This is a genomic window from Spirosoma endbachense (genome assembly GCF_010233585.1).
GTDB lineage: Bacteria > Bacteroidota > Bacteroidia > Cytophagales > Spirosomataceae > Spirosoma > Spirosoma endbachense.
This window is the reverse complement of record NZ_CP045997.1, coordinates 6,845,046-6,960,388: the sequence shown is the minus strand read 5'-3', so window position 1 is coordinate 6,960,388 and position 115,343 is coordinate 6,845,046. Positions and strand designations below refer to the sequence as shown.

The 115,343-nt window shown below is 48.2% G+C and carries 90 protein-coding genes (2 of these 90 cut by a window edge); 45 read left to right on the top strand and 45 right to left on the bottom strand.

Annotation, left to right across the window (positions count from 1 at the left end):
* Positions 1–934, bottom strand: partial view of a S8 family peptidase gene (locus GJR95_RS28375; protein WP_232540884.1) — the 5' portion only. The gene continues 1,856 nt to the left of window position 1, outside the view; the window shows 934 of its 2,790 coding nt (coding positions 1–934); its start codon is at positions 932–934; its stop codon lies beyond the left edge, outside the window.
* 84 nt (positions 935–1,018) lie between these two features.
* Positions 1,019–5,044, bottom strand: coding sequence for a S8 family serine peptidase (locus tag GJR95_RS28370; protein ID WP_162389071.1), 4,026 nt, complete (start codon positions 5,042–5,044; stop codon positions 1,019–1,021).
* 652 nt (positions 5,045–5,696) lie between these two features.
* On the opposite strand from GJR95_RS28370, the gene GJR95_RS28365 reads away from it, so the two are divergent.
* From GJR95_RS28365 to GJR95_RS28350, 4 genes are all read left to right on the top strand, one after another.
* Entirely contained in the window at positions 5,697–7,133 is a 1,437-nt protein-coding gene (locus tag GJR95_RS28365) for a DUF1800 domain-containing protein (protein WP_162389070.1), read from the top strand.
* Between the two features lie 89 nt (positions 7,134–7,222).
* Positions 7,223–8,425 (top strand): DUF1501 domain-containing protein, encoded by a 1,203-nt coding sequence (locus tag GJR95_RS28360; protein ID WP_162389069.1) that lies wholly within the window; start codon positions 7,223–7,225, stop codon positions 8,423–8,425.
* A 133-nt stretch (positions 8,426–8,558) separates the two neighbouring features.
* Positions 8,559–9,056 (top strand): 5-(carboxyamino)imidazole ribonucleotide mutase, encoded by a 498-nt coding sequence (gene purE, locus GJR95_RS28355; protein ID WP_162389068.1) that lies wholly within the window; start codon positions 8,559–8,561, stop codon positions 9,054–9,056.
* An 18-nt stretch (positions 9,057–9,074) separates the two neighbouring features.
* The gene (locus GJR95_RS28350; RefSeq protein WP_162389067.1) at positions 9,075–9,920 is read left to right on the top strand and encodes a LysM peptidoglycan-binding domain-containing protein; all 846 of its coding nucleotides are present in this window, start codon (positions 9,075–9,077) and stop codon (positions 9,918–9,920) included.
* 43 nt (positions 9,921–9,963) lie between these two features.
* On the opposite strand, the gene GJR95_RS28345 is transcribed toward GJR95_RS28350, so the two are convergent.
* Positions 9,964–10,815, bottom strand: a complete 852-nt coding sequence (locus GJR95_RS28345) for a DUF481 domain-containing protein (RefSeq protein WP_232540883.1) — start codon at positions 10,813–10,815, stop codon at positions 9,964–9,966.
* Positions 10,816–10,921: 106 nt separating this feature from the next.
* On the opposite strand from GJR95_RS28345, the gene GJR95_RS28340 reads away from it, so the two are divergent.
* The 3 genes from GJR95_RS28340 to GJR95_RS28330 all read left to right on the top strand — a co-directional run bounded on the left by GJR95_RS28340 (position 10,922) and on the right by GJR95_RS28330 (position 14,467).
* A complete protein-coding gene (locus GJR95_RS28340; protein ID WP_162389066.1) occupies positions 10,922–11,887 on the top strand; it encodes a Gfo/Idh/MocA family protein in 966 nt (321 codons plus the stop codon).
* Positions 11,888–12,101: 214 nt separating this feature from the next.
* A complete protein-coding gene (locus tag GJR95_RS28335; RefSeq protein WP_162389065.1) occupies positions 12,102–13,274 on the top strand; it encodes an AIR synthase related protein in 1,173 nt (390 codons plus the stop codon).
* 632 nt (positions 13,275–13,906) lie between these two features.
* Positions 13,907–14,467, top strand: coding sequence for a T9SS type A sorting domain-containing protein (locus GJR95_RS28330; protein WP_198424750.1), 561 nt, complete (start codon positions 13,907–13,909; stop codon positions 14,465–14,467).
* 51 nt (positions 14,468–14,518) lie between these two features.
* Here GJR95_RS28330 and GJR95_RS28325 read toward each other — a convergent pair whose 3' ends face one another.
* The 5 genes from GJR95_RS28325 to GJR95_RS28305 form a co-directional block, all read right to left on the bottom strand.
* Positions 14,519–17,596, bottom strand: coding sequence for an efflux RND transporter permease subunit (locus GJR95_RS28325; protein WP_162389063.1), 3,078 nt, complete (start codon positions 17,594–17,596; stop codon positions 14,519–14,521).
* 85 nt (positions 17,597–17,681) lie between these two features.
* Entirely contained in the window at positions 17,682–18,764 is a 1,083-nt protein-coding gene (locus tag GJR95_RS28320) for an efflux RND transporter periplasmic adaptor subunit (RefSeq protein WP_162389062.1), read from the bottom strand.
* Positions 18,761–19,195 (bottom strand): DUF3995 domain-containing protein, encoded by a 435-nt coding sequence (locus tag GJR95_RS28315; protein ID WP_162389061.1) that lies wholly within the window; start codon positions 19,193–19,195, stop codon positions 18,761–18,763. The genes GJR95_RS28320 and GJR95_RS28315 overlap by 4 nt, the downstream gene beginning before the upstream one ends.
* A gap of 28 nt (positions 19,196–19,223) precedes the next feature.
* A complete protein-coding gene (locus tag GJR95_RS28310; RefSeq protein WP_162389060.1) occupies positions 19,224–20,594 on the bottom strand; it encodes a TolC family protein in 1,371 nt (456 codons plus the stop codon).
* A gap of 64 nt (positions 20,595–20,658) precedes the next feature.
* The gene (locus GJR95_RS28305) at positions 20,659–21,270 is read right to left on the bottom strand and encodes a TetR/AcrR family transcriptional regulator (RefSeq protein WP_162389059.1); all 612 of its coding nucleotides are present in this window, start codon (positions 21,268–21,270) and stop codon (positions 20,659–20,661) included.
* A gap of 425 nt (positions 21,271–21,695) precedes the next feature.
* On the opposite strand from GJR95_RS28305, the gene GJR95_RS28300 reads away from it, so the two are divergent.
* From GJR95_RS28300 to GJR95_RS28285, 4 genes are all read left to right on the top strand, one after another.
* The gene (locus tag GJR95_RS28300; RefSeq protein ID WP_162389058.1) at positions 21,696–22,316 is read left to right on the top strand and encodes a thioredoxin family protein; all 621 of its coding nucleotides are present in this window, start codon (positions 21,696–21,698) and stop codon (positions 22,314–22,316) included.
* 118 nt (positions 22,317–22,434) lie between these two features.
* Complete coding sequence (locus tag GJR95_RS28295) at positions 22,435–22,986, top strand: sll1863 family stress response protein (protein WP_162389057.1); 552 nt, start codon at positions 22,435–22,437, stop codon at positions 22,984–22,986.
* Between the two features lie 290 nt (positions 22,987–23,276).
* Positions 23,277–23,993: a DUF3291 domain-containing protein gene (locus GJR95_RS28290; RefSeq protein ID WP_162389056.1), complete on the top strand. Its 717-nt coding sequence runs from the start codon at positions 23,277–23,279 to the stop codon at positions 23,991–23,993.
* 70 nt (positions 23,994–24,063) lie between these two features.
* The gene (locus GJR95_RS28285; RefSeq protein ID WP_162389055.1) at positions 24,064–26,178 is read left to right on the top strand and encodes a peptidylprolyl isomerase; all 2,115 of its coding nucleotides are present in this window, start codon (positions 24,064–24,066) and stop codon (positions 26,176–26,178) included.
* 81 nt (positions 26,179–26,259) lie between these two features.
* Here GJR95_RS28285 and rdgB read toward each other — a convergent pair whose 3' ends face one another.
* The 3 genes from rdgB to GJR95_RS28270 form a co-directional block, all read right to left on the bottom strand.
* Complete coding sequence (gene rdgB, locus GJR95_RS28280; protein ID WP_162389054.1) at positions 26,260–26,841, bottom strand: RdgB/HAM1 family non-canonical purine NTP pyrophosphatase; 582 nt, start codon at positions 26,839–26,841, stop codon at positions 26,260–26,262.
* A 71-nt stretch (positions 26,842–26,912) separates the two neighbouring features.
* Positions 26,913–27,839 carry an FKBP-type peptidyl-prolyl cis-trans isomerase gene (locus GJR95_RS28275; RefSeq protein WP_162389053.1) on the bottom strand — a complete coding sequence of 309 codons (927 nt, stop codon included), beginning with the start codon at positions 27,837–27,839 and terminating at the stop codon, positions 26,913–26,915.
* Between the two features lie 116 nt (positions 27,840–27,955).
* Entirely contained in the window at positions 27,956–28,987 is a 1,032-nt protein-coding gene (locus GJR95_RS28270; RefSeq protein WP_174260240.1) for a DHH family phosphoesterase, read from the bottom strand.
* 134 nt (positions 28,988–29,121) lie between these two features.
* Here GJR95_RS28270 and GJR95_RS28265 point away from each other — a divergent pair, with 134 nt between their 5' ends.
* Positions 29,122–29,541: a nucleoside-diphosphate kinase gene (locus GJR95_RS28265; RefSeq protein WP_162389051.1), complete on the top strand. Its 420-nt coding sequence runs from the start codon at positions 29,122–29,124 to the stop codon at positions 29,539–29,541.
* A 52-nt stretch (positions 29,542–29,593) separates the two neighbouring features.
* On the opposite strand, the gene nth is transcribed toward GJR95_RS28265, so the two are convergent.
* From nth to GJR95_RS28250, 3 genes are all read right to left on the bottom strand, one after another.
* Positions 29,594–30,241 carry an endonuclease III gene (gene nth, locus GJR95_RS28260; RefSeq protein WP_162389050.1) on the bottom strand — a complete coding sequence of 216 codons (648 nt, stop codon included), beginning with the start codon at positions 30,239–30,241 and terminating at the stop codon, positions 29,594–29,596.
* Between the two features lie 106 nt (positions 30,242–30,347).
* The gene (locus tag GJR95_RS28255; RefSeq protein ID WP_162389049.1) at positions 30,348–30,599 is read right to left on the bottom strand and encodes a hypothetical protein; all 252 of its coding nucleotides are present in this window, start codon (positions 30,597–30,599) and stop codon (positions 30,348–30,350) included.
* Entirely contained in the window at positions 30,574–31,173 is a 600-nt protein-coding gene (locus GJR95_RS28250; RefSeq protein ID WP_162389048.1) for an RNA polymerase sigma factor, read from the bottom strand. The genes GJR95_RS28255 and GJR95_RS28250 overlap by 26 nt, the downstream gene beginning before the upstream one ends.
* 476 nt (positions 31,174–31,649) lie before the next feature.
* On the opposite strand from GJR95_RS28250, the gene GJR95_RS28245 reads away from it, so the two are divergent.
* A complete protein-coding gene (locus GJR95_RS28245) occupies positions 31,650–33,839 on the top strand; it encodes a tetratricopeptide repeat-containing sensor histidine kinase (protein WP_162389047.1) in 2,190 nt (729 codons plus the stop codon).
* A 156-nt stretch (positions 33,840–33,995) separates the two neighbouring features.
* Positions 33,996–36,329: a carbohydrate binding family 9 domain-containing protein gene (locus GJR95_RS28240; protein WP_162389046.1), complete on the top strand. Its 2,334-nt coding sequence runs from the start codon at positions 33,996–33,998 to the stop codon at positions 36,327–36,329.
* Positions 36,330–36,474: 145 nt separating this feature from the next.
* On the opposite strand, the gene rnr is transcribed toward GJR95_RS28240, so the two are convergent.
* From rnr to lipB, 4 genes are all read right to left on the bottom strand, one after another.
* Entirely contained in the window at positions 36,475–38,937 is a 2,463-nt protein-coding gene (gene rnr, locus GJR95_RS28235; RefSeq protein ID WP_162389045.1) for a ribonuclease R, read from the bottom strand.
* A 127-nt stretch (positions 38,938–39,064) separates the two neighbouring features.
* Positions 39,065–39,802: a 3'-5' exonuclease gene (locus GJR95_RS28230; RefSeq protein WP_162389044.1), complete on the bottom strand. Its 738-nt coding sequence runs from the start codon at positions 39,800–39,802 to the stop codon at positions 39,065–39,067.
* 81 nt (positions 39,803–39,883) lie between these two features.
* The gene (locus GJR95_RS28225) at positions 39,884–40,288 is read right to left on the bottom strand and encodes a hypothetical protein (RefSeq protein WP_162389043.1); all 405 of its coding nucleotides are present in this window, start codon (positions 40,286–40,288) and stop codon (positions 39,884–39,886) included.
* A 28-nt stretch (positions 40,289–40,316) separates the two neighbouring features.
* Positions 40,317–41,066, bottom strand: coding sequence for a lipoyl(octanoyl) transferase LipB (gene lipB / locus GJR95_RS28220; RefSeq protein WP_162389042.1), 750 nt, complete (start codon positions 41,064–41,066; stop codon positions 40,317–40,319).
* A gap of 102 nt (positions 41,067–41,168) precedes the next feature.
* Here lipB and GJR95_RS28215 point away from each other — a divergent pair, with 102 nt between their 5' ends.
* The 10 genes from GJR95_RS28215 (at position 41,169) to GJR95_RS28170 (ending at position 57,638) form a co-directional block, all read left to right on the top strand.
* Positions 41,169–41,522 carry a YraN family protein gene (locus GJR95_RS28215; RefSeq protein WP_162389041.1) on the top strand — a complete coding sequence of 118 codons (354 nt, stop codon included), beginning with the start codon at positions 41,169–41,171 and terminating at the stop codon, positions 41,520–41,522.
* 104 nt (positions 41,523–41,626) lie between these two features.
* Positions 41,627–43,060: a S41 family peptidase gene (locus GJR95_RS28210; RefSeq protein ID WP_162389040.1), complete on the top strand. Its 1,434-nt coding sequence runs from the start codon at positions 41,627–41,629 to the stop codon at positions 43,058–43,060.
* A 191-nt stretch (positions 43,061–43,251) separates the two neighbouring features.
* The gene (locus GJR95_RS28205) at positions 43,252–44,721 is read left to right on the top strand and encodes a TonB-dependent receptor (protein WP_162389039.1); all 1,470 of its coding nucleotides are present in this window, start codon (positions 43,252–43,254) and stop codon (positions 44,719–44,721) included.
* A gap of 424 nt (positions 44,722–45,145) precedes the next feature.
* Positions 45,146–48,442, top strand: coding sequence for a SusC/RagA family TonB-linked outer membrane protein (locus GJR95_RS28200; RefSeq protein ID WP_162389038.1), 3,297 nt, complete (start codon positions 45,146–45,148; stop codon positions 48,440–48,442).
* 18 nt (positions 48,443–48,460) lie between these two features.
* Positions 48,461–50,314, top strand: coding sequence for a RagB/SusD family nutrient uptake outer membrane protein (locus GJR95_RS28195; protein ID WP_162389037.1), 1,854 nt, complete (start codon positions 48,461–48,463; stop codon positions 50,312–50,314).
* Positions 50,315–50,408: 94 nt separating this feature from the next.
* A complete protein-coding gene (locus tag GJR95_RS28190) occupies positions 50,409–53,804 on the top strand; it encodes a VCBS repeat-containing protein (protein WP_162389036.1) in 3,396 nt (1,131 codons plus the stop codon).
* A 199-nt stretch (positions 53,805–54,003) separates the two neighbouring features.
* Positions 54,004–54,678 (top strand): hypothetical protein, encoded by a 675-nt coding sequence (locus GJR95_RS28185; protein WP_162389035.1) that lies wholly within the window; start codon positions 54,004–54,006, stop codon positions 54,676–54,678.
* Between the two features lie 20 nt (positions 54,679–54,698).
* On the top strand, positions 54,699–55,940 hold the full coding sequence (locus GJR95_RS28180) for a glycerophosphodiester phosphodiesterase (protein ID WP_232540882.1): 1,242 nt from the start codon (positions 54,699–54,701) through the stop codon (positions 55,938–55,940).
* A 4-nt stretch (positions 55,941–55,944) separates the two neighbouring features.
* The gene (locus GJR95_RS28175; RefSeq protein WP_162389033.1) at positions 55,945–56,667 is read left to right on the top strand and encodes a hypothetical protein; all 723 of its coding nucleotides are present in this window, start codon (positions 55,945–55,947) and stop codon (positions 56,665–56,667) included.
* Between the two features lie 95 nt (positions 56,668–56,762).
* A complete protein-coding gene (locus GJR95_RS28170) occupies positions 56,763–57,638 on the top strand; it encodes a metallophosphoesterase family protein (protein WP_162389032.1) in 876 nt (291 codons plus the stop codon).
* 5 nt (positions 57,639–57,643) lie between these two features.
* On the opposite strand, the gene GJR95_RS28165 is transcribed toward GJR95_RS28170, so the two are convergent.
* Together GJR95_RS28165 and GJR95_RS28160 are read right to left on the bottom strand one after the other, a co-directional pair.
* Entirely contained in the window at positions 57,644–58,435 is a 792-nt protein-coding gene (locus tag GJR95_RS28165; protein ID WP_232540881.1) for a hypothetical protein, read from the bottom strand.
* A 20-nt stretch (positions 58,436–58,455) separates the two neighbouring features.
* On the bottom strand, positions 58,456–59,406 hold the full coding sequence (locus GJR95_RS28160; protein ID WP_162389031.1) for a hypothetical protein: 951 nt from the start codon (positions 59,404–59,406) through the stop codon (positions 58,456–58,458).
* 80 nt (positions 59,407–59,486) lie between these two features.
* Here GJR95_RS28160 and GJR95_RS28155 point away from each other — a divergent pair, with 80 nt between their 5' ends.
* The 4 genes from GJR95_RS28155 to rhaM all read left to right on the top strand — a co-directional run bounded on the left by GJR95_RS28155 (position 59,487) and on the right by rhaM (position 65,877).
* On the top strand, positions 59,487–61,115 hold the full coding sequence (locus GJR95_RS28155; RefSeq protein ID WP_162389030.1) for an amidohydrolase family protein: 1,629 nt from the start codon (positions 59,487–59,489) through the stop codon (positions 61,113–61,115).
* Positions 61,116–61,566: 451 nt separating this feature from the next.
* Entirely contained in the window at positions 61,567–62,697 is a 1,131-nt protein-coding gene (locus tag GJR95_RS28150; RefSeq protein WP_162389029.1) for a glycoside hydrolase family 88/105 protein, read from the top strand.
* Positions 62,694–65,549, top strand: a complete 2,856-nt coding sequence (locus GJR95_RS28145; RefSeq protein ID WP_174260239.1) for a glycosyl hydrolase — start codon at positions 62,694–62,696, stop codon at positions 65,547–65,549. The genes GJR95_RS28150 and GJR95_RS28145 overlap by 4 nt, the downstream gene beginning before the upstream one ends.
* A 13-nt stretch (positions 65,550–65,562) precedes the next feature.
* On the top strand, positions 65,563–65,877 hold the full coding sequence (gene rhaM, locus GJR95_RS28140) for an L-rhamnose mutarotase (RefSeq protein WP_162389028.1): 315 nt from the start codon (positions 65,563–65,565) through the stop codon (positions 65,875–65,877).
* Between the two features lie 39 nt (positions 65,878–65,916).
* On the opposite strand, the gene GJR95_RS28135 is transcribed toward rhaM, so the two are convergent.
* Positions 65,917–66,930, bottom strand: a complete 1,014-nt coding sequence (locus tag GJR95_RS28135) for a lysylphosphatidylglycerol synthase transmembrane domain-containing protein (protein WP_162389027.1) — start codon at positions 66,928–66,930, stop codon at positions 65,917–65,919.
* A 125-nt stretch (positions 66,931–67,055) separates the two neighbouring features.
* On the opposite strand from GJR95_RS28135, the gene GJR95_RS28130 reads away from it, so the two are divergent.
* The 3 genes from GJR95_RS28130 to GJR95_RS28120 are packed head-to-tail and all read left to right on the top strand — an operon-like array spanning position 67,056 to position 70,211.
* Entirely contained in the window at positions 67,056–69,149 is a 2,094-nt protein-coding gene (locus GJR95_RS28130) for a DUF7657 domain-containing protein (RefSeq protein WP_162389026.1), read from the top strand.
* Entirely contained in the window at positions 69,142–69,822 is a 681-nt protein-coding gene (locus GJR95_RS28125) for a glycosyltransferase family 2 protein (protein ID WP_162389025.1), read from the top strand. The genes GJR95_RS28130 and GJR95_RS28125 overlap by 8 nt, the downstream gene beginning before the upstream one ends.
* Positions 69,822–70,211: a DUF2304 domain-containing protein gene (locus tag GJR95_RS28120; RefSeq protein ID WP_162389024.1), complete on the top strand. Its 390-nt coding sequence runs from the start codon at positions 69,822–69,824 to the stop codon at positions 70,209–70,211. The genes GJR95_RS28125 and GJR95_RS28120 overlap by 1 nt, the downstream gene beginning before the upstream one ends.
* Positions 70,212–70,240: 29 nt before the next feature.
* On the opposite strand, the gene GJR95_RS28115 is transcribed toward GJR95_RS28120, so the two are convergent.
* From GJR95_RS28115 to GJR95_RS28095, 5 genes are all read right to left on the bottom strand, one after another.
* A complete protein-coding gene (locus tag GJR95_RS28115; RefSeq protein ID WP_162389023.1) occupies positions 70,241–71,113 on the bottom strand; it encodes an alpha-1,2-fucosyltransferase in 873 nt (290 codons plus the stop codon).
* A gap of 28 nt (positions 71,114–71,141) precedes the next feature.
* Positions 71,142–71,933, bottom strand: a complete 792-nt coding sequence (locus GJR95_RS28110) for an FkbM family methyltransferase (protein ID WP_162389022.1) — start codon at positions 71,931–71,933, stop codon at positions 71,142–71,144.
* 4 nt (positions 71,934–71,937) lie between these two features.
* Entirely contained in the window at positions 71,938–72,705 is a 768-nt protein-coding gene (locus GJR95_RS28105) for a DUF268 domain-containing protein (protein WP_162389021.1), read from the bottom strand.
* 6 nt (positions 72,706–72,711) lie between these two features.
* Positions 72,712–73,548, bottom strand: coding sequence for a glycosyltransferase family 2 protein (locus tag GJR95_RS28100; RefSeq protein ID WP_174260238.1), 837 nt, complete (start codon positions 73,546–73,548; stop codon positions 72,712–72,714).
* Positions 73,549–73,662: 114 nt separating this feature from the next.
* Positions 73,663–75,486, bottom strand: a complete 1,824-nt coding sequence (locus tag GJR95_RS28095; RefSeq protein WP_162389020.1) for a hypothetical protein — start codon at positions 75,484–75,486, stop codon at positions 73,663–73,665.
* Between the two features lie 394 nt (positions 75,487–75,880).
* On the opposite strand from GJR95_RS28095, the gene gcvP reads away from it, so the two are divergent.
* The gene (gcvP, locus tag GJR95_RS28090) at positions 75,881–78,799 is read left to right on the top strand and encodes an aminomethyl-transferring glycine dehydrogenase (protein WP_162389019.1); all 2,919 of its coding nucleotides are present in this window, start codon (positions 75,881–75,883) and stop codon (positions 78,797–78,799) included.
* A 94-nt stretch (positions 78,800–78,893) separates the two neighbouring features.
* Here gcvP and GJR95_RS28085 read toward each other — a convergent pair whose 3' ends face one another.
* The 8 genes from GJR95_RS28085 to atpD form a co-directional block, all read right to left on the bottom strand.
* Positions 78,894–79,637 carry a pirin family protein gene (locus tag GJR95_RS28085; RefSeq protein WP_162389018.1) on the bottom strand — a complete coding sequence of 248 codons (744 nt, stop codon included), beginning with the start codon at positions 79,635–79,637 and terminating at the stop codon, positions 78,894–78,896.
* 2 nt (positions 79,638–79,639) lie between these two features.
* Positions 79,640–80,170 (bottom strand): hypothetical protein, encoded by a 531-nt coding sequence (locus tag GJR95_RS28080; RefSeq protein WP_162389017.1) that lies wholly within the window; start codon positions 80,168–80,170, stop codon positions 79,640–79,642.
* A gap of 61 nt (positions 80,171–80,231) precedes the next feature.
* Entirely contained in the window at positions 80,232–80,978 is a 747-nt protein-coding gene (locus GJR95_RS28075) for a dioxygenase family protein (protein ID WP_162389016.1), read from the bottom strand.
* A 149-nt stretch (positions 80,979–81,127) separates the two neighbouring features.
* Positions 81,128–81,835 carry a LytR/AlgR family response regulator transcription factor gene (locus GJR95_RS28070; protein WP_162389015.1) on the bottom strand — a complete coding sequence of 236 codons (708 nt, stop codon included), beginning with the start codon at positions 81,833–81,835 and terminating at the stop codon, positions 81,128–81,130.
* The gene (locus tag GJR95_RS28065; RefSeq protein WP_162389014.1) at positions 81,832–82,932 is read right to left on the bottom strand and encodes a sensor histidine kinase; all 1,101 of its coding nucleotides are present in this window, start codon (positions 82,930–82,932) and stop codon (positions 81,832–81,834) included. The genes GJR95_RS28070 and GJR95_RS28065 overlap by 4 nt, the downstream gene beginning before the upstream one ends.
* 167 nt (positions 82,933–83,099) lie before the next feature.
* The gene (gene atpC / locus GJR95_RS28060) at positions 83,100–83,345 is read right to left on the bottom strand and encodes an ATP synthase F1 subunit epsilon (protein WP_162389013.1); all 246 of its coding nucleotides are present in this window, start codon (positions 83,343–83,345) and stop codon (positions 83,100–83,102) included.
* A 36-nt stretch (positions 83,346–83,381) separates the two neighbouring features.
* A complete protein-coding gene (locus GJR95_RS28055) occupies positions 83,382–84,053 on the bottom strand; it encodes a hypothetical protein (RefSeq protein ID WP_162389012.1) in 672 nt (223 codons plus the stop codon).
* Between the two features lie 112 nt (positions 84,054–84,165).
* Positions 84,166–85,692 carry a F0F1 ATP synthase subunit beta gene (gene atpD / locus GJR95_RS28050; protein ID WP_162389011.1) on the bottom strand — a complete coding sequence of 509 codons (1,527 nt, stop codon included), beginning with the start codon at positions 85,690–85,692 and terminating at the stop codon, positions 84,166–84,168.
* Positions 85,693–85,980: 288 nt separating this feature from the next.
* On the opposite strand from atpD, the gene malQ reads away from it, so the two are divergent.
* Positions 85,981–87,573, top strand: coding sequence for a 4-alpha-glucanotransferase (gene malQ / locus GJR95_RS28045; protein ID WP_162389010.1), 1,593 nt, complete (start codon positions 85,981–85,983; stop codon positions 87,571–87,573).
* A 52-nt stretch (positions 87,574–87,625) separates the two neighbouring features.
* On the opposite strand, the gene GJR95_RS28040 is transcribed toward malQ, so the two are convergent.
* Positions 87,626–88,618, bottom strand: a complete 993-nt coding sequence (locus tag GJR95_RS28040) for an aldo/keto reductase (RefSeq protein ID WP_162389009.1) — start codon at positions 88,616–88,618, stop codon at positions 87,626–87,628.
* A 121-nt stretch (positions 88,619–88,739) separates the two neighbouring features.
* Here GJR95_RS28040 and GJR95_RS28035 point away from each other — a divergent pair, with 121 nt between their 5' ends.
* The 9 genes from GJR95_RS28035 (at position 88,740) to GJR95_RS27995 (ending at position 99,553) form a co-directional block, all read left to right on the top strand.
* Positions 88,740–91,775, top strand: coding sequence for a tetratricopeptide repeat protein (locus GJR95_RS28035; RefSeq protein ID WP_162389008.1), 3,036 nt, complete (start codon positions 88,740–88,742; stop codon positions 91,773–91,775).
* Between the two features lie 76 nt (positions 91,776–91,851).
* Complete coding sequence (locus GJR95_RS28030; protein WP_162389007.1) at positions 91,852–92,376, top strand: hypothetical protein; 525 nt, start codon at positions 91,852–91,854, stop codon at positions 92,374–92,376.
* Between the two features lie 15 nt (positions 92,377–92,391).
* A complete protein-coding gene (locus GJR95_RS28025) occupies positions 92,392–93,114 on the top strand; it encodes an ABC transporter ATP-binding protein (RefSeq protein ID WP_162389006.1) in 723 nt (240 codons plus the stop codon).
* A gap of 173 nt (positions 93,115–93,287) precedes the next feature.
* Positions 93,288–93,770 carry a heme-binding domain-containing protein gene (locus GJR95_RS28020; RefSeq protein ID WP_162389005.1) on the top strand — a complete coding sequence of 161 codons (483 nt, stop codon included), beginning with the start codon at positions 93,288–93,290 and terminating at the stop codon, positions 93,768–93,770.
* 223 nt (positions 93,771–93,993) lie between these two features.
* On the top strand, positions 93,994–95,304 hold the full coding sequence (locus GJR95_RS28015) for an extracellular solute-binding protein (RefSeq protein WP_162389004.1): 1,311 nt from the start codon (positions 93,994–93,996) through the stop codon (positions 95,302–95,304).
* A 74-nt stretch (positions 95,305–95,378) separates the two neighbouring features.
* Positions 95,379–96,230 carry a carbohydrate ABC transporter permease gene (locus GJR95_RS28010; RefSeq protein WP_162389003.1) on the top strand — a complete coding sequence of 284 codons (852 nt, stop codon included), beginning with the start codon at positions 95,379–95,381 and terminating at the stop codon, positions 96,228–96,230.
* 66 nt (positions 96,231–96,296) lie between these two features.
* The gene (locus tag GJR95_RS28005; protein ID WP_162389002.1) at positions 96,297–97,106 is read left to right on the top strand and encodes a carbohydrate ABC transporter permease; all 810 of its coding nucleotides are present in this window, start codon (positions 96,297–96,299) and stop codon (positions 97,104–97,106) included.
* Positions 97,107–97,148: 42 nt separating this feature from the next.
* Positions 97,149–98,450 carry a hypothetical protein gene (locus GJR95_RS28000; RefSeq protein WP_162389001.1) on the top strand — a complete coding sequence of 434 codons (1,302 nt, stop codon included), beginning with the start codon at positions 97,149–97,151 and terminating at the stop codon, positions 98,448–98,450.
* 2 nt (positions 98,451–98,452) lie between these two features.
* Positions 98,453–99,553, top strand: coding sequence for an ABC transporter ATP-binding protein (locus tag GJR95_RS27995; RefSeq protein WP_162389000.1), 1,101 nt, complete (start codon positions 98,453–98,455; stop codon positions 99,551–99,553).
* Between the two features lie 97 nt (positions 99,554–99,650).
* Here GJR95_RS27995 and GJR95_RS27990 read toward each other — a convergent pair whose 3' ends face one another.
* From GJR95_RS27990 to GJR95_RS27950, 9 genes are all read right to left on the bottom strand, one after another.
* Positions 99,651–100,676, bottom strand: a complete 1,026-nt coding sequence (locus GJR95_RS27990; RefSeq protein WP_162388999.1) for a hemin-degrading factor — start codon at positions 100,674–100,676, stop codon at positions 99,651–99,653.
* The gene (locus GJR95_RS27985; protein ID WP_162388998.1) at positions 100,676–101,494 is read right to left on the bottom strand and encodes a heme ABC transporter ATP-binding protein; all 819 of its coding nucleotides are present in this window, start codon (positions 101,492–101,494) and stop codon (positions 100,676–100,678) included. The genes GJR95_RS27990 and GJR95_RS27985 overlap by 1 nt, the downstream gene beginning before the upstream one ends.
* Positions 101,495–101,506: 12 nt before the next feature.
* Positions 101,507–102,616 (bottom strand): FecCD family ABC transporter permease, encoded by a 1,110-nt coding sequence (locus GJR95_RS27980; protein WP_162388997.1) that lies wholly within the window; start codon positions 102,614–102,616, stop codon positions 101,507–101,509.
* A gap of 5 nt (positions 102,617–102,621) precedes the next feature.
* Positions 102,622–103,497 (bottom strand): heme/hemin ABC transporter substrate-binding protein, encoded by an 876-nt coding sequence (locus GJR95_RS27975; RefSeq protein ID WP_162388996.1) that lies wholly within the window; start codon positions 103,495–103,497, stop codon positions 102,622–102,624.
* 60 nt (positions 103,498–103,557) lie between these two features.
* Complete coding sequence (locus GJR95_RS27970; protein ID WP_162388995.1) at positions 103,558–104,940, bottom strand: HmuY family protein; 1,383 nt, start codon at positions 104,938–104,940, stop codon at positions 103,558–103,560.
* A 68-nt stretch (positions 104,941–105,008) separates the two neighbouring features.
* Positions 105,009–107,312, bottom strand: coding sequence for a TonB-dependent receptor (locus tag GJR95_RS27965; RefSeq protein WP_162388994.1), 2,304 nt, complete (start codon positions 107,310–107,312; stop codon positions 105,009–105,011).
* A gap of 702 nt (positions 107,313–108,014) precedes the next feature.
* Entirely contained in the window at positions 108,015–108,539 is a 525-nt protein-coding gene (gene mog, locus GJR95_RS27960) for a molybdopterin adenylyltransferase (protein ID WP_162388993.1), read from the bottom strand.
* Between the two features lie 76 nt (positions 108,540–108,615).
* Complete coding sequence (locus GJR95_RS27955) at positions 108,616–110,433, bottom strand: glycosyltransferase (RefSeq protein WP_162388992.1); 1,818 nt, start codon at positions 110,431–110,433, stop codon at positions 108,616–108,618.
* A 93-nt stretch (positions 110,434–110,526) separates the two neighbouring features.
* Positions 110,527–111,492: an isoaspartyl peptidase/L-asparaginase family protein gene (locus tag GJR95_RS27950; protein ID WP_162388991.1), complete on the bottom strand. Its 966-nt coding sequence runs from the start codon at positions 111,490–111,492 to the stop codon at positions 110,527–110,529.
* An 80-nt stretch (positions 111,493–111,572) separates the two neighbouring features.
* Between GJR95_RS27950 and purU the strand changes: the two genes are divergently transcribed.
* On the top strand, positions 111,573–112,415 hold the full coding sequence (gene purU / locus GJR95_RS27945; protein WP_162388990.1) for a formyltetrahydrofolate deformylase: 843 nt from the start codon (positions 111,573–111,575) through the stop codon (positions 112,413–112,415).
* 169 nt (positions 112,416–112,584) lie between these two features.
* Positions 112,585–114,249, top strand: coding sequence for a sodium:solute symporter family transporter (locus GJR95_RS27940; protein WP_162388989.1), 1,665 nt, complete (start codon positions 112,585–112,587; stop codon positions 114,247–114,249).
* On the opposite strand, the gene GJR95_RS27935 is transcribed toward GJR95_RS27940, so the two are convergent.
* Positions 114,250–114,984, bottom strand: coding sequence for a copper homeostasis protein CutC (locus tag GJR95_RS27935; RefSeq protein ID WP_162388988.1), 735 nt, complete (start codon positions 114,982–114,984; stop codon positions 114,250–114,252).
* Between the two features lie 353 nt (positions 114,985–115,337).
* Here GJR95_RS27935 and GJR95_RS27930 point away from each other — a divergent pair, with 353 nt between their 5' ends.
* On the top strand, positions 115,338–115,343 hold the 5' portion of the coding sequence (locus tag GJR95_RS27930; protein WP_009284883.1) for a DUF2795 domain-containing protein. Its footprint extends 216 nt past the window's final position; only the first 6 of its 222 coding nucleotides appear in the window; the start codon lies at positions 115,338–115,340; the stop codon falls past the right edge of the window.

Genomic DNA, 115,343 nt, shown 5'->3' with positions numbered 1-115,343 from the left:
GTACGTTTTTGGCCGTTGCTTCGGCTGGAATTACGTCGTAGGAGTCGTTTCGGCTTCGGGGCAGGGTGCTCTTGTCGTTGGTATTTTTCAGGAAATAGGCCGTTCCTGATGGTGGCCCGGTTTCGGCCCGTTTGTTATCCGCCGATCGGACCATCAGGTAAAATGGACTGTTGTAGGCAATTCGGTCGAGGTCGCGGGCTTTGGTCGTATAAAAACCAAACAGATAATCTTCTGTATTGCTCATTGTGGAATTGCCCCACCATTCCCATTTTAGATTCGGGTCAGCACCGGGTCGGGACGGATTGTAAACCCAGCCGACCACTGGACCGTAGGCATGATTAGACAGTAATAAATCAGGGGCTGCTGCGGTTATCTCGCTCAAGTCGTCGGTATAATCCCAGATGGACAAACGCGCTCCATAAGCCATTCCTCGTGCCAGCGGATTGATGCCGCGTGCGACTAGTGTTCCGGCAAGGTGGGTCGTATGATCGCTCAGATTATCGGCTCTGTCCATTTGCTGAACGACCGGTACGCCAGCCGTCGAGCCAGTTAATTCCTGGTGTGTTGCCAGAGCCCGTCCGCCATCCCATAGACCTATTTTACCAGAAAGCGCAGTACTACTACCCGACAATTCCAGCTTCAGACTACCTCCTTTGTAGAGGGCTTGTGTCCGGGTTCCGCGAGCCGCTTCTGTATTATGAAGGGTATAATAAATTGGCGATCCCAACGGATCAGTTTCCTGAAGCACAAGCTGTTTACTTCTGGAATAGTTTTTGCGGACGGGCCATTTATTTTTCTGTACCAGTCGAAGCGTTTGTCGGCGTTGTCTGTCGTACTGCTGGCTTAAATCAATCTGCCAGTTTTGGGTACTTTCTGTTTTGATTTGGGCTGAACAGGTTACTTTTCCTGATAAGCACAAAACAAGACACAGCACAAGCTTTGTGCTACCTGATACGCTATAAAGAGCCTTATTTATAGGCAGTTGATTAAAGTTATAAATGTGTTTCAGATGATCGCGTTACTGTTTAAAGATGCGTTTCACCCAGTTGCTCTGAGTTTTTTCATCTGAAACAATCACAAAAAATGTACCGCCTGGCAAATCTGTTACATCGAGTTGAATGGAATAATTTTTTCCGTCACGCTGTAGCGTAGCCGTTCGAAGTGTCAGGCCGCGAAGGTCGGTGAGCCGAACGGCGGGTAGCTGCTGAAATGCCGTTGCCGACGACAATGAAATCGTTACCTGTCGGGTAGCCGGATTTGGGTAAACAGTCAGGCTATTATTCTCTGCAACGGGTTCTGCGGCCAGAATTGCCAGATAAACATCGTTGGATGTAGCCGCTCCGCAACCATTCACATTCCCCCGCACCGAATAACGGCCCGTTTTTCCAGCTACATAGGTTGAGCTCGTTGCTCCTGTAATGGGAACGCCATCGAGCAACCACTGGATATTGGTTGTCGCGTTGGAGGTCAGGGTGAAGCTATTTACGGTAACGACCGGTGTTTGGGGTGCCTGAATCGAAATGGGTACCGTAGCCGACAGCACAGGCGAACACGCATTGGCTACCTTCACCGCGTAATTACCGGCTGTAGAAGCCAAAACTGTACTGCTGGTAGCGCCAGAAATAGTTTGTCCGTTACGTAACCATTGGAATGTATAGTCTACGCCCGTAGCAGCCTGTAGTGTTACACTGCTTCCCTGACAGATACTGGTCGAGCCATTTGGCGTAATGCTGGCTGTTGCAGCAATTCCGGTGGTTGATGTAACGGGCGTTCGCTGGGCAGACGGGCAATCGAGCGAACGGATTTTGAGGTTATAGAAATAGTACCAGGCATTTTTAAGCGTATCAATCGTTGTCCCGCTGTTATACAACGAACCCTTAATGCTGACAATCGGCGCTCCTGATTGCGTTTTAACCTGGTAGGGAAAGCCACCAACGCTTACATTACTCCGGAATATAGACGCGCCACCTGCATAATCGATGGTTATTTGATAATCACCGGATTCGGGAATTCGTAAGTTAAGCGGATAGACAGCCCCCTGATCATTCGGGTCATCGACAAGTTGCCCGTTCACGGTCGCTGTCAGGCTTTTATTTCTTGTTGGAGCGACATCGAGTGTTACACTCGAAATGGCCGTATTGTCGTATTTACGAACAGTAAACGTCAGTTGACCTGCACTGGCGATGTAAAGCCGGGCACTTTCGAGCATCAGCGGCACTTTCGTTGTAATAAGTGGAGACGGACCAAAATTTCCTGCATAGCTGCCACCACCAAACGTTTGTTTATTAGCGGGTCCGATAACGGTAGAAAATTCATTCAGAGAAGCATAAAACAGACCACCGGGTGGCATAGTAGGAGCGGATGTCTGATTGCCAGCCGCCAGTAAATTGCCGCCGGTTGGTGCGTCGTACCAGAAGGCAACTCCTCCGCCCGTGTTATGCAACGCAATGGCGGTATCATTGCCACAGCGTAGGGCCGTAAACAGACCGTTCGTGGGGTTAGAGGCCGTGGTACGGGTTTCAGTTAGTAAATTGTTGTCCGGATTTTGATCACCATCCAGGTTCGTGTTAATGATGAAGCGATAGGTATGACCAGCCATCAATGGCGTGCTGGCTGGTACCTGAAAGGTCAGGATGCTATCCCGAAAAGCGCCGATTTGTTGAATGGTTCCGGTTAAAGTTGCCACATCGGCAACGCCAGGATCGTAGATTCGTACGGTTACGGGCACATTGCGCTGAACCGCCGTTCCGAGATTACGAATCCGAATGGCGATGATCAAGTCGCTGTTTGAGCAGAAATTGACATCAGGCGAGATCATCTCAACGGCACTCAGATCATTGGCGGTTCGTACGACGTTGAGCCCGTAATCCTGGGTTTCACCATTGGTATAATTGCCGCAGGAAAGAACGTTGGCCGCATTATCGGTTTCACTCGCAACAATGCGTAACCGCAGAATCTGACCGCTTTGTGCACTGGCCGGAACGGAAATCGTTGTGGTAAACTGGGTTGTATTATTCAGCAGAGTGGACGTAGCCACGGTTTCGCCCGCATCATCGAAACTGCCATTCTGATTCCAGTCGATGAATGCTTTTACGATGGCATTTTTCGCTCCTCCGCACGTGCCAAGCGACACCGTCAGCGGAAGCTGCTGACCAGCCTGAATAGAGGTCTTTACCTGTGAAAAATCCGTATAAGACGTACACCCGTCCGAACCAGCCTGATTGATACTCCCAAATTGTACCCGACTGATTTTGGTGTCGGCGGTTGAGGTGGGTGCGGATGCGCAATACGTTTTTCCGCCAATACCGCTGATTAACAGCGCATAATCCTGCTTACTGCCATTCAGCGTGCCTTTGTGCGTAACTGTCAGCGTGTATGATTTGCCCGGTACTGGATTGGCAATCAGAATCTGCTCCACATTGTCGCGGATGTTATCGCCCTGAGTGGCCGCATTGGCCGGATTCGCCGGGTCTAGCACCCACGGCTGGGAGGTCGTTTGCCCATCGCTGATGCGGAGATCGAGATCGTTGACGAGTTTAATTGTCCGATCATTCAGGCCGGAACTGGCTGTTCCGGCCGGATCGGTCCAGCAGGTGGTTGCTACGAGTGGTCCCCGCCCCGATGCGACTACGGTTAGGGAGTAGGTTTCGCCCTGACTGATCGTGCGCTCGTCGAGCAGATGGCTTTGATCGGCGTTTAGAATGACCCGCCCGGCCTTTTCCATGTTCAGCAATCCCCAGCCGAAGCGATAATCGGGGCCGGGCGCTGATCCTGCTTCATTGGCGGTATGAATAACCAGCCCTTTGAGGGTCGATGAGCGAAGAAAGCGACCAGTATTCCGCTGCGAAAACAACTCCTGGAGGAGCAATATCGACCCGGCTACATTGGGCGACGACATCGATGTGCCGCTCAGCGTTGTATAAGCACTATCACTGTCGGAGCTTGTCGATAGCACCGATACGCCTACACCCGAAATATCAGGTTTTATTCGACCATCATCCGTTGGCCCCCAACTACTGAAATCGGCTAAGGAAACGTCGGAAGGCTGATTATACCCATTGGTCAGGTAACTCACAGCTCCTACCAATAAAATATTTTTGGCTGTTCCATATGTACTGATGAGATCGTATCCATCCTGGTTCGCACGCGGAACAGTACTCGTAACATTGCTACTTCCAATAAAATAAGGTTGACCAGCTCCTGGGCCATCGTCGCCCCGGTCGTTACCCGCCGATTTCACAATCAGATAGCCGGGTGCGTTCTGGGCGATTTTATCCCAGCTTACTGCATTGGCATCATAAAGCCCAAACTTATAATCTTCGGTTTTGCTAATGGCAGTATCGCCATGCCATTCCCATTTGGTTGACGTTGTACGAGTATCGTTATAATACCAGCCTGAAACGGTGCCATAAGAGTGATTGGAGACAAGGAGGTTAGGTGCCGCAGCACTCATTTCTGAAACGTCATTGGTAAAATTATAGGCCCGTAGATTGGTACTGTATGCCATACCGCGAACCTGTGTATTGACACCTGCAGCTACCATGATACCGGCTACGTGGGTTGCATGTACATCAAGGGTACTGGCATTATCGATCTGGGTAACCCGACTAGAGGAACCCGTTTTGAACTCAATATGGGTACTACGCACTTTGCCGCCATCCCAAAAGGCAAGTTTATCCTGAAGCGTTTCTCCTGATAATGACACGCCCAGACCGCCACCTCCGTAAAGCGCATTGGTGCGGGTAGTCTGGCCCGCTCGAGTGGCACTATACGTCATATCATACAGCAATTCACCACGCTCCGTAATTCCCCGCAACACAGACACCGTACCGTCGGCATGCCGCTGTTCGATTGGGCGGTTCAGACGGCGGGCCAGATTTAGCGCCTGCTGATAATTGCTGGTTTGAAATTCCGTAAGCGTCTTCTGAAGAGCCTGCTGACTGGCTCGTTGCTGCGCTGTATATTGAGGTAATGGTTGAGCCGTAAGAACTGTAGTTGTCAGGAATAAAAGCAACCCCGACAATAGCTGTAAAAATCGTTGCATAAGAAACTGTCGAACCGGATAGGTCGACTAACGAAGGTACATAGTAGATACGAGAAATAAGGCTATTCCGTTGCGGATGTATTGTACATAAGGTCGGTTGAATAGTTTTTTAATCATACTTCTATGGTGTTAAGGTGACAGCTTATCTTCAAGCATGGATTATGCCAATTTTTAGAATAATTAGTTACAGGCTTATCAATTAACAAATAATAATTTGCAAATTAATTACAATAGTTGCTATTTAGGTGACATTCACAATTTTTAAGTTGGCTTGGAGCTTTACTTTACGCTTACCAGACTAGGCGATTTCCACAAATCAATAAGAAATAACTTCCGGAAAGAACAGCTATGAATAATCAGTCATTTACTAAAATATTTCTAGGGATTTTGGCGCTGTCCCTATTTTATTTGGGCATATAGCCAAGAAGGCCATACTCCATTTATAGAAGTTAAGCAGGTAGCTGTTGCACAGATTCAATAAAACGGAATTCCCTCCAATTTTATCAAAAAGTGTGTTAGAGAGGATGGATTTAGCCCTGATGAACGGCCCCCAAGCGATAACATCACTCATTATCAGCAAAATTTAATCCCCTCATTATTAAACGCTAACTCGATTCATTTGTCATACCCGCATCGCCAGCTAGTAAGGCATATGGACAAACTGACAAGACTGCAACAGACCCGTTACCTGTTTGCACGGGCTGGCTTCGGCGCTACCCCTGCCGAACTCAATGACGCGGCTCGGAAACCACTCCGGAAAGTGGTGCGCCAACTCATCAGCGATAGCGAATCGTTTGCGGCATTGAAGGTCGTTGAACCTGATGAAAACACAACGAAGCGGGCATTACGAGGGCTGGTGCGCAATGGGCAGCTTGATCGGGACATGCTCAAGGAGCGAATCCGGATGAATGCCGAAAAAGTCCGTGATCTTAACCTCCAGTGGCTCGACCAGATGGCGTCGGGGAAGAGCGCTTTTCGGGAGAAGATGGCCTTGTTCTGGCATGGCCATTTCGCCTGCCGGACAATGGGTCAGAATCCGCTGTTTATGCAGCAATATGCCAATACGATCCGGCAGAACGCCCTTGGCCGCTTCGGCGATTTGCTGATGGCGGTTTCGAAAGAACCGGCCATGCTGCAATTTCTCAACAACCAGCAGAATCGCAAAAATGCCCCGAATGAGAATTTTGCCCGTGAGGTGATGGAACTGTTCACGCTGGGGCGAGGTAACTATTCGGAACATGATATTAAGGAAGCCGCGCGGGCCTTTACGGGTTGGCAGTTTACGCCCGAAGGCCAGTTTGTTTTCCGGGAACGCGTTCACGACGAAGGCGAAAAGACCATTTTTAATAAAACCGATGCCTTCAAAGGGGAAGACGTGATTGCCATGCTGCTGGAAAATAAGCAGACGGCGCGGTTTGTGACGGGCAAAATTTACCGGTTTTTCGTCAATGAAACGGACGATAAAAAGCGGGTCGAGCAGTTGGCCGAGCAGTTCTATAAAAGCGGGTACGACATTGCCGGACTGATGGAAAGCATGTTTACGGCTGACTGGTTCTACGAGGCTAAAAACATCGGCACACACATCAAATCGCCGGTAGAATTGCTGGCCGGAATGCGTCATGCGCTCGGCCTAACGTTCGAACAGCCCCAAACGCAGATTTTTGTCCAGCGAACATTAGGTCAGATCCTGTTTTACCCGCCCAATGTGGCCGGGTGGGCGGGTGGCAGAAACTGGATCGATTCGTCGAGTTTACTGTTTCGGATGCAATTGCCGAGCTACGTCCTGAAAGCCGCCGAGGTGACCGTTCGCTCTAAAGAAGATGGCGATGTAAATACACAACTCCTGGCCCGAAAAGGTGGTCAGCGTTTCCAGGTAAAAGCGAATTGGGAGGACTTTGAAACCGCCTTTTCTAAAACCACGGATGCCGACCTTGCCGATGCCATTGCGGCTGCATTGTTACCGTTTCCGCTAAACACCGAACAGCGGACACTAATTGAAACGCAGCTAAACGGAGCCCAAACCCGCCCCGAACGCATTCACGCCCTAACGGCGGCCCTGATGAGCTTGCCAGAATATCAACTTTGTTAAAGAGCGAAAGAATGAAAGGTCTGGTAGCGCAGTACTAACGTTTCGCGTTTCGCTCTTTTAGTCATTCGCTCTTGCACTCTTTAGAAATTATGAACCGCAGAGACTTCCTTCAACAATCGGCCCTGACAACGGCGGGAACCTTATTGATTCCGCATTTTCTGAAAGCCTACGAAACGCAGGCAATGGGGCAACTGCCCGGCTCGACGGGTAAAATTCTGGTGATTGTGCAGCTATCGGGCGGAAACGATGGCCTCAATACGGTCATACCGTTTCGTAATGATATTTACTACCGCGAGCGGCCTACCATTGCCATCCGGCCCGAGAAAGTATTGCCCTTAAACGACGAAATTGGCCTGCATCCGGCCATGGGTTCGTTGAAAGCCCTCTATGATGAAGGATTGGTGACGGTGATCAACAATGTCGGCTACCCAAATCCCGACCGTTCGCACTTTCGCTCGATGGATATCTGGCAAACAGCCAGCGATTCAGATCAGTATCTTCGCACGGGCTGGGTTGGCCGTTATCTGGACGCGGCCTGCGCCGGGAAATCGCAGCAACCGTTCCGTACCATTGAGGTAGACGATACGCTCAGCCTTGCTCTGAAAGGGAATAATCTGAACGGAATGGCTGTCTTAGACCCCAAAAAACTGTACAATCAGACTCGGAGTGGTCTGGTTACGAAGCTGGGTAAGGAGCATCACGACGAGCACGAATCCGTGTCGTACCTGTATAAAACGCTCGCTGAAACGGTTTCATCGGCTGAATACGTCTATGATAAGGCAAAAATACAGACTTCCTCAACGACCTATCCCAATCATGAACTGGGTAATCGACTCAAGACCGTTTCTCAATTTATTCAGTCTGGTGTTGAAACGAGCGTTTATTATATCTCAATCAGTGGTTTCGATACACACATCAACCAGCCGGGGCAGCAGGAGCGATTGCTGGGCCAATATGCCGAAGCCGTGGGCGCGTTTATGACGGACCTGAAAGCCGCCGGTCGGCAAAATGACGTATTGCTGATGACATTCTCGGAGTTTGGTCGTCGGGTGAAGCAGAATGCCAGCAACGGCACGGATCATGGAACGGCTAACAACGTATTTCTGATTGGCGGAGGAATGTCATCGCGTCGGGTGCTGAACGAAGCCCCTAACCTAACGGCCCTGACCGACGGTGACCTGACCTACTCTGTCGATTTTCGTCAGATTTATGCAACTCTGCTCCACGACTATCTGGGTACGGATGATGTGGCTATTCTGGGCCGGAAGTTCGAGTCGCTGAAGATTGTCTAGACATGTTAGTTGTAGATGTCTATGGACCAGGTAGCACTAACTTTACTTTCCAGAATAATATTTTCCCGGTCTTTCCATAAAAGTCTGCGCTAAACTGCGTTATTTCGCAAAGAGTCAATTTGTATTCCACTGAATGGTAGGCATTATTATGGGTAGCCTCTCTGACCGTAAAGTCATGCAGGAGGCCGCCGACATGTTAACAACGTTGGGTGTTGTTTGGGAAATGGATATTGTTTCGGCCCATCGCACCCCCGAAAAAATGGTCGAGTATGCGAAAACAGCCCGTGACCGGGGCTTGCGGGTTATCATTGCCGGAGCCGGTGGCGCTGCTCATCTGCCCGGTATGGTTGCTTCGCTGACAACCTTGCCCGTGATCGGGGTTCCCGTCAAATCAAGCAATTCAATCGACGGCTGGGATTCCGTCCTGTCTATTTTACAGATGCCAGCTGGCGTTCCGGTTGCAACGATGGCGCTGGATGGTGCCCGTAATGCGGGTATCCTGGCCGCGCAAATCATTGGAAGTTCCGATGAACGGGTTGCTCAAAAGCTGGCGCAGTTTAAAGAGGAGTTGAAAGAAAAAGTGGCCGAGATGAGTCGACAGCTAACCATAGCACCGGGAGCCCGGCCCTAACCTATACCCATATACTCAATGGAAACCGATAATCAAACGACAAACTCCCGTCCGACCGGAAATTCCAGTCTGCCTGCCCTTACGCTAATTGTGCTGGTTGGGTTGATTGCGGCTTTGCTTTACGTGGGCTATGAGTACATTTCCGACGATACCAACGGATCTGACGAACTGACGAATGTAGCGCTTGATACGTTATCTCAACAGCCGGTGAGTCAGGATAATGGCGAGATGTTGATGGCTCCGGAAGAGGTCGATACGTCGTCGCAGCCAGCCCCGGTCGATCTGTCGCAGGCGGCTCCGCCCGCCGATGCACCTGAGGCCAATGCACAGGCTGAAGAGGTAGCTGAAGGGAATCGGGAAACAACCGACGGTAAGCCAGGGCCGAACGAAAAAGCGACTGCTGTGAAGCCTGCTGATAAGAAGCCAGAGGAAGCCAAAAAGGAAGAGAAGCCCAAGGAAGAAAAACCGAAAGAGGAAAAGCCTAAGGCCGAGAAGCCTAAAGAAGAAGTTGTTGCAGAAAAGCCGGAAGTGGCCCGGCCAAAAATAAAACCTGGCGGTGTTTCCAGTTCGTATACGGTTGGTGCCGGCGAAACCTTTTACGGTGTCGCCAATCGCTATAACATGAAAGTCAGCACACTGAAAGAAATGAATCCCGGCGTATCGGAAAGCGATGTTAAAGCCGGTATTACGAAGTTGAACGTAAAAGTGATGGCTGTTCATACCGTTGGTCCTGGCGATGTATTGCGGGTTGTCGCGCAAAAATATGGCGTCAGTAAAGAAGCCATCATGCGGGCCAATAAGAAAGAAAAAGACATTGCAACGCGGGGTGAACGACTAATCATTCCATTCCCCGGGAAGCAGTAATCTTGTCGAAACCAGTCAGTCTGAGCGGCCATACGTTGCCGCTCTACTTTTTTTCATAGACCAAGCCTACTGTAAATCGCAGGTCATTATTCTGACGGCCGGGCACTATCAGGCTTTCATACGCATTCGCAAGCGTTGTGCGCAGGCTGGTTGTTGCCGTTAACTTCACCTGAACGCTTACACTGGCATTCCAGCGGATGTTGTACTGACCCAAAGCGGGTTGATAAAAAGCCGTGTGCGTAACGGTCCAGCGATCCTTATCAAAGGTGTATTCGCCATAAAGCCGGGCCGAATTTCGGAAAATGTTGATGTCGTTCAACTCCTGAAAGTCGGTATATTCCTGCATTAACACGTCAGTAAGCGAAATATAGGCCCGTTTGCGATTGAGCAACTTAAAGCCTGCCCCGGCCGCAACGGTCCAGCGATGATTGATCTGGCGCAGATTACTTCGCTCATACGATCCAAAGGCCAGATAATACAATCGTTTTTCGTGGCGTAAAGTCGTTCGTAGATCACCGAACCATTCGCGTTCGGCCAGAAGACCGTTTTGCTTCCCATAAACGAAGGACGGATTACTCGACAACTTGAAATAGTCACTGAGCTGATAATCGATTGCGCTCGTCAGTTGCAATAAAGCCCGGTTGACATTTCCGGATGTAAGAGTGCCATCGGCGGTAAAGCGATACCGAAACGTAGGTGTAGATGGAGCAGCTTGTTCGGCCTGGGTTGTATCCTGACTGCTGGTTGCTACCTCGCTCGAATCCGTTTTGGTCGTTTTAATGGAGTCTGGTGTAGAAGGTCGTAGCGGATCGGGTTGCTCCACAATCTGGGCAAACACACGAAAATGAAAAAAAAGGAGGACAGTCGTTAAGGCAAAAAAATGGAGTGTTTTCACGAGATGTTGAGATGGTAATGCCCGCAACTTAGGAAAAAACTCTAGATTTGACCGATGGTCGACTGGCCTATTTATTGAATTGCCCTTCACTCAATCAGGTATCCATATGACCCGCTGGGGAATTTTAGGACCGGGCCGTATCGCCCATAAGTTCGTGCAGGACTTGCTGACACTGCCCGACGCACAACTGTATGCCGTCGCTTCTTCCAATCAACAACGTGCCGACGAATTTGCGCAGCAGTACGGAGCTACTCATGCCTTTGGTGCGTATGAAGACTTGCTAACCTTACCCGATCTGGATGTGGTTTATGTGGCTACTCCTCATACGCAACACCATAAGCATGCGATGATGCTCCTGAAAGGTGGTGTGGCCGTACTTGGCGAAAAGCCGTTTGCGATGGATGGTAAACAGGTGCAGGAAATGGTTGACACTGCCCGCTCCGGGAAGGTATTCCTGATGGAAGCACTCTGGAGTCGGTTCATGCCTGGTATTGTCCGGGCGCATGAGCTGGCTCAATCGGGGGCTATTGGTAAGATCTTGTCGGTAAAAGCAGACTTTGGTTTTAAGGCACCCTTTTCTCCTGATGGACGATTGTTTAATAAGGCACTGGGGGGAGGAGCGTTGATGGACATTGGGATCTATCCGCTGTTTTTGTCGTACCTGATGTTGGGCAAACCAACATCAATCAAAGCATCGGCCATTTTTGGTACAACCGGCGTCGACGAACAATGTGGCATGGTACTGACCTACGAAGGTGGCCAGCTTGCTTTGCTGGATAGCACATTGCAGGCGAAAACCGATTGCATAGGCATCATACAGGGGGAATCAGGCCAGATTCGAATCCATAGCCGTTTTCATGAAACGAAAGGGATTACGCTTCATCTTGAAGACCAGGAACCAACCGATTTTGACTTCGACCGGAGTACGCACGGTTATGATTATGAAGCGCAACATGTTATGCAATGCCTGGCCGAAGGTCGGACTGAAAGCCCCATCTGGTCACTGGACGATAGCGTTAATCTGATGACATTACTGGATAGTATTCGGGCCGAAGCAGCCATTGTTTATTAACAGGAGGACAATCGCCCTGCCTTTGGCCAGACCTGTGCCACGGTTTTTCTGAGTGTCATGGTTAACCACGGTCCGCCGATGCGGTGGCACGGGTCTGGCCGTGGGCCGAGCAAAAAGCCTGATTCAGTATGCGAGAGCGGTGCATAGGGGATGTAATGGGTTTTTCTCCTTTACATCGCTCTACTCTTTCCTCCTTCGTCCTTACCTTTGTGGCATGACTGATCGTTATGCCCAGCGCGGAGTTTCCGCCAGCAAAGAAGATGTTCACAACGCCATAGCCCAACTCGATAAAGGCTTATTCCCAAAGGCGTTTTGTAAAATCGTACCCGATACACTGGCTGGTGACCCGGATTACTGCACCATCATGCACGCTGATGGAGCTGGAACAAAATCGTCTCTGGCCTATCTGTACTGGCGCGAAACGGGCGATCTGAGCGTCTGGCGAGGGATTGCACAGGACGCGGTCGTGATGAATACCGACGACCTGATCTGCGTTGGAGCAACGGGCCCGATGTTACTGTCGTCTACCATCGGGCGTAACAAAAACCTGATTCCCGGAGAGGTGATCGCCGAAATTATCAACGGAACAGAGGAAGTGTTGCAGATGCTCCGTGATTATGGCATCGAGATTTACAGCACCGGTGGCGAAACGGCCGATGTGGGTGATCTGGTTCGTACGATCATTGTCGATAGTACGGTCATTGCCCGGATGCGACGCGATCAGGTGATCAGCAACGACCGCATTCAGGCGGGTGACGTTCTTGTTGGACTGGCTTCATTTGGCCAGGCAACTTACGAAACAACCTATAACGGAGGAATGGGGAGCAACGGCCTTACGTCTGCCCGGCATGATGTGCTGGCCCATTATCTCGCCGACAAATACCCTGAGAGCTTTGACCCTGCCATTGATCGTAGCCTGATTTACAGCGGTTCGAAAAAGCTAACTGACGAAATTGCCGTTGGTTCTGGTGAAAATGTAACGGTTGGCCAACTGATTCTTTCGCCAACGAGAACCTATGCTCCGGTTGCCAAAGCACTACTCGATGAGCTACGTTCGCAAATCCACGGCATGGTGCATTGTTCCGGCGGAGCGCAGACGAAAGTACTTCATTTTATTGATGATCTGCACGTTATAAAAGACAACCTGTTTCCCGTGCCGCCTTTATTTCAACTGATTCAGCAGGAGAGTGGTACGAGTTGGCAGGAGATGTATAAAGTCTTTAATATGGGGCATCGACTGGAAGTATATCTACCCGAAAACATGGCTCAGCAGGTTATCGATATATCCAGATCGTTTGGTATTGACGCTCAGGTAATTGGACATGTAGAGGCTTATGCAGGCAAAAAAGTCACTATAAAATCTGAACAGGGTACTTTTTTGTATTGATTCTCTTGTGAAAACGAGATAAGTAGCTAGATTGCAGGTGTTAGTGACACTTTGTTCGATCACATCTGGCTATGAAACTATCGTTCGCACTTTTAACATTTGTGTTCTTTGCCTGCTTCCATTTCTCTAAAGCACAAACGATAACTCCTTTTACAGCGATCTGGAGTTTTGACGGGAACCTTAGCGGGGTATCATCTTCACCCAATGTAGTTGCAAATGCAGCTTCTGTCATGGGCATAAGTATTCCCAATGTAGGAGGCTTCCCTAATGGTCAGTTTGGTCAGGCGGTAAATCTCAGGAATTGGAATGACCCAAATTGTGGTGTAAATGAATACCTTGAAATTTCGGTAGTACCGTTAAATGGGGGGTTACTAACTTTAAATAAACTTTCATTTTATTTTAGCCGCTCCACTAATGGGCCTCGTGAAATACGAGTAAGGCATAGCCTCGATAATTTTGCAAGTGACATATATATTGGGGCAATTACTGCACAATCTCCTCCTTACCAATCGCAACCTATAACGTTATCAAGTACAAATCCTGCTTTTGCTGATAACCCTAATCCAATATCGTTTCGTTTCTACGGTTGCCAAGCAGATGAGGGGCGTGGTTCAATGCATTTGGATGAAATTGTGATTAATGCCCAAATACTCCCCGTTTCGCTCGTTTCCTTTACGGCCAAACCGCAGGGCGATCATGTTCAGATTAGCTGGGAGACAGTGCAGGAACGTAATGCCGATTGTTTCGAGGTTCAACGTAGCTACGATCTGGGAGAGTTTACAACCGTTGGCCGAATCGCAGCTAAAGGAGCTACTGACCAACATCACTATTACGGCTTCACGGATCAACGACCGCTGGACGGAGCCAACTACTATCGCTTAACGCAAATCGATACAGATGGGCAGGCTTTACACTCCAAAATTGTTGCGGTGGTAATGGATGAGGTTACGCCATCTATGGAAGTGCTGGGAAATCCAATTGATGGGCAGATGATTCGAGTAGCAATGCGCAACATGGCTAAGGCTACATTTCATCTGACAAGTCTGGCAGGGCATGAACTCCCGCTGGCATCGGACACACAATCCGACGGCTCCATGTTATTGAAACCCGCTCAACCCCTCACTCAGGGAATTTACCTGCTCCGGGCAGAACTGAATGGCAGACAGCTTATTCAGAAAATTGTCGTGCGATAAAGTAAACAAACACATAGCCACCAGATTCAGTACGATCCGGTGGCTATGTGTTTACACCAATACGGCTTCCTGCTCGCTGGTCGCTACGGTTTTGGCCTGTACGCTGGGTGGCAACAGCTTATACAACACGGGCGTCACTACACGCGACAGTAATGTGCTGGAAATCAGACCGCCAATCAGAACCCATGCCAGAGGAGAGTAGAGCGGATTCCCTTCCAGTGCCAGTGGCATCAGACCGCCAATCGCCGTAAGTGAGGTGAGAACAATAGGCACAAAACGTACTTCTCCAGCGTGTTCAATGGCTTCGATCAGAGGCATTCCTTCCTGTCGGAGCTGATTTGTAAAATCAACGAGTAGGATGGAGTTTTTGACCTCAATACCGATCAGCGCGATCAGCCCAATAACGGCTACAAACGAAAAGGGATTACCCGTGAAATAGAGGGCTAGCACAGCACCGATAATTCCTAATGGAATCACTGACAGCACAATCAATGTACTTTTAAACGTGCCAAATTCCAGCACCAGCACCGCAATAAAGCCGAAAATAGTGATGAGAATAATGGTGCCCAGACCACCAAATGATTTGGCGCGGCTCTCCAGTTCACCCGCCGTCTGGTAGCTGAAGCCAGTGGGAAATTTCATTTTGTCGAGCTTCGAGAGCACGTCATTGAATACGTTATCGACCAAATAACCTGTTTTGACGAAACCCGTAATCGTAACGTACCGATCTTTATCGTAGTGGCGGATTTGATTCGTACTGCTTTCGAATTCGAGGTCAGCAATTTGCCGCAAGGGTACAGCAGAGCCTGTTAACGTGTTAACATACAGATCGCTGAGCACGCGCTGGTCAGCTACTTTCCCTTTCGGCAGAGTTACATTGATGGTATAATCGTCGCCATTGGGTTCTTTGAAGGTTCCAACGTTAAGTCCCGCAACAGCAAGCCGAATTGTGCGGTTCACGTCGGCAATTGAAATACCTAATAACCCTGCTTTTTCTTTGTTGATGCGCACACGCAGGTCGGTTTTCTGGTTAGCCAATGGATTGTTCACGTAGATCAGACCCGGCGTTTTTTTGAATGCCGTTTCAACCCGTGATGCCATTACCTTTAGTGTATCGAGATTTTCACCGAATACCCGAATCGCAACCGGAGCTTCCTGATCCGGACCCTGCTCAAAATCTTTAACCTCAATTTTGGCGTTTGGATAGAGCTTGAAACGCTCGCGAAGTTTATCGATCATCACTCGTTTTTCGGCGGGCTCCATATCGACCAACTGCACATAAAACTGAGCGTAGTTTGGCGATTCGTTCCGTTGAACGATGTTGTAATAGATACGGGGTTGACCGCGTCCTACATTCGTCGTAACATATTTTACATCATGTTCCCGTTTCAATTCACCTTCTACGTAACGGGCAACGCGATCCGTTTCCGATAGGCTGGTCCCATCCGGCGTTTCGACATTGATCAGAAATTGAGGTTTTTCGGAGGCTGGAAACAGGCCAAACCCCACAATCCTGAACATATACAGCGCTCCTGTAAATAAAACACCCGCAAAAAGTAGCGTTACGACCGGGTGGCGAAGGCCCCAGTGCAGCAGACGACTATACGAGCCACTGATTAACCGCTTGAGGGCACGCATGAAAATGTTCCCTTCTGAATTGTGCTCTTCTTTCAGGATTCGGCTCGACAGGAATGGGACAATTGTCAGCGAAACCAGCAAGGATGCCAGAATGGTTGTGACAACGGCCATCGGCAGCGATCGGATAAAGTCGCCGGAGGCTTCGGGAAGAAAAAGAAGCGGTAAAAACGCCAGAATCAACGTTACCGTACAACCAATAACCGCCAGTGTGATCTGACTGGTTGCTTTGATAGCGGCTTCCCGTTTCGAATAGCCCTCACGCAGGTAACGCTCAATGTTTTCGACGACAACAATGGAGTCATCGACCAGAATGCCCAGGGCAACAATTAGCCCCACAATGCTTAACTGATTGATACTAAAGCCGAGGAAATCCAGCCCGGCCAGCCCAATGGCCAGCGATAAGGGAATCGAGATCATAACGACCACCGCAGCCCGGAGACCTAACGGGAGCAATGTCAGCGAAACGAGGAGGATCGCCAGCGCAAAATCCTGAACAAAGTGGTCGAGCCGCTTATTGACGCTAACCGTCTGGTCGAAATTTTTAACGAGACTGATGTGTGGTGGCAGCGTTTTCGCAAATCGATCAATGACCGGGTTCAACTGTTCACCGACCTTCGCGATATTCTCACCGATTTTTTGCCCTGCTGTTACCAGAACCGCCCGGTGGCCGTTCAGTCGGGTAATGTGACTTTCATCTTCATAGGTAAAATCGACGTCGGCAACATCACGCAGGTAGATGATTTTCTGACCGTTAGTCGAAACAATTGTATTTCGAATTTCGTCCAGCGACCGGTAATCGCCCGCTGTTTTAACGTTGAACTTGCGCGTCCCGGCCTGAATACTCCCACCGGGAATATTCAGATTTTCGGCTTGTAAGGCACCCAATACACGATTGACAGCTACGCCATTCTGGGCCATTTTTTCGATGTTCAACGCCACGCGGACAACCGAGGCTGGATAGCCCCAGTCTTCGGCATTTTTAAGATTCTTTATTTTCTCAAATTCCTCTTTCAACTTATCCGCATATTCACCCAATTCTTTCGACGAAGCCACCTCCGACAGGAGGGCCACCTGAACGATATTTACGTCTGTCGGTGAGAATTTTTTAATGTCGATCCGGTAGATATCGGTCGGCAATTCAGCTTTCAATGCATTTACTTCCCGGATAATTTCCTGGTATTTTTCATCCGGATCGACACTGTAGTCGTATTCAAGCCGAAATACGGCCAGACCATCATCCACATTGGTAATAACATGGTTCATGTTCTCAAGCGCATTGAACCGGGCTTCGCCGGGATCGACAACGAGTTTCTCCATGTCGAGTGCGTCGGTGCCGGGGTAAATGACAGCTACGGCAAAACTGGGGGCCGTAAATTCAGGGTCTTCGCCCCGAGGCATGTTCAGCAGCGAGTTGATGCCAAGTGCGGCTACGCCGAGAAACAGCACCAGCATGAACTGCCAGTTTTTGACAGAAAATTCGGATAAGTTCATAGCTTTTTCTGAACACAGAAGATCGAAGGACTTTACGGTGATTTCCGTGCGTTTCCGTTCGGCTGCCCTGCGTTTGCTTAAATGGTTATTTCACAACTACGCTTGATTCTTCCGTCAAATAGGCCGATCCGGCGGTCACAACCTCTTTTACACCCGTGAGCCCATTTGTCAACAGCACCTTATCGCCGTCCAGAAAACCAACCTGAACGGGTGTTTTGCGGACGTGAAACGGTCCCGCGCCCTGGTGACCATCAGTTAGCACATAGACAAAGCCATCTTTGCCGTTTCCTTCAACAATGGCTTCAACCGGCACTACAACATAACTCCTGCTTTGTGCAGGGACAAGCGTTACTTTGGCGAAGAGTCCAGGAGCAAACTTTACCCCGGAAGGACTGATGTGTACTTCCACTTCATAAAGTTTATTGACAGGATCGGCGGCCTGAGCAAGTTCGCTAATGGTGCCACTGAACGTTTTGTCGGGGTAGGCATCCAGTGTGATGCTAGCCTTATTGCCGAGCCGAAGCCGTGCCCAGTCTTTATCCGATACACCAACCCGCGCTACCCAGTCATTCGGGCGGCTTGACGAAATCAGGTAGACCGAGCCACCGGGGGCGATATACTCTCCGGCATTGGTAATTTTTCGGGTTACCGTTCCATCCACTGTTGAGCGGATCTGGGCGTAGTTGCGGTTAAACTGTGCGATCGTGAGGTTCTGCTTCGCTACGTTTGTGCCAGTCGTCGCGTTTTGAAGTTGCTCGAGTGTAGCTGCTGTATCGGCATACAGGCTTTTAACCCGGCCAAGGTCGCGTTCTGCTTTTTCGTTAGCGAACTGTGCCTGGCTCACCTGTGCGTTGATTTCGGTCAGATCGAGTGTCGCCAGCAATTGCCCTTTACGAACGCTCTGGCCTTCTTCCACAAACATTCGATCGATGATTCCCCCAACTTTGAAAGACATCCTGGCTTCCTGGGCTGATGAAACCAATCCCGAAGCCACCACCGGTTCGGCCCGTACGACCGTACTGACTGGCGTGAGTTTGATGGGAACGACCGCATCGTCGGCTGTCGTTTCGGTCGGGGGCGTTCCAGCCGGTTTTTGCTCGGCTTTACTGCCACACGCCCATAGTGCAACAGTTAATGAGAAGAATAGGAAGATGTGTAGTGTTTTCATGATTTTACGGAAAATGCGATAAGCAGAAAGGTGTTAATGCTCAGCAGAAGACACAGGGGCGAGTAAATCCGGGTGTCCAGATAGGCAAATCGGCTGTTGCGGACCCGTTTGAAAAAGCCGACATAGCGAAAATCGCCGATTGCCCGAAGTAAAAAAATGCCCGCCAGGAGCCAGAGCCCGTATCGATTTAACCAGTTCGGAATGAGTGAACCCGCTGCTGGGAGCCTGCCAATTTTGTATAGATAAAATAAGGCCATGCAGCCAAAAATGATAGCCACCGCCAGCGTAGAGAACGGCCCAGGTTGCAGGGTTTTTGTTCCATTGCGTTCAGGTACGGCTGCCCGTAGTCCCCAACGACCACCTAAGCCCCAATACATATGAATCCCACAAATCAGGAACAGGATCAGCGCATTTAACGAAGCGGGTATCATCGTAACTCTGTTTAGAAATGGATAAGCATCACTGTACGGCTACCGCCCGATCGAGCGCGGCCCGCTTCACGAGTACGTCCATGCGAGCCACAGAATGCTGAAACTGTGCCGTCAAACGGTCGTTCTGATAGCGCAAAAATTCGATGAGCAAGGCCTGCCCATTTCGATACTTGCTGTCGATAACCCGAAACGTCTGGTCGGCATTGAGCATACCGCTTTGGGTAGCCACCAGACTTTGGGTAGCGGCATCCAGATCGTAGTAGGCCTGTAAAACCTGTAGCTGGATCTGGCGTTGAACTTCTGCCAGCCGGGTTTGAAGGGCATTCGTCTGGATTTTCGCCTGCTGGATTTTCGAACGTTTTTCATAGCCCCGAAACAAATCCCACTGTAAACCCAACTGAGCAACTACATAGGCCTGATTCTGGAACGAGTAGCCAAAACCCTGAAAGCCCGTGTTGCCTCCTATATACACATTCGGTATTTTGGCATTGGCCTCATTGAGCCGCACTGCCGTCTGAGCGGCTCGTAATGAACCCCCTAACTGAGCCAGTTCCTGCCGCCCGTGTAGCGCCGTTTGCTGGAGATCGGTAAGGTTCTCTTTCGACTCCGGGAGAATTTTTACGAGCGATGAATCGACCTCTATTACCGCCGTCAGGTCGCGGTTAAGCAGAAAATTGAAGTAAGCGCGTGCCGTTTCGCGGTTCTTTTCAGCTACCGCCAGTTGTTGATCGACCTTACTAATCTCATAACGGGCCGAAGTCACGACTTCTCTGGTCGCCACGTTGTTGCTTACCAGTTTTTCGTTCAGACGTGCCAATTCCTGAAGCACTTTATGCGAATTCTCGAAAATCTGAATGGCATCGAGCGTTTGCAGGTATTGGTAATAAGCGGTGGCAATGTTGTACCGCAATTCGTTTTCGACCACCCGCTTCCTGGCTTCCTGTGCTGATACTAACTCTTTTTGAATGAGGTAATTATATTGAATATCGGTATTGAATAGGGCGTAGTTGACACTAATTTTTGTGTCGTGAAAGTTGTTGGGAGCAAGTAATTGATTGACGTTCTCGATGTTTGTCGGGAAACGGTCGGAACCCGTCAGTTGATTAAGGGTTTTATAGGCCGGATTGAGCAAATCGCCAACCGGAAACTCCAGTCGACGGCCACCCGCTGCCACAGAATAGGTTGGATTGAAGGCAACACGAGGGTAGAAGAACGACTTCGCCTGGTTGAGCGATTCGGTGACGCGGCTGATTTCGAGCGACTCCTGCCGAAGAGCCAGGTTATTAGCCAGTCCTTCTCGAATATACGTTTCCAGAACTGTCGACGGAACGGGCTGGGCTATCAGTGATAAGGGAAACAAGAACCCCAGATAGCGAATACGTCTGAGAATGAGTTTCATGATCATCTATAAGTTAATAAACAGTGTTTAGCATGTGGGTAAAAAAATTTACGGCTTTTGCTGTTTATAAGCCCCGCCGTAATGTGTCACAAAACAGGTTAAATGCATCGTCCATGATCAGCTGGCGGTCGCATTCTGGAAACATACCCAGCCGCTTGCGCAGAAATAGGGCTGTGTAACCGTGAATGGAACTCCAGATCATCATAGAGGTTGCCTGCACATTGTGTTGTTGAAAAATGCCTGCATCCATACACTCCTGAACAACCTGCATAAGGAGGCCAAATGCCTGATCACCTTCAACCCAATCTTCTTTATCCAGTTTATCCATTGGGGCTGTCATAATAAACATCAGATCAAAGAGTTCCGGGTTTTCGACAGCAAATCGGATATAAGAGCGACCCATGCCAACCAGTTTCTCAAAAGGGTCATTCAGCATAAGCAATGGCTGAAATTCTGAAACCATTTTAACGAAGCCGCGCTGGTGCAGGGCAAACAATAATTCATTTTTGTCTTTATAATACAGATATATGGTAGCCGGGCTATATTCGATTTCGTCTGCAATGTTTCGGATGCTGACTTTCTCATAACCATTGGCCAGAAAGAGCTTTTGGGCTCCATCCAGAATTAGCTTACGCATCTCCTCTCGCTCTCGTTCTTTCCGTTCTGTAATACCCATTGAGAAATATATTAACGATGCAAACTTAATGAACACTGTTTAGTAAGCAAATTTTATAACCTGTTTCCTGAAAATTATTGAGTATACGGTTGCTGTACCAGGTCAGCAATAATCCAATCCAAACCGACTATAAATTGATTTAATCCTGATAGCTCGGCTCAAAATAGAATATGCTCCAGTTTTATTGATGTTAATGTAGCGCGTTATCAACGAACATCTACGAATGAAAATAACGGAGTAAGCTTTTCTAAATCTTATTGTTAGTTAAATTATTGAGTGTTGGTTACACGAACTATTCGTTGGTTCGTTAGATTTGGGCAACGAACGATTGTCAGCGGGAAAGCAAGCTCCACCTCGGAATCACCCGGTTAATCTTTTGGCTTCATTCGTTATCTAACTGACAAATGCTAAAAGAACCACTAATCATGAACTGTTGGTTACGCCTGTCTCTAGTACTGTGGCTGACTTTGGGAGCATCGGTCGAAACATTCGCCCAGTTACCCAAAGGCTACACCATTGGCGATGCAGTAGCCGACTTTCGACTAAAGAATATCGATAGCCGAACCATATCACTTGGCGATTATCGTTCACAAAAAGGACTGATCGTTGTTTTTTCCAGCAACCACTGCCCTTTTTCGAAGGCATACGAAGATCGACTCATTGCGTTAGATCGAAAATTTGCCTCGCAGGGTTATCCGGTACTGGCTATTATGCCCAATGACCCGACTGCCTATGAAGATGATTCATTTGAGAATATGAAGAACCGCGCCCGCGATAAGGGCTACTCGTATGCCTACACGATGGACGAAACGCAGGGCGTTGCCCGGGCATTCGGGGCTACCCGAACGCCGGAAGTGTTTGTTCTAAAACAGACAGGCGGTCAATTTATTCTCGAATACATCGGTACGATCGACGATAGCCCGCAGGATGGAGGTAATGTGCAACGCCGGTACGTTGAGGAGGCAGTTACCAGTCTGCTGGCGGGTCGGCCTGTTCAGTCACCATTGACAAAGCCGATTGGTTGCGCGATTAAATGGAAGAATTAATAAGAGCAAGGACGTACGTTTCATTGTTCTAATGGTGTTCGCTGCCTCGTGCTACGTTTCTTTTCTGGCACGTCATTTGCCAATCCGGTTTGTGACAATCAAACTACACGAAATCGTTATGAAAAAGTCTCAACTGGGTTTAACCCAACTCAAACACATTGCTGGCATGGTTATGCTGGTTGCGTCGCTGGCCCTTCTACAGGCCTGTGGCTCGGATGGTAAAAAAGAGTCACGTACAGAAGACGCATTAGAAAAAACGGGGGATGCGATTGAAGCGGATACCAAAGAGGCTACTGCCGACGCAAAGGAAGATTTAAAAGATGCTGCTGAAAAGGCCGACGAGAAAAAAGACGAAGCAGCCGCCGATTTTAAACGTGAGCGTGATGAGGCTGTGGCTAAAATGAATGTTCAGAAAGAGAAATTAGACGCTAAAATTGATGAACTGCGCGCGGATATAAAGCGCAGTGGGGCGAAAGCAAAGGCAGAATCTAAAGAACAGCTGGCCAAACTCGAAGATGAACGTAAAGAGTTAGGAAACGATATCGACAAGGCGAAAAACGCGACAGTTGATGCCTGGAAAGATGTAAAAGTTGGTTTTAAACGCGCCGGCCGTGAAATAGGTGATGCTTTTGATAAGGCTGGTGATAAACTGGATAAAGACAAAAACTAAGTGCTTGTATAAAGAGTCACGTCACGGTCTATACCTTGGGTTTGATTAACCGACAAATGGTACTTTGCGGACCGACTTCGCACAATAAAATGGCAATAAAAAATACCGATCCGCAAGTGTGGTCGGTATTTTTTATTGTGGAATTATGGGGTGATTTCTCTACGAGAGCTTATATGGTTTTTGCACACTCCCATTGAGGTGACTTCCCTGCATAATTTTTTTATGGCTGCTTACATAAAGGGAGCATCTACTAAAGAAAATATGTAGGAGTTATAGGCGTTTCTATGCTTATGTCATCACCCGTCGTTACGGTCACAGTTTTTCATTATCGACCTCTTGCCCGATTTCACGCGTTTGCCAACATGGGCCGTTTCCTGATGAAACCAGCTCGGAAAGATGGATTGCTGTTCAGTAAGCTAATGGGTAGCGGGAAAAACTTTGGTCTGATTCCTGATTTTTCAACGTACGTTTTTTTAGCCGTTTGGGAGAACGACACCTTCGCTGACGCATTTTCGCAAACGCATACCTACCAACTTCTCCAAGCAGGAGTTGCTCAATCGGGTACACTTTATCTCCGGCCCCAACGTACACATGGCTTATGGAATGGCCAAAACCCGTTTCTGCCGATTCCACAAGCCTTTACGCCGGGTCATTTACCTGAATCTCCGGTAGCCGTGCTCACACGGGCTACCATTCATTCGTTTGCTCTGCTGGATTTCTGGCGACATGTGCCACAGGCTCGCCAACGGCTTCACGATCATCAGGATAACCTATTGTTTGGCATTGGCGTAGGCGAAGTGCCACTTGTTCAGCAATGTACGATTAGCATCTGGCGAAATTCAGCGGCTGTCGAACAATACGCCTATCGCCAGAGTGGTCATAAAGAAATCGTCCAGCTGACACGGCAACGGCAATGGTATCGGGAAGAATTATTTGCTCGTTTTTCTGTACTGAAAGCAGAAGGTGCGCTATTTGCAGACATTCAGCAGGTAATGTCTACTAACTAGCGCCAAATCCGCTTGTATTCCAGCGGGGAAAATTGTTATTTTGCGGGCTAAATTGTACGTATAAAGCGAAATGTCTGTCATTAACAAGATCAGAGAACGTTCAGGACTGGCCGTAGGCATTATCGCCGTCAGCCTGATTCTGTTCATTGTGGGGGGGGATTTGCTCGGCGGCCGTAGTTTGCTGTTCGGCGGAAACCAACAGAAGGTTGGCGAAATTGCTGGCCAATCCATTGATTATCAAGAGTTCAATGCCAAGGTTGACGAACTCCGGGCGCAATTTGAGCAACAAACGGGCCGTGCTCCTGCTGAGCAGGATATGGGCCAGCTCCGCGAACAAGCCTGGAATCAGTTACTGTTTGAAATTGCCTATCAGAAAGAGTTCGATAAACTCGGTCTGAAAGTGTCGCCCGAAGAACTGGTAGACATGGTACAGGGTAATAACATCAGCCCAGCCGTTCGGCAGGCATTTACGAACCCCCAGACGGGCGTATTCGATAAAAGCACCATTATCAATTACCTGAAAGGGTTAAAAAACCTGCCCCCACAACAACAGGCGGCCTGGGCAAGCTTTGAAAAAAATCTGAGTTCAGATCGGTTGCGTGAGAAATACGAGAGTCTGATGCGTTTGTCGGTATTTGCCACAACGGCCGAAGCGCAGAAAGAATACCAGGCTCAAAACTCGAAAGCAGATGTGAAGCTCCTGTTTGTGCCCTACTACACCATCAACGATACGACGGTGAAGGTAACGGATTCGCAATTGCAGGATTACCTGAACAAGCATAAAGACGAGTACCCAGGTGCCAATACCCGCTCGCTTCAGTATGTAACGTTCTCGGTGGCTCCCTCAAAAGAAGACAGTGCCACGCTTTACAATCAGATCAAATCATTGGCTCGTGGTCTTGGCGCTGCTCAAAATGACTCTGCCTTTGCGCTTCAGAACAGCGATGTTCGGGTGCCGCTATACATAACAGCCGGTGAAATGCCGGAACAGCTTCGTTCTTCGATTCCGACATTCTCGCCGGGCGGTATTTACGGCCCATTCCGCGAAGGAAATACATACTTCATTTATAAGTATGGCGGTAGCAAGAAAGATACCAGCTTTACGGCTCGTGCCAGCCACATTCTGATTCGTGCAACGGCTCAAACCGATTCGGCTAAGGCTGATGCTCGTCGGAGAGCGGAAGGTATTCTGAAGCAGATTCAGGGCGGTGCAAGCTTTGAGGCTCTGGCTCAGACCAATAGTGCTGACGGATCGGCTCAGAACGGTGGCGATTTAGGCTATTTTAAAAACAATGGCCAAATGGTGAAACCCTTTGAAGCAGCTGTTTTTGGTACTACATCTGCTGGCCTGATACCTCGTATCATTGAAACCGATTTCGGTTATCACATTATTAAAGTAACGCAGCCTAAGACCGATGTGCTTTATCGCATCGCTGGTATTGGCAAAACGATCGCACCAAGCCAGACAACACGCGACGAAGCCTTACGCAAGGCGGACCAGTTCGCTGCTGACGTGCGTACCAAAGAAGCGTTCAACGCTAAAGTGAAGGAAGATAAATCGATTGTTGTTGCTACCGCCGATCGAGTTCCTGAAAATGCCAGCAATATTAATGCATTAGCTGATGCCCGTTCGATCGTTCGCTGGGCATTCGATGACAAAACCGATCTTAACTCGGTATCCGAACCGTTTGAAGTTGGTGATCAATATGTAATTGCTGTTTTGACCAACAAGACCGATAAAGATGAGGTAAAGGTTGAGGACTACCGGGCTGAGTTGACTGCTAAAGTTCGGAATGAACTCAAAGGTCAACAGATCATCAGTAAGCTTGGCAATGCCAGCGGTACATTCGAAGCGATTGCTCAGAAATACGGATCTGGTGCTTTGGTTGAAACTGTAGAAGACGTAAATCTGGCAACCGGGTTCCTGCGTAGCGCCGGAGTTGACCCTGTTGCCTTAGGTACCGCTTTCGGTCTCAAGCCAGGAAAACGCTCGAAGCCGTTCGCTGGTGAGGGTGGTGTGTTAATGGTAGAAACGACCCAGTTAACACCTGCTCCTGCTGTTGCGGATTATGCGCTCTACAAAACACAGATTCAACAGAACAATACATCGCGTACAGGATTCTACATTAACGAAGCTATCAAAGAAGCCGCTAAAGTAGAAGATCGTCGCGCTAAGTTCTATTGATAAGCGATAGCTCAATACCACAAAAAATGGCCCATAGACAGTCTATGGGCCATTTTTTGTGGGTAGTTGCTAATTTCCGGACTACGAAAATACCTGTTCTTTCAAATAGGCAACCATCTTGGTCAGCGCGCGCGACCGATGGCTTATTGCATTCTTCTCCTGAATGCTCATTTCGGCAAACGTACGGTCATGGCCATCGGGTAAAAAAACGGGATCGTAACCAAACCCGCCTGCACCACGCGGTTCCAGTAAGATCTGCCCTTCGACAATCCCTTCAAACTGATGCTCGATACCATGAAGGAGAAGCGTAAAGACGGTAATGAATCGTGCCTTCCGGTTCGCTTCTCCGTCTAAATTCGTCAATAACTTTTTAATATTATTTGCCGCATCACGACTACCGGAATAAAAAGCACTATCGACACCCGGTTCGCCGTTCAGGGCTTCTACTTCAAGTCCTGAATCGTCAGCAAAGCAGGAGACACCAAAATTAATCCAGACATAGTCAGCTTTTTGACGCGAATTGCCAGGAATTGTTCCCGTCGTTTCGGGTAATTCGTCGGTGCAGCCAATATCGCTGAGCGTTTTGAGTTGAAATGCATCGCCTAGCCAGGCCGATACTTCCTCTAATTTGTGTTGGTTGTTTGTTGCAAAGCAAAGCTCCATAAGCAAAAGAAAAGCCGTTCGAAGGTAAAACTACGAACGGCTTTTGTAAGAACGAAAAATAACGGAATTGATTACCGGCCTGGCTGTGGCATTCCCGGTTGTGGCATTCCGGGTTGACCAGGTTGTCCTTTTTGAATATCTACCAGTTCAATATCAAACAGCAATACAGAATTTGGTGGAATACCCTGATTACCACGTGGGCCATAAGCCATTGTGGATGGAATAATCAGCGTGGCTTTTTCGCCTTTGTGCATTTTCATGACACCTTCTTCCCAACCAGGAATTACCTGACCGACACCAACCGGGAACTGTACGGGTTTGCCACCTGCCTGCGGATTCGTTTTAGAACTGTCGAATACTTTGCCGTCCAGCAGTTTACCCGTGTAATGCACCTGTACAACGTCGCCACGAGAGGGCGTAGGTCCACCACCCGGTTGAGTAACTACGTAATAAACGCCTGATTCGGTCTTCTGGGCTTTACCTGCCAAACCGTTTTTGGCAACGTAATTCTCGATGGTTTTAGCATCGACCCCTTTTTGCTTTTCAAAGTCAGCAGCCTGAGACTTTTTGTACTCGTCTTCCGACTGCACATTCATGACTTTTACCGCGATACCAATGTCTGTACCTTTCTGTACCCCCGGAGGTAGTGGCTGCATAGCCCGTGTAAACAGCGAATCGGCGCTTACATAGAAGGTTGCGCTGTCACCTTTGCCAAGCATTGTGAGGCCTTCTTCGTAGCTTCCTTTAAATGGTGGGACTTGCAACAGCATCTGGAAGGGGGCGCCTTCTTTATGCGTATCACGCAAGACAGAATCTTTGTTGTTGAGCAGAGTCAGGTGAAGGCTGAGGATGTCACCGACTTTTCCTTTCCGAGGGCTGTCAGCCTGCTCATGGATTTGGTACTTCAGGCCGTTTTCCGTTACCTGAACGCGGTTTTTACCGCAAGCCGCTACTACAGCGACAATCAGGGCGGCTTTCCCGAAATTTTTAAGAGACATGAGAAAATACTGGTTTTTATGCTTAAAGTACGTTCGCAGTTTGTGATTTTTAATGTTTATGCCGGTCGGTAACTACGAACAACAAACCGCTCCGGCGGTCCGGCACAAACCATTTCTCAGACAGTCTCCAGCAACTGTTGTTGATACTGAGGGAGTATTGTTAAAAGTTTTTTCTCGGTTTCGGCCAACGACAACTTAGATCGTCCACCGGCAGCATTTCGATGGCCTCCGCCATTAAAGTGTTTGCTTGACAGCTCGCGAACTGAAAAATCGCCGATTGAACGAAAAGAGAGACGAATTTCATCGTTACGGTCAATCAAAATTGCAGCCATCACCACGCCTTCTACCGACAGTGCATAGTTGACCATGCCTTCCGTATCGCCCGTTTTGGATCGATACTGCTTTAGTTCGGCGTCAGTTAGGGTGATATAGGCAAATTTATACTCGGGTACTACTTTCAACTTTTCGTTTAGGACATAACCTAATAGCCGAAACTTATCAAGCGATACATTGTCGAAAATACGTCGGTGAATGCTGCTTACATCGATCTTAAGATCGAGCAGCTCAGCCGCCATGCGATGCACATCACCGGTTGTATTCGAGTGGCGAAAAGAACCCGTGTCGGTCATCAGTCCCGAATACAAACACTCGGCAATAGGAATGTCGAGTAGATCTTTGTCGCCTAACTGCACAATTAGCCGGAAAACAAGCTCGGCGGTGGCAGCAGCACTTGGGTCCCAAAGAGCCAGGTCAGCGAATGCTTCCGGTTCGAGATGGTGATCGATCAGGATCTTACGGGCGCGTGACTGACGCACCATGGGCGCCAGATCGCGGATGCGGTCCAGGCTCGAGAAGTCGAGACAAAAGATCACATCGGCCTCTTCCATTAATTGGGCCACTGTTACCCGAACTTTCTCGTCGAAGGCAATGACGTCATCATTACCCGGCATCCAATACAGATTTTGCCCGTAGTCGGTAGGGGTGACAACTGTCACGCGGTGACCTTTTTTGCGGAGGTAACCCGCCAAACCCAGCGATGATCCCATAGCATCAGCGTCAGGATTCTGGTGAGTTGTAATCAGCACAGTTTGGGCGGTACCACTCAGCGGTTGTCCGATAACTGCACCAATTGCTTCAATATCTTGCATAAACAAACAGCCGAAGCCGTAATCGAAACCCAAAAGTACGAATAATTTGGATATCAGTGGGCTAATTGACCTACATGGCATTTCGGGTAAAGTGCTTACCTTTGCGCCCAAATAAAATTTGGAAATAATCCCTGATGGCTACGAACCAAACGTTCACCATGATTAAGCCCGACGCAGTAGAAGGCGGGCATACTGGAGCAATTATTAAACTGATTGAAGAAGCAGGCTTCCGTATCGTTGCAATCAAAAAGACTCAGCTAACGCCTGAGCGGGCTGGTCAATTTTACGCCGTTCACCGCGAACGCCCGTTTTATAACGATCTACGGGCCTATATGTCTTCGGGAGCGATTGTACCCATGATTCTGGAAAAAGAAAATGCGGTTGCGGATTTCCGTAAATTGATTGGTGCTACGAATCCGGCACAGGCTGAAGAAGGGACAATTCGCAAGTTGTATGCCAAGTCAATTGAAGCAAACGCGATTCACGGCTCTGACTCGGATGAGAATGCCGCAATTGAGGGAAGCTTCTTTTTTGCTGCAACAGAGCAATTTTAGTCTGAACGGTGATCAGGCTGATTAAAGGCTATTCATAGAGTAATCAGCCTGGTCATAATCCAAAACGCTTCTCATAATACTTGCAAAATTCCTTCAGGGCGCATATTTCGCACTTAGGTGTACGGGCGAGGCATACATATCGTCCATGTAAAATAAGCCAGTGATGAGCTTTAGGGACGTATTGTTTCGGAATGTGGGCCATCAATGCTTTTTCAACGGCAAGTGGCGTTGTTGCAGTTAGTGGAGCAAGCCCCAGCCGATGTGAGACACGAAAAACATGCGTGTCAACGGCCATTGTCGGTTCATTATAGACGACTGATAAAATGACATGGGCCGTTTTTCGGCCAACGCCCGGCAATGTCTGCAACTCCTCAACGGTTGCCGGAATTTCTCCCCCAAAGCGTTCCATTAACACTTTTGCCATCCCGACCAGGTGCTTTGCCTTGTTGTTGGGATACGACACGCTGCGGATGTAGGTAAATACTTCATCAACCGAGGCAGCCGCCAGCGATTCTGGCTCCGAAAAGCGAGCAAAAAGAGCTGGAGTAATCTGGTTAATTCGCTTATCCGTGCACTGAGCCGATAAAATAACAGCAACCAGCAACTCAAACGGGTTGCCGAAATTTAATTCTGTTTTAGGCTCCGGATAATGCTGGGTAAAATAATCGAGAAATCGCTGGAAGCGTTCTTTTTTTTGCATACAAAAACGACCTTAAACACCGGATAACAGATCATAGCCAGTTAACAAGGCTGCGATCTGTTATCCAATGTCCAATGTCTGGAATACAACAAAACCCACTAACTCGCTACGAATGACGCAGACGGGTTGGTGGGTTTGCCGGATGGTGTTTGGAGTAATTCAGAATGCTCTGAACCGTACTTTTTCGGGGTTGACGTTCAATTTTATTCATCAAAGCCCGTAGTTCGAGGGCTTCGAGAAAGAACGTCATCAATTCCGGTTCAGACATCATGGCGTCTTCAATGAGCAGGTTCTCCTCTGGAGAGGTCTCCTCATAGACGTACCGGATTACATCATCTTGGGTAAATGTTTTTATCATAACTCAGCGAACGTTTGCTCAGTTGTTTGCGCAGATTAATCAGCGCATAACGCATACGTCCCAAAGCTGTGTTGATGCTGACTCCGGTTGCATCGGCAATCTCCTGGAAACTCATTTCCTCGTAGTGCCGCATAATGAGCACTTGACGCTGTTGTTCCGGCAATCGCTGAATCAGTTCGCGCAAATGCTCGTGTGTTTCCTGGCGAATTTGCAATGATTCTACCGAATCTTCAGCAAACTCAAGCGTATTAAACACACTGCTTCCGTCTTCAAACACCACACTGGGGTAGCGTTTATCTTTTCGGAAATAGTCAATGGCCAAGTTGTGAGCGATGCGGATAATCCAGGGTAGAAATTTTCCCTCCTCGTTGTATTTACCAGACTTAAGCGTGTCCACCGCTTTTATAAAGGTGTCCTGCATTAAATCTTCGGCCACGTACTGATCTTTGACGATCAAATAAATGGTAGTGTAAATCTTCGATTTGTGCCGCTGCACTAATTTTGCAAAGGCTTTTTCATTACCACGGATGTACAGGGAAATCAACTCACTGTCGTTTACCTGGGCTTTTTCCATTTTCAGTAAGACAATTAGGTAACGTAGAGCTGTGTTCCGATAGTGTGTGCGGGGGTTATGTTTTTTTATAAATTCTGGTAATGCAGGAATCAAAGTAAAGCGTTTACAGGCTCATTTGCAAATGAATAGTGCAAAAAATTTGCCAAACAATCGTTAATCTTTGGGAAATTTCGCGTATTCAGCGGAATTTATTGCAAAACGACATTTTTAGTTTAAAATACTTATTCAGAGAAAACTTTGTACTTACGCAAGAAAGTATTTTATAGATTCACTTTGGTGGCAAAGTGTTTAATTTTATTAGTAAAAAAATCAGATATTTATTTCACGGCTATTAATCAAAATACTTAAAATTGACTGGTTAGCTATAATTTAGGGTAGAAATGTAGAAGTTTTTTCGGGGTAAACGCTTGATTATCTGCTTTCCGTATTTACTTTTAGCATCCATATCGGCGGAGTCTCTGTTTGCGTAGTGGTCTATGAGAAGTTTGGCAATCTGGATTATACTATTCAGTCGTGTTGGGTTGTGCCTGGCACAAACGCGGCCGCTATTGCCTGACCCAAACTTTGATCGTCGCAGCGATCAGCAATACATGGATAGTCTGCGGTCTCTGGGCCAGCAGCACATCCGAACCGCTGAGCGTTTATCGCGTACGTTACGTAACGATACTACGCAGCTGGAAGGGTTACGTTACCTTGCCGTTGTGTTTAAACAATGGCGTAATCCCCCTGGCGACAGTAGCCTTTATTACGCGACCAAACTCGTACAGCAGGCCCGATTACTTCACAATGATCTTTACCAGGTCAGGGGGTTGATGCTGGAAGAGTTCTATTATCGAGTCCGGAAAAACGATTACCCGAAAGCATTACAAATTAATCAGCAGGCATCACTCTTGGCCGCAGGATTGCCCAAAACCAGTTCGCCCCTTTGGCAGGTGGAAATGAATATGGGTGATATTTATGTAATGCTGCGCGATTATCCTAAAGCACTCCAAAGCTACCAGACGTCTTTAAGAATGCTTCCGCTGAATACGCTGGTTTCCAGACAGAATCGAAAACTGTTGATGGCTCAGGTTGTCACACAAATCGGTGAAGTCTATGAACGGCAGAAGAAGTTCGATGCCGCCCGTATTCAGTTTGAAGAAAGTCGTCGCTTAAATCGGGAAACGACCTCGCTCTCGAATATTATTTATGCCGACGAACGGCTAGGCGATTTTTATAATACACGCCATCAGCCCGAAAAGGCTATTCCTTATTACGAAGAAGCATTAGTTGGCTGGAAACAATTAAATAGCGCCGTAGGAGAGGCATCTGTATGGGCGCGTCTGGCAGAGTGCTTTGTGCAGATAAAAAATGTTCCATTAGCCATTTCATATGGCGAACGGGCGATGGATGTTGCCCGGCGCCAGGAAAACCTGCGGATACGGCAAATGGCCAGTCAAGCCCTATATCATGCTTATAGAGCAGATGGTCAAACCGAGAAGGCGCTAATTCAGTTCGAAGAATTTAACATGGTTAAGGATAGCCTCAACAAGCAAAAACGAGTGGAGGAAACGCTGGCCCTGCAAAATGAATATGCTATTCGGCTGGTGCGCGAAGAAGCCGAGAAAAATCAGTTGATTCAGCAACGTGAGCTGATGGATGTTCGGCGGCAGGCCGAAATTGCCCGCCTGCGGGCTGAAGCTGAACGGGAGCAGATTGCAGGTGAAAACCGGATGAACCAACTTCGCCAGCGTATCGAGACCGAGCGTTTGCGGGCCGATTCGCAACGGAGCCGGCTTGAGCAGCGGGCCCGCATTGAATCACTGAGTCATACGATTGAGCAGGAGTCGCTGATGCGCTTATTTTTGGTGAGTGGATTGGCGATGCTACTGATCTTCGTGGCTGTTTATTACCGAAAAAGCCAGCTTATTGCCCGTCAGAAGCAGGAAATTGAGGGGCTAAATCGGGGATTAGAAGATAAAGTAGCCGAGCGTACTGTAGAGCTAAAGCTTGCGAATGATCAGCTGCGTGCCAAAAACCGGGAAATTGAAGAGGCTCTGCTGCGTGGGCAGACGCTCGAACGGAAGCGGATGGCTGCTGACCTGCACGATAGTCTTGGTGGACTGCTGGCAGCCATTAAAGTTAGTCTGTCTGCGTTGAATCCAACCCAAATGCCCGAACGGGAACAACAGATTTACCGTAATCTGTTGGGAATGACCAAAGAGGCATTTGCTGAGGTTCGTTATCTGTCCCATAATTTACAGCCCGACGAATTAGAAAAACAGGGTTTATCGGAAGCGTTGAAACGGTTGGTCAATAAGCTTAACTCATCGCAACAGGTTACGTTTCGATTAGACAACACGCAGCTTCCTCGGCTGGACAAAACCACCGAGTTTAACTTATACTCGATCTGTATCGAACTATGCAGCAATATTCTGCGCCACTCGGAGGCCACAGAAGCGGATATTATTTTCCGACGATTCTCAACAGAGTTGAATATGATCGTGAAAGATAATGGCTGCGGTATGGACCCCGCCGATGCCAGCGGTATGGGATTGCGGAATATTCAGGCCCGTATGGACGCCATTCGAGGGCGCTATGAGGTCCACTCGGGGGCCAATGAAGGCACTACGTTCATTTTCATTCTGCCTACATCGTCAGATATGGCTCCTCCATTGCCTGCTTAGCTGCTTCATTTTCCGGATTGACAAGTATAGCTCTTATCGTTTTGAATACGATTAGCGGACTTTTACTGTCTGTCCTGATCTTTAACCGTTCGACTAAAAAAACAGCCAGGGCTCCTTTTGCACGCTTATTTTTGGCATGCCGATTCATGATCTGTTATGCCGCCCGCCCTGTTACGCTATTTTTTTATCGTATTACTACTTCCCTGTAAACTAGTTGCACAGACCTCTACGGTCATTGTTCCTAATACGGAACAGTCGGATGGCGTTCAAGGTGATTCGATTCGGGAAGATGCAACTCCAGTTGGTGGGCAATCGGTTATTTTTTCTCCGGCAAAAAAACGCCGGGTTATTCAGGCAACAGAAATCAGTGAACGCCTGAAAATTGATGGCCATCTGGAAGAAGCTGCCTGGAAACAGGCCAAATCCGTTCGGAGATTTATCCAGGTAGATCCGAAACAGGGGAAGGCCGCTTCCTTTGATACTGACGTTCGGGTGCTCTTTAACCGGAACTTCCTATACATTGCAGCCATAAACCAGGACTCATCGGGCCGAAAAGCGCTGCGTGTACCAAACTTCAAGCGTGATTTTTCGGCACAGTCGCATGATCTGTTCGGTGTATCGATCGATGGATTTAATGATCAGCGCAATGCCATGGCTTTCTCAACCAATCCATATGGTACGCAGCGTGATTGGCTATCCTTTGACGATTTTCTGTACGATATGGACTGGGATGGTCTTTGGAAAGTCCGCACGAGCCGAACAGACTCAGGTTGGGTAGCCGAAATACAGATTCCATGGCAGACGTTACGGTACGCCCGATCGGCAGACTCGACGCAATCGTGGGGGATTAATTTTTCCAGAAATCGGCGTTTTTCGAATGAACTATCAGCCTGGTCGCCCTATCCGAGGGCGTTTACGTCAACTCGTATGGCCTATGCCGGACTAATTACCGGCTTGAAGCCACCGCCCCCGTCGCCAAATATTCGCGTTCAGCCCTACACACTCATTGCCGACGATCGTTACAACGGCTCAGAAGTGGGAAATCGGGGAAATACGAAGCTAAAAATAGGAGGTGATCTTAAGTGGGCGATCAACCCAAACACAGTTCTGGATGTGACCCTGAATACCGATTTTGCCCAGGCTGATGTTGATCGGCAAGTCAACAATCTCACTCGATTTTCGGTGCTTTTTCCCGAACGGCGGGCTTTCTTTCTGGAGAATGCCAGTTTATTTGGCGCTGGTCTGCCCGGAAATGCAAATACGGGAGAGGGTGGTAGCATGGTGATTCAGCCGTTTTTCAGCCGGACAGTTGGGCTTGCTACCCTTCCTGACGGCACTAGTGCTCCCGTTCCGATTGATGCTGGAGCGCGACTGGTATATCGATCGCTCAATCGGAACTATGGTGGAATGTATATTCGGCAGCGCGGTATTCCGGGTAGCCCCGCCACTGATTTTGCAGTGGGGCGTTACGTCGAAAATGTTGGCAAACAGAATCGCATCGGCGGCTTGTTCACAATTAAGAATGTGCACGATGAAGACAGTCTTAAAGGCCACCAAAATGGCACGTTTGCTCTTGATGGTTTTTTCAGGCTGGGACAGTCTCTATCCTATAGCGCCATGGTTATTGGCTCAATCACATCGGGTAATAGCGATCAGGGAATGGCCGCTTACAGCCAGCTTACCTATCGCTCAAATCAGGTAGTCGGTTGGTTAACCCAATCGATCGTGACGAAGAGCTTCAATCCTGAGATGGGATTTGTCTCTCGCAGCGATGTAATTGCCACTACTCCGGGTTTTTATTTAGTGAACCGGGCCAAATGGTTGCCTAAATGGGTTCGTAATTTCGAGCCGGGCTTCTTTGTGGAGCTTTATCACAAAGCCTCAACGGGCTATTTACAGGAAGCTCAGTACAATGCCAATCCAATCTGGCTGACGTTTCAGAACGGAGGTAACTTGGGGCTGTTTGTGAAACCAACCTTTCAGCGATTAGATGATGGCGATTACCGGCCGCTAGACCTCAGCATTGCATCGGGTAAATACCGCTACGTTCGTTATCAGGCTATGTTTAACAGTGACCCGTCGAAGAAGGTATCGTATCAATTTTCGGGTGAAACGGGTCGGTATTACGATGGTCGATTAAATTATGGCCGGGCCTCGCTGATTCTCGCGCCAATACCGCACGCGGCTTTTACCCTAAATGCTGAGGTGAATGAGTTTAAGGATGTTGGCGAGTATTCGGGAACAATTAAGCTGTATAGTATTGAAAGCCGTCTGGCTGTGAATCCGCGGTTACAGTTGATCAGCTTTTTTCAGCGGAATACGTATACCGATAAGGACGTGTGGAATATCCGCCTGGCCTGGGAGTTTCAACCACTATCGTTCCTCTACATAGTTTATAACCACGGAACCTACGCCGGATCAGTTCGGACGATGGATCGCCAGCAGGAACAGCATATTATCGGCAAGTTGTCGTATCTAAAACAGTTTTAACTAGTGACTTTAGGTTAAGAAAGCGCGAAAGCCACTCCCGGATTGAGGAGTGGCTTTTTTGTCTGTTATAAGCACATACTTCGTGGCTATATATCATGAATGCCATTCGGCTGAGTAATGGCATTCGTGGCCAATGTTAACTGGCTTACCGGCGTCCCCGGCCTCCGCGCCGGTTCTCACCTTTTGCCGCCGGACCATCACTACGCCGTGATGAAGACCGTCCCTGCGAAGCAGCACGACCCGTACTGCGTCGGCCCGACTGACGACTGGACCCCGTATCCTGAGCATGACCGGCTTTGTCGCTGACCAGCAAAAAGTCCATACTTCGGCGGGCAAGGTTTGTGTCCTTAACACGCACTTCTACCTGATCGCCGAAGGTGTACATCTTTTTGTGACGCTGGCCAATAATGCGATAGTTATCCTTATCAAATTCGTAGAAATCGTCGTTCAGATCCTGCATTCGAACGAGACCTTCGCAGTTGTTTTCCGTGATTTCAACGAAAATGCCAAACTCAGTGACGCCCGAGATGACTCCTTCAAACGTCCGGCCAGGGTCCATACGGCTCATGAACTCAACCTGTTTATATTTGATACTGGCCCGCTCGGCATCGGAAGCCATCTTTTCACGCGCTGAGGCATGTTTACACTGGTCTTCCAGCGGATCGCGCTCAACGGGTTTCCCTTTGTCCAGATAGTGTTGCAGCAATCGGTGCGCCATCATGTCAGGGTAGCGACGAATGGGGGAGGTGAAGTGCGAATAGCGCCGGAAAGCCAGCCCAAAATGGCCCAGGTCTTCGGTACTATACCGTGCCTTCGACATGGTTCGAACGGCTAATTGTTGCAGCATATTCGCTTCTGGCTTTCCTTCGATGCTGGCCATAAACCGATTCATCGAGCTGGATAAATGGTCGTCATCCAGTTTGAGTTTATAGCCCAGTCGACCGGCAAAGTCGGCAAACTGCTGTAATTTCTGATCGTCGGGCCCTTCGTGAACCCGATAAACCATCGTGTTTTCCTGTCCGCCTTTGTTTCGTTTCGACAACGAATGCACGAATTCGGCTACGCGCTTATTGGCCAGTAGCATAAACTCCTCAATGAGTTTGTTCGTGTCCTGTCGAAGTTTTGGATAAACCGACAATGGCACCCCGTTCTCATCGAGCTTAAACCGTACTTCAACCGTTTCGAAGTTAATGGCGCCCTGTTTGAAACGCTCATCACGCAGTTTATAAGCCAGTTCGTTCAGAAGTTGAAGTTCAGCCAGGTAATCACCTTTACTGTTGTTCAGAATATCCTGCGCTTCTTCGTACGAAAACCGACGATTCGAGTGAATAGCCGTTCGGCCAAACCATTCGTTCACAATTTTCGCGTCGGGCGTCAGTTCAAATACTGCCGAAAAAGTAAGCTTGTCTTCATTGGGCCGTAACGAGCACAGGCCATTCGACAATTTTTCGGGAAGCATAGGCACGACACGGTCTACCAGATAAACCGATGTGGCACGTTTAAATGCTTCTTCTTCAAGCTTCGAGCCGGGTAGAACATAGTGGGTAACATCAGCGATGTGAATCCCAATTTCGTAATTGCCATTGTCGAGCATCTGTACCGACAGGGCATCATCAAAATCTTTCGCATCAACCGGGTCGATCGTGAACGTCGTCACGTCGCGCATGTCGCGCCGTTTGGCCAGATCCTTTTTCTGAATTTTGGTCGGAATGGCTTCGGCTTCCTGCTCCACATCCTCCGGGAAATGGATAGGCAGACCAAACTCGGCCAGAATGGCGTGCATTTCCGTATTGTTCTGACCGGCCACGCCCAGCACCGTAACGACTTCGCCTTCAAAGCGCTGTTTACTGCTATGAGGATCGGGATATTTTGTCAGACGAACAATTACCTTATCGCCATCATTTGCGGCCCCGAGTTTTTCCTTGGAAATAAAAATGTCGTCGTAGATTTTCTTGCTGTCGGGTATAACGAAACCGTAGGTTGGCCATACCTCAATACGACCAACAAGTTCAGTGCGCCCGCGCTCAATGATGTTTGCCACTTTACCCTCGATTCGGCGCCCCCGGTTTCGCGAGTCCGTAAAGCGGACAACGCGCACCCGGTCGCCATCAACAGCTCCGGCAAGATCTTCGGTCGATACCCAGATATCGTCGTTACGATCGGCCCGGCTACCTGTGGGCGATGTCGGAATGACAAAGGCAAAGCGGGAATTAACGTGATCAACTACGCCCTCGATGAGGTTCGCATCTTCGTCGGCACGATAACTACCGTCAGCTTGACGGATCAACGAGCCTTCGTCGGTTAGTTCGCCGATAAGACCGTGTACGATCAGTTTCATTTTCCGGTCAAATACGTCGAAGTGTTCGAGAACCTGATCCTGCGTAAATGACTCGGCATTGTTAATTTGGAAAAACGCCATGAGGTCGTTCTTCAATTCGTCTAAATAAGAGTCAGCCTGTATAATTGGCCTGACTTTATTGGCTTGTTTGTCCAGACCCTTCTCCCGTGGGCGGGCCGTGGCTGATTTTCCGGTGCTGGAGCCTGCCCCTGCGGGCCGGGTCTCACCAGACCGGGAATATTTATTTTGTTTCGGTTTTCCGTTTCTCATCTAAAATTGCTCAACTCTATGGGTGAGCGAAAATGGTTAAACACAGAGCAGACTAACGATTTCACAGAGTTCACAGAGGCCCCTGCGTGCTCTGTTTGACTCTTTCTCTCTGTGTTTATGTAATCCGTCAGTCACTCATGACTATGTGCTCGTCGGCCACGAGCGGGGCACCTACCATGCGCATATACACCTGAACGAGCATGACCACTGAGTCGCGTGCATACTGCTCAATGCGGGGCCAGTCGTGTTCCCGGTAGTACACTTCGCTGGTGCGGTCGCCCATCCATTCGAGTGGGCGCGTTGGTATGTTCAATACGGCGGCAAGCAAATCGAGCGGTACGAAATGTCGCTTATCGCCGTACTGCCAGTGTTCCAGGGTATCCTTATGCAGGATTTCCCAGGGTTTTTTGCCTGAAATCTGTAACGCAGCGGGCAAGGGCAATCCATTGACCATCAGGCGTCGACACAGGTAAGGGAAATCAAATTCCTTGCCATTGTGGGCGCAGAAAATTAATTCTCCGGGCGGATATCGGTTAACGATGGTCAGAAACTCCTGCAGAATCGCAACTTCGTCGTCGTTACTGAGGAGTTTAACTTTCAGGTGTGGCTTATCTCCTTCGTCGAAAAATAAACCGCCAACTCCTATGCAGATAATTTTACCGAATTCGGCAAAGAAAGACGCCCGGCGATCGTACCAGCCAGCGGCCGAAATTTCTTCTTCACTCTTAAAGTAGCGGCTTTTTTCCTCCCACTGCCGCTGTAAACGTGGCTCTACCGACAGTAACGACGGTTCACCGGCTACTGTTTTGAGATCAATAAAGAGGAAGTTTTTTAGTCGACGTTTCCAGGAGACGGCTTGAGGCATAGGTTTTAGGAATGCGGACATCCTGCCCGCTATAGGCTTTTTCGGCAGGCAGGATGCGACAATAGCCGTTCTGACCGCTACTTACTCATGCAAAATCCCCTCCAGACCCAACGCAGGTACAGTAACGAGATTTTCTTCGACAATACTGTCTGGCACGAAGATAAACTTTTTGTCGAAAATCTGATCGCCAATAAAGTAGCTAACCCAATACTCGTTATTCAGGTGAAAAACGTCGGGCATGATGGACTCAACTACCTCATAGGCACCGGGTTGAACCTCCACGAAGAAATGCCGCAACGTGGATGTTTTCTGCTCCTCTTCGTTTAAAAGGCCATAACCTTTCGACGTTACGAACACCGTTTTGATCGGCACATCGTTCTGGTTGATCAAAAATACCTGCCAATCATATCCGCTTACTTCATTCTCTTTACGGGCAATTACTATCTGTACGCCCTCAACGGGCAAAAAATTGATGTCTTTTTTCATGTTCAGTAACGCGGATTTCCTCCCGCGTTTATGCCAACAAGGTGCGGGTAGAAACCCGCGTTACTAGATTCATTTCAAACAACTCCGCCAGATGCTCTCCAACGCGACTGGCAACTTCTTCCAGCGGAACAGGGCGTCCTACTTCCATGGCCAGCGACGTCACTGCTTTATCAGTAATGCCACAGGGGATAATATGGCCAAAATAACTCAAATCTGTATTGACGTTCAAGGCAAAACCATGCATCGTTACCCAACGGCTTGCTTTTACGCCCATTGCACAAATTTTACGCGGGTTAGCGCCACCGTCATAATCAAGCCAGACACCAGTCAGACCATCAATTCTGCCAGCATTGAGGCCATAATCGGCCAGTGTCAGAATAATGGATTCTTCCAATAACCGCATGTACCGGTGAATATCGGTAAAGAAATTATCTAAATCCAGGATCGGGTAACCCACCAACTGACCAGGGCCATGATAGGTGATGTCGCCACCACGCCGGATTTTAAAGAATGAAGCCCCAAATTCATGGGCAAGCCGAGCCTCGTCTACCAGCAGATTGTCTTCATGACCACTTGTGCCGAGGGTGTACACGTGCGGATGTTCACAAAACAACAGGTAGTTGGATGTAAGCTGTTGCTCATCCGAGGAGCGCGATCGATTCAGCAGTTTCTGATTGACAATGTCGGTAAATAAACGTTCCTGCTCATCCCAGGCCGCCTGATACTCAATCAATCCTAATTCCCGAACCTCAACTTGCTTATTGACGCGACTATTCATTGCTTTACAAAAAACGAAGCGGCCATACCGGCCTCCACTCTCTGAATAACAAGCAGAAAGGCAGATTTCGTTCGATTCGTAACTTGTTAACAAAGTCTATTAATGGCCCAACACAATGAAACCGGCAAGCAGGGCGAAGCTGAAGCGGTTCGCTATCTGCAAGAAAAAGGCTATGAAGTCATGGCCAGAAATTACCGCCACCAACACGCAGAAATTGACCTTATCGCCAAAAAAGGAAAACTACTTGTCTTCGTGGAAGTTAAAACGCGTACCAATCTTAGCTATGGCAATCCTGAACAATTTGTATCCTACACAAAATCCCGATTGGTCATGAAAGCCGCCGAGCATTATATCTTCGCACATGACTGGTTTCACGATATCCGTTTCGATATTATCGCCGTCGCCATGTCGGGCAATGAATTACGAATCACGCATATTGAGGATGCATTCTGTTGACTCTGATTGGTAGAACCTGCATTGTACTATCTTGTTTTCAACTAAATTATTTTAGTGCTATTTACGTTATTACAAAGCAATTACGCTTGATTCACACAAACTTTATGACGAGATACTCTCTGCTGCGTCCCGCTCTGCTTTTGACGATTTCGGGTGCGCTTATGCTTGCTTCCTGTAAGAAAGACTCCGATGTTAATCCAATCGCTTCCAACAAGGAAGTAAACGATTGGATTTTATCGAATATGAAGTATTACTACCTCTGGAACGACAGGATTCCAGCAAACCCAGACACATCGCTAGCCCCCGACAAGTTCTTTTATTCGCTGCTGTATGATTATACAAACACCGCCAATGTCAATCGGGATCGATTTTCCTGGATTCAGGCGAGTGCCGACGAACTCAAAGCGTCATTGAGTGGACAATCCAAGTCGACGGGTCTGGAGTACCGACTGTACTATAAAGGCCAGTCCAGGACTGATATTGTTGGTTCTGTTCTGTATGTACTTCCTGGCTCACCGGCCGCTGCTGCCGGGTTCAAGCGTGGTGATATTTTTACGAAAGTGAATGGACAGGCATTAACGGGCACTAACTATGCGAGTCTGTTAGCCGCCGATGCGTTAACTTTTGGCATGGCCACACTGGTGAATGGTACGCCCACAGATACTGATCAGACAAGACAGGTGAATCCTATTGTGCTTCAGGAAGATCCGGTTTTGCTCGACACAACCTATACAATTGGCGGTAAAACGGTCGGTTATGTGGTTTACAACCAGTTCATTCCTGGCGTATTTAAACCCAGTGGCGAGGCAGATAAAACGTATGACACCAAGCTGGACAATATTTTTGGTAAGTTCAAGCAGAAAGGTGTCAATGAACTAGTTCTGGACTTACGCTATAATAGGGGCGGTTATGTGAGTTCGTCAACAAACTTAGCCAGCCTCATGGGTAAAAATATTGACGGATCAAAAGTATTCTATACACAGCAGTGGAATAGTACTGTCACCGCCGATCGTGATAAGAAAAACGGTGCTGGCTGGAATACAGAGAAGTTTTCGGCCAAAGCTACCAATATTGGCGCAAATCTGAGTCGGGTCTTTGTCCTTACCTCAGGCAGTACGGCTTCGGCCAGTGAGTTGATTATCAATGGTCTTCGCCCATTCATGACTATAACCACTATTGGTACAACTACCGTGGGCAAGAACGTTGGCTCCATTACGCTCTCCGACGATACGAAACGAATTAAATGGGGTATGCAACCGCTGACCTTCAAATCGGCGAATGCACAGGGCTTTTCCGATTATGCCACTGGTTTTGTACCCGCCGTTGAAGTGAGCGAGCCATCGCTGGGTATGAAAGCATTCGGTACTCTAAGTGAGCCTTTACTGGGCGAAGCAATTTACCAGATCACAGGAACACGAACAACTGCCCGTCGGGGTGTTGGAACGGCTGAGATTTTAACCGGAATTTCATCATCGCTGGATCGTAAGGCCGGAGGTGGTAATATGTTTATAGAAACGCCCGGAGAATTGCTTAAGTAATAAGGTTTCCTCGCTTAATCCCAAAAGACAACCCAGGCGGTTGTCTTTTTATTTGTTAGACTAAACGTTGGCAAAGCAAATAATGTCTAAGTGGCAGAACAACAATTTCATAATCGACGTTTGTGGATACAAGGGGCATGGCTTTTGTTCCTTTGTATCCGTAACTTTAGCAGCAGCAACCTGCCAATACCATGTACGAAAAAAATATAGGCACTAAACAGAAAGCATTACGAATCAACCTTGACCGCCGTATTTACGGCTCTTTTGCGGAGATTGGAGCGGGGCAGGAAACAGCGGCCATGTTTTTTAAGGCCGGTGGTTCGTCAGGCACCATCGCCAAAACAATGTCGGCCTACGACATGACGTTCAGTGACTCAATTTATGGTGTCGAAGAAAGTGGGCGCTACGTCGTTGAATCCCGACTGGTTAAGATGCTTACCAAAGAATACAGCCTGTTAGAGAAACGATTAGCAGAAAAACGTGGTCCTGATACCACGTTTTTTGCGTTTGCAAACACGGTAGTAGCCCTCAATTATCAAAAAACCAACGACGCCCACGGCTGGATCGGGTGCCGGTTTCAGCTAACACCACAGGGTGGCTACAACGATGTGATAATTCACGTCAGGATGCTGGATAACGAAAATGTCCTGCAACAGCAGGCACTTGGCGTGATAGGCGTTAACCTGATCTATGGGTGTTACTACTACGCTAAATCGCCCGAAACACTGGTCTTATCGCTCATGGACGATCTCTTGCCTGAGCGAATCCAGATTGATATGATTCGGTTTAGCGGACCCGATTTTGCTGATGTCGACAATCGATTGATGAGCCTGCACCTGGTAAAAAATAGCTTTACCGATGCGGCTCTGTTTGGTCCTGATGGTCAGGTACTACAGCCCTCCGAAGCGCTTTATAAAAAGAATATTCTGGTCATGCGTGGACGCTTGCGTCCAGTCACGAATGTTCAGATGGATATGATCGAAAATGGCCTGAAGCAGTTCAGGGCCGAGCCCGATGTCGATGAAAATCGGGTCGTTTCGATGGCCGAATTGACGCTTCACAACCTGAAAGCCAATGATCAGGGGATAGACGAGAAGGATTTTCTGGACCGGGTGGATATTTTGTGTTCTATGGGGCAGACGGTCATGATCTCCAACTACCTGGAGTATTATAAGCTGGTTGCTTATCTGGCAAAGCTAACACGCCTGAAAATCGGACTGGTCGTCGGTATTCCTAACCTGGAATATATTTTCGAAGAAGGGCACTACGAGTTTCTGCCAGGTGGTATTTTAGAGTCATTTGCCACACTATTTAGCCGGAAGGTCAAGCTATTCGTTTACCCGACCCTGCGTAACAATAAGATTTACAGTTGTAAGGAATTTCAGTTGCCACCAACGCTGGAACCGTTATTCAATTATCTCTCCCGCAACGATAAAATAGAGGACATTCGTGATTACAACGAAGCGAACCTGCATATTTCAACCGATCATGTCCTCGAAATGATACAGTCGGGTGAGGACGGATGGGAAGAGATGGTTCCGGAGCGCGTAGCCAAACAAATTAAGGACAATTGTCTATTTGGCTACCCTTGCGAAGTCGAGTATGTACCGATTGGACAACAAGTAAGGCAACAACAGGAAGAGCAGGTTACCGGCACCTAGCAGAAAAGATAGCTAATCAAAACAGACGGGCGGCTGGCACTCACTAGTAAGTGCCAGCCGCCCGTCTGTTTTGATGAATATTCAGCGTAAGAAGTAGGCTTTTCGACTGATTCAAGGCCGGGTTTGTGGATCTATCACATCGTTACAGGCCCATTTATTGGCCGAAATAGACGGGAATTATGTTTCTGATTGGAAGTCTACTATAACAAAAAACTATTCTTATGTTAATGTGATTTATGGTGAAAAGAGAGTATAAATACTTGGCTTCCTGTTCATTGTCTGATTCTTTTTTACCTTGATATGTATATGTTTATTCCTATTGGAGATAAAATAAGGTAAAAAAAACTAAATACTGATTAAGATAAAGTCAGTAGATGAGTAGTACTATTTACTTTATCCTGTTGAACAAAAACAGGATAATTTCATGAAAAAACTATTTACCAACAAGAGGTCCCTCTGTGGGGAAAGGGTACCTTTTGCGAAAAATGTTGGGCAGGCCCGCGGAAGTACTGCCGGTATCCTGCTGATATTTTGCCTTCTCTGTTCGGTAAGTGCATTCGCACAGACGAAAGTTTCCGGTAAAGTTGCTGATAGTCAGGGCTTAGCGCTGCCAGGTGTAAGCATATTGATTAAAGGGACAACCACCGGAACTGTTACTACAGCAGAGGGTGATTATACATTGAACGCACCTAGTGGAAACTCCACACTGGTTTTCTCCTACATCGGGTATACTACACAGGAAATACCTATTAACGGTAGAAATACCATTAGCATTACGCTGGCTTCAGACGATAAAATGTTAAATGAAGTTGTCGTAGTTGGTTACGGTGAGCAGAAAAAAGAAACAGTAACTGGCTCCGTAGCGACTGTAAAAGGAAGCGATCTGGTTAAATCGCCGGCTACTAACCTGAGTAACTCCATTGCGGGCCGGATGCCGGGTGTCATTGCAACCAACGCCAGTGGCGAACCGGGTTATGACGGTGCCAAAATTCGTATTCGGGGGTCTAATACGCTTGGTAATAATGATGCCCTGATCGTTATCGATGGTGTGCCTGCCCGGGCAGGGGGCCTGGATCGGATTAACCCCGCCGATATCGAAAGCATGTCTGTCCTGAAAGATGCGTCGGCGGCTATTTATGGTTCGCGGGCTGCTAACGGCGTTATCCTGATCACCACCAAACGGGGCAAAACGGGTAAGCCTGATCTTTCCTACAGCTTCAATCAGGGCTGGGGACAGCCAACCGTCATTCCCAAAATGGCAAGTGCGGCCGAATACGCCCAGTTGAACAATGAGATCAACTTGTATAACCTGCCTGCTCAGTACTGGAAAGATGCTAATACCGCTTTCAATACAACAGGTACTTTTACTCGTCCTGATAATGGCGCTATCGCCAAGGCTGCTTTTACGCCTGATGATATCAAGAAATTCCAGGATGGTTCGGACCCCTGGGCACACCCCAATACGGACTGGTTTGGTGAAGCACTAAAAACGTGGTCTCCTCAAACACGGCATACATTGCAGTTAGTGGGCGGTAGCGAAAATGTTAAATACCTGGCGTCGGCTAATTACCAGAATCAGGATGGCTACTACAAAAATTCAGCAACCGGCTACAAGCAGTATGATTTCCGACTAAACCTGGATGCTAAAGTCAATAAGTATATCAATACGGTTATTGGCGTAGTTGGTCGTCAGGAAAACCGGTTTTTCCCAACAGTAGGTGCTGGGGCAATCTTCCGGATGCTGATGCGGGGCTATCCTAATAAACCGGCTTTCTGGCCGACAGGACAGCCTGCTCCTGATATTGAAAATGGTCAGCAGCCGGTTCTGGTCACGACCAGCGCTACGGGTTACGATAAGGACACGCGCTATTATCTGCAAAGCAACGCCAGCGTGAACATCACTAACCCCTGGATTCCTGGCTTGAAATTCAGCGGTAGCGTAGCTTTAGATAAGTACATTCAGCAGGGCAAACGCTGGGAAACACCCTGGTTTGTTTACAGCTGGGATTATACATCCTATGACGCGAACAAGCAGCCTATCCTTCAGCGTGTGCAGAAAGGACCCGCTCAGGCCCAACTTAACCAGTACACGAACGATCAGTTCAACTCGCTGCTATCGGGTATCCTAAGCTACGATCATGTGTTTGGAGGTGATCATGCGGTGACATTACTGGCCGGGATCACTAAAGAACAGTCCAATTCAAATGGATTCTTCGCTTTTCGGAAGTATTTTGCTTCTACCGCCATTGATCAGCTGTTTGCAGGTGGTAGCGCCGAGAAAAATTCAGGCAATAACCCCGCAAATACGCCTATTTGGCAGCGTGCCCGCATGAGCTATTTTGGTCGGGCAGGGTACAACTTTAAAGAAAAGTACCTCGCTGAATTTCTGTGGCGATACGATGGTTCGTATATGTTTCCGGCCAATAGCCGTTGGGGTTTCTTCCCCGGTATATCGGCAGGCTGGCGTATCTCTGAAGAAGATTTCTTCAAGAAAAGCTTACCCGCTGTTAGTTCGCTCAAACTGCGGGCGTCATGGGGTCAGTTGGGTAACGACCAGGTTTATTTCAATGATGCACTGCGCGAATATGATTACCTGCCTACCTATGCTTATGGCGACGTAGTAAACTCGGCTTGGGGCTACGTAACGGGCGGACAGGTAGCGCAGACGCTGTACGAAAACGGTGTGCCAAACACGAGCTTAACCTGGGAGGTTGCCAACAATGCGGACATTGGTCTGGAAGGATCGTTGTTTAATGGAAAAGTTTTCTTCGAATTCGATGTCTTCCAAAACAAGCGGTCGAATATCCTGTGGCGGAAAAGTGCTTCAATTCCACAAACAACCGGCGCTACATTACCCGCTACTAACATCGGTAAGGTGACCAATAAAGGATATGAGTTCCGGATTGGTTACAACGGTGAGGTGGGTGACCTGAAATATAGCGTGAGTGTGAATGGTGGTTATGCCAAGAACCAAATTACGTTCTGGGATGAAACACCAGGTGCTCCTGAATGGCAGCGTTCGACGGGTAAGCCTATTCCAAGCAACGTGAATGATCCGAATCAGCAGAATGGTACGCTTCTGTACCAGTATGATGGTATTTTCTCTACCCAGGCTGATATCGATGCCAACAAGCTGGATTACAGTGGTGTTGGTGCCAGCTTACTACGGCCTGGTGATATGAAACTCAAGGATATCAACGGCGATGGTAAAATTAATGGCGACGACCGCGTACGGGCCGACCGAAACAACCAGCCTCGTTTTCAGGGCGGTTTCAATGCCTCTCTGCGCTACAAGAATTTTGACTTGAGTATTCTTGTACAGGGATCGACTGGCGGGCAGATCTTCCTGCAAACGGAATCGGGTACGATTGGTAACTTCCTCAAATACAGCTACGATCACCGCTGGACAGTGGATAACCCAAGCACCGTCGATCCGCGGATTGTTGACCGCAGTAACCAGTATTTCTCGAACGGCACCAGCTACTGGCTGAAGAGTACGGACTATGCCCGGTTAAAGAACCTGGAACTGGGTTATACGCTTCCCGGAAAAATTGGCAGCAAAATTGGCCTGAATAGCCTGCGGATTTATGTGAACGGCCTGAATCTGGTAACCTACTCACCCTCGATGAAAGGTCTGTTCGATCCTGAATCTACCAGCGGTAGTGCACAGTACTATCCCCAGGCTCGGGTTATCAACACGGGTTTATCTGTTAGTTTCTAAACGATCAATCAGCACATTATGAACTATATAATAAAGTGCCTGTCGTTCAGCCTGGTTGTTGGTGTGACGATGGTGGCCTGTAACAGTGATTTTCTGAATACGCAGCCTCTCGATAAGGTGTCGGGTGATGCGGTCTGGGCTGACCAGTCCTTGTCAGAAGCGTTCGTAACGGATGTTTACAACGGGCTTCGCGACGGTATTCTGGAACAGATGAATTTTGACTGTCAGACCGATAATGCTCTCTATAGCTTTGGTAAACAGGATGTTAACGAAGCAAACGTAAGCCCTTCAAACCTGGGGACGGTTAAAAATACGATGGCCTGGTCTGATGTATATCCACGGATTCGGGCCGCTAACATCGCTATTTTTAATCTGACCAAGCCTAAGTTTGACAATAGCAGTGGCATAGCCGACCGGATGAAAGGCGAAATGTATTTCATGCGCGGTTATTTCTACAATCAGTTGCTGCGCTATTATGGTGGAATTCCCATCATCAAGTCGCCTTATACCTTGAATGAAGCCGACTTTACCGTCGCCCGGAACACGTATGAGGAGTGTGTCAATGCGATTGTGAGTGATCTGGATTCGGCTGCTATTCTGCTAAAAGGAAAAACCCTTACGAGTGGCCGCGCAACAGTAGGTGCGGCTTTAGCGCTGAAAGCACGGGTGCTCTTGTATGCAGCCAGTGATCTGCACGACATTCCGACCGCAAAAGCCAAATCGAGCGTTATTGCCAGTTTCACCAAGCCTGAGTTGCTGGGGTATGTTAGTGGCGACCGCACAGCTCGCTGGCAGAAAGCGAAAGACGCGGCCAAAGCAGTTATGGATCTGAATCAGTATGGCTACAAGCTAAATCTGACCGCGCCCGTTACAGCCGCCGAAGGACAGCAGAACTACATCAATCTATACCTGTCACGGAGCGGTGGCGAAGCGGATGGTATTTTCCTGAAATACTATATCCGGGCTTCGTTCGACGATTGGGGTTCCTGGTATCCGCGCAACAACATGCCGAACGGCTATCATGGCTGGACCTCCAGCGAGCCGACTCAGAACCTGGTAGACAGCTATGAAATGATGGACGGCACGAAGTTCGACTGGAAGAACGCTACCCACGCGGCTGCTCCCTACGAAAACCGTGACCCTCGTTTCTACGCGTCGATTCTGTTTGATGGTGCTCAGTGGAAACCCCGCACGCCAGATGGCGCCGGGATTGATCCGGCTGGTCAGATCCAAATGGGTGAATATGAGGTAGGTACTGCTGGCAGCGCTACCAAATATTCCGGTCTGGATACGCGTAACAGCTCAATCGAAAACTGGAACGGTACCTGGACAGGTTACGCCATCCGGAAATTCATGGATCCTGATCCAACGCTCGTCGATCAGAATATTCGCCAGGAAGTGCCTTCGATTCAAATTCGGTTTACGGAAGTCGTATTAAACTACGCTGAAGCCTGTATGGCTCTGGGGCAGGAGGCTGAAGCCAAAACCTGGATCAATAGAGTTCGCTTCCGGGTGGGTATGCCAGCTATTACCGAAACAGGAGCTGCGCTCGCTGCGCGTTATCAGAACGAACGGAATATCGAAATGCTGTTTGAAGAACAGCGATTCTACGATGTACGGCGCTGGATGACAGCACCAACCGCCTTAGGAAAACAGGCCCAGATTATCATTATTACGGGTAAGCTGAAACCGGGCAAGTCGGTGACGACCTATAAGTACAATAAGGACAACTATACCTATTCGTATAGTGTACAGGATTTGGGAACGGGTAAGGAAAACCGGAAGTGGGCCGACAAAATCTACTTCCTGCCAATTAGCCGCGATGAAATAAACCGGAACAATAAACTGGTTCAGAATCCCGGTTACGAGTAAAAAAGTGAGTATTTATTCTTAATGAAAATGTCAGTACTGCTTAGTCAGCGCTGACATTTTCTGCTTTATTTAGCTGTACTTTATTCTTAATACATTGCGCTACACAGCCCTAAGTACCTATTTTTTGCTCTGCATTGCTGGCGTTTTAGTATTGTCTGGATGTAATTCATCCACCGACAAAGGCGCAACCAGCAACGGGTCTCCACTCTTTACATCGCTCACCCCCGAACAGACGGGCATTACATTCGCCAATAATCTGACCGAGGGCCTGAACACAAACGTGCTGATGTACGAATACTTCTACAATGGTGGCGGTGTGGCGGTTGGTGATCTGAATGGGGATGGATTGGAGGATATCTACTTCAGCGGCAACATGGTTCCTAATCAGTTATACCTGAATAAAGGGAACATGAAGTTTACCGACGTAACGGCAACGGCCGGTGTTGCCGGACGCGAAGGCCCCTGGCGAACCGGTGTTTCAATGGCTGATGTCAACGGCGATGGGCGACTTGATCTGTTTGTTTGCTATTCTGGTAGTTTGCCGCCTTTCAAGCGAGTGCCCCAGTTATTCATTAACGATGGGCCCGATGCCCAGGGAACTCCTCACTTTTCAGATCAAACGGTGCAATGGGGGCTAGACAAACCCGGCCAGACGACGCAGGGCACGTTTTTCGATTACGACCGCGACGGTGATCTGGACTTATTCCTGCTGAATCATAATCCGCGTCTTTTACCCGTACTTGATCCAGGGCCAACATCGGCTTTATTGAAACAAAGTAATCCAGAGATTGGCGTTCGTTTACTAAAGAATACCGGAAAGAGTTTTGAGGATGTTACCGAACGTTCGGGGTTGAGCAGTTCTGTGTTGAGTTATGGGTTGGGATTGGGCGTATCTGACCTGAATGCTGATGGCTGGCCTGATCTGTACATCTCCAACGATTATACCATACCCGATTACCTGTATCTGAATAATCAGGACGGCACGTTTACGAATCAGCTAAAAAATAGCATCCGCCACACATCCCAATTCTCGATGGGTAATGATGTCGCCGATGTCAATAACGATGCCCGGCCCGACATTCTGACGCTCGATATGCTGCCTGAAGATAACCGGCGGCAGAAATTATTGATGGCTCCCGATAACTACGAAAAGTTCGACCTTGCCGTAGCGTCTGGGTTTCATTATCAGCATATGCGCAATATGCTCCAGATCAATGAGGGCGGAGAAATAAAGGCACGCAAAACGGTGCCGGTTTTCAGCGAAATTGGCCAGCTGGCAGGTGTTTCGAATACGGACTGGAGCTGGTCGCCCCTGCTGGCCGACTACGACAATGACGGCTGGAAAGACCTGTATGTGACAAACGGCTACGTCCGGGATTATACGAATCAGGATTTCCTGAAGTATATGACCGACTACATGCAGAACAGGCCCGCTAATTTCAGTCGCGAAGATGTGCTCGAACTGGTGCATAAAATCCCTTCGTCGAACGTCATGAATTATATGTTCCGCAATCGAGGGGGCGATACAGCGGGGGAAGTTACGTTTACCAACGTTGCTGCTGATTGGGGACTAACGCAAACATCGAACAGTACGGGGGCTGCCTATGCCGATCTGGACAACGATGGCGACCTTGACCTGATTGTCAATAATACGAATCAACCAGCCTTTGTTTTTCAGAACGAAACCAGTAAGGAACGAAACCATCATTATCTGTCCGTGCAACTCACGGGCTCGGGCGCCAATACGCAGGGAGTAGGGGCTAAAGTAACCCTGTACAGTGCCGGGAAGCAGCAGTATGTCGAGCAAATGCCAACCCGTGGCTATCAGTCGAGCATGTCGCCACGGCTCCATTTTGGCTTAGGCACGCGTGCAACAATAGATTCGCTGCGTGTTGTCTGGCCAACGGGAAAGCAACAGGTATTGACGAACGTGAAAGGAGATCAACTCCTGAAAATACAGGAAAAAGAGGCCAGCTCGACCTACAGCCCGCCACTTGCTGCACCCGCTATGTTTAAGGAAGTGAAAGCACCACTGGCTTTTGCCGACCCAGTAAACACGGCCAACGATTTTAAGCGGCAAACGCTGTTGGTCAATGCACAGTCGTTCAATGGCCCCTGTCTGGTAAAGGCCGATGTGAATGGCGATGGCCGAGAGGATATCTATGCCGGAGGCAGTGGTGAGCAGGCCGGAACGTTATTTATCCAACAGGCAAACAATCAATTCAGCCGACTGGTACAGCCTGACTTTGAGGCTGATAAGGCGTATAACGATGCCGATGCTGTTTTTTTTGATGCCAATGCCGATGGCTTTCCTGATCTCTACGTGTGCAGTGGCTACTACGGTAATTTAATGCCCGATGACCGATTGTTGCAGGATCGGCTGTACCTGAACGATGGTAAAGGGCACTTTACGAAAAGTTCGAACGCGTTGCCCGCCTTGCAAACCAGTGCGGGTTGTGTGCGGGTAGGTGATGCCAACATGGATGGACGACCCGACCTGTTTGTGGGTGGCAGGGTAGTACCGGGCCGATACCCTGAATCGCCGAAGAGTTATTTGCTCATCAACGATGGGCAGGGGAAACTTCCTCATTTTAGCGACAAAACGGCTCAGTTGGCTCCACTACTCGCCCAAATCGGAATGGTTACGGATGCGGCCTGGACCGATCTCAATGCTGATCGTAAGCCTGAACTGGTCGTGGTTGGCGAATGGATGCCGGTTTCGGTGTTTTCGTGGGAAAACGGTCGGTTGACCGACCAGACTCAGGCGTATCTTGGCAAAGAGTATCGCGGCTGGTGGAATAAATTAGTAGTCGATGATTTTAATGGCGATGGTCGGCCTGATCTGGTGATTGGTAATCAAGGTCTGAACACACAATGCCGGGCCAGCGAACAGGAGCCCGCCGAACTCTACTACAAAGATTTCGACAAAAACGGGAAAATAGATCCAATTCTGTGCCTGTATGTACAAGGTAAAAGCTACCCTCATGCCACCCGCGACGAGTTGCTTGAGCAGGTCGGTATGTTAAGGCATCGCTTTACGAATTATGAGAGTTATTCGAATGCTACCCTTGCCGACGTGTTTAAGGAAGAAGAATTACGCGATGCGTCGAAACTGACGGCTACTTATCTTAAAACAGCCTATTTTGCCAGTACGCCATCTGGCAAACTCGCTGAAAAGCCATTGCCACTGGCTGTACAGACAGCCCCGATCTTCACGTTAACCACTCTTGATTATGATCATGATGGGCGAAAAGACCTGCTTTTATGCGGAAACACATCGAAAGCCCGATTACGGTTTGGCCGCTCAGACGCCAATGCCGGTCTTCTGCTGCGGGGCGATGGGCGGGGAAATTTTTCGGCAGTACCTCAATCACAGTCGGGGTTTGAACTAACGGGCGATGTTCGGTCTGTAGTGCCAATCGGTAATTCGTTGCTGTTTGGTATTAATCAACAACCGTTAAGGGCCTACGCGGGTTTCAAGCCCTTGTAAGCCCTACTTTTCAATCAGAGCAGACTGTCGGAAGAAAATTTCATTCTTCCGACGGTCTGTCTTAACATAATTCGATCTGAAGTAGTTTACATCCATCAGTGCGTCTGTTTTATCACGTAACTAGGTGGCCACCATTCGAAACACATGTAAGAAAATTTGCGGGTTAGCGAGTCTGATCGCTATAACTGCATCGGTTGTTATGGCACAGCGAGTGCCAGCTTCAGAGTGGCCCGATCAGCCGGAAATCTACTTTCCGCAAGCGCCTGTTCCCGGCAAATGGCGCATGTCCATTGGGGCTGTTTTCACGACAACGCCCCCTGAGTTGACCGAAGAGATCCGGGTAAGTGTTCCCGCAATTGATTTCAATCTTCAGCGCGGTTTAACGAAGCATTTATTTGCGGTGAGTCGATTGCAGACGCAGATCGTGCAGAGTAACCTGATGTTAGGGCTACGCTGGGCTACTCCGCTTACGGATCGGCTGTATTTGGCTGCTGGCTATGATCTAACGGGCTGGTTCGGGGCTCTACAGATCAAAGATGTGTTTAATAGTCAGGCCTATGGTGTGCAGAGTTTTCCAAACTTATCGGTTGGTTATCGATTGACGAGAGACCTGGAGTTAACGGTGAAAGCGGAAGCGATCATGGATCTGTATTACCGCTCGAAGGTGGGAAATCTGGCCGTTGTCTATGATCGGCGGCAGGTTAATGGAGTGGCTTTTACATTCATGCTGGAGCAGCCTTTTTATAATAATCGTCACGTATCGGTAGGTTTCAGAGCGGCTTATTCCAACTTCAACTGGCAGCTTTGGTCATTATACGACACATTTGACCGCAATCTGTTATATCCACAACTCATTTTCGGCTTTATCCTGTGATGCGATCAGCATATTTATTAATGAGCCTGTTACTTCTGCTCTTGGTTGGATGCCAGAAGGACTACGAAGCTCCTGTACCGTACACCTTTACCAATAAACCGGGGGCAGGTAAGTTTACGCCGGCTATTCGGCGTGCCATGGAAGGCGTTTATAGGGTTACGGACGGCGCTGGTCTGTTTGGAGATCAGGTAGCGCTGAAATGGACCTATACCAATGAAGGTACTGATACGACGCATTATTTGTCCGTCTTTACCGGACTTGATGCCGGTTTTTTCAACCTCGAAATCAATGCCAAAACAGATAGTCTGGCGATGGCTGGTTACTGGAGAAAATTGGTAAATACGAGAACAGGGCTGGCCCGGTTAGCGGTTCGGGTCAGACATAGCGGACGGCTACAGGCATTTACGGGGAGTCTGGTCGAAGGGGATACACTGGTCATGGAGGGCATGTATGGTGAAAATTCAACGCAGCCAACGCAAAAACTAACATTGGCCTATAGCAGGCCACTTAATCGCAGACCATTCTCGATTATGGCGCACCGGAGTGGTGGCCGAACATCCGATTTATTACCCGCGTCCGAAAATTCGGTTGAGATCATTAAACTGGCCTCACGCCTTGGGGCAACTGGTATTGAAATCGATGTGCGCTATACTAAAGATGGCGTACCTATTTTGTATCACGACAACACGCTTAACCTAAGGCTGGTACAGAAAAATGGGTTAGCTGGCCCGGTCGAAAACTATACCTATCAGCAGCTAAGTTCATTGATCAGGCTCATAAATGGCGAAAAAATTCCAACGCTGGAAGAGGCATTGGAGACAGTTGTCAACAACACATCGCTGGAATTTGTCTGGCTTGATACGAAATACATAGGCCCAATGGATAAAGTACAGGCCATTCAACAAAAATACCGGCAGAAAGCTATTCTGGCCCGGCGAAATCTCCGAATAGTCATTGGCCTTCCAAGTACTGATGCTGTTGAATCCTACAAAGCGCTCAGCGATAAAGAGAATACGCCCATTCTGTGTGAACTGGATACCTCGATCACCCGAAATTTGAATGCCCGGATCTGGGCACCCCGCTGGACACTTGGCCCGCAAACAGAAGAAGTGAAAGCCATGCAGGCTGAAGGACGAACCGTATTCGTCTGGACACTCGATGAGCCTGAATTTATCCGTGAGTTCATTGCCGAAAATTCATTTGATGGTATTCTGTCAAACTATTCGCCGGTAGTTGCCTATTATCATTACGTAGACCAGTAATCGTATGGGAATTCGTTTATATATAGCCGGATTGGTCGTTGGCCTGATACTGAGCAGCGATCTGGCAAACGCTCAGGAAAGACGACGCTCGACAGATTCGACCCGAACCCGCCGGTATGGGCGGTTATCCGGCGACTCAACGCGAATCAGACCACGCTTGCCTGACTCCATACGAACCCGTCGCTGGGACTATGCGCTCGTTGTAACGGCTGGTGGTGGCCTGTCGTACTATTCGACGCATCTGGGCGTTCCACCGGGACTGGAGCAGGCCCGTATCAGTCGGTTTGGCGTTCCTGCATCGCTCCGGGTCATGTGGTACCCCGACCATCGGCTCCGGGTGGGAGTAGAAACCGGCTGGACAACCATGTATAGCTATCGTGGGCAGGTTCTGGGCGAACGAACTCATGTATATGTGTCGGCAGTGCCCGTGTTATTGGTATTTTCAATGCCATTGGCTTGGGTGAGAGGGTTTGAGCAAAATCTGGTTCGGCGGATGGCCGTGACCGTCGGAACGGGTGCTTATGTAAACCATTCGAGGCTGGATTATGCGGGAAAAGTAGAGTCAAATACAATTAGTTTGGGCTGGATGGCGGCCGCTTCATACACCTATCCGGTTGGGCGTCGTTTTAGAATCGCTGGCGAATTAAAATGGTATGATGCGGTAGCCGTTGAAAATGCTGCCTTTACAGCCGAACTACAACTGGTTTGGCGTGCGTTTTCGTGGTAACGTGATTTTGGAGTTTGAATCGGACCATACCAGCAAGCTATAATGCCGATTCAAATACGAAACTGACACCGATAAAATTGACTTGGTAAGACGTTATGAATCAGGAAGATCATAAAAAAGAGATTCTATTTTTGAGTGATACGCAAGCCCCGATGTGGGTTGAGCGGTTAGTGCTGCGAGCACACCAGAACACCAAAGCGACAACCACAATCTTTGCTGAAATCATACGATTGAAACCCGCCGTACTTTATTGGCTCGGTGACATTGTATCGCTGGGCTACAGGAATAATAAGTGGCGGATTATTGATCAGTTTCTGGCGAAATGTACCGAAGTAGGCACCGCGGTCTATGCGATTATGGGTAACCATGACGTGATGGGCCGTCCCCGAAAAGGCGCCCGGAATTTCCAGCAACGCTTTCCGGAACACAGTCCTACCGGCTACATAAAAACCACCGATGGCATCGCTGTAGTCATGTTGAACTCTAATTTCGGCATACTGTCTGTTGCTGATCTGGTGAAACAGCAAACCTGGTATGAACAGACGCTTCGTGATCTGGATGCCGACCCGAATGTGAACGTTATTATCGTCACCTGCCACCACGCTCCGTACTCAAACAGCAAACTGGTTGGTTCCTCGAAGCTGGTTCAGCAACGATTTGTGCCTGCCTATACCAAATCGCAAAAGGGGCGGCTGTTTATTACAGGGCATTCGCACGCTTTCGAGCGATACCAGTTTGAGGGAAAAGAGTTTCTGGTCATTGGCGGGGGCGGGGGCCTCCGACAGCCATTGAATATGTCGCCAAGCCGCCTTCCCGATATGGCAACGACGTATAAACCCCTATTCCACTACCTTGCCGTTCGTCGCCAGGGAGATGGCCTTATACTAACATCATACTGTTTACGAAAGGATTTTTCGGGCTTTGATCAGGGCTACCAGTTCACGATTCAGGCAGAAGTGCCCGTATCCTAGCATAATCATTCTTCAGCCACCGTTCCGACGCCCAATTCCGAGAACAGCGTCTGCCAGTATTGCGTTACGGCAGGGTTATTTTCCTTGACGGATGCGTTCGGCTCAAACGGCAGGATCATCGTAATATCTGGACTACCGAGGGTGTAGCGCTTCAATTGTTCCGCATCCAGTTTGGCCCACTCGTCGGCCTGGGCGTTATCCTTGGGTGGCTTTACCTGGAAATCACGTCGGCCGGTGCCCTTTACGCTTTCAATCATGTCGCTCAGGTAATACACTTTCACGGTGGCTCCGGTCTCGTTGGCTTTGGCAATGACGGGCAAACTGGCCCAAATATCAGTTTCCTGGTTGGATGATCCTGAGTTCTGGGCAACTAACTGTTGTAATACGCGCTGACGAATCTGGGCTTTCTCCTTAGAAAGAGTCATCGCAAATTCGGTTTCGGCCGTTTCTCGGTCGGTTGGGCTGGCTGCCGATACATCATCCATTTCAGAGCGAACCGATACGTTGAGGGCCCGGGCTTTCGAGGTGTTTTCATGGATAAAATACACCTCGAGCCGGTCGCCTTTTTGCCGGACATTCTGGTCGATAAGGTCAGTAATGGCCTGTTGGTATTTCTGGGCTACGAATGCCTTATTGATATTGACACTGCGGGTCTTATCCAGAAAAATCAGGGTGTATGTTGGGCCTTCCGTGTCTACTTTGGGTTTCTCTTTATCGCCGGAACAGGCCAGCAGAGCTGTCAGGTAAAAGCCAACTATGGCCCAACCAAGCGTGGCAATGGGGAACGTACGTTTCATAGTGTAGTAAATGCCTGACCTTACCGGGTTGATACCAATAATTGCCGTAACGTGCTGTCTGCGGGGGCGTTGTGGTTCCAGTAATCGGTCAAAATAGTTTTCTTTAAAACGGCTCTGGAGGTCAGAAGGTTATCTTTGCTCTTGTAGATTTCTTCCCAGCCCACAATTTTGTGGGGAAACTGGCTCTCGAAAATTATTGTCAGCGTCCGGTCGTCAGTCGGGTATTCGATGACATACGATTTGAGAAGTTTGCCCGGATACAAAACCCCTTCGTACTTGTCTATTTTTAGTTTGGCGGGTAAGGGCTCAAGTCGTTTGTGGCGCAATCGGGCCGCCATTGTACCGGGAATTAGCTGAATTTCGCCGGTAGGAAGTTTGTCTGGATTTATCCGGATTCGATTCCAGAGTTCATCTTCCAGCATGGCTTTCTCAACCGTGTAGTCTTCGTCAACCTCTTTCTCGAAATACGATTTCCCATTCACCAAGTAGCCATTGTTGCGGTAGTTGAGCTGAATATAGCTATGACCGCACCATTCCTGTCCTGATGTGCTGACTTTCAGCGTGTTTGGGAATAGTGGATTGCTAATTGGGGTGAAGACCGATGTAAAGAGTGAATAATCGTAAATACCGGTCACGAATTTTTTTGATATATTCGTTTTAAGGACTGGCACCGATTTATCGTGGCTTTCTGGTGTTTCTGATTTTACCTGTTTGTCGGTTCGGAAATCTTCCGTCACAAAAATCAGCACTGCTTCGCCCGGATTGAGCGCTCCGTACTGCGCCTGTTCGAGCCGATAGCTGTTCAACTCAGCTTTACCCGTAAACCAGTAACTACCGAAATCTGCCGGGGCTGCGTTAGCTGTGCCTGAATTGCCAGTCGGTTGCTGCTGGAAGATGGTCGCTTTCATGGCGAAAGCGAATATAACGGCCAGGGCGAGAACAATGAGTAGGAAGTTTTTCTGAACAAACATAGATTACTACGGAATTCGGTCCGGCAAAAATCAGCCAGTTTCGCTTATCTTACAACTCTTTACCAAATAATTACCCAGTCATGATACAACCTTACTCTCGACTCCTGTTAATTGTTTACTGTACTTTTTTTATTTTTCATTCCCTGACGGCTCAGGTTGAGAAATCTCCTCCGCGCCAGGAAGGCGAAGGCCCATTCGGAAAACTAATCATTCGGGGCGTTACGCTTGTGAACAGTACAGGCGCTCCACCAGTCGGCCCGATGGATATTGTGGTCGAAAAGAACCGCATTGTTCAGATTAAACAAGTTGGTTATCCGGGCGTTCCAATTGATCCCAAAGGTCGCCCAAAAGCGGCTCCGGGCGATAAAGAACTGAACTGCGAAGGAATGTATCTGATGCCCGGTTTCGTGGATATGCACGGCCACATTGGCGGGCAGGCGCAGGGTGCGAATGCTGAATATGTTTTCAAACTCTGGCTTGGGCATGGTATTACGACCATTCGTGACCCATCGTGCGGAAACGGCCTCGACTGGGTGCTTGAACACCGCGCCAAAAGTGAACGGAATGAAATTACGGCTCCACGAATAAAAGCCTATACCGTGTTCGGGCAGGGCGCAAAAGAGCCGATCAGTACGCCCGAGCAGGCTCGTGCCTGGGTGCAGCAAAATGCCAAACGGGGCGCCGATGGCATCAAATTCTTCGGTGCTGAACCGAATATATTCCGGGCAGCTCTGGAAGAAAACAAAAAATTAGGGTTGCGATCAGCCTGCCACCATGCTCAACTGGAAGTCGCCCGTATGAACGCATTGGCTACCGCGAAAGCTGGTTTGACCTCTCTGGAACACTGGTATGGTTTACCTGAAGCCTTGTTCGATGATAAAACGGTTCAAAATTATCCCGCCAATTACAATTATGGCAACGAACAGAACCGCTTTGAAGAGGCTGGTAATCTCTGGCAGCAGGCCGCAAAACCGGGCACCGACCGGTGGAATAAGGTTATGGACGAACTGATCGCGCTGGATTTTACACTCGATCCGACCTTCAATATCTACGAAGCCAACCGTGAGCTGATGCTGGCCCGTCGCGCCGAATGGCACGACGACTATACCATGCCCAGCCTGTGGCGGTTTTATGGTCCCAGCCGAATCTCCCACGGATCGTACTGGCACTCATGGGGAACCGAGCAGGAAGTTGCCTGGAAAAAGAATTATCAGCTTTGGATGGAGTTTATCAATGAATATAAAAACCGGGGAGGTCGCGTAACCGCTGGTTCAGATTCCGGCTTCATTTATCAGCTATACGGCTTTGCGTACATCCGTGAGCTCGAACTCCTGCGCGAATCGGGATTTCATCCGCTTGAGGTAATCCGGGCGGCCACACTGAAAGGAGCAGAAGCGCTTGGAATGGCTGATCAGATCGGTTCCGTAGAGGTAGGTAAATTAGCGGATTTTGTGATTATTGATCAAAATCCGCTGGCTAACCTGAAGGTACTTTATGGTACAGGAGCCATTCATCTGAACGACAAAAACGAAGTTGAACGGGTTGGTGGCGTAACGTATACTGTCAAAGACGGTGTTGTCTACGATGCCAAGAAATTGCTGGCCGATGTGCGTAAGATGGTCGCTGATGCCAAGCAGAAAGAAAATTTCGAAATAAGCCAGCCTGGTGTGGCCCCAAAGCCAGGAAAAGTATCGAGCGGTAAGAATTAATCATCAGGGTTTTCGCTTCGAGCCGTGCCACGATTTTAAACCGTGGCACGGCTCGAAGCGAAAACCCTGATACTTTTTTTGAACAGGAATGGGGATTAGATATAGTGCTGTATAATAATTTTTCTGACCAGAACACCATTGGCTCTGTTACTGGTAGCACATTAAAGCGACTACGTATTCGTGCGCATGATTACCTGGCAAATGGGAGAAACTGAATCGCCCATCCCTATTAGTCTGCTTTAGACGCTAATTGCAAATGCCTGAAGTTTGCCATTTTTTATCATTTCCGTTTCAGGGAATATCTATCGTTTTAGCGTTGAAACGAATAGGGTGAAACCAAATAGGTATTCGTGGGTAGGAGGGTACATGAGAGTAACAACACCGAATGGAGTTACTTTTGTCAGCATCGTTTAGCGCGGATTACATTCCATCCCTTTGAACAAACAGGAAGATGATTTATAAAAAATTAGCCTGTATTGGCTTGCTTATAATGCTGGTGGGCAGCCAGACTAATGCTCAGAAATTGCCCGAAAAGAAAGAAATACTGGCCAAAATGACACTGGCGAACGACTACTTTATGAAAAAGTGGCCGGACACCGGTAAGGAAATCGTAACGAATAAAACCCGGCCCAGTAACATCTGGACACGGGCTGTTTATTACGAGGGATTGATGGATTTGTATAAGACCGACCGGCAGCCACGCTATTACGATTATGCTGTCGATTGGAGTGAAAAGCACCATTGGGGAATGCGTTCGGGAACAAAAACCCGTAATGCTGATGACCAATGCTGTGGGCAGACCTACATTGATTTGTACCTGATCGATAAGAAGCCGGAACGCATTCATGATATCAAAATCTCCATCGATTCAATGGTGGCAAGCCGGAAAATCGACGACTGGAACTGGATCGATGCCCTGCAAATGGCCATGCCTGTCTTTGCCAAATTGGGCGTTATCTATTCCGACAACGCGTATTTTGAGAAGATGTATCAGATGTATCAGTTCTCGAAAACGCAACATGGGGGTAATGGACTTTACAATCCGAAAGATCACCTGTGGTGGCGCGACAAGGATTTTGTACCTCCCTACAAAGAGCCGAACGGGAAAGACTGCTACTGGTCACGGGGAAATGGCTGGATAGTAGCCGCTCTGGTTCGTGTGCTCGATATTATGCCCAAAAATGCCCCCCACCGCGAGGAATACCAGCAAATGTATCTCGACATGATGCGGGCGCTGGTGCCCATTCAGCGACCAGACGGTTTCTGGAATGTGAGCCTGCTCGATCCAACGAACTATGGTGGGAAAGAATTATCCGGAACAGCTTTGTTTACCTATGGTATGGCCTGGGGAATGAATAAGGGCTTGCTGGACCGTAAAACCTATGCGCCAATCGTGACCAAAGCCTGGAAGGCCATGGTTACCGACTGCGTCCATCCAGATGGCAAGTTGGGTTATGTACAGGGAACGGGTAAGGAGCCCAAGGATGGCCAGCCTGTAACCTACGACAGCACACCCGATTTTGAAGATTATGGATTAGGCTGTTTCCTGCTGGCAGGGAGCGAATTGTGTAAGTTGAAATGAGAAAATCCCTGCTTCTAGGGTTACTGATGGGCATAACAGCGGGATCAATTCTGGCCCAACCGCGCTGGCCCACCCTAACTCAACAGACTAAACCCTGGACCCGGTGGTGGATGGGGAGCGCGGTCAATGATAAAAACCTGACCCGATTGCTGGAAGAGTATCAGAAAGCAGGATTGGGCGGAGTCGAAATTACACCGATCTATGGCGTAAAAGGGGCCGAAAAGGAGTTTATCAATTTTCTGTCGCCGACCTGGCTGGATCGCCTGGATCATACACTTGCCGAGGCTAAGCGACTCAATATGGGTGTAGATATGGCGCAGGCGTCGGGTTGGCCGTTTGGTGGGCCATGGGTCACATCAGAAGACGCCTGCAAGTATGTCGCCTATAAAACCTATAGCCTGAAAAGCGGGGAGCGTTTGGCCGAAGCGGTTACGTATATACAGAAGCCCATTCTCCGGGTAGTTGGGCAACCCATTGATAGTAAAGAACTGGTTGAGCCAGTGGCAAAAAATCCTGATCTGCAACTTCACGCGTTCGATCAGGTACGCTTCGAGAAACCGCTGCCACTCCAGACACTAATGGCCTATTCAGAGAAAGGGCAGGCAATTGATCTGACCAGATTCGTCGATGGGTCCGGGAAGTTGAACTGGACGGCCCCGGCAGATAACTGGATGCTTTATGCCGTGTTTGAGGGCTGGCATGGTAAACAGGTCGAGCGGGCCGGACCCGGTGGTGAAGGCGACGTAATCGATCATTTCTCGAAGGCTGCCACACAGCGTTATCTGCGCCATTTTGACGAAGCCTTTAAAGGACGGAAGAGTTTGCCAATACGGGCATTTTTCAATGATTCGTATGAGGTAGATGATGCACAGGGTGAAGGAAACTGGACTCCGGCTATGTTCACCGAATTTAAGCAACGGCGCGGTTATGATCTCAAACAGTATTTACCAGCTCTGTTTGGGAAAGCCACTGAAGACATCAATAAGCGGGTATTGAGCGATTACCGCGAAACCATTTCGGAGTTATTACTGGAAAACTACACCCAAACGTGGCACGATTGGGCGAAGGGGAAAGGTGCCCTGATCCGAAATCAGGCGCATGGGTCCCCGGCCAACATTCTTGATCTGTATGCCGCTACCGACATTCCCGAAATTGAAGGAACGGAAATCCTACGAATCAAATTCGCGTCATCGGCGGCACATGTTACCGGTAAACCGCTGACATCGTCTGAGTCGGCAACCTGGGAGAATGAACACTTTCTGTCGAAACTCAGCGATGTGAAAAAAGCCATGGATCGGTTTCTTCTGGGTGGTGTCAATCATACGTTCTATCACGGAACAAACTATTCTCCAGCGTCGGCTGCCTGGCCGGGCTGGTTGTTTTATGCGGCTGTACACGTCAATCCGAATAATACCTTCTGGACCGATTTCGGTAAACTGAATCAGTACGTAGCCCGGTGTCAGTCGTTTTTGCAGCTGGGGAAGCCCAATAATGATGTGCTGCTGTACTTGCCGATTTACGACGCCTACACTCGTCCCGGCAAAGTGCTGTTACAACATTTCGATGGTATTCAGCATGGTTTTGCAGGAATGCCGGTTGGCGGTATTGCTGAATCGCTTTGGCAGAAAGGTTACGGTTTCGACTTCATTTCAGACAAACAGCTGCTTACCGTTTCAACAACGAATGGAATCCTTCAAACCGGCGGGGTAGCCTATCAGACCATCTTATTGCCTGCTCCAGAGTTCATTCCACTCGAAACGATTGCGCAACTCATGACTCTGGCCAAAAATGGAGCCACAATTGTTGTAAATGGTCAGTTACCTGCCGATGTACCGGGCCTGGGTAATCTTGACAGTAGGCGCCGTGCGTTTAAAAAGCTGCTTTCTCAGTTAACGTTTGCCGATACCGAAAAAGCCGGTATTCGCCGGGCCGTTATTGGCAAAGGGTCTTTTCTGGTTGGAAATGATGCCGATGGACTGTTAACGCTGGCGGGGGTAAAGCGTGAAGCGTTAGCGGATAATGGATTGCAGTATATTCGACGCCGTCATGCAACAGGCCATTACTACTTCATTGTCAATTGGGGTGATAAACCCGTTGATGGATGGATTCCGCTTGCTGGAGAACAGTCGGCTAAGTCAGTCGCCTTGTATAATCCAATGACTGAACAAACGGGAATAGCCGCGCTTCGAACCAGAAATGCAACGAATGAGGTTTATCTGCAACTTGCCCCCGGCGAGTCCTGCATTCTGGAAACGTCGACTAAGCTGGCCAGTAATTCAGACTATCCCTATTTGAAAATGATAGGAAAAGCTCAGGAAATGTCGGGTACCTGGACAATTCGATTTGTATCGGGAGGCCCGGCATTACCAGCAACCGTTAAAACAGAAAAGCTGGCATCCTGGACCGAAATGGCAGGCGATACGGGGAAAACATTTTCAGGAGCAGCTACGTATACCATCTCGTTCGCGAAGCCAGCCGAAACGGGTGATGGATATCTACTCAATCTGGGACGAGTGGCCGAGAGCGCCCGCATTCAGGTCAATGATCAGGACATTAAAACAGTAATTGGACCCAACTATCAGCTTTTCATTCCGGAAACCTGGCTGAAAAATACCAATACACTGACTGTTACGGTATCTAATGGCATGGCCAATCGGATTATAGACATGGACAAACGGCATGTGGAATGGAAGAAATTCTATAACGTCAACATGTCGCCCCGGCTCCGCGAAGACCGGGATGCCAATGGCCTGTTTACCGCCGAACGATGGACACCGAAAGAATCGGGGTTGATCGGGCCCGTAACGCTTACGCCAGTGAAGGTATCTAAGGCCGACAGTGTCGAGAAATAACCCTAAACCAACAATGGAAGAAATTGCTTTTACAATGAAACTCAAACCGGGCGTCGAGGCTGAATACAAACGTCGTCACGACGAAATATGGCCTGAATTGTCGACCGCTTTGACAGAAGCAGGTATCCGTGATTATTCGATTTACCTGGACCGGACGAGTGGCACCTTGTTTGGCGTCCAGAAACGCATGGAAGGACATTCGGCCACCCGATTACCTGAACTGCCAGTCATGCAGCGTTGGTGGCAGTATATGGCCGACCTCATGGACGTCAATCCAGATAACTCGCCCGTTGTTCAACAACTGGAACCAGTGTTTCATTTGGATTGATTCGTTCAGGATTGGTTGGGGCTTTTTATCCTAACGCACTTATACGTCTACTTGCTTTGCTTTCTGGCGGACCAATATCGGTACAATCAGAAAACTTATACTGCTGAACAGCAGCGAAAAACCGGTTTGGGCCGCATGAAGAAACGTTGCCATGACAACGCTGGCTGTTTCATCCATACCGTAAAGCATAAGAACCCGGCTGACCAGAAAATGATAGGTTCCGACGCCACCCTGCGTCGGGACAGCGATGCCTCCCAAAGAACTCACCGTCAAAATGGTTAGCGCAGCCGACGGAGGAAGTGACAGGGTTTGGGAAGAAGCAAAAAAGAGGGTGTATGTACTTAAAAAGGCCAATGCATAGCTCGCGATTGTGAGGCCAATAAACAAGATGGGGCTTTTCAGTTTTTGAATAGCTATAAAGCCTTTGCCCATATTGAGGGCAATAGTACCTAATCGTTTCGATAAGGGGTGCTGTCGAAAGGTCGGATTCCGAAGCAGCCAGTAGAAAAAAATAATCAGAAGGATACTGATTCCCGACAATACGATAAGAATGATACCGGATTGGCCGCTGGATGTCATTCGCGATAATAGAGGGCTAAATAAGTCAGTAATAAATTGGCCAACGCGCTTAAACTCAAAGAAAAGCGTTAGCCCAATCAATAGAACGAGCGTTAGTAAATCAATGACCCGCTCGGCCACCACAGAGCCTAAGCCCTGAGCAATTGGGACACCGTCAGTTCGTTGCAATGTGCCGCAACGGGTAAGTTCGCCCGCACCAGGAATGATCATGCTAGCCATCGAACCTGCCAGTAAAGCGATTGTTGTACGAAATAGAGAAGGCTGATAGCCAAGCGCCTGTAAGGTAAGCTGCCAGCGGGCAGCTCGTGCAATATGATATGCACCTATAATGATTCCAGCAACACCCAGCCATCGAAAATTCGCCTGCCGAAACTGAGCCGATAATTCATTTAGCGGCACATCTTTTAAAACGTACCACAGTAAACCAATAGCTAAGATAATCGGCAATACCTGCCGCACAAACGTGTTATTCATGCGGGCAAATTACCTATTTTAATAAACACATTACTTGATTTTGGCAAACTGGCATGGTATTGGTAAGTTTGATTAGGTAAAAATGAGAATACCCATAACCCGTATCAGATAGATAACCCTACCTCATGTCAAAGAAAAGGAAAGGCCCTAATCCTGTCCCTACAACCAGTCAGGTAACAAAACCGCTCAAGCCGCAGCCAGCAAATCCTGCTCTATCAGAATCTATTGTTGCCCCTCAATTCAAGCATGTGCCTGATTCTGAGCAACCTTTTGAGTTAATACGATTCGACAGGCGAGTCAAATGGTTCATTGGCATTTGTATTGGGTTATTTGTTCTGCTTACAGTAGCAAAGATTAATTATTCGTCAATTGGCATGTGGAATACGACCATGCCTGATGGTTCTGATGCCCGGCGTGGTATCATAGCTGGTAAGCCCAAGCCCATACGTATGGATGAATGGGCGATTCTGGCGCCCTTTATGTTGTCGCAGGCAAATCAGGGTTTCCCACTTGAAAATCCGGCAATTGGTGGTGAAAAGGTAGCCCTGGTTGGCTATTTCCCAATTAATCACTTTATCTCGTTTTTTAGACCTGATTACTGGGGTTTTTACCTGTTCGATGTTGATCACGGTTTTGCCTGGCGCTGGAATTTTATCCTTTGTTTTGGGCTGATTTCGGTTATGTTGTCTTTTATGCTGCTGACACGCAATCAGTTCTGGCTTTCTGTGTTAGGTGCTTTCTGGTTGATTTTCTCTCCCGGTCTGGCCTGGTGGTCTTTCTTTCTCCTGACCAGTATTTATTCGGGATTTGGTATGTTGATCGCATCGGCCTACATGTTCTTTTCAACAAAGACAAGAACCATCCTGATTGCGGGTGTTTTGTTTTTCTGGTGCTTCTCTATGTTTGCCCTGACGCTGTATCCGCCTTATCAGGTGCCCTTGGGTTATCTGCTGGTCTTTTTGTTGGTCGGTTATACCTGGAGGCATTTCAACAAAGAACTGTTAGTAAGCAAACTTTGGTTGAAACTGGGCGTTTTTGCTGTAGCTTTTGCTGTCATGGGTGTCGTTTTTTACATGTATTATCTGGATGCAAAGTCAACCATCGATGTCATGTCTAATACGGTTTATCCCGGCAAACGTAGTGAAACCGGCGGCACCGGCTTTATTGCTAATTGGTTTTCGGAATATTATGCCGGATGGTTACTCTCTGATCAACGATTTCCGCAAACGTGGCTTAATATCTGTGAATTATCGCACTTCATTACATTCACGCCCGTCATTGCCATAGGTACGCTGATTTACTTTACCCGAACTAGAAAAATTGATCCTCTTCTGGCTATCATTCTGGGGTACGTACTGGTACTGCTAATTTGGATTGAAGTTGGCTTTCCCGCTTTCCTGGCCAAAGCAACCCTGTTGGATGTTAGCCCGACGCGTCGAACGCAAATTCCGTTCGGTATCGCCAACGTAGTGCTGGCTATACTTTACATGAGCTATATTCATGCTAAGAAAATCAAGGTCAGTAGTTCCGTTGCGGCCTTGCTTTCAGTGGGCGTAATTGGCTTTATGATTTATGCCGCCTGGCTGAATCTGGAAGATGCCCAGGGCATTTATAAGACCTATCAATTGTTTTTGCCTACGGTATTTTTCATTGTCCTTAATTTCCTGTTACTGCCAGTCGTTAATTTTCAGTATAAAGAAATTGCTGTGGTGAGTGCAGTGGCTCTATTTACCCTGCCTAATCTGAAGATTAATCCGGTTGGTAAAGGCATGTCGCCGATCACCGATAATGCCCTTTACCAGAAAGTGCGGGAACTGCACCTTAAGGAGCCAAAAGCCCGTTGGGTAGTTCTTGGAAACCAGTATATTACGTACTTAGTTACTGCTACAGGCGTTAATCAGTTAAGCGGAGTGAAGAATCAGCCCGATTTCAAGACTATGCACGTGCTGGATCCAACCGCCAAACGCGACTCTGCCTACAACCGGTATGCGCATTCTGTTTATAACACCTATATCGACCCGGCTCATCCCGATACGGTTATTATGCAGAATGGGTATGAAGATGGCTATCAGGTAGCGCTCGACCCTTGTTCGCCTAAACTTAGACAGCTTAATGTACGCTATATTATTTTCGATCGAGTGCCGCAGCCGGTCGAAATTCGATGCATGAAACAAGTTGCAAAACTGGGCAACCTCGAAATCTACCGTACTAATGACTGAGCAGATATATATCCTGATCCCGTCTTTCAATGAAGGTAAAGTTATTCGTCAGACGATTCGATCTTTAGGTGATCAGTATCATATTGTTGTCATTGATGATGCCTCTACCGACGATACCGCTAATGCTGTGCGCGACTTACCTATCTATTACCTCCGGCATGACATCAATCTGGGGCAGGGAGCCGCTTTGCAAACCGGTATGGACTTTGCCCTACAACAGGGAGCTGATATTGTTGTCCATTTTGATGCTGACGGCCAGCATAATCCAGCGGATATAGATCGTTTTATCGACGTACTGAAGACCCGGAAGGTTGATGTTGTGTTAGGCTCCCGGTTTATGCGCCAGGAGGATTTGCTGGCTATACCGCGCTTACGTCGATTGCTTTTACGCGTGGCCCGAGTTATAAATGGGTTACTTACTGGTTTGTGGTTATCCGACGCGCACAACGGTTTCCGGGTCTTGAACCGGAATGCCCTGCATGCTATCCAGCTAAAAGAGAATCGAATGGCACATGCTTCGGAAATCCTGATGCAAATAAGACGGTGTCAGCTTCACTATGTTGAGTGTCCTACTCACATCATTTATACCGAATACTCCCAGGTGAAAGGACAGCGCTGGCAGGGTGCCGTCGATATTTTGATCGATGTATTTATCAATAAATACTTTCGCTAATGAACGCAGATTTTCAACTCAGTTTTACACCGATTCAGCTACTGCTATCCCTGTTGCTGTTGGTTGTGGCTGTAGCATCGCTCCGGCTTTTCAGGAATCGGTTACTGTATCGGTTGTTTTTTGTGGCAATCGTCGTGGTCGGTATTTTGTTTGTTTCTATACCTGAACTACCCTACTATATTGCTAACCGATTGGGTGTGGGACGCGGTGTCGACCTTGTGTTTTATTTGCTCTTTACGGGTTTTCTACTGTTGATCGCCGTTCTCTACCGGCGGCTGCTTCAGCACGATGTTATTCTGACGCAGATTATCCGGCAGAACGCCATTAAAAATTATAGCGGGATCAAAGCGCAACTGCCGGAAAAGGGCTCAACAAAACGACGAGGATAGGCACGAAGGTAATAGAAGGGCATACTAACTTACAGGCGATGCCAGTTTGGGCAAACAACCTGCTGGCTCAATAGGGGTTGACCTGGAAACCACTGGCCCGGCGCGATTACAGTCCGATCTGTTTCTGGATTGAGCCAGGCACCCCACCAGCTAAACGAGCTATTGGCTACGATCGCGTGTCGACATAAACGCATCAAATACATATCCTGCCAACTATCGGCTCCCTGGTTGTGATCAACAAATGTAGCCGTTTGGCCTAGTGCGCTCAGTTCCCGTTTGGCCCAAGTCTGATCGTCTGAAAAAACAAAGAAATGAGGGTCTGAGACTCGTTCGCGCAGGTAGCTAATCGAGCGAATGTAATAGTCTATGTCGCAGAGTCCATGGTATTGATTGGCAGCGGGATTTGTGACATAATCGCCCCGACGGATATGAATAAAGGTTGCATTTGGATTCCGAAGAATGGTATTTGCCATTGATAACGTAATCTCCGATGGTGTTTCCCGAAAAACCAGCTGTTTTCTCAGCGTTTCGGCTACTGGTTTAAAGTAAGATTCGGACTGCCAATAGCCGAAGCAAAGTGCGTTTTGGACTTTGTTAGGTAATTTCGTTATCGCATCCGGGTTTGTTGTCGACTCCCGAATCATAACAGTGTTCATGCCCGGCACAGTTACTCGCGCTAATACGCTGACTAAGTCCAGAACAGAAGCCTGCTCAGGCTGAATCGAAAAGGTGTCGAGTTCGTATTGTCTTGGTGTGTAATGGCGTAGCCTGGCTAGTGTTGTACTCTCCAAGAGGTGCCGTTCCAGGCGCAGTTCTGTCTGGAGCTGATGGGCCAATCGAACCCCGAATGCATATTGAAACAACTGATTGCCTAACCCGCCTAGCAAAACTGAGATAACCATAAATCAGGGGTTGGCGTATGTACACAACTCATTTATGCTCTGCCAGAAAATTAACCGTCACAAATATTTCCAGGTATTCTGTGTAGCTATCGATTCGGCGGAGACCGTTGCCAACAATTCGGTATAGGTTGTAGGTTGGCGAAAGCAGATTCCAGAAATCCCGAAAGTAGGTCCGGGAGTCGATGCTGGTTCCCCCAAATTCAAATTGAATGAAACGGATACGGCCTTGCTGAATCATTTTGGCGGCTCCTTTCAACACGGCCAGTTCATGACCTTCCACGTCAATTTTCAGTAAATCGATATGGTCGATCTTTTGGGCAGCGGAAAATTCATCGACCGTGCTGAAGGTCGCTATTTCATTTTTGGCAAATGAAACATTGATGTGGTGTAAATCACGATCGTAAACCGACGCCATCCCCGATTGTTCCGCATCTGTAAACAGCGCCATCTCGCCAGGACGATCGCTTAGACCCAGATTATGCTTAATCACATTCGGTTCAGGGAGGTTGGCTTTGAGTGTCTGGTAAGTAGCATGCGACGGCTCGAAGCAATGGATGGCAACCTGATCACCGAAGCTGTTTATGAGCATTCGGGCATACGTCCCCACATTCGCACCAACATCAAAGACTGTTGTGCCATGGGGTTGACCGACCGTTTTCTTCGCTACATAACGGACAACATATTTTTCTCCGCTGTCGTCAGTAAACGAGCCTCCGCCATAATTCATGGCGTAAATGACAAACAGATATAATTTTTCGTAAACGGGTTGTAGCAGTGTAATTCGTATAGGTGCCAGCAACCATTGTAAAAACTTCTTCATGAGTTTAGTCGATTCGGCGGGTCATTTCAAAGATACCACACCCGTATACACAGCCGAAATTAGTCTGAGCCGACTGGGTGCGCCAGTCTACATTTTCAAAAAACTGTTCATTATCGTCGATGTACGAAAATCTTTCGATGGTGTAATGAGGCTCAAACAACTGAACCAGATAGGCAATCGAAAATACACGGTGTGCGTTATAAACGATGCCTTGTGGACCAATAGGTGATGAAAAATAGAACGTTCCACCCGGTTTAATAATCTGTCGGATATTATCTAACGCTTTAATGTGGCCGTTTGCATCGATAGGGTCTCCGTAACGTCCCAGGCCAAAATGCTCGATGGCGTGGAGGGCCGAAATAGAATCAGTCGAGTGTATAAGGTCGGTCGGCAGATTCATTAAATCGGCCTGCCGGAAGCTGACATTGGGAATACTACGGGTCAATGGCCGAATATCGATAATTTCAATAGGCCGATAGGCCGCAACATGCCCAACAAATCCATCGATTCGGGAGCCAATATCCATATGCTTGACAGGATTATTCCTGAAGATCCGCTGTGCTACATACAGGTCTTGTAAAAAATAATGCTTTATAAGCTCACCACTTTCGGCGTATCGGTCAAAAATAGCAGGGTAGTAGCTGAGAATAGGAAAATCTGAATGGCCGTCAAGTTGCTTTTTGAGCTTAAAATAATCATTTATGTAATCAGGGGTTGCTTTGATGCCGCCCCAAACAATTTGTGAACCGATTTTAATAATACGTCCAATCATAATGTGTCAGGCTTTAATCAACTGACGGGCCTTATTCATCGATTTGATAAGGATACGTTCAGGTAACAGATTGATTATATGGGTAATGGCTGCTATTTTAATCCGCTGGCTCAGCGGGGCTACATAGCCAAAGTCGTGTATAAAGCTTTCTTTAATTGCTACATTGCTACGCCACTTGACGCGCAGGTTGGTAAATACTGTATTGGTGTTATGAATGCGGTAGGCTGTCAGACACTCGGGCAGATTTTGCATGCGCAACCCGCTATTTATCAATAGAAATAAGCTGTAATAATCATTGAAATGTGAAAAACGAATAACATACAAGTCTTCTTTCAGGACATTGCGATACATCACTGAGGGATTTGCAATGGGAAAGCGTAAATAAAATTCATTAAAAATGGCTTCATGTATAAGCGGATAGGTACGTATGCCAGTGATATGTCCATGACTATCGATCAACTCCAGATTACTGCCAACCAGAAACACATCTGGATTGGCCTGTAGAAATGCAACCTGTTTTGCCAGACGATCGGGTCGGGCAATATCATCAGCATCAAGCTTGGCAATAAATGTGCCGGTTGCCTGGCGGGCGGCTATATTACTGGCTACTTCACCCCCATACCCTAAAGGGACTGGTTCCCAAAGCGGCCTTATTCGCCGGTCACGCTGAGCATAGTCGGCAACAATACGAGCTGTATTGTCAGAAGATCCATTATCTAAAACTAATAGTTCCAACCGCGAATATGATTGCGACAGGATACTCTCAATTGCCTGGGCCAAATACTGCTCACCGTTATAAACGGGCATAATGACCGATACCAGCGGAGTGTCTGAAGAATTCATTGCAATCGGTCTCTCAACTATCAAGCCACAATGCTATCAAGCTATGTAAACAAACAATATTTTATCGTAAATTTAAGCTTATGTAGCCGGAAAAAATGAGAGGAACTTACTGCTTTATTTAGTCAATATAATGTTCATCGGCTGATACACCTTCTCTCCGCCGTTTCTGAGGCAGATCCATAGCGTATACTGCCCTGGTTTCAGATCTTTTTTGTCCAGAACACAGGAGAATCCTGGCTGGGTATATTTTCTGTTCAGTATGTGGTCGTCCGTGTCCTCCCAGGCGTGTTTCTGCGCAGTAAATGCGTAACAGTTAGTTGCCGAACGGGCAATTACCTGAATGGATGTGTTTCTGGCTAATGAACCGTTGATCTGAGCCCAGACCCGGTATAGAATCAGGAAATCGCCGGTTTCGTAGGGTTGGGCGTTGACCGTAACGTTATGGCTGGGTAATAGCTGTGCCGGATCGAAGGGCTCTGGCGTACTTTTAAGATCCTCGAACGTAATGGCTGGTACCTGGAAAATTCCCTTTTGGCGCGCATCCGTAAAAATTGTATTCGCAATCGCCGGATTTGCCCAATGCAAATATAGATTCGCCGGATTGGCGTTATAAAAAGCACTGCTGAATTTCAGGTTGCGCGTCCGATCCTCAATCCGTCGGCGGTTGTCCTGATTGATGGCTGACAGATACACAAACAACGCTACAGCTACATAGCCAGCCAGCACGCCTAACCGCAGGTAACGATGCCTGAAGGTTTCAAGGGCCAGTACCGATTGGGTGGCAAACAGCATAACAACCACAATGCCATAGCGTGGCGTAGCAGCCTGCCCAATGCCCATGCCTGAGCGCGTAGCCATGAGCGACAGGCAGGTGAGGTAAAGGAATAATAACCAGCCAACAAGGGGCAAATGCTCACCAATCCGCTTTATATACCAGAGGTAACCGACCAGGCCAACCGATACTAGTAAGGATAGCGCACCGAACAGCATACTCAATTTCTGCCGACCCGGCCCCAGCAACATACCTGTCAGTGTAAAAAAGTAACTGATCGCCCGGCCCGTATGGTTTATCAGCGAGTCGGCAATGTCGGGGTGATAGGGCGGCCGGATATATCCCCAGAAATAAAGAGCAATCGTAGCAGCAGTAATGGCCAGCCACAGAGCCAGCTTTCGATAGGATTGGGTCAGAACCAACAAAGCGGCACCGGCAAAGAACGTAAACATGCCATTTCCACTGGTAAAGGTGGCCAGTACAGCCGCTCCGCAAGCCACAATAAACGCATTTCGGCTGGGTTTGCTCAGGCTATATAGACTAAGCATGGCAAACGGAATGACGTATAGATTCTGTAAGGCTGCCATGCTCCAGGTGGAGAGCTCCCAGTATTGAAACAGGAAAAGCGAATAGGCCGCGGGCAATAGATAAAGGAGCTTTTGCGAAATGGAAAATTGCCGGAACGATGCCTTCAGGAAAAGAACACAGATCAGTAACAGCGATACATTACCTACGATAATTAAGTGGCTGAAGTTCAATTCACCGAATAATCCATAGTCGGCCAGAAAAACCAATCGGTCGAACACGATTCGGTGCTCGTTGTACTGCGAAAAAATCAATTTAAGCCTTTCGCCAAAAGTCAGTTTGCCAAAAGCATAGTCAGCTATAAAGCTCAGTGCGCTGTTGAAATCGTCTTCGTATGGAAAGTTATAGGCGTTTTCGAAAATGGTTTTATAGTAGATAAAAACAGGAATGGCTACCAGAATACCTAAGAAAACAGACTGCATGGCCGACGTCCGCTGCGATCTTTCTGACGAACCCACCAGCATGGGTGCGAACCAGGTTGGGCTGGACAGGTTAGTTGACCGGGCTTCCTGTTTCTGATGTTTTTCAACTGGAAATAAGCGTCGGAAAATGGGAGTAGCCTTGGCCGTAAGCGTTGCCATTGAGCAGATCAGTAGAAATTTGACGCGGTAAGTATAGCGCATTATCTACTAGCAGACAAGGAAAGCACAGCTGTATGTTATCGTAGAAACACCTATAGATGATGTGTCGATTCTGTTTCCTGATGTATAGAACTTTGGTTGTAATAAGACATAACCCAGATGGATTTGGGTTCAGCCTAGGTGATACCGGAAACGGTAAAATTATTTTCAGGGAATAAGTAACTTCTTCATTCCCAGTAAATAAAACCGATTAGTACGCTATAACCGATGGAGAGAACCCACACATTGAAAATTGCGTTTGATTGACACAGAATCCTTCCACAAGTGGTTTGGTTATACCTCTTTTTACGGGATGGTTGTGTAAATTTGTATTTTATACAGAAGCTATCTTTCGATGAAGTTAAACCTTCGTTACCAGGAGTCATTTGAGGACCGTCATCACGGCCAAACCGAAGCGGCCCAGGCCGAAATGCTCCAAACTATTTCTACGACCGGGTTGCCGGTCGAATCCATCGACGAACTAATTGATCAGACGGTACCGGCAGCAATCCGGCTCCCCCGCCCCCTTAATCTGCCCGCTCCCAAATCGGAAACGCAATTTCTGGCAGATTTCAAGAAGATGGCTGGTCAAAACAAAGTCTTCAAATCGTACATCGGTACCGGTTATTACGATACCATCACACCGAATGTTATTCTGCGTAACATTCTGGAAAACCCAGCCTGGTATACGGCTTATACACCTTATCAGGCTGAAATAGCACAGGGTCGCCTGGAAGCGCTCCTTAATTTTCAGACGGTAGTGTCAGACCTGACCGGTATGGATCTGGCGAATGCTTCGCTGCTCGACGAAGCTACTGCTGCTGCCGAGGCTATGCATATGCTCTATGCAATGCGACCAGCATCTAAGAAATCGGCCAGTACGTTTTTCGTTTCAGAGCGGTGTCATCCACAAACGATTGATGTGTTGTTGACCCGTGCGACACCGATCGGTATTCAGGTACTTGTTGGCGATCACCGAACTGTAAACCTGACCAATGGTGAAATCTTCGGTATTTTGCTCCAATACCCAGCCTCAGATGGCGAAGTGTTCGACTATACTGATCTGATTTCGGCCGCTCACGAATTAGGTATTACAACGGCCGTTGCTGCTGATCTGCTCGCTCTGACATTGCTAACTCCTCCGGGCGAAATGGGTGCTGACGTAGTTGTCGGTTCAGCGCAACGCTTTGGTGTTCCGATGGGTTTTGGCGGACCACATGCGGCTTATTTTGCTACCCGTGATGCCTTTAAGCGTCAAATTCCGGGTCGGATCATTGGTGTTTCGCTGGATGCGGAAGGAAAACCCGCCCTTCGGATGGCATTGCAAACCCGCGAACAGCACATCCGTCGCGAAAAAGCAACCTCAAATATCTGTACGGCACAGGTTTTACTGGCTGTCATGGCTGGTAGCTATGCCGTATATCATGGTCCGCAACGGCTTAAGGCTATTGCCGAAAAAGTACATGGTCTGGCCAAAGTGTTTGCAACGGCTCTTCGCTGGAGCGCGCACGAACTGAGCACAGATAATTATTTCGATACCGTTACCGTAAAAGTTGGCGATGTTGAATCGTTAAGAAAATCGGCGAGGGCTGCGCAGGTAAACCTGCGTTATCTGTCTGATGGCGAACGAGTGAGCGTGTCGTTCGATGAGGCTAAGACACTGGACGACCTTATAGAACTACTTTCGATTTTTGGCGTAAAATGTGATTTGGAGGCCATTCTGGCTGATCTGGACATCACCTGGCCCGAACGGCTCGTGCGTCAATCGGACTATCTGACCCACCCGGTTTTCAATACGCATCATACCGAGCACGAGATGTTGCGCTACCTGAAATCGCTGGAAGAAAAGGATTTATCGCTGGTTCATTCCATGATTTCGTTGGGTAGTTGTACCATGAAACTCAACGCTACTGCCGAAATGATTCCGGTAACGTGGCCTGAGATTGGTAAATTACACCCGTTTGCGCCGAAAGATCAGACCACCGGTTATCAGCAGCTATTCAGTGACCTCAATGCCTGGTTATGTGAAATTACGGGTTTTGCCGCCATGTCGTTGCAGCCGAATTCGGGCGCTCAGGGCGAATACGCAGGGTTGATGGTGATCCGGGCCTATCACGAAAGCCAGGAAAATTACCACCGGAATGTCTCATTGATTCCGCAATCGGCTCACGGAACCAATCCAGCCAGCGCCGTTATGGCCGGTATGAAAGTCGTTATCGTTAAATGCGATGAACGCGGCAACATCGACGTCGCTGACCTGAAAGCGAAAGCTGAGCAATATAGCAATGACCTCTCGTGTCTGATGGTTACCTATCCGTCAACACACGGTGTTTTCGAGGAGAGCATCAAAGAGATCTGCGAAACCATTCATCAGCATGGCGGACAGGTTTATATGGATGGAGCCAACATGAACGCTCAGGTTGGTCTGACATCTCCGGCTACGATTGGTGCTGACGTCTGCCACCTGAATCTGCACAAAACATTCTGTATCCCTCACGGTGGCGGTGGTCCTGGTATGGGCCCTATTGGCGTAGCGGCCCATTTGGCTCCCTTCCTGCCCGGTCATGCCCTCGTACACACCGGTGGCGAACAGGCTATTCATGCTGTTTCTGCCGCTCCCTATGGTTCTGCGAGCATTCTGACGATCTCTTATGCCTACATTGCAATGATGGGTGGAGAAGGGCTGACAAATGCAACCAAACGCGCTATTCTGAACGCGAATTATATTAAAGCACGGCTGGATGGACACTACGAAGCGCTTTATGCCGGTACGAACGGTCGTGCCGCTCACGAAATGATCATCGATTGCCGTCCGTTTAAAGCAGTAGCAGGCGTTGAAGTTGAAGATATTGCGAAACGTCTGATGGATTACGGGTTCCATGCGCCAACGGTTTCCTTTCCGGTGGCTGGAACAATGATGATCGAGCCAACCGAATCGGAGTCGAAAGCCGAGCTTGATCGTTTCTGCGATGCCCTGATCGCCATTCGGGAAGAAATTCGCGAAATCGAAACGGGTGCTGCTGACCGGACCAGTAACGTGCTGAAACACGCCCCTCACACGGCTACAGTAGCGCTATCTGATAACTGGACTCGGCCTTACAGCCGCGAAAAAGCCGTTTATCCGTTGCCGCAGGTTCGTGCCCGTAAATTCTGGCCAAGCGTTAGCCGGATTGATTCAGCTTACGGAGATCGTAATCTGGTTTGCGCCTGCGTACCGACAGATGCGTATGCAACTGAAGTGGCAGAAGAAGCCAGTGTGGAGCAACAAGCTTAATAGACTTAAGTCGTTTCTTATGATTAAAGCCTGCCTGCGTCAAGCAGACAGGCTTTATTTTATGTAGAAAAGCTTTTGCCGAACAGTGGGTATTCTACACAGGATGAATTTCAGGGCGTATCGGAATCTCCATGAGCAAAAGAATAGCATCGTTCGACAACGCTTCAAATTCGAGAACTCCCTCTTTCAGATTCGTTAACGCCAGCCCATCTCTTTCGTGGAGTAACCGATTCTGTACCTCAAACGCTCCGCTCAGGATGAACACAAAAATTCCGGTGGACTGTACCTGGTCAGCTGCCTGTTGAAGGTGATAAACGTCTTCCTGCCGACCGTCATATCGGCCAATATAACAACGGCTGATTTGCGTATGGCTACTACTGAGCGGTAAAATCGGTAACAGCTTATTTTTAGTGGTTAAGTCAAAGGCTGTTTGTTGTGGAGACGATGTAGGTGGTATACTATCGTCATCGAGCCAGACTTGAATAAAGTTGATGAGCTCCGTTTCGTATGGATTGATAAGCTCATAGTCCATACCTGCCGCTAGTGAAAAAATCTGAACCTCTCCAGCTTCCAGAAAGCCATCGCCCGATTCACTTTTGTACTCAAGTCCGCCAACAATCGGAATAATAAGGGCCGTCGTATGGGTTTCGGCTATCATCCTGATGCTTTTCCCGGCTTTGAGCGTATCATCGTTCAGGAGCTGAAGGGCACCAAATGGTTTTCTGCTTTCTTGAAAATAATGGCCAAAATTGAAGCTGTGATAACTCCGGAACGAGTCAAGTTGCGAAAAGCCTCGTTGGTCGGAGAGGTAGATTTGAGCTTCTGTTTGCGTATCCATACTTACTGAGACAAACTACTACCGTATTGAAAAGAAGAAATGCTCAGATACGGTTGTAAGGCAATCATGTCAGTCTGCACTTCCTGTCCGGTTCGTAACCCTTCGCGTTGATCCCCGTAGGCAATAACCAGCAGATTGCCAATGGTATCGATCCAGGTCAGCGGTTCGCTATAAAAGGAAATAGCGATTCGATGAGCATCTTTATTCTGTACATGCGACTGGATAATCTCAAATGTAAACTGTGTGAAGGGCAGACACAATTTCCCGGCGTTGTTCGCAATGTCCGGAATGATTTTATTCAACTGCCTGATATAGCCAACAGCGGCTGTGCTGGTCAAATAATGCAGTTTATCGGCATTAGGTACGTTGTCCAGAAGCTCCTGAAACGTTGTGTACTTATTCTGCTGATTATAGAACTGGGCCTGCATGAAAAACTCCATGTAGGTATCATCGAACACATATTTATCCCAGATTTTTTGGGATGATGCGTCAATAATTTTACGATAACTAAGCCGAATAAGACCTTTTGCCATTGCGTTGAAGGGCTGGCGAGACTTCAGGAAACCTATGCCCGAAGTCTCAAACACCTATTTACTAGGCACTGACTACAATTGTATGGGTGAGTATGTAACCTGCTGAAATACTGCCGGAAACCGTGGCCAGTTCGGTCGTAAACCCATCCGAAAAAACATTGTCGGACTCGTTCTTGGTGTCTTGCGACCCTTTGGTATACCCGTACGATTGGGCCGTTGTGTATACCGTGTTAGCAATGTCGTAGGGAAATGCAATTTGAGTGACCAGCAGTGACTTTCCGGTCGAGCTGTAGATATGGACATGGATGTGCGGAGCGCGGCCCGAATACCAGCCAGGGAAAATAGACGTGAACGAAACCAGACCGTTAGCATCGGTCGTTTGCCGCCCGCGTAGAAAATCGACGGTTGTAAAATTGACACTTTGCATACCCGATCCGCCATATTCGGAGTAGTAACCGTCTTTGTCGCAATGCCAGATATCAACCAGAGCACCCGCCAGAACCGCACAACTGCTGTTCGAATTTTTAATCGTAATGTTGACCGTAAAGGCTACGCCGGTGCGGTCATCGCGAATGTCCTTACGCACAAAGTTGGCTGGGACTTTAGTTGGAAAAGGCCCTTCAGTTTCCGATGGAGTGACCGAACAGTTACTTGACGAACTCCCATTGGTTGAGCCAGTAGACGTGCTGGTGCCCGTTGAGGTTGTAGGGGTAACCTCCGATGAGCTACAGGCATTAATTGCGGGTAAAACAGTCGCTATCCCAAGCAAACTTCCGAATCCTCTTTTCAAAAACTCTTTGCGTTCCATAATAGTCAGTAGACAGGTGTTAATTATAGCTTAATACGCTGACTTTAGATGGATCGTTGTTGCCACGGACCAATTTGAGGTAAATGGGTCGATTATGTCGGTTAATGAAGGTTACGCTGTCGGTAAACTAAGCCGATTGATGCCAGACGTTATGAGCCGAATTGACGAAAGAAATCCGCTTCATAGCTGGCTCCAATCGGAATCTCACGCCCTGACAACAGGATGGTTTTGTTCTGTACGGCTTCAATACGGTTCATGGGAATGATATACGATCGATGAACCCGAATAAAACGCTCGGCGGTGCTGGATTCGGGAAGTTGTTGCATCATCGTTTTCATCGTCATACGGCACACAATAGGTTTATCATTCTGGCGATGAATTTTAAGGTAATCATCGAGTCCTTCAATGAATAAAATATCGGCTAATGGAATCTGGTACAATCGATAATCGGCCCGTACGTACAAATAAGTCGGTTTATCCTGCTCCGTTTGCTGTTGTCTGAACCGATACGCATCACGTGCTTTATGGGCCGCCTGCTCGAATCGTTCGAACGTAAACGGTTTTAACAAATAGTCGACAGCATTCAGGTTAAACCCGTCAACGGCGTATTCGGCATAGGCAGTCGTAAAGATCACGGGCGTAGGATGGGGCAGGAGCTTATGAAAATCAAGCCCCGACAAGGCGGGCATATTGATATCGAGAAAAATCAGATCGATCAGATTATTCGCCAGATAATCCAGTGCTTCGTCAGCACGAAAAAAGGTTTTTTGTAGAGTAAGAAAATCAACCCGGCCGCAAAAATTGGCAAGTATCCGCAGGGCAGGCGGCTCATCGTCGACGGCAATGGCTCGAATCATGTCAACGTCAGGTATAGATCGACCGTAAAGTCGTTGGGTTGGTTACTAATCTGCAATCGGTGTCGATTGGAGTAGACTAACGCCAGACGCGATTTGGTATTTGTCAATCCAATGCCACTAGTCGTAACGGTGTCCTGCGAAATACGTACTTTTTTGTTGAAAACATGGCAGTGTAACTCACTTTCATGAATGGTCAGGCCGATCTGGATCAGTGAATCTTCACTGGGATTTACGCCATATTTAAAGGCATTTTCGATGAAGGAAATTAGAATTAATGGAGCAATTTGTTGGCCGTTGGGGCTACCGGTAATTGAAAAATCGATTTGCACCGTTTCGTCCAGACGCAACTTTTGCAGGGCTACATAATGACTGATGTACTCAAATTCTTTCGCCAGTGGGACCTGCTTAACGGCCGCATCCTGAATCACATACCGCATCAGCGATGATAACCGGGTAATCGCTTCGGCTGTTCGGTCCGACTGCTCAAGGGCTAGTGAGTAAATGCTGTTGAGCGTATTAAACAGAAAGTGCGGATTGATCTGCGCCTTCAGGTACGATAATTCAGTATTCAATTTTTCGCGTTCAGTTTCTCGCCAGCGATTGTTAACACGAATGGCGAGTGATAAAAGAAACCCAATTAGAAACAGAAAAAACGTCTGACTGATCTCAGGCGGTAAACCCGGCTGTTGCGACCCTGGTCTCGGAAATCCAGTTGGGGGCATCGGTGAACGATTGCCCATCTCAAAAGGAGGCCTTTGCTCCATCCACTCAGGTGGCGGCTGAGATCGTGGCGGTGGCATTATACCCCTCCGGTTGACTCCGGCTAGTGTTTGTTCAATAACAAAAAAGCAGGCCAGAACACTAAGGCCGTAGATAACATAGTTTTTCCCGAAGAAGAATCGGGGAATGAGTATAAAGTAATTCGTGTAGAAAAACGCAATCGTTAGCAGATAGGACAATAAATTACGCTGTTCGTGCGGATTGTAGGCTAATTCCGACAGTTTTGAAAAGCCGTCTTCGACGAAAATGTAAGGCAATGCCAGAAAGGTCAGGCAGCCGAAAAGATGAATGGCAATAAGTGATGCTGTCCTGTTCATACGAGCGAATGGATAAGGAAAATTACTGAACCTGGCCATCGCTTGGGTATAATCTCGGTAAATGATCGAAATCTGTCGGTAAATAGCAGTGTACGTGTATAAAAGCAGAAGCGTTCAGCTCAAAATGAACCGAACGCTTCTGCTTATTCATTAACTGTATAGGTTACCTAGACCACTACGGCTTCAGCAAGCACCAGTACCTTGTTTTGTAATACTTCAACAACGCCACCATCAACGGTAAACGTCTGTTGACCGGATGCCGTTTGCACGACAATCGGTCCGCGATCCAGTGTGCTAACCAGCGGAGCGTGATCGTTCAGAACCTGAAACTGACCTTCGCTACCCGGAAATGTAACGGCACTGGCTTCACCGGAAAAGACCTTGCGGTCAGGAGTAATAATGTCTAATGTCATGCTATTGAATGATAAATTATGACCCGGTCATAATTATTACAAAACTCCTTTTACGAAATTTAGTACGCTGCCGATTTGGGTCTTTGCGGCTGGTTCGGCGGCTTTGGCAACCAAACCGCCCTGGTCTAACTTACTAACCGATCCCAAAGCAGTCGAAATCAGGGATTGGCCTGTCGATTGGGTTCCTCCACCCAGCGCCGACAGCGCACTACCGATTCCGCCAAGACCACTTGTTAGCTGACTGCCTTTACCCAGTAATGAACCAGCGGCCAAAATGCCCTCCAGCTGATTGCCTCCCGATGCAAGTTTGGCCAGACTAACCGCTTTCCCGAGTACGCCGTTGCCCAGGGCTCCGGTCGGAATGAGTGGAAGCAACGCTTTCAGTTTACCAGCCTGAGCCAGTAGCTTATCTTTGAACGAAGTGGGCTTTGCCTGGGCTTCGGCCTCCAGGCCAGCAATTCCCGCTTTAAGCTCCTGCGTCGTTGCAGTTTTATCGCCTTTGTCCAGAGCCGCAACTGCATTGTCCAGGTGTGTTGTGGAAGAGGAATCCTGAGACAACGCCGGTACAATAGAAACCTCGTTGATCGCGCCAGCGACTAAAGCCGTTTGAGCTACCGGAAATTCAACCTGGGCAGAAGTTGCTGAGATTAACAGCAAGCTTAAGGGTAATACGGCTATTCCAAAACTTAATCTAATCGACGTTTTCATAAAACTAAATGCGTTTTTATTTTTCTGACTATTAGACTTAAGAAAGGGAATTTGGTATCAGAGATACAGTTAACAAAAGATTAAATTTTGTAACCGTATCTCTGAATTAGCTCTATTGTCCCGCTTCTTTTAGCATTTTCTCACCTTTCGCCATGGCATCTTCGATTGTACCGACGAGGTTGAAAGCGGCTTCAGGAAGACGGTCATGCTTACCGTCAATGATTTCGTTAAACCCTTTGATCGTGTCTTCGATAGGAACCAGAACCCCTTTCAAACCAGTGAACTGCTCAGCTACGAAGAACGGCTGCGACAGGAAGCGCTGTACACGACGAGCGCGCGAAACGACGAGTTTGTCTTCTTCCGATAATTCTTCAAGGCCCAAAATGGCGATGATATCCTGCAATTCTTTGTAGCGCTGCAGAATCTCTTTTACGCGCTGAGCCGTGTTGTAATGTTCATCACCGAGAATTTCGGCGGTCAGAATCCGGGAGGTAGAATCGAGCGGATCCACGGCTGGATAGATACCCAGCTCGGAGATTTTTCGGCTCAATACGGTCGTAGCATCAAGGTGAGCAAACGTTGTTGCCGGAGCTGGGTCAGTCAAGTCATCGGCAGGTACGTAAACGGCCTGTACCGATGTGATCGAACCGCGCTTGGTCGAGGTAATACGCTCCTGCATGACACCCATCTCGGTAGCCAGCGTTGGCTGATAACCAACGGCCGACGGCATCCGTCCCAACAGAGCCGATACCTCGGAACCTGCCTGGGTGAAGCGGAAAATGTTATCGACGAAGAATAAGATGTCACGACCAGCACCTTCGCCATCACCATCGCGGAAGTGTTCGGCAATGGTCAGTCCTGACAGGGCAACGCGGGCGCGTGCTCCCGGAGGCTCGTTCATTTGTCCGAATACGAAGGTTGCCTGGCTTTTGGTCATTTCCGCCATATCTACTTTGGAAAGATCCCAACCACCTTCTTCCATCGAATGTTTGAAGGCTTCACCATATTTGATGATCCCCGCTTCGATCATTTCGCGAAGCAGGTCATTTCCTTCGCGGGTACGCTCACCTACACCAGCAAACACCGAAAGACCTGAATAAGCCTTGGCGATGTTGTTGATCAATTCCTGAATCAATACCGTTTTGCCTACACCAGCACCACCAAAAAGGCCGATTTTGCCGCCTTTTGCATAAGGTTCGAGTAAGTCAATTACTTTTATACCAGTAAATAGTACTTCAGTTGAGGTAGCGAGGTCTTCGAATTTTGGCGACGGCCGGTGAATCGGTAATCCAACGCCTGTTGTTTTAGGTTGGGGAATACCATCGATCGCGTCACCAACGACGTTGAAAAGTCGTCCACGAATGCCTTCGCCTGTTGGCATGGTGATTTGGTGGCCGAGGTCAACGACGTCTAAGCCGCGATACAGGCCGTCGGTCGAGTCCATGGCGATGGCGCGAACACGGTCTTCGCCGAGGTGTTGTTGAACCTCCAGAATGACCTGTTGCCCATTGGCTTTAGTTACTTTGAGGGCATCCAGAATGGCCGGAATCCGAGTGCCTTCGCCCTCAAAACTCACGTCCACAACTGGCCCGATTATTTGCGTAATCTTACCCGTATTGACTGCCGTTGCCGTACTCATTTGTATATGATGTAGCTTATTGAAATGTTGCCCATTGTTTGGGACTGCAAAAGTAGGAGAAAAACTGCGTAAGGTCAAGACTCGAGCTAGTCATTTTCGGGTTATTAGACTATAGAATACATTTGGTAGTTAGGTTTTTATCCTAAGGAATAAACAAAATTGACCAAGAGCGGATTTGTACAAAAGTTAGTTTCTGGTGGTTATCGCCTTATCACTAGCGGCTAGTATTCAATAACTAACCAACTACGATCGACTAACCATTTACTCTTTATTAACCACGACTTATTCATGCTTCAACAACGTTCAAGCGGCCTGTTGCTCCACATCACATCATTGCCTTCAGCGCACGGCGTCGGCGATTTAGGACCAGAAGCCTACCGCTTCGCTGATTTTCTGTATGCTTCCGGGCAAACCTATTGGCAGATATTGCCATTGACTCCCGTAGACCCTGGTTCGGGGTTTTCTCCCTATAGTAGTCCGTCGGCTTTTGCCGGGAATATATTGCTGATTAGTCTGGAGAAACTGGCTGATGAAAATCTATTGAGTCCAGATGATCTGGCAGTATTTAATGAACAGCCACTTCACGACATTTCGGTGAGTGAAGCCCCCGCCACATCAGGTGATGTGCCATCGGCGGTACTTGCCGGACCGCTTATTCTGGCACCTTCTACACTTCATGCCGCCTGGATTAAAAAGCGGCCTTTGCTGCAACTGGCGGCTGATACGTTTCTCCGTGATGCCACACCCGCCCAACGCAGCGATTATGATCGATTTTGTGCATGGCAAGCCGATTGGCTTGATGATTATGCTTTGTTTACGGCTTTGCAGGACGAAACGGGTGAGTCGACCTGGGTGCGCTGGCCGGAAGAGATCGTCCGGCGTGACCCGGCTGCGCTGGCCCGTCAAAGGGAGTTGCTTCACGATCGGATTGAAGAAGTTAAGGTGCTGCAATATTTCTTTTTTCGGCAATGGAATGAACTGATCGCCTATTGCTATACCCGAAAAATTCACCTTATCGGCGACATTCCGATCTACGTTCAGTTCAATAGCACAGAAGTCTGGGCGAATCCGACTTTGTTTAAACTGGATGCCAACTTTCAGCCGCTATTTGTGGCGGGGGCTCCACCCGATTATTTTAGCGAATATGGTCAGCGGTGGGGCAACCCGATTTATGATTGGGAAGAACATCGGCGAACAGGTTTTGCGTGGTGGATGCATCGGTTACGGCATCAAATGTCGCTATACAGCCTGACGCGCCTGGACCATTTTTTGGGTTTTGCCATCTATTGGGAAATTCCGGCGAGTGAACCAACTGCTAAGGTAGGCGAGTGGGTGAAAGCACCTATTGAGGCATTCATGCACGCCATGCACCGACAATTCGTGAATTTACCTGTGATTGCCGAAGATTTGGGCGCGCGTACTGCCGACATGCAACCGCATTTGCGTCATTATGGCATTCCGGGTATGCGTGTCATTCAATTTGGCTTCGGCGATGATTTGCCGACTTCCTCTCATGGTGTTCATAATCATACCGAAAATGTGGTCGTCTATTCGGGCACACACGATAATAACACAACGCTCGGCTGGTTTAAGGAAGTTACCGAAGAAACCCGCCAGAAATTGAATGACTATATTGGTTTTCCTATTACCAGCGAAAACATTGCCGATCAGATTTGCCGCCTAACGATGCAATCAGTTGCCCGTCTCGCCATCATGCCGGTACAGGATATCCTGAATCTTGATGAAACCAACCGCATGAATACACCTGGTCTGGGTGGGCGAAGCTGGCAATGGCGATTACAGCCAGGACAACTGACTGACGAAGTAGCCGAAAAACTAATGAAACTCACCGAAATGACTGGAAGAACGGAAGGGTCCTAAAGGAATGGCGGTGTAGTTGGGCGTATACTTGTCTGCCCGACTACACCATCATTTACACTAGCTCCAGTTCCTGTATCTGCTGGTTTATAAACTCCAGTTCATCTGCCGATAGGCTGATGTCAATAGCTTTTGCATTTTGAATGGCCTGTTCGGCGTTACGGGCGCCTGCCAGAGCCGCCGTTATACCCGGTTGTTCGATTGTCCAGCGAATGACTAACTGGCTCAGGCTGGCATTTTTTTCATCGGCCAATGGTTTGAGTTTTTCTAATAAATCGTTGGCCTGAACAATGTTTTGTTCTTTAAAGAACCGATAACTTGTCCGATGGTCGCCTTCCGCAAACTGATGGCCGGGTTTGATTTTTCCGGTGAGTAATCCCCGCTCCATGGGGCTATAGGCCAGAATACCTTTTTTATGTTCGAGGCAGTAAGGAACGAGCAACGCATTGATTGACTGGTTGAGCATGCTGAACGGAACTTGGTTAGCCGCTAGTTTTACAACGGTTTCCGCTTGCTGCATCTGCACCGCAGAATAGTTACTCACTCCTGCCTGACGCACTTTGCCTTGTTCGATTAACCGCAACACCGCTTCCATGCTTTCTTCGATGGGGGTGGTTTTGTTGGGCCAGTGCATTTGGTATAGATCGATATAGTCGGTCCCTAACCGCTTCAGACTGTCTTCGCATTCTTTAATGATACTTTCTTTTCCAGCGTATCGGTAGATGTCAATGGGGTTCCCGGAATTGTCCTGACTTTTAAATCCGAAATCGCCTTTGGTAAGATCCCAGCGCATACCGTACTTCGTCAGGATCTGTATTTTGTCGCGTGGAATACCTTTTATAGCCTCGCCAACAATTTCCTCACTGGCGCCTTGCCCATAGACGGGTGCTGTGTCGATAGCGGTTACGCCCAGGTCGTAGGAGGCTCTTATGGCTTCAATGGCTCCTGTTTGTTCGGTACCACCCCACATCCAGCCTCCAGCGGCCCATGCGCCAAATGTGATAACGGAAACGGATAAATCGGAGTCTCCCAGTTGTCTGTATTCCATGTGTTCTGAGTAAAAGATGAAATCGGTCAGTAAAAGAAAAGTTTAGCCTCGTTTTCGGTGAGCTATAGCTATCCAAAGAAGCCAGCAGGCACTAACTAACTATTACTGACGTTTCTGTTTCATGTCATCCTTATTTTTCTGGTCTGCGTGGAGCCGGATTTACCGGTCTACGTATTTAGTAAGTCTTTTTTTTGTAGCCGTAAGTGTGATTCTGTTCATCATTGCCTGGGCACAGGGGTTGGGCAATGTTGTTCACTGGAATGTTTTGAGCGAACTGAACGAATTGCCCGTTACGTTTCAAACCTTTTCGGATGGCTTACTCGACTACGCCGTAAATAGCAAAGCCTATGCCGTTTCCGAACAGTTTGTAGCCTCGCCTATGCAGATTCGGCCGGGTGTAGCTACGGCTTTTTTGATTGGAATAAGCATTGCTTTTATCGTACTGATAAGCGCGGTTACCCGCTTTGATCGGGTGCGCTATTTGGTTAGTATGGCTGCCCTGATCCTTGGATTGGCCTTTTTTCGTTGGGAGATGCTCGAGATTCCGGGCCTGGGTGGCAACTACCTGTTTCTGATCCTGACGTTCGTGTTTGGATCGGTGAGTTATTACTTTCATGCCTTTCGGGCCGATTATCCGATTACGGTGCGGCTGGCCGTTTTTACGCTGCTAACAATTGTTGTAGCCGCTCTATTGGGCGCATTATCACCCGTAGCCTTTCCGGCTATGATCGTGGTGAGCTATGGAATGCCGGTCTTACTCGTATTCAGCATTGGCTTTATATTTTTCATTGCGGCCGAGATTATTGCCGGATTAGTCTGGATTACGTCGGCGGGAAAACCCGAAGGATCGTCTCCGCAGGTAAGCCAACGGCGAACATTGGGGTTTAATAATTTCCTGATTGTCAGTTTTTTGTATCTAATCAATCTGGCACTCATCTGGCTTAAAAACACCCGGTCCATTGATTGGGATATACTGGCTATCAGTCCATTCGTCTTATATCTGACATCCGTAATGCTGGGCATCTGGGGTTTTCGGCGGTTGATCCAGCAGCAGGACGCGGTCTCCTTCCGGGATTCAGGCGCGTATCTGTACGCGGGGCTGGCCTTACTTACTACACTGACAATGGCTTATGCGTTTGCAACGGCCAACGACCCGCTGGTCGAGCTGTTTGAGGATGTTATTGTTTATACGCACTTAGCGATGGGGCTGTGTTTTGTCGCTTATGTCGTCATAAATTTTCTGCCTATCTACCAGCAGAACCTGCCCGTTTATCGAATCCTTTATAAACCCAAACGGCTTGAATTAAGCCTGTTTCGGATAGTAGGTGTCGTTGGTGTCGTTGTTTTGCTGGCATCGGGTGGGCTGATCACGTTCCGGCAGGGAGTGGCTGGCTACTACAATGGGCTGGGTGATTATTACAGGGTTAGTAATGAGCCGACGTCGGCCAATGCGTTTTATAATCTGGCGCTGGAACAGGAATTTCAGAACCACAAGTCCAATTACTCACTGGCATCGCTGGCTTTGTCGCAGAATAACCAGACAGCAGCGGCTTTTTATTTCCAGCAGGCTTTACTGAAACAGCCAAACCCACAGGATTATGTTGGATTAAGCCAGACCTATCTGCAAACGGATTTGTTTTTTGAAGCCGTTAAAACCCTGCAACGGGGTCTGCGGGCATTTCCCGGTAGTGGCGAATTACAGAATAATCTTGGCTACCTCTACACCCGAACGAGTGTGGCCGACTCCGCTTATTACTATCTGAAAGCGGCAACGGGAAATGTTTCCCGCGATGAGGTGCCCGAATCGAATCTGTTAGCGTTCTATGCACGAAATCCCAGCGTATTGGCGGCTGATTCGACCCTGGCTAAAAACACGGCAAAGTCTACTTATGAGTCATATCAGGCCAATGCACTGGTACTTCGGATGGTGGCTCAGTCTCAGCTTGCCCGGCCAGACACCACTCAGCCAGAAAAACCTGCCTGGTTAACAGAGTCGATCGCTAATCAGGGGTTGAGCGTTGGGCGATTTGCCAGTTTATACAATTATGCACTAACCAACCAGCGATCTGACACCAGTCTGACAGCAACAATTCAACGGCTGTCTACTGATCCCGTCAATCAGGATTTTACGGATGATTTATTGCTGGCCCGTGCGGTTGCCGAATACAACCGGAAGAATCATGTAGATGCGTTCGGTCTGATGAATCAACTGGCAGAAAGCGACCAACAGAATGGGGCTGCTTATCGCTCCATAGCAGGTATATGGTTTTTGGAGCAGGGACTCTATCGTCGGGCGGCTGAAACATTCGCTTACAATTCGGATACGACATCGATTTACTACCGCGCCGTAGCGTTGACAAAAGCGAACGATCTGGCGATTGCGCAATCGTTTTGGGAAACGGCTTCAAGAAATGATCCGGCAGTAGCCGCTTTAAAACAGGTTCTGTATACGGAGCGTAAGCCCGAAACGGATCTGGAAAAAGCATTTTATGCAACTTACCGATTGGATGATCTCAACCGGGGAGCCTACTGGGAAACCATAAAGGACCCGAGCCTGAAAACGGTTTCGGGGGTTGCTCTGGTGAATAATTACCTCGATGACTTGCAATGGCGAAATGCACAGTTGATCTTATCGGGGTTGCCCGATTCGGATCAGATTACTCCGGTAGCCGTTTCGATGCGAACCATCGCGGCCCTGCGATTGTCGGCCTTTCGGCGTAGTGTCGGCTCGGCGGAAACGATGGCGAATAAACCCATTCTGCCGCATTATCAGGCTGAACGGACTTACTGGCTTGGTCAGACCTATGACCGGACGCGCCAGTTTGCCAAAGCACAGCAGTCTTATCAAAAAGCCATTCAACTGGCTCCGCTAAATCCCCAGATCGTTTCGGCAGCTGCTCAGCTTAAAAGGCAGCAGAAGCAGTCCAGAGAAGCTTACGATTTTGTGGTGAAAGCACTGCCCTATAATGAGGATAATGCCGAATTGCTCAAGACCTACATTAACCTTAGTCTTGATTTGAGCCTTCGTGATTATGCTGAAAACGGCCTGGAAAAGCTTCAGGTAGCTACAACACCCGCCGATTATCAGGCGTTTCTGACAACTTATCAGGAAAAATTGGCGTCAATCGAAAACAGCCGTCAAAAATTCCTTCAATAAGTTAGCTTTGTTCATTATAAAGTTTTGGTTTTGAGCCTTGCCAGCGCCAATCTCTCCATTATCCTGAACAGAGTTTATGAATCGAAAATTGAGTTGGGTGAAAGAAGCCTTCAACCGTGACGTCGTGATTATGCAGGACGAACAGATTGTAGGCGGAATGCGTCGTGACATGATCAGCAGTGATGTAGAAGCACATTTGAAGACTACTCACCTGCGCTTTGATGTTCGGGGTTTTCTACTACATTCGGTTACTATTCATGACCTGAATGCGGATAATCAGGTTGTCGGCCAGATCGACTTTGCATTTGGCAAACGCGCCGAATTGAAACTTATGTCGGGAGAAAGCTATCGCTGGAAACGTCATAATATGCTGATGCGGGAGTGGGATATGATTCGTGTGGACCCTTATGGATTACCCGAGAAGGAAATTGTCAGCTACGATTTGACCCGTAAATTTTTTCAGGATGCCGGAGATATTGTCATAAATGAAGAGAATTCGCCATCTACTATCGATATTGTTGTTTTAACAGGTTTGTTTATACGAAATTACTTTCAGCGCCGTCGCCGTCTTGCAACAGCGGCTATTGTTGCTACCCGTTAACTTCATCGATCCAACATGAATATTATCGAAACTCGCAGTATTGCCAAACGCTACGTAATGGGAACCGAAGTCGTTGAGGCTCTTAAATCCATCACGATTAGTATCAATAAGGGTGAATATGTCGCGTTTATGGGACCATCGGGGTCTGGTAAATCTACCCTGATGAACATTGTTGGATGCCTGGATTCGCCAACGTCGGGTCAATACATCCTGAATAATCAGGATGTTAGCAGCATGGGCGAAAACGAATTGGCTGAAGTGCGAAATAAGGAAATCGGGTTTGTCTTCCAGACATTCAACCTGTTGCCTCGCCAGACCTCGCTTGAAAATGTGGCTCTACCGCTCATTTATGCGGGATATAATAAAGCCGATCGGACTGAAAAGGCAATGATGGCCCTAAAAAACGTCGGTTTGGAGAACCGGGCTGGTCACCGGCCTAACGAACTCTCGGGTGGGCAGCGGCAGCGCGTGGCTGTGGCGCGGGCGTTAGTGAACGATCCCAGTATCCTGCTTGCCGATGAACCGACGGGTAACCTCGATACCAAGACATCCTACGAGATTATGGATCTTTTTGACCAGATTCACAGTAAGGGTAATACCGTGATTATGGTAACCCACGAAGAGGATATTGCCGAATATGCTCACCGCATCGTCCGGCTTCGTGATGGTCTGGTTGAAACGGATCGGCTGAATGCCAATATTCGGAAAGCCCACGCATTAATGCAGTCACTGGAATAACTGCAGGAGTTTCGCACAGAGTCATGCCATCGCAGCCGCGGCTAGTTTACGCGTTATCAGAAACCGTAGCATGGCAAAGGCAGGTAAGCGTATGAGCGAAACTCCTGAAATGAAAAGGAGATTTTTTACGAAAGGCCCTTTGCTTACTATCTTGGGCGATAATTCTTAAAACTATGCTCCGTAAAGTACTTCTTGGTCTGCTGGTTATCCTTGTTGTTATTCAGTTTATTCGGCCCGAAAAAAACCAGTCAACAGGTGTATCGCCTAATGACATTACAACCAAATATGCGATTCCGGCCGCTGTGCAACCTGTGCTGAAACGAGCCTGTTTCGATTGTCATTCCAACAATACAACCTATCCCTGGTACGATAACATCCAACCCGTTTCGTGGTGGCTCAATAACCATATCAAAGAGGGGAAAGAGGAGCTTAACTTCTCGGAATTTGCTTCGTATTCGCCCAAGAAAGCCAGACACAAGCTGGAAGAAGTAGGCGAAGCGGTCACTGAAGGCTGGATGCCATTAGGTTCCTACTTGTGGATTCATCACGAAGCCGCCCTCAAACCAGAAGAAGCGAAGCTCATTGCCAACTGGGCAAGTCAGTTACGGAGCCAGATTCCGGCTCCGCCCGATGAAAAAGAGGAGCATCATCACTGAGTAGTAAAGTAATAGAATAGGGTAGGGTGTAGTATAGTCTGTAATCGAATGAACAGGCTATACTACACCCTATTTTCGTATAAAAATGTTCTTAATTTATAATTAAACTTTTCGTTTAAATAATGGTAATATTATGATCTAATTGCATGGGAAAATGCAAGACAACGAAAGACAAGCCCAGTTTTTTAATCGGTAAAATCATACTATGTCTCAAGGCTAGTTTATGCGAACGTTCGGATTCATTGCCTGTTTGTTCGGGTTGATGTTGGGCAGCTGTCGGCAGGTGGAAACGAAGCGACCACTGCTTTTCTGGTGCTCCAACAATGCAGGCGAAATCACATTCGCCCGTGAGTTTACCGACCAATGGCAGCGCAACCATCCTGACAAACCGCTACGCTACCAGCCAATTCCTGAGGGACAGTCGAGCGAGGAGATCATTCTGGCATCGGTAGTAGGAAAAACTACGCCCGACATTTACGCCAATATGTGGCAGGGTAGTGTCGAAATGTATGCCAAAGCCGGGGTATTGATCCCGCTTGATACGATTAGTGGCTTTATGGATTTTCTGCGTGTTCGCTGCGACAGTGCTGTGATCCAGGAGGCTACTTCGTCGGATGGGCATATCTACCAGGTTCCCTGGAAAGTGAACCCGATCATGACGCTATGCAACACAGGGCAGGTTAATGGCCCGAATCTGAAAGGACCGCCTTATACCTATTCCAGTTATCTGAATGCCGGCAAACAGCTCACAAAAGATGCAAATCACGACGGCTATATGGATCGTTGGCTCGGTTATACCGAAGTAAAAGTCATCTGGTATCAACGATTCTTTAATTTTTATCCGCTTTATCTGGCTGCTTCCAACGGTGCTCCTCTCGTGAAAAATAATCAAGGACATCCATCCCGGGCCGCGTTCAATAATCGTTATGCTGTCGATGTTTTTCGGTTCTTGCAGCAATTGTATCGGGATGGTTATTATCCCAAAGAGCGGCTCACATCTGCGCGCGATCCGTTTCTGAACCAACGTATAGCTACCTCATTTACGGGCCCCTGGCAGGTTGGTTTTCTGGAAAGATACAAAGACACTACCCTGCATTACGACACCTGGCCAATGCCTGTACCCGACCACCATACGGGCCCGGCCTATACCTACGGCGATCCCAAAAATATCGTTATTTTCAACACGTGCCCTGACCCGCGGGCAGCCTGGGCGTTCATCAGAACGCTGATCGATAAACCTGGCGATTTGCGATTAATGGAGCTAACGGGTCAATTCCCGCACCGGCGAAACGTAGATACCGATCCGTATTTCAGTTCGTTTCTGCAAAAGAATCCGAAACTCCTTCCCTTTGCCCGACAATCGCGCTACATCAGGGGAGTTGACAACTGCGAAGTTATTGTAGAGGTATTTGATATTATTTCGCAGGAATACGAAGCCTGTGTGGTGTATGACCGCAAAACACCCGAAACGGCCATTCGCGATGCCGCCAGGGCAGTTGATGTATTACTATTGAGTGAAAGTGCGAAAGAGTGAATGAGTGGCTGATGCCCCATTGTTTGATGCGTCAGCCACTCATTCACTCTTTCATTCTTTCGCTCTTTGCTATTATGAAAAAACTCATTCCCTACTGGCTGGTTTCGCCCTACATTCTGTACTTCTGCGTGTTCGTATCGTTTCCGGTTGTGTTTTCGGTAGTGCTGACATTTCATAGCTGGAATATTATCTCGCCAATGAAGTTTGTTGGGGTCGACAACTATGTTCGGCTGTTCAACGACCGGCTTTTCTGGCAGGCGATTTACAATACGCTTCGGTTTTTGGTGATCCATATTCCCCTGCAACTAGTGGTAGCACTAACGCTGGCGGAGTTTCTCAACCAGAAAATTAGAGGGCAGGCTTTTTTTCGGGGCGCTTTTTTTCTACCCGTCATTGTGTCGGGGGTGGTCGTTACGATTTTATGGCAACAGTTATTGGGTTTCAATGCGGGTATTCTGAATCGAGCTTTGTCGGCCTTGTCTTTTCCGAAAGTTGCCTGGCTTGAGGAGCCTGCCATTGCCATGTATGCCATTGCGCTGATGGCCACCTGGAAAAATGTCGGGCTTTATGTGATTCTGTTTCTGGTAGGTCTCCAAACCGTGCCGGTACAATATTATGAAGCCGCCGATATGGAAGGTGCAACCCACTGGCAGAAATTTCGCTATATCACCCTGCCGATGATCAATCCAACCATATTTATGGTGGTTGTGCTGTCAACTATCGGTGGTTTTTCGCTCTTCATCGAGCCCTATATTATGACCGAAGGGGGCCCACTGAATAGTACGCTGTCGGCGGTTATGTACATCTATAAACAGGCATTTCAATATTATCACATGGGCTACTCCGCCACATTAGGGTTCTTTTTTGCCCTGATCATTCTGGGAGTAGTTGCCATTCAAAAACGATACGTCGAACGGGAAATGTAAAGAGTGAAAGGGTGAATGAGTGGCTGGCACATTCATGTATGCTCTTTCACCATTCACTCATTAAAAATGATGAAACTACTCCAATACACGCTGCTCATACTGGCCGCCTTATCCTTTATATACCCATTTATCTGGATGATCAGCGCATCGTTGTCATCGGAGCTGGGTATTGGGTCGCTAACATTGTTACCTGTTGACCTGACCCTTCGTAACTATACTACCGTTTTTGAACGAATACCGCTGGGGCACGCCTTCATCAATAGTTTGCTGGTAGCGCTTGTAACAACAGGTCTGGTGCTGATTTTGGGCGCTATGGTCGGTTACGCCCTGGCTCGGTTGCGTTTTCGGGGTCGTAACCTGATTTTTTATCTCCTCATTTTTACGATGACGCTGCCTTTTCAGATTACGCTTATTCCTAATTACATCACAATGGTGAAACTGGGCTGGGTCGATACCTATTTTGCGCTGATTGTGCCATTCGTTATGAACTCACTGGCCGTACTGCTGTTCCGGCAAGCATTTGCGGGACTACCCCAGGCGCTGATTGATGCTGCCCGAATTGATGGCTGTGGTGAGTTGCGCATCATCTTTCAAATTCTCCTGCCCAATATCATACCGACCGTATTGACAGTTATCATTTTAACATTCATGGGCTTATGGAACGAAGCGCTTTGGCCATTGATCGTTATTCGTGACGAGTCGACGATGACCATGCCTCAAATGGTAACCTTATTTTCGGTTGGGGGGCGAGCCGATGCTCAATTAGGCGTTAAGCTTGCCGCAGCTGTGATGCTTGCCTTACCCATTCTCATTGTTTATCTATTTTTTCAAAAACATTTCATTCGAAGTATGGCTTCATCCGGCCTGAAAGATTAACCACGCTTATGATTTGCGTACTACGTAAACCGTTCCATCGGTATGAAGATCTATTGTTGTTTCGTCTGTCTTTTCCTGTTTCAGCTACCGTCGCTGGTCGTTCCTGGCCATAAAACCCGATTTGTTCAGTCTGGTCCGGATAGTGCCCGACTGGTCAATACCACTCATCTTGACCACTTGTATCAGACCGTGAAGCTCAATGGTGCAGCCGTTGGTTTGATCAATATTTATAGCGAATATCCTGACTATAAATGGGTTGCCGACGACGACGAAGGGGCCGCCTGCGTTGATGATATTGCCCGAACCGTGCTGTTTTTAGTGCATGAACCCGATCTGACCACCAACACCAGCAAACAGGACAAACTGCGTAAACTAACCGAATTCGTGCTGCAACTACAGTCCGAAAATGGCTATTTCTACAATTTTATTTTTGGTAATCTGTCGATAAACAAGGCGGGTAGCACAAGCATCAACCAGCCGAATTGGTGGTCATGGCGAGCGCTTTGGAGCCTGACCGAAGCTTATCCATACTACAAAACGGCTGACCCTGTTTTTGCCGTACGACTACAAACGGCCAGCAAGCGACTCGTTGCCAACATGATTCGGGATTTTGGCAGCAAACCACAAGCCTACCAGTTTGTTAAGGGTCTGAAAATTCCAACCTGGTTGCCTTACGGTTCCGGTACCGACCAGGCCGCTATTATGATGCTTGGTTTACTGAATTATTATCAACAAACACCTGATGGTCAGGTGCTGAAGCTGATTGGCACATTAGGTGACGGCATTGTTCAAATGCAATTCGGTACAGCTGGCCAAGTACCTTACGGAGCCATTATGAGTTTTGAGAATAGGTGGCATGCATACGGCAGTGATCAATCCTATGCGTTGCTACGAGCAGGGAAAGCACTGAATCGGCCTGACTGGACGGCCGTTGCCAGGCGGGAAGTCGATAATTTTTACCCCTATCTGCTCAAAGAAGGTTTTCTGGAGTCGTTTGATAGTAGCCAACAGGGCACGAGCGTATCGTTCGATAAAAAATCGCGTTTTTCGCAGATTGCCTACGGTGTCAGACCCATGGTCTGGGCCACGCTTGAATTATATGACCAGACGAAAGACACTAGCTATGTCAAGCTGGCCGGACAATTGGCGGGGTGGTTCTGGGGCAACAATCCCGCCAGAGCTATCATGTACGATAAAGCGACGGGGCTGGGCTTCGACGGAATCACATCAGAAACACGGATCAATAAAAATTCTGGAGCCGAATCGACGATTGAATCGCTGCTGACTTTTCAACGGCTTGAGAACTACCCGGATGCTATCGCCCAGGCAAACAAATACCATTGAGTATGGCAGAAGTTAAATTGGTGCATGTGGCCAAATCCTACGAGAAAGGCCCTCGTGTTATTCGGGATGTAAACATCACGGTGAAAGACCGCGAGTTTCTGGTATTGGTTGGCCCATCGGGCTGTGGCAAATCGACCCTGTTGCGTATGATTGCGGGTTTAGAGGAAATTTCTGAGGGTGATTTGTTGATTGATGGACAGCGCGTTAACGATGTGCCTCCTAAAGATCGTAACATTGCTATGGTGTTTCAAAACTATGCGCTCTATCCGCACATGACCGTATTTGAAAATATGGCTTTCGGGTTAAAACTGGCGGGTCTGCCAAAAAACGAAATCCGCCAACGAGTCGATCGGGCGGCCAGAATGCTGGAGATAGAAGCTTTACTCGATCGCAAACCCAAAGACATGTCGGGGGGACAGCGCCAGCGCGTTGCCATTGGACGGGCTATTGTCCGCAATCCAAAAGTGTTTTTGTTCGATGAACCCCTAAGCAATCTGGACGCTAAACTTCGGGGGCAAACACGAATCGAGTTGCAAAAGCTTCACCGTGAACTGAACGCGACGATCATTTACGTGACGCACGATCAAGTAGAAGCCATGACACTCGGCGACCGGATTGTCGTCTTACGCGACGGGGATGTAGTGCAGCAGGATACGCCGATTAATTTATACGATCGTCCTACTACCCAGTTTGTGGCTGGGTTTATTGGCTCGCCCCCCATGAATTTCATACCGGGCCACATTAGCGAAGACTCAACCTTTCGCTTTATCAGTACGGGAGGGCAAGTACAAATTGAACTGGCAAACGTGCCTAAGGCTGATCGGCTACTACCGTATAAAGGCCAACCGATTACGCTCGGTATCCGGGCTGAACACATTAGTAACCAGCCTGTTTTTGCCCAAAATGTTCATAAGCAACCCGTAACGATTGAGGCTATTGAAAACATGGGCAACGAAACATTAGTCTATTGCCTGCTTGATGATGGTCAGTTAATTGCTCGTTTAGCGGCAGGGTATCTTGCTCTTTTTGGTCAGCAGGTCGATCTATTCGTTAACCTTGACAAATGCCACTTTTTTGAGGCACAGACAGGTCTGGCGATTTGACTAAACTAACGAACATGAATCATCCCGAACCCTGTCTCCATCTTGGAATACAGAAATTCGGGATGAGCTATGCTGAGGAAAAAATCAAAACGTTGCGTTAAGCAGCAATGACTTCGTTGACGACATCCTGCCATTCTTTCATTTCAGGAATGCCGGGCTTGCGTTTGCCAAACATCAGAGCAATGCTATTCCCGTCTTTATCGAACAGATCAAGACCTGTCACAATACCATCTTTTGTGGGTTTACGGGTTACCCAGATGCGGCTGATCTGATCTTCGCGCAGGTGCATGTTGAATTCAGGGTCCAGCACATTGTACCAGGGGCCCATACTAACCAGTTTCTTAACCAGCCCCGTATGAATTTGGATACATCCCGGACTTGAGGCAAAAATCATGATCGGCACGTCGCGTTCGGCAACGGTTTCGATTATTTTTTTGAGTTGATCGACTGAGATCGACACTGAGTGACCTTCTGGAGCCAGACGAATTCCCTGTTCCCGGCCCAGATTGTGTTTTCGGAGAAGACCAAAAAATTCATGCGTATCCTGCATGGCTAGCCACTGTTCCTGAAATGCTGCCACATCAATGGCTTCTCCCGACGTTTCCGATTCTTTTTCCGGATAGCTCACCGTAACGATCGGTGTTGTCTGATCCAGGGCTATATATTTCTGGACTAATGCTTCATAAGCGGCTTCGTCGGATCGGTCGGTCAGGTAAATTTTATGTACTGCCAGACCATCCTGGTCGAAAAACTGAAGACTCTTGCGGCTGTTCTCATCAACCGCAAAGCCGAAATGCCAGTGTGACATAAACAGGCGAAGGTCAATGTCGGGCCCAAGTACCAAACCGGTCTGATCCCTGAAGGATACTTTTTCGTAGACGCCTTTGCGCTCGTGAACGATGTTGTCGTTGCGCGTCAACGCCATGACATAACCCAGTGTTCTTACTTCCTTGAGCAGTTCCCGGAAATCACCTTCCAGGCGTTGTACGGTTTCGCCAAGCTGGGTAGCTAATAAATCAGCTTCACTGACGCCTAGCTGTTTAGCCGCATCGCGGATTCTTGTTTTTGGGTTTTCTTCTTTAAACGAATCCCATCGTTCTTTAAGGCCTTTTGTAGTAATCATTAGGTATTGGCGATTTGATTTGGTCGGTTACGATCAGAAAATTGGTTTTGCTGTGGAATCACCAGAGGACAATCCAGCTCAGGATGTTCAATGAGCCACACATTTAAATTGAAGACACGCTTAATCGTATCAACGGTGATGACAGAACGGGGAGATCCTATTGCTTCGACCTGCCCGGCCCGGAGCATAACGATTTGATCCGCATATTGAGCCGCCAGATTTAGGTCGTGTAAGATGACAACCGCGCAAAATCCTTTTTGGGTAAATTCACGAGCTAGTTCCAGCATTTGGTGCTGGTGCAGCAGATCGAGACCTGTGGTGGGCTCGTCCAGAAATAAAATTCCTTTCGGCACATCCCAGATTTGAGCGAGCACGCGGGCTAACTGCACACGCTGTTGCTCTCCGCCCGACAATGTCGTGAAAACGCGTGATGCAAAATCCCACATACCCACTTTTTTGAGCGCCATTTCGGCAACAAAATAATCATGCTCCGACGGGTGAAAATCGAAGTGTGGGTACCGGCCCATCAGAACCAGTTCGCTGACTAAAAAAGGAAATACGACTGAATTCTGCTGTGGGAGAACGGCCCGGAACAGCGAAAGCTCCTTGTCAGAATACGTATTGATTCCTTTGCCCAGAAGCCGGATTTCACCGTTGGAACCATTTAGTTCGCGCGTACACAATTTGAGCAGCGTCGACTTGCCCGCTCCATTAGCACCGACGATTGCCAGTAATTCGCCCGGATTGGCCCGAAACGAAACACCGTCGAGTAGTTTTCGATTTCGTATCTGGTAGGATAGATGGCTGACTTCGAGCATCGTTCTAGTAGTTTATACGCCCGCCCGGCGTCGTTCCCGAAATAAAATCCATAAAAAGACAGGTGTGCCGATCAGAGCGGTGAGAATGCCGATTGGAAGTTCTGCCGGGGCTACGATTGTACGGGCAAGCGAATCGGCGAGTGTCAGCACAATGGCTCCACCCAAAGCCGAACCCGTTAGCACCCGACGGTGATCGGAACCTGCTCCCATCCGAATCAGATGCGGAATGACCAGACCTACGAAGCCAATAATGCCAGCAACCGCCACCGACGTGCCAACGGCCATCGTCGAGAAAATAATGACCTGACGCTTGATACTTTTCAGGTTAACGCCGAGCATACTGGCCTGACTTTCGCCAAGCGACAACAGGTTCAGGGATTTCGCTAATCGGGGAATACCGACCAGGGCAACGATGGTGAAGGGCAGAATTCCCAGCACCGATGCCCAACTGGCACCTCCCAGGCTTCCCAGACTCCAGAACGTTATGTTACGAAGCTGCTCATCGGTGGCCAGATAGGTCATGATACCAGTCAATGCTCCAGATAGGGCATTAATGGCAATACCTGTAAGCAGCATGGTCGTAATAACATCTTTCCCGGCCATGCGGGCAATTCGATACACTAAAAATGCAGTGGCACAGGCACCCACAAAGGCAACGACCGATAAGGCATAGATGCCCAGCACACCCGTGAGCGTCTGGAAAAACTTAACCTCAAGAACAATCATCATCACCGCGGCTAACGACGCTCCCGACGAAATTCCGATTAGACCCGGATCGGCAAGCGGATTCCGGAAAAGTCCCTGAATCGCAGCCCCTGATATCGCTAAACCGGCACCAACCAGAACCGCCAGACAGACTCTGGGTAACCGGATAGCCAGCAGAATAGCTTCTTTGGTACTGTCGACATCGACGGAATAACCCAATGATTTAGCTATAATTAATCCGATCTCATAAGGAGTTATCCTGAGCGCACCAATACCTACGGACACGACAAGGGTTATCAGCAAGGTAGCCACCAAAGCAGGCATTAACCACGGATTGACCGTCGTTTTGATTGCCGACTTTGGCGCGTGGTTCGTACTGGACGATGGCGGATTAAGGGTTGCAGTTGCGGTATCCATCCAGCTTAAGCTTTAGGCTTCTGGGTTATTTTTTGGGCTAACTCCTGTAGCGCTTTTCCTAAACGGGGAGAGAAGCCACTCAGTAAATGTCCATCCATTGTGATGATACGACCGTTTTTGCCCGCATTCGTTTGGGCAACTCCCTGTACTTTGGCTAAACCATCAGCACCTCCGAGACTTTCGAGACCGCTATCGAACAACAGAATCACATCAGGGTTTGCTGCAACGAGGGCTTCGGCTGTAAGTGGTTTATAGTTCTCGAAATTGGGCGTAGCATTGACACCGCCAGCCAGCTCGATCATTTTGTCGACCTGTGTTCCCCGGCCCGATACCATCATGGTGCCCGTGCCACGGGCATAGATAAATAATACCTTCGGGCTTGTCATTGCCTTTTTGACCTGGGCCAGGTCAGCGTCCAGCTTTTTGATCAGGGGCCTGGCCCGTGAAGGAACCTGACAGGTGTTAGCTACATCCTGAATGAGCTTTTTAGTGCCCGCAACGCTGTACTCCTGCTGAAAAGAGATGACCTTAATGCCCGCCGATTTGATTTGCTCGATCACTTCCGGTTTTGTACCCGCATTTTGCGAGGTTAGCACGAGCGTTGGTTTCAGCGATATCACTCCCTCGGCTGAAATAGTCCGGTTATGGCCAACTTTGGGGAGTTTCTGGAGCGATTCGGGGTATGTACTGGTAACATCGACACCAATCAGGTGTGATTGAAGCCCCAGATCACAAAGAATTTCGCTGACAGTGCCGTCGAGCGAAACAATGCGAATGGGTTCATCCTTGGGCGAACGGGTTGCGTAGGCTGGTTGATTGCTCACCAGTAAGCCCAGTAGAAGAAAACCGAGCCATAGGGTAAAAACAGACAGTTTTTTCATTGCTTTTATCAGTAAAAAGTCGTGCTGCCCATAAGCACGGGCAGCACGACCAGGCCATCATTACGACGCTTGCTTAACCAGCTTAAATTCAAACTTGGGCTTACCGCGTTCGCCACCATCCTGCGAGGTGAAACTGACGAATTTGAGTTTATAGACGTTTCCGGCGGCATCCTTAATGACGTAGAACCGATCCGTTTTCACCCCAATTGTGCCCGTAGTTGCCCGCCAGTTGGCACCAATAACGTGCTTATCGCTCTTGAAGGCCGTTGTGGCAATGTTACTTTCGCCATAGGCATCATACGAAACGGTGCTGGTCAGGACTTCGGCTGCTGTTACACCGCCGAGGAAGTTGATATACACCTGATCGGAGAAGTAATAGGGAATATCATTGGTGCCGTCACTGGTTTTGTAGATAGCTCCAGTCCACTCAATATCCCAACGTGCTTTGGCTGGTTCTACATCCACTAAAGCACCCGTATCGAATGATGCGTATTTAAAATTATACGCGTTGTCTTTGGGAATTGAAACCGTTTTGAAGGTCGTTTCTTTAATACCGGCATACTGTAACGTATAACCAGTAGTACCGTTCCGTATTACCCGAATTTTCACCCAGCCTTTGGCAGGTATCGCTCCACCGGTTCCCCGGTTGATGATGTACACCTTGTTATCGGTGTCGGTCGCCGAAATACTCGGAATGACTGTTTTTGTAATATCGCCCGATACGTCGTCGATTAATTTCAGACCGGCCGGATCAAAACCCAGTGTCAGTGCCAGTCCAACGGTGTCGGCCGCCGTAACCTGAGTTAAATCATTCTTGGCCAGTACCGCAGCTGAGGCACCCGTCAAGTTGTTTAGAATAACCCGGAAATCAGCGCCCGAATAGAAGCCCAAATCCCAGGAAGCGCGTTTTACAGAGGTAGCGGCATTGTTGCTCAAATCGGCGAAAACAGCGTTTAAAGCGCTGGAACCGCCCGTACCACCATCGAGTGTCAGAGTCGTGCCTGTCGAAACGATTGAGGTGAATTTAACCTTCAGTTGTTTGGTTGTACCCACCAAAACCGGACTGGCTGCGGATGAAATAGCAAAATCGATGGTTTCCGTACCGCTAAGGAACAGATTATCGGCTTTCGTGAGTTTAAACGAAGCTTCGCTGCTGCCCGCCGGAACCGTCAGCGAAAGCGTATTGCCGGTGGCTGCGGGAGTGGTCGTAAACTGCGTTCCATAAGCAATGCCGGTCGGTGTAACCTGAACGGTTACAGCCGTAGCTGCGTCAACAGCTCGTGATAATTTGAGTTTTATCGTGGCTTCTTTCGTGGCAGCATCCAGCCCTTGTTCGGCACTTTCAAACTGCACCAGATTATCAGGTAATGGTGGGTCACTCTCCTTACAGGCATTTAATGTACTTACTGCCAGAGCGAGCATGTATACAATGACTCTTTTCATATGATTTGAACTATTTGGAAACTGAGGTTTATTATCGAGTAATTGGCTGAGAGGAAGGTCGGTTACGCTTACTGTTTATACCACTGAAAACTAAGCCCCATAAAGTAGGAACGGCCATAGCTAACCGGCGCGGGGCCACTTGAACTATGAGCACTGCCCGTATCAGGCGATGTATTCGCCAGTCGTGTAATGTTGAACAGGTTTTTAACCCCGGTCGTGAGCGTCAGGTATTTCGTAATGGTTTTCGTTATCGTGAAGTCAGCCCAATGAAATGGAGCGATTTCGGTCAGGGTTGCCGACACCTGGCCATCTGCATTGGCAGTTGCCAGATAACTTGGTTTCTTCCCGGAATATTTATAGAAAATGCTGAACTTGGTGTCAATTTTCTTCAGCGTATAGGTGAGGTTCGTGTTTACTTCCGGCGACCACATGAACGATGTTAAACGCCCTCCTGCGTAAGTGACCGTATCGGGCGTAGCCAACAGGTTATTGTACCGTCCTATGTACGAAAAGCCCACCGTTGCCTGTATATCTTTCCAGCCGACCACATTTTCCAGCGTGAAACCAGTCGTTTTGAATTTATCGATATTAATGTTCATCGAAATTCTGGGATCGCTGGGGTCGATTCCATAGCTGATCAGATTGTTGAAATCATTGTAGAAAAAGCCGAGTGTTGATTTGAACTTAGTACTCACCTGCCAGGCCAGCGATCCGTTGAAACTGTTCGAATTTTCGGCTTTCAGAGTTGGATTACCACGGATAGAGTGGCTGGCATCGAAGAAATTAAAGTACAGTTCACGCAGAGCCGGTGAGCGGAACCCGCGGGCGTAGGCTAAGCGCAGATCCAGATTGCTGGTGAGCGCAAATTTGGTGTTAAGGGAAGGAATTGCCGGTGGGGCGTCGTAGACCGAGTTTTTAACGAAGCGTAAACCCGGACGGATGCTGATGCGGGAAGTTGGATTAAGGGTTGATGAAACGAAAACGGCGTAATCGTTAATGGTCGGCGAACCCAAAATCCTCGCTCCGGAAGCGGCATCCAGATTAATATCGATGCCAGGCTGCAACGAAATTGACGAAGATATTTTATAGGAAGCCGTAGCGCGGTAGGTTTGACTGGCAAATTTTGATAGATCCTGTTCGCCTTCGCCCAACGAAAGGGTACGCTGCCCGGTTGTTAAGTTCAGAATCGTCGTCTGTGTCCGACGCTGGTAATCGGTATAAGAAGCCTGACCGTTGAGTTGTAAACGTTCGCTCAGTTTCCAGTCTCCCTGCATTTGATGCACATACCGATAGGTAATGTATTTCTGATCACGGGCCTGATGCGTGTTTACGTTTTCAGTTCCCTGGCTTAACAGATCTTCCTTGAGGGCGTCGAGCCGGTAGTAGATATTGACCGTTTCTGTATGGTAGCCAACTTTCCCATGGCCGAACAACTGATCTTTAGGTAGCCAATCTTTTGCCCGCCCCGGCGATTGGCCCTGCCAGCCACCAAAGGTGTTATTGGTAACGCCCGCCGATCCATTCCAGCCTTTCTTTTGCCACGTAACCCCCACATTCTGAATATGAAGTCCCTGATTGGTCAGTAGATTATATTCTTTATTAGCGGTTTCTTCCTGAATTCGGGCGCTAACGCCGAGCTGTTCGGTGCCTGGTTTTTTGGTGATAATATTGATGACACCCGCTAATGCATCTGAACCATAAGAAACAGACATTGGGCCTTCTACGATCTCGATGCGCTCAATACTGTTGATGTCGATCTGGTTAAGGCTTTCGCGGGTATCGCCCCGGTCGACCATGGGTAAACCGTCCAGCAGAATTTTTACATTTCGGCCCGACATGCCCATCAGTTGAACGTCAGTTGTACCCAGCGTCAAATCATTCGAGAAGCGGAAGCCTAATTCGTTGTTCAGCACGCCCATAACGTTTACGGCGGCCCGCAAGCGAATGCGCTCACTGTCAATTACACGCACATTATAAACCGATTTTTTGAGCGATTGGGGTTCATACTGGCCTGTTACAACTACTTCGTTAAGTTGGGTATTGGATGCTTTCAGGTGGGTTGTAAATTGGCTAGGCTTGTCATGCGTTACCTCAATTGTTTGTCGCACCGATTCATAACCGATCATCGAAACCTGTAATTCGTGATTTCCCGGCTTCAGATTGGAAAGAATAAAATGCCCATTTCGATCTGCGGCTATACCTTTTTTGATTCCATTGACCCGTATGGTGGCAAAGGCTCCTGGAGCGCCATCAGTTAGCAGGACTGTACCCTCAATGGTGCCATTAACTGTTTGCTGAGCCTGTATGGTAGAGATGCTTATCCACATCAAGAGTTTCAGTAATAAGAAACAGTTGCTGTATTTATTTTTCATAGCTAGTGGGAGCAATAAGCCTTGATATTAGCTGGTATCGTATTGAGGCCATATTATAACTGGAGATCAGTTACTGGTTTCTACGATTGCAGATCGCCTGATCGAGCCTTATTATTATTTAGACTCGTTAAAAATAGAATGCAAAGGAAGAGAATGACTGCTTTGGAAGCAAGAGTTATTTAGAATTTGTCTTAATAAATTTAGTAGAAGGCTAGCTGATTTTCCGTATCAGTTGCGAATACGCTCAATAGATATGATAGAATTATAAATTTGTGTAGCATTAAATAGTCATTATTTAAAATTAAGTATTAAAAATTGGGATTCATTTCTATTTAACCGTCGTTAAGGTTCTGTCAACAGATTTTGACAGGAAAAGGAACTGGCTTTACATAGTAGGTCTTTCGCTGCTAGCTGTGCCACGGTTACTACTGTTGAGCAAACAAACCACGGTCCGCCGTGCGGTGGTAAGGTTCTGAGTGAAAGGCCTCCATTATTATCAAGATCATATCATTTACTTTGCTGGCTGCAAAAAGTACATTAGCTAGAGTAATGTGCGAGTTATACCAATAGTGCCAGACTCTTGGAATATTCGTATGAAATAACACTTATTGTAGAGAAAAACTACTAAAAGTACAAAACCCCTGATGAGGCTCTATAGAGCCTCATCAGGGGTTTTGTCAAAAAATGTAAAACCTTGAGAGTTTAACTCTTCGGGCGAAATACTTTCATTACCGTCTCGTCTGTTGTGAGGAACGGGCCGCCAATCAGATCAATACAATACGGAATGGCCGGAAAAACGACCGACAGACACTGGCCTATTGCCGTGGGTTTGCCTGGTAAATTGAGCAGGAGCGTTTGATTACGAATGCCAGCCGTTTGCCGGGACAGGATCGCCGTTGGAACGTACTTGAGGCTTTCCTGACGCATCAACTCGCCAAACCCTGGCAGCATCTTCTGGCACACGGCTTCGGTAGCTTCTGGTGTTACATCGCGGAGAGCAGGACCTGTTCCGCCAGTTGTGACAACTAGACAACATCCTTCCCCATCAGACAGCTCGATCATCGTTGCCTCTAACTGATCCTGTTCGTCGGGGATAACGCGGTAAACGGGCTCCCAGGCGGAGGTCAGCCATTCGGTCAATAGCTTAACGACAGCCTTACCGGGAATATCTTCATAAACACCCGCGCTGGCCCGGTCTGAGACATTAATAATGCCGATTTTGATCATAGACGATAGTGTATGCACGACAGGTACTCAATGATCTGGTTGGTAAAAGATCATTGAGTACCTGTCGTGCAGCTTATCAAGGTTTTCTGCGCTTTAGCGCGAGGTCATGCGCTGTGTCGTAATAAGAGCGGAGGTTGCTCCAGTCGAACACTTCAGCGATGCTTTCAACGCGGTTACGCTGCGCAATGCGCTCCCGTTGTGCCATCCGAACGAACCGGAATAGCACACTGGCCAACTGGTCAGCCGCTTCGTTGAAGTTTTGCGTCCGGCGGTTGATGACGTAGATGCCGCGGTTTTCGTAGTCCCGCATGATCTGCATAATGAAATCACCGAACCCAGACTGGTCGCTTGTAACGGTCGGTATGCCACGAACAACGCATTCCAGCGGTGTATAACCCCAGGGTTCGTAGTAGCTCGGAAAAACACCAAGGTGGCAGCCGCGTACAAACTGGCTATAATCCAGACCGAAAAGTGGATTGGTAGACGCAATGAAATCCGGGTGATAAACAACCTTGACCCGATCGTATTCATTGTTGACAAGATTAGCCTGCCGGATGAAACGTGTCATGTCATCTTCCTGTACCAGATTGTGGGTCACGAACGGCGGAAGATGTTTAGTTTTCCAGCTTTGAACCGTGCGTCGAAGGCGAAGACGCCAGTATTCATCCACAAATTTGTTCAGATCAGGCAGCGTATTATCTGTATTCGATGCGGCAGCTAAAAACAACCGTTCGCCAACCTGTTTTTCGATACTCTCACACGTTTCCTGAATTTCGTCGAGCAGCGCCCGCGAGTGCAATACCTCAGGATTGATTGATGTGTAAGGCTGTTTGGTAACCATGAACATCACGACCGTCATATCCATGCTAGCCTCCCGCATTCGGTAATTGAGCCTTGCGAGGGCTTCGAGGGTTAGGTCATAGCCTTTATTGGAGAACTCAAACCGGCCCGATGTAAAGAAGTAAAGCGTTTTTTCCAGATCGAACGAATAACTCTGGAAAAAGTGACCCATCACGAATTCATGAATTTTCTCTTTGTAGCGGACGTGGAGGTTCTGAAACTCGTGCGTCGCGGCAAATCGGGTAATATTCAGGCCATTGGGCAGGATCAGGTCAGGGTTGCGGCCTAAAAAAACTTCGCACTCGCGGGCCGTTACATCACTGACTGTCGTAAACACATGAGCCTGTTGAGCAGCCAGTCGCTCGACGGTAGCCTGCGTATCGATATTGTAGTGCAGGGCTTCACGTTTCCAGTCGAAGAAGGGTAGTTTGCCGTAGAAACCAGCTTCGTTCTGGGCCAGATAACGGCCTAGCATCGTGGCGTGGGTTGTAAAAACGGTAGCTACTCTGACGTTATCCCGGCGCAGATCGGGCAGGCCGGTGCTTGCCATCCATTCGTGGAAATGGGCGACAAAATCGACACGCCTTGAATGATCTTCGGACAGTAGTGTAATGAACTGCCGGACCATTTCGCCAAAGGCAATGGTCTGATTAACAAGATCTTCTACGTTTATGGTCGAGAGCTGGTGGTTTTGCCAAAGCTGACCTTTTATGTAGTTCAACTGCTCTTGTTTGATGCTGTTGATATCGAACAAGACCACCCGTGGGCGACCCGTTACGAGCCAATAACCATATTCAATGGTATAGCCCAACTGGCGCATCTTTCGAACAGTTTGCCCAATCTCTGTTTCATCAGGCTCAGTAATCGGTTCAAATTCAGCGGCTGCCCGTTGCGGGAAATACGGCCCGAGCGCAACATAGTTATCATCCCATTTCTCGACCATAGCCGGCACTTTTGACCGGATGACCGTATAAATACCGCCCACCTGATTACAGACTTCCCAGGCGATTTCAAGCAGTAATTTCCGCTTTGATGTTGAAAATACCGATTCCAAATTAGCTGATAGTTTTGGCGTATTATGTACTAGTACAGATTACGAAGTTTGGACGTGCAATCAAATACTATAAACAATAAAAGACAAACTTGTTTATTTCAAATATGAGCGAGCATCCAGAACCTTTGTCTGTTTGTTCTGTGATATGGTGTAGTTAAAGCCCGGCTGAATGCTGAATGCACCTGTTTCGCCCTGCTTATTTACGGCCAGAAAACCAACCTGAATATCTTTATAATTCTGCTTTTTCACGATCCGCAAAGCTGCCTCTTCGCAGGCTTGCTGAGGTGTTCGGCCCTGACGCATTAGTTCGACGACCAGAAATGAGCCACACGTGCGCATTACTAATTCGCCCAGGCCCGTTGCACAGGCTCCCCCAATTTCATTATCGACGAACAAACCTGCACCAATTATTGGTGAATCACCAACACGACCATTCATTTTATAAGCCAGCCCGCTTGTTGTGCAGGCACCCGAAATGTTTCCGTTTTTATCAATGGCCAGCATGCCAATTGTATCATGGCGCTCAATGTTGGCAATGGGCTTGTATTTCGCTGTTTTTAACCACTCCCGCCATTCTTTTTCCGCTTTTTTTGTCAGCAGATTCTCCTTCTTAAAGCCTTGAGATAGGGCAAATGTTAAGGCTCCTTCGCCAGCGAGCATAACGTGGGGTGTTTTATCCATAACTGCTCTTGCCACCGAAATCGGGTGCATGATATGTTCCAGAAACACAACTGAACCGGCATTCCCTTTCTCATCCATGATGCAGGCATCGAGCGTAACACGGCCATCGCGGTCGGGACGTCCGCCGTAGCCAACACTCATATCTTCGGGGTCTGCTTCAGGTATGCGTACGCCCGCTTCCACCGCATCCAGAGCCCGTCCGCCCCGATCAAGTACTGCCTGAGCAGCTGCATTTGCTTTAGGTTGTTTCCAGGTAGAGAAAACCAGCGGTCTGTTGGCCGAAGCATCGACCTGAGTTGATGATGAAGTCTTGAAGGATAATGTCGGAAAGAGGCCAGCCAGGGAGCTAACAGACAAAAAACGGCGTCGATTTATCATAATATAGCTACTATTGGCCCAAAATAAAGGAATAAACAGTTGGCATTTACTACTTTTAGCCGATTTATTACGAACGAATTATGGAAGATTCCAGAAAGCATATTCTGCTGATGGATGGGCCTGATGACAAGGGCCTGATTTATCATGTAACCGGCGTTCTGTTTCGCCATAGCCTGAACATCATTCATAACGACGAATACGTCAGTCCATCGGGGCAATTCTTCATGCGAACCGAATTTGAAGGAACATTCGATACGGCCTCTTTGCTGAATGAATTAAAAGCGACCTTACCCGATCCTGGCATTACGTTTCGTTTAAACCCAAAACGAAAGAAAAACATAGTTGTTCTGGTTACCAAAGAGCATCACTGCCTTGGCGAACTATTGATCCGTTATGCGTTTGATGAACTGGATGCCACCATTCTGGCCGTGGTGAGCAACTACAATATTCTGCAACCGCTGGTCAGTAAGTTCGGTATTCCGTTTCATTACGTCTCTCACGAAGACAAAACCCGCGAAGAACACGAGGAAGCGATCTTAAGGACACTAGCTATCTACGAACCCGAATTCCTGGTGCTTGCTAAGTACATGCGCGTGCTGACGGCTGGTTTTGTCAATAAGTTTCCGAATCGGATCATTAATATTCACCACTCGTTTTTGCCTGCTTTTATTGGCGCTAATCCCTATCGGCAGGCCTACGAACGGGGCGTCAAAATTATTGGTGCAACGGCTCATTTCGTCAACAATGACCTCGACGAAGGGCCCATCATTGCCCAGAATGTGAAAGATGTCGACCACAGGCATACGGCCGCTGATATGGCTACGGAGGGAAAAGACGTAGAGAAAATAGTCTTGTCGCAAGCCCTAAAGCTGGTATTCAATGATCGGGTCTTTATTGCCGGGAACCGGGCTATCGTTCTATAAATAGTCCGTTCGAATAGGGTATTTGTGGGGTTGGTTTACATATTATCTAGGATTAGGCTTCGGTATACAAAGAAAGACGCGGAAAAGCTCACTTTTTTGTATCAGGAATATGGTATATTTCGGGCCTGAAAAATCCCATTAACTTAGACTTCCTGTTCCCTGCTGTATCATGCAAAAACTTCAAACATTAGACTACACAGTCTTTTTTGTTTACTTCATTATTGTTAGTGCCTACGGGTACTGGATTTATAAGAAAAAACACTCCGCTAATATATCTACCACTGATTTCTTTCTGGCCGAAGGGTCGCTGACCTGGTGGGCTATCGGTTCTTCCCTGATTGCATCCAATATTTCGGCTGAGCAGTTCATTGGCGCTTCTGGGGATGGATTTGCGATGGGATTGGCAATTGCTACGTATGAATGGATGGCGGCCGCTACGCTGATTGTAGTAGCCGTTTTTTTTATGCCCATTTACCTCAAGAACCGCATCTTTACGATGCCACAGTTCCTGACCCAGCGGTACAACAACACCGTTGCCATGATCATGGCCATCTTCTGGCTATTTCTCTACGTGTTGGTTAACCTGACCTCGATTCTGTTTCTGGGAGCACTGGCCGTATCGACCATTTCAGGGCTGAACTTCACGGCCTGTATGATTGGGCTGGCCGTTTTTGCGGTCATTATTACACTGGGCGGCATGAAAGTGATTGGTTATACCGACGTAATTCAGGTTTTCTTCCTGATTCTGGGCGGTTTGGCAACTACCTATCTGGCCGTTGATCTGGTTTCCACTCAGAATGGCACAGAAGGAATACTCAAAGGATTTAGTCTGATGCTGGACCAGTCGGCAGATCACTTCCATATGATCTTTCATAAAGGAGACCCGCACTATGCCTCACTACCCGGCCTGACCGTTCTGATTGGTGGTATGTGGATTGTGAATCTGAACTACTGGGGTTGTAATCAGTACATTACGCAGCGGGCACTTGGCGCTGATTTAAAAACGGCTCGTGAGGGTATTCTCTTTGCCGCCTTCCTGAAGTTGCTGATGCCAGTTATTGTGGTATTGCCCGGTATTGCTGCTTATACGCTTTATCAGAAAGGCTTGTTCCAAAAGGAGATGCTGGATATTACGGGCGAAGTGAACAAAGACCATGCTTATCCTGTATTGCTCAATCTGTTGCCTGCCGGGCTTAAAGGGCTTTCTTTTGCGGCTCTGACGGCTGCCGTAGTGGCTTCGTTGGCGGGTAAGGCTAACTCGATTTCGACTATTTTTACCCTCGATATTTTTAAGAAATACATCTCGCCCGATGCCAGTGAAAAAAGACTGGTTCAGGTTGGCCGGATAACCATTTGGGTGGCCATGCTGATGGCAATTCTTATTTCGCCATTCATGGGTATTGATAAAAAAGGAGGATTCCAGTTCATTCAGGAAATGACGGGTCTGGTTTCGCCGGGCGTATTTGCCGCCTTTATTCTGGGCTTCTTCTGGAAAAAGACGAACTCTCAGGGGGCTTTGTTTGCCATTGTTGGCGGCTTTCTCCTCTCGCTGTTTTTTAAGTTTGTGCTGCCTGATCTGGTTAATCTGCAATTTCTGGAACCAACTGGCTTTGCCGTCCTGAATGCCGATGGCGTTTATACGATTCCATTTCTCGATACAATGGGCTTCGTTTTCCTGATCTGCGTAGCCGTAATGATTTTTCTGGGCCTGCAGAAACCCAGTTCAAAAGGGTTGGCCATTGATGCCAGTATGTTTAAAGTCGCGCCAACATTTGCGATGGGCGCGGGGCTGATTCTATTCCTGGTTGCTATCCTGTACGTCGTCTTCTGGTAATTACTGCCGTTTGACCTGGTTTACTACGCTCTGAATGGCGTCGGCACTGGCTTCGATACGTTCGTATTCGCCCAGTACAGCCGACGCCATTTGTAGATTTTGCCGCCGATAGATCATTGGGCTTGGCTGGCTGCTTTTTCCACTCAGATGTAAAGCATCCAGACCAATGCCCATAAACTGGCTTGCATTTTGGCCCGAAACACCAACACCGGCCATAATTTCGATCCGTCCGGCGGCTTGTTCAGTTAACTGATGGAGCACTGATAAGCCCGATTCTGCCGAAGGATGCTGACCTGATGTAAGTATTCGTATGGCACCCGTACGGATTACGGCTTCCAACGCTTCAGCTGGGTCGCGGGTCATATCGAAAGCGCGGTGAAAGGCAACCGGCATTGGATAGGCCAGCTCGACAAATTCTCTGGTTTTGGCTTCGTCGATCGTTCCATCTGCTTGCAGGATGCCGAGCACGACGCCGTCGGCTCCGGCTGATTTAGCCGCCATAAGATCGGCTCGCATGACCGCTAATTCGGTATCGGAGTACAAAAAGTCGCCCCCGCGTGGCCGAATCATAACGAATAACTGAATGGAAAGATGCTGACGGGCTAGCTGAATCAATCCGGCACTGGGCGTGGTACCCCCTTCACTCAGGCCACCACACAGTTCAACACGGTCGGCTCCGGCTTGTTGAGCCGTTAAACAAGATTCAAACGAGTAGGCACAAACTTCAATTTGCATTTGAGTAAATACGAAATGCTTTATTCCCGCTCCAGGCCTTATTAGAGCTCCTGCTTCCGTAAAAAAAACTATTAGACCCGAAAGCAGGCAGCTAAATAAAAAGTAGCGTTTATGTCGGAAATATTACAGCTGAAAATATAGTTTAGATCAAAAAGTATGTATTTTGACTGAAAATTCCCTTCTGGCCCAGATTTACCGGAAGATCTAAACAAAAGTAGGCACTGGCAGTTATTGGCCTAAAATCCCGTCATAAATACCTTTTGAAACATTTTTGCGGAAAAGTGCTTGGATATTAACTGTTTTTTTACTTTTGCACCCTCATTGAAAAGTAGTCATTAAATACTGAAGACACTATGTAC

What these genes read in the sequence shown, in the direction of transcription:
- GJR95_RS28370 (WP_162389071.1), bottom strand. Translation starts at nt 5,044, where the DNA reads ATGCAACGATTTTTACAGCTATTGTCGGGGTTGCTTTTATTCCTGACA.
- GJR95_RS28365 (WP_162389070.1), top strand. Translation starts at nt 5,697, where the DNA reads ATGGACAAACTGACAAGACTGCAACAGACCCGTTACCTGTTTGCACGG.
- GJR95_RS28360 (WP_162389069.1), top strand. Translation starts at nt 7,223, where the DNA reads ATGAACCGCAGAGACTTCCTTCAACAATCGGCCCTGACAACGGCGGGA.
- purE (WP_162389068.1), top strand. Translation starts at nt 8,559, where the DNA reads ATGGTAGGCATTATTATGGGTAGCCTCTCTGACCGTAAAGTCATGCAG.
- GJR95_RS28350 (WP_162389067.1), top strand. Translation starts at nt 9,075, where the DNA reads ATGGAAACCGATAATCAAACGACAAACTCCCGTCCGACCGGAAATTCC.
- GJR95_RS28340 (WP_162389066.1), top strand. Translation starts at nt 10,922, where the DNA reads ATGACCCGCTGGGGAATTTTAGGACCGGGCCGTATCGCCCATAAGTTC.
- GJR95_RS28335 (WP_162389065.1), top strand. Translation starts at nt 12,102, where the DNA reads ATGACTGATCGTTATGCCCAGCGCGGAGTTTCCGCCAGCAAAGAAGAT.
- GJR95_RS28325 (WP_162389063.1), bottom strand. Translation starts at nt 17,596, where the DNA reads ATGAACTTATCCGAATTTTCTGTCAAAAACTGGCAGTTCATGCTGGTG.
- GJR95_RS28320 (WP_162389062.1), bottom strand. Translation starts at nt 18,764, where the DNA reads ATGAAAACACTACACATCTTCCTATTCTTCTCATTAACTGTTGCACTA.
- GJR95_RS28315 (WP_162389061.1), bottom strand. Translation starts at nt 19,195, where the DNA reads ATGATACCCGCTTCGTTAAATGCGCTGATCCTGTTCCTGATTTGTGGG.
- GJR95_RS28310 (WP_162389060.1), bottom strand. Translation starts at nt 20,594, where the DNA reads ATGAAACTCATTCTCAGACGTATTCGCTATCTGGGGTTCTTGTTTCCC.
- GJR95_RS28305 (WP_162389059.1), bottom strand. Translation starts at nt 21,270, where the DNA reads ATGGGTATTACAGAACGGAAAGAACGAGAGCGAGAGGAGATGCGTAAG.
- GJR95_RS28300 (WP_162389058.1), top strand. Translation starts at nt 21,696, where the DNA reads ATGAACTGTTGGTTACGCCTGTCTCTAGTACTGTGGCTGACTTTGGGA.
- GJR95_RS28295 (WP_162389057.1), top strand. Translation starts at nt 22,435, where the DNA reads ATGAAAAAGTCTCAACTGGGTTTAACCCAACTCAAACACATTGCTGGC.
- GJR95_RS28290 (WP_162389056.1), top strand. Translation starts at nt 23,277, where the DNA reads ATGTCATCACCCGTCGTTACGGTCACAGTTTTTCATTATCGACCTCTT.
- GJR95_RS28285 (WP_162389055.1), top strand. Translation starts at nt 24,064, where the DNA reads ATGTCTGTCATTAACAAGATCAGAGAACGTTCAGGACTGGCCGTAGGC.
- rdgB (WP_162389054.1), bottom strand. Translation starts at nt 26,841, where the DNA reads ATGGAGCTTTGCTTTGCAACAAACAACCAACACAAATTAGAGGAAGTA.
- GJR95_RS28275 (WP_162389053.1), bottom strand. Translation starts at nt 27,839, where the DNA reads ATGTCTCTTAAAAATTTCGGGAAAGCCGCCCTGATTGTCGCTGTAGTA.
- GJR95_RS28270 (WP_174260240.1), bottom strand. Translation starts at nt 28,987, where the DNA reads ATGCAAGATATTGAAGCAATTGGTGCAGTTATCGGACAACCGCTGAGT.
- GJR95_RS28265 (WP_162389051.1), top strand. Translation starts at nt 29,122, where the DNA reads ATGGCTACGAACCAAACGTTCACCATGATTAAGCCCGACGCAGTAGAA.
- nth (WP_162389050.1), bottom strand. Translation starts at nt 30,241, where the DNA reads ATGCAAAAAAAAGAACGCTTCCAGCGATTTCTCGATTATTTTACCCAG.
- GJR95_RS28255 (WP_162389049.1), bottom strand. Translation starts at nt 30,599, where the DNA reads ATGATAAAAACATTTACCCAAGATGATGTAATCCGGTACGTCTATGAG.
- GJR95_RS28250 (WP_162389048.1), bottom strand. Translation starts at nt 31,173, where the DNA reads ATGGAAAAAGCCCAGGTAAACGACAGTGAGTTGATTTCCCTGTACATC.
- GJR95_RS28245 (WP_162389047.1), top strand. Translation starts at nt 31,650, where the DNA reads ATGAGAAGTTTGGCAATCTGGATTATACTATTCAGTCGTGTTGGGTTG.
- GJR95_RS28240 (WP_162389046.1), top strand. Translation starts at nt 33,996, where the DNA reads ATGCCGCCCGCCCTGTTACGCTATTTTTTTATCGTATTACTACTTCCC.
- rnr (WP_162389045.1), bottom strand. Translation starts at nt 38,937, where the DNA reads ATGAGAAACGGAAAACCGAAACAAAATAAATATTCCCGGTCTGGTGAG.
- GJR95_RS28230 (WP_162389044.1), bottom strand. Translation starts at nt 39,802, where the DNA reads ATGCCTCAAGCCGTCTCCTGGAAACGTCGACTAAAAAACTTCCTCTTT.
- GJR95_RS28225 (WP_162389043.1), bottom strand. Translation starts at nt 40,288, where the DNA reads ATGAAAAAAGACATCAATTTTTTGCCCGTTGAGGGCGTACAGATAGTA.
- lipB (WP_162389042.1), bottom strand. Translation starts at nt 41,066, where the DNA reads ATGAATAGTCGCGTCAATAAGCAAGTTGAGGTTCGGGAATTAGGATTG.
- GJR95_RS28215 (WP_162389041.1), top strand. Translation starts at nt 41,169, where the DNA reads ATGGCCCAACACAATGAAACCGGCAAGCAGGGCGAAGCTGAAGCGGTT.
- GJR95_RS28210 (WP_162389040.1), top strand. Translation starts at nt 41,627, where the DNA reads ATGACGAGATACTCTCTGCTGCGTCCCGCTCTGCTTTTGACGATTTCG.
- GJR95_RS28205 (WP_162389039.1), top strand. Translation starts at nt 43,252, where the DNA reads ATGTACGAAAAAAATATAGGCACTAAACAGAAAGCATTACGAATCAAC.
- GJR95_RS28200 (WP_162389038.1), top strand. Translation starts at nt 45,146, where the DNA reads ATGAAAAAACTATTTACCAACAAGAGGTCCCTCTGTGGGGAAAGGGTA.
- GJR95_RS28195 (WP_162389037.1), top strand. Translation starts at nt 48,461, where the DNA reads ATGAACTATATAATAAAGTGCCTGTCGTTCAGCCTGGTTGTTGGTGTG.
- GJR95_RS28185 (WP_162389035.1), top strand. Translation starts at nt 54,004, where the DNA reads ATGGCACAGCGAGTGCCAGCTTCAGAGTGGCCCGATCAGCCGGAAATC.
- GJR95_RS28180 (WP_232540882.1), top strand. Translation starts at nt 54,699, where the DNA reads ATGAGCCTGTTACTTCTGCTCTTGGTTGGATGCCAGAAGGACTACGAA.
- GJR95_RS28175 (WP_162389033.1), top strand. Translation starts at nt 55,945, where the DNA reads ATGGGAATTCGTTTATATATAGCCGGATTGGTCGTTGGCCTGATACTG.
- GJR95_RS28170 (WP_162389032.1), top strand. Translation starts at nt 56,763, where the DNA reads ATGAATCAGGAAGATCATAAAAAAGAGATTCTATTTTTGAGTGATACG.
- GJR95_RS28165 (WP_232540881.1), bottom strand. Translation starts at nt 58,435, where the DNA reads ATGAAACGTACGTTCCCCATTGCCACGCTTGGTTGGGCCATAGTTGGC.
- GJR95_RS28160 (WP_162389031.1), bottom strand. Translation starts at nt 59,406, where the DNA reads ATGTTTGTTCAGAAAAACTTCCTACTCATTGTTCTCGCCCTGGCCGTT.
- GJR95_RS28155 (WP_162389030.1), top strand. Translation starts at nt 59,487, where the DNA reads ATGATACAACCTTACTCTCGACTCCTGTTAATTGTTTACTGTACTTTT.
- GJR95_RS28150 (WP_162389029.1), top strand. Translation starts at nt 61,567, where the DNA reads ATGATTTATAAAAAATTAGCCTGTATTGGCTTGCTTATAATGCTGGTG.
- GJR95_RS28145 (WP_174260239.1), top strand. Translation starts at nt 62,694, where the DNA reads ATGAGAAAATCCCTGCTTCTAGGGTTACTGATGGGCATAACAGCGGGA.
- rhaM (WP_162389028.1), top strand. Translation starts at nt 65,563, where the DNA reads ATGGAAGAAATTGCTTTTACAATGAAACTCAAACCGGGCGTCGAGGCT.
- GJR95_RS28135 (WP_162389027.1), bottom strand. Translation starts at nt 66,930, where the DNA reads ATGAATAACACGTTTGTGCGGCAGGTATTGCCGATTATCTTAGCTATT.
- GJR95_RS28130 (WP_162389026.1), top strand. Translation starts at nt 67,056, where the DNA reads ATGTCAAAGAAAAGGAAAGGCCCTAATCCTGTCCCTACAACCAGTCAG.
- GJR95_RS28125 (WP_162389025.1), top strand. Translation starts at nt 69,142, where the DNA reads ATGACTGAGCAGATATATATCCTGATCCCGTCTTTCAATGAAGGTAAA.
- GJR95_RS28120 (WP_162389024.1), top strand. Translation starts at nt 69,822, where the DNA reads ATGAACGCAGATTTTCAACTCAGTTTTACACCGATTCAGCTACTGCTA.
- GJR95_RS28115 (WP_162389023.1), bottom strand. Translation starts at nt 71,113, where the DNA reads ATGGTTATCTCAGTTTTGCTAGGCGGGTTAGGCAATCAGTTGTTTCAA.
- GJR95_RS28110 (WP_162389022.1), bottom strand. Translation starts at nt 71,933, where the DNA reads ATGAAGAAGTTTTTACAATGGTTGCTGGCACCTATACGAATTACACTG.
- GJR95_RS28105 (WP_162389021.1), bottom strand. Translation starts at nt 72,705, where the DNA reads ATGATTGGACGTATTATTAAAATCGGTTCACAAATTGTTTGGGGCGGC.
- GJR95_RS28100 (WP_174260238.1), bottom strand. Translation starts at nt 73,548, where the DNA reads ATGAATTCTTCAGACACTCCGCTGGTATCGGTCATTATGCCCGTTTAT.
- GJR95_RS28095 (WP_162389020.1), bottom strand. Translation starts at nt 75,486, where the DNA reads ATGGCAACGCTTACGGCCAAGGCTACTCCCATTTTCCGACGCTTATTT.
- gcvP (WP_162389019.1), top strand. Translation starts at nt 75,881, where the DNA reads ATGAAGTTAAACCTTCGTTACCAGGAGTCATTTGAGGACCGTCATCAC.
- GJR95_RS28085 (WP_162389018.1), bottom strand. Translation starts at nt 79,637, where the DNA reads ATGGATACGCAAACAGAAGCTCAAATCTACCTCTCCGACCAACGAGGC.
- GJR95_RS28080 (WP_162389017.1), bottom strand. Translation starts at nt 80,170, where the DNA reads ATGGCAAAAGGTCTTATTCGGCTTAGTTATCGTAAAATTATTGACGCA.
- GJR95_RS28075 (WP_162389016.1), bottom strand. Translation starts at nt 80,978, where the DNA reads ATGGAACGCAAAGAGTTTTTGAAAAGAGGATTCGGAAGTTTGCTTGGG.
- GJR95_RS28070 (WP_162389015.1), bottom strand. Translation starts at nt 81,835, where the DNA reads ATGATTCGAGCCATTGCCGTCGACGATGAGCCGCCTGCCCTGCGGATA.
- GJR95_RS28065 (WP_162389014.1), bottom strand. Translation starts at nt 82,932, where the DNA reads ATGAACAGGACAGCATCACTTATTGCCATTCATCTTTTCGGCTGCCTG.
- atpC (WP_162389013.1), bottom strand. Translation starts at nt 83,345, where the DNA reads ATGACATTAGACATTATTACTCCTGACCGCAAGGTCTTTTCCGGTGAA.
- GJR95_RS28055 (WP_162389012.1), bottom strand. Translation starts at nt 84,053, where the DNA reads ATGAAAACGTCGATTAGATTAAGTTTTGGAATAGCCGTATTACCCTTA.
- atpD (WP_162389011.1), bottom strand. Translation starts at nt 85,692, where the DNA reads ATGAGTACGGCAACGGCAGTCAATACGGGTAAGATTACGCAAATAATC.
- malQ (WP_162389010.1), top strand. Translation starts at nt 85,981, where the DNA reads ATGCTTCAACAACGTTCAAGCGGCCTGTTGCTCCACATCACATCATTG.
- GJR95_RS28040 (WP_162389009.1), bottom strand. Translation starts at nt 88,618, where the DNA reads ATGGAATACAGACAACTGGGAGACTCCGATTTATCCGTTTCCGTTATC.
- GJR95_RS28035 (WP_162389008.1), top strand. Translation starts at nt 88,740, where the DNA reads ATGTCATCCTTATTTTTCTGGTCTGCGTGGAGCCGGATTTACCGGTCT.
- GJR95_RS28030 (WP_162389007.1), top strand. Translation starts at nt 91,852, where the DNA reads ATGAATCGAAAATTGAGTTGGGTGAAAGAAGCCTTCAACCGTGACGTC.
- GJR95_RS28025 (WP_162389006.1), top strand. Translation starts at nt 92,392, where the DNA reads ATGAATATTATCGAAACTCGCAGTATTGCCAAACGCTACGTAATGGGA.
- GJR95_RS28020 (WP_162389005.1), top strand. Translation starts at nt 93,288, where the DNA reads ATGCTCCGTAAAGTACTTCTTGGTCTGCTGGTTATCCTTGTTGTTATT.
- GJR95_RS28015 (WP_162389004.1), top strand. Translation starts at nt 93,994, where the DNA reads ATGCGAACGTTCGGATTCATTGCCTGTTTGTTCGGGTTGATGTTGGGC.
- GJR95_RS28010 (WP_162389003.1), top strand. Translation starts at nt 95,379, where the DNA reads ATGAAAAAACTCATTCCCTACTGGCTGGTTTCGCCCTACATTCTGTAC.
- GJR95_RS28005 (WP_162389002.1), top strand. Translation starts at nt 96,297, where the DNA reads ATGATGAAACTACTCCAATACACGCTGCTCATACTGGCCGCCTTATCC.
- GJR95_RS28000 (WP_162389001.1), top strand. Translation starts at nt 97,149, where the DNA reads ATGAAGATCTATTGTTGTTTCGTCTGTCTTTTCCTGTTTCAGCTACCG.
- GJR95_RS27995 (WP_162389000.1), top strand. Translation starts at nt 98,453, where the DNA reads ATGGCAGAAGTTAAATTGGTGCATGTGGCCAAATCCTACGAGAAAGGC.
- GJR95_RS27990 (WP_162388999.1), bottom strand. Translation starts at nt 100,676, where the DNA reads ATGATTACTACAAAAGGCCTTAAAGAACGATGGGATTCGTTTAAAGAA.
- GJR95_RS27985 (WP_162388998.1), bottom strand. Translation starts at nt 101,494, where the DNA reads ATGCTCGAAGTCAGCCATCTATCCTACCAGATACGAAATCGAAAACTA.
- GJR95_RS27980 (WP_162388997.1), bottom strand. Translation starts at nt 102,616, where the DNA reads ATGGATACCGCAACTGCAACCCTTAATCCGCCATCGTCCAGTACGAAC.
- GJR95_RS27975 (WP_162388996.1), bottom strand. Translation starts at nt 103,497, where the DNA reads ATGAAAAAACTGTCTGTTTTTACCCTATGGCTCGGTTTTCTTCTACTG.
- GJR95_RS27970 (WP_162388995.1), bottom strand. Translation starts at nt 104,940, where the DNA reads ATGAAAAGAGTCATTGTATACATGCTCGCTCTGGCAGTAAGTACATTA.
- GJR95_RS27965 (WP_162388994.1), bottom strand. Translation starts at nt 107,312, where the DNA reads ATGAAAAATAAATACAGCAACTGTTTCTTATTACTGAAACTCTTGATG.
- mog (WP_162388993.1), bottom strand. Translation starts at nt 108,539, where the DNA reads ATGATCAAAATCGGCATTATTAATGTCTCAGACCGGGCCAGCGCGGGT.
- GJR95_RS27950 (WP_162388991.1), bottom strand. Translation starts at nt 111,492, where the DNA reads ATGATAAATCGACGCCGTTTTTTGTCTGTTAGCTCCCTGGCTGGCCTC.
- purU (WP_162388990.1), top strand. Translation starts at nt 111,573, where the DNA reads ATGGAAGATTCCAGAAAGCATATTCTGCTGATGGATGGGCCTGATGAC.
- GJR95_RS27940 (WP_162388989.1), top strand. Translation starts at nt 112,585, where the DNA reads ATGCAAAAACTTCAAACATTAGACTACACAGTCTTTTTTGTTTACTTC.
- GJR95_RS27935 (WP_162388988.1), bottom strand. Translation starts at nt 114,984, where the DNA reads ATGCAAATTGAAGTTTGTGCCTACTCGTTTGAATCTTGTTTAACGGCT.